This is a genomic window from Rhodococcus ruber (assembly GCF_016804345.1).
GTDB classification, from domain to species: domain Bacteria; phylum Actinomycetota; class Actinomycetes; order Mycobacteriales; family Mycobacteriaceae; genus Rhodococcus; species Rhodococcus ruber.
In genome coordinates this window covers 398,023-513,365 of sequence record NZ_CP044211.1, presented here as the reverse complement: position 1 = coordinate 513,365, position 115,343 = coordinate 398,023, and the positions used below count along the sequence as shown (strand labels likewise).

Below are 115,343 nucleotides of genomic sequence, written 5' to 3'. Positions count from 1 at the left end.
GCCGAGGGTTCGGCGCTGACCGACGCGAACGGGTGCGTGGTCGGCAGCCGGCTGATCGGCGTCGATCCGCAGGTCGCCGTCGGTGAGCCCGACCCGTTCTTCCACACGCGCGTCGTCGGCTCGGTCGCCGGCGGGGACGCATTCACCCCGGGCGACCCGGCCGCCGCCCTGCCGTCCAACCAAGGCCCCGGCAGCGAGGTGCTGGCCGCCTTCGTCGACGAGCGGCGTGCGGCGATCGCCGCACGCGAGCAGGTGCCGCCGCAGGCCGTTCCCGTCGATGCGGTCACCGGATCCGGCTCCGGCGTCGACCCCCACATCTCCCCTGCCTACGCCGCGGTGCAGGTGCCGCGGGTCGCGCGGGTCACCGGCATCCCCGAGCAATGGGTCCGCGAGCTGGTCGCCGCGCACACCGAGGGCCGGCAACTCGGGTTCCTCGGCGCCGAACGAGTGAACGTGCCCGAGCTGAACGTGGCCCTGGGACTGACTGCACCCGACTGCGACGAGGTCCCCTCGGGTGGATGATGGCGTCGTGACCGGTACCGCACGCACCGCCGTCCCCGAGGCGTCGCGCCGGGGACGGCTGCGGATCTACCTCGGTGCCGTCCCCGGCGCGGGAAAGACGTTCGCCATGCTGGGGGAGGCCCATCGGCGAATCGGCCGAGGCACCGACGTGGTGGTGGCGATCGTGAACACGCACGGGCGGGCGCGCACCACCGAGCAGCTGGCCGGCCTCGAGATCGTCCCGCCACGGCGGATGACGTACCGCGACACCGTGTTCGACGAACTCGACCTCGACGCCGTGCTGGCCCGCCGGCCGGCGGTCGCCCTGGTCGACGAACTCGCCCACACCAACGTGCCGGGCAGCCGGCACACCAAACGCTGGCAGGACGTCGAGGAACTGCTCGACGCGGGCATCGACGTCCTGTCCACGGTCAACATCCAGCACCTCGAGTCCCTCAACGACGTCGTCGAGCAGATCACCGGCGTGGTGCAACGCGAGACCGTGCCCGACGACGTCGTACGGCGCGCCGACCAGGTCGAGCTCGTCGACATCACCCCGCAGGCGCTGCAGCGGCGTCTCGCGCACGGCAACGTCTACGCGCCGGAGAACGTCGATGCCGCGCTGCGCAACTACTTCCGCGAAGGGAACCTGACCGCCCTGCGCGAGATCGCCCTGCTGTGGCTCGCCGATCAGGTCGACCTTGCGCTCGCGAAGTACCGCGGCGAACACGCCATCACCGACACCTGGGAGGCCCGCGAGCGCGTCGTCGTCGCCGTCACCGGCGGGCCCGAATCGGAGACCCTGGTGCGCCGGGCCAGCCGCATCGCCGCCAAGGCGAGCGCGGAGCTGATGGTCGTGCACGTCGTCCGGGGCGACGGCCTCACCGGTGTCTCGGCGCCGCAGATGGGAAAGGTCCGGACCCTCGCCGCGAGTCTGGGCGCCAGCCTGCACAGCGTCGTCGGCGACGACGTGCCCACCACGCTGCTCGACTTCGCGCGGGAGGTGAACGCGACCCACCTCGTGCTCGGCACGTCGCGGCGCCCGCGATGGGCCCGCATCCTCGACGAGGGCATCGGGGCGGCGGTCGTCCGCGACTCCGGCAGGATCGACGTGCACATGGTGACCCACGAGCACACGGCCCGAGGCCCGAAGATGGCGTTGCTGGGCCGCCACGAGCGGCGACTGCAGTCCTGGATCGCGGCAGCCGTCATCCCCCTCGTCGCGACCGCCCTGATGGCCGTGATCGACCGCCTCACCGGGGTGGCCGGCCAGAACGCGTTGTTCTTCGTCGTCGTGCTCGCCGTCGCCCTGTTCGGCGGAATCGGCCCCGCCGTCGTCGCGGCCCTGCTGTCCGGCCTGCTGCTCAACTTCTTCTTCACCGAACCGCGCTACAGCTTCACCATTGCCGAACCGGACAACTTCGTCACCACCGTGGTGCTGCTCGTCGTCGCCGTGGCGGTCGCCGCGCTGGTCGACGCCGCCGCGGCCCGGGCCCGCGAGGCGCGGCTCGCCGCGCAGGAGGCCGAACTGCTCGCCCTGTTCGCCGGCGCTGTCCTGCGCGGCGCGAACGTCCACAGCTTGCTCGACAAGGTCCGCGAGACCTACGGGCAGTCCGGTGTCGCGATCCTGCGTTCCGAGAACGGCCGCCGCCACGTCGTCGACCGCACCGGAACCACTCCGCCCGCCTCGGTCGACGAGGCCGATACCGTGTGCGAGATCGACGACGGCCGTCTTGCGCTACTGCTGTCCGGCCCAGGATTGCGACCCCGCGACCGCCGGATCCTCACCGCGGTCACCGGGCAGATCGCCGGGTTGATCCGCCAGGACGAACTCACCGCCGAAGCGGCGAAAGCCTCGGCCCTGGCCGAAACCGACCGTCTGCGGCGGCTGTTGCTGTCGGCGGTGAGCCACGACCTGCGCACCCCGCTCGCCGCCGTCAAGGCCGCCGTGTCCAGTCTGCGCAGCACCGACGTCGAATTCTCCGCCGAGGACACCGCGGAGCTGCTCGCGACGATCGAGGAGTCCACCGACCAGCTCACCGCCCTCGTGTCGAACCTGCTCGACTCCTCTCGGCTCGCGGCCGGGGTGGTCACGCCCGTCCTGCAGCCGCTCTACCTCGACGAGGTGCTGCACCGGGCCGTGGTCACGCTCTCGAGCGGCGGCCCGGACGCCGCCCGCCGGGTGCGCGAACGACTCGAGGTCGACGTCGGCGACACGATGATCGAGGCGGACAGCGGCCTGCTCGAACGAATCCTGGCCAACCTTCTCGACAATGCCCTGCGCTACGCGCCGACCGGCCCGATCCGGGTCGGTGCCGTCACTTCCGGTGACCGCACCACCGTCACCATCGCGGACTGCGGTCCCGGCCTCGGATCCGGCGACGCCGGCAACGTCTTCCCACGAATCGGCGACCACCGCAGCGGCGGGGCGGGGCTCGGATCGACCGTCGCGCGAGGATTCGCCGAAGCGATGAGCGGAACCGTCACCACCACCGAGACACCCGGCGGCGGGACGACCATGGTCGTCGAACTCGCGTCCGCGCAGCCGAGGGTGCCGCGATGACCCGCATACTCGTCGTCGACGACGAACCACAGATCCTGCGCGCGTTGCGCATCAACCTCACCGCACGCGGGTACGAGGTGATCACCGCCGGTGACGGACGCTCCGCCCTGCGGGCCGCCGCCCAGCAGCGTCCCGACGTGATCGTCCTCGACCTCGGACTACCCGACCTCGACGGGATCGAGGTGCTCGCCGGGCTGCACGGCTGGTGCACCGCCCCGGTCATCGTCCTCTCGGCACGTACCGATGCCCTCGACAAGGTGGCCGCTCTCGATGCCGGAGCCGACGACTACGTCACGAAGCCGTTCGGGATGGAGGAGTTCCTCGCCCGCATCCGCGCCGCGGTCCGCCGAGCCGGCACCATCTCGGGCACGACCGAACCGGCGATCGACACCGACGACTTCACCGTCGACCTCGCCGCGAAGAAGGTCACGCGCGACGGCGCACCGGTTCACCTGACTCCCACCGAGTGGGGGATGCTCGAGGTGCTGGTGCGCAACCGCGGAAAGCTCGTCGGGCAGCGCGAACTGCTGGAAGAGGTGTGGGGACCGTCCTACACGACCCAGACCCATTACCTGCGGGTGTATCTCACGCAGCTGCGGCGCAAACTCGAGCCCGATCCCGCCCATCCCCGGCACCTGCTCACCGAGCCGGGGATGGGATACCGCTTCGAACCTTGAGGCAGACCGCCCGAGTCGAAGTCGACGGTCCGAGCGGCACAGGACGGACGGCACAGGGCGGACGGCACGGGGCGGACGGCACGACGGATTCGCACCGAATTGTCGGTTCCGACCGGTACGAGGTCCTGCGCGGCGCTACCGTCGACGCATGTCAGCGGACGTTGCTGCGGCACCTGCGGCGCACCCCCACCTGTCTGCCCGGCCCCGCGGCCGCCTGAACTCGGTCCCGCACGTGGCGGGCCTGACCCTCGGGATCTTCGCCCTCGCGGTGGCGCTGTGGTCGCTCTCCCCCACCCTGCGCTACTTCGTCCACACCCCACGCGAATACGTCGACACCTACCTGTTCGACGCCCCCGACACCAGCCTGTCGTATGCACTGGTGCTCGGTCTGCTCGCGGCGGCCCTGGCCAGTCGCAAGCGGATCGCATGGTGGATTCTCACCGTGTACCTGGCCGGATTCGCGATCTACAACGGGTACGTGGCGGTGTCGGAGCGCGATATCGGCGCGGCGATCGGTCTCGTGGTGCAGGTCGCGGTGGTGGGGATCCTGCTCGCGGCGTACCCGGAGTTCTACACGCGGGTCCGTCGCGGCGCGGTGTGGAAATCGCTGGGTGTCCTCGTCGCCGGCCTGGCCGTCGGGACACTGATCGGGTGGGGCCTGGTGGAGCTGTTCCCCGGCACCCTGCCGTCCGACGAGCGGTTGCTGTGGGCGGTCAACCGGGTCACCGCCCTGTCCCTGCTCGACAACGATCAGTTCAGCGGGCGCCCACACGGATTCGTCAACACCCTGCTCGGCCTGCTGGGGGCGCTGGCGCTGATCGCGGCGGTGATCGTGGTGTTCCGGTCGCAACGGGCGACCAACGCACTGACCGGGAACGACGAATCCGCCATCCGGGGCCTGCTCGAGCGGAACGGCGACGATTCGCTGGGCTACTTCGCGACCCGGCGCGACAAGGCGGTGGTCTTCGCGCCCAGCGGTAAGGCCGCGGTGACCTACCGCGTGGAGGTCGGGGTGTGTCTCGCCAGTGGGGATCCCATCGGAAATCCGGAGGCGTGGCCGCACGCGATCGACGAGTGGCTCGCGCTCGCCCGGGGGTACGGCTGGGCGCCGGCGGTGATGGGGGCGAGCGAGGCCGGCGCCGGCGCCTATCGCCGGGCCGGTCTGTCGGTCCTGCAACTCGGCGACGAGGCCGTTCTCCACACCACGGGGTTCTCGCTGTCCGGCCGGGAGATGCGGCCCGTACGCCAAGCCGTGACGCGTGCGCACAAGCAGGGCGTGACGGTGCGTATCCGCCGGCACCGGGACGTTCCCGAGGCCGAAATGGCGCAGGCGATCCGCCTTTCCGACGACTGGCGCGACACCGAGACCGAACGCGGATTCTCGATGGCGCTCGGCCGGCTCGGGGATCCGCTCGACGGCCGGTGCGTGCTCGTGGAGGCGACGGTCCACGGCGAGGTGGTGGCGTTGCTGTCCCTCGTCCCGTGGGGGGCCGACGGCGTCTCGCTCGATCTGATGCGGCGGAATCCGCAGGCCCCCAACGGTGTCGTGGAGATGATGGTGTCGGAACTCGCTGCTCACGGCGGCGAGTTCGGGATCACCCGGATCTCGTTGAACTTCGCGGTGTTCCGCTCGGTGTTCGAGGAGGGCGCACGGATCGGCGCCGGTCCGGTGCTGCGGCTGTGGCGTTCGGTGCTGGTGTTCTTCTCCCGCTGGTGGCAGCTCGAGGCGCTGTACCGGTCCAACGTGAAGTACCAGCCCGAGTGGGTGCCCCGGTTCCTGTGCTTCGCCGACAACCGGGTGCTGCCCCGGGTCGGGATCGCGTCGGCGATCGCCGAGGGCTTCCTCACGCTGCCCAGCTTCGGCCGGGAGCGGAGCGCCCGCCGCCACACCGGAACCCAGACGTCCGCTCCTCCGGCGCTCGTCGAGACCGGCGCCCTGCGTGACGACGGCGGCGCCCCCGCCACCCTGCCGGCGCCGGAGTCGCGCACCGGACCCCGCCGTCCGGAGCAGGTGCGGGTGCGGATGGCGAAGCTCGAACGGCTCGAGGAGGCGGGCGTCGACCCGTATCCGGTGGCGAACCCGCCGTCGCACACCTGCGCGGCGACGGTGACCGCACCCGAGGGCACCGCGGTGCGGATCGCCGGTCGTATCCTGCGACTCCGCGACTTCGGCGGCGTGCTGTTCGCGGTGCTGCGGGACTGGTCGGGGGACGTGCAGATCCTGGTCGACCGCAGCCGCGTCGGCGGCCGCCGGTTCGTGTTCGACCTCGGCGACCTCGTCGAGGTGAGCGGGGTGACGGGCCGCAGTCGCAGCGGCGAGCTCTCGGTGCTCGCGGAGGACTGGCGGCTCGACGGCAAGTGCCTGCACCCGCTGCCCGACAAGTGGCGCGGCCTGACCGATCCGGAGGCTCGGGTGCGGCAGCGGTACGTCGACCTCGCGATCAACCGCACCGCGCGCCGGTTGCTCGCGGCGCGTAGCGCGGTGGTGCGGTCGCTGCGCGAGCAGCTGCAGGCGCGGGGCTACCTCGAGGTGGAGACCCCGATCCTGCAGCCCGTGCACGGCGGCGCCAACGCCGCCCCCTTCACCACCCACATCAACGCCTACGACCTCGACCTGTACCTGCGGATCGCACCCGAGCTGTACCTCAAACGCCTGTGCGTGGCGGGCATGGAACGGGTCTTCGAGATCGGCCGGGTGTTCCGCAACGAGGGGGCGGACTTCAAGCACAATCCGGAGTTCACGATTCTCGAGGCCTACGAGGCGCACGCGAACTACGAGGTCATGCGGGTGCTGGCCCGCGAGCTGATCCAGGCCGCGGCCGTCGCGGCCCACGGACGTGCGGTGATCGTCCGGCCCGGCCCCGACGGGACGCCCGTCGAGATCGACATCTCCGGCGAGTGGCCGGTGAAGACGTTCCACGGGGCGGTCTCGGACGCCCTCGGCACCGAGATCGACGCGCAGACACCGGTCGAGGAGTTGCGCCGGCTGTGCGACGAGCACGAGATCCCGTACAACCCCGAGTGGGACGCCGGTGCGACGGCGCAGGAGATGTACGAGCACCTCGTCGAATCCCGCACCGAATTCCCCACCTTCTACACCGACTTCCCCACCTCGGTGTCGCCGTTGACGCGCCCGCACCCGACGAAACCGCTCGTCGCGGCGAAGTGGGACCTCGTCGCCTGGGGGATCGAACTCGGCACGGCCTACAGCGAGCTGACCGACCCGATCGACCAGCGGGCCCGGCTCACCGAGCAGTCGCTGCTCGCCGCGGGAGGCGACGAGGAGGCGATGGAACTCGACGAGGACTTCCTGCAGGCGCTCGAACACGCCATGCCGCCCACCGGGGGTCTCGGCATGGGGGTCGACCGGATCGTCATGCTGATCACGGGCGGCAGCATCCGCGAGTCCCTCGCCTTCCCCCTCGCCAAGCCCCGCGCACGCCGGTGAGCACCCCGGTTTCACGTGAAACACCGGGTCGACCGAGCGCGCGATCGGTCGTCGTGCGATCGTGGTGACGTGCAGCTTCTCCTGATTCGACACGCCCTACCCGAGATCTCCCGGGTCAGCGAGGGACGCGCCGACCCGTCGCTGACCGAGGAGGGCCGCGCCCAGGCCGCGCGGCTGCCGACCGCGCTCGAGCCCTACCGGATTGCGCGGGTGTTCAGCAGCCCGCAACGCCGCGCCCTGGAGACGGCGGCGCCGCTCGCCGAGGCCCGCGGGCTTCCCGTCACCCGGCTCGAGGGCCTGGCGGAGTACGACTACCACCTCGACCACTACATTCCGTTCCACCTCGCGCAGGAGCTTGCCCCGGACGCCGTGGCACGCATCCGCGCAGGTCACCTCCCCGACTTCGTAGATGCGGACGAATTCCGCACCCGCGTTCTCGCCGCCACCCAGCACATCGTCGACACCTGCGCGCACGACGACACCGTCGCCGTGTTCGCCCACGGCGGCGTCGTCAACGTCCTGCTCCAGGACCTGCTCGGGCTCGACCGGCCGCTGATGTTCCCCATCGAGTACACATCGGTGACCCGCATCCTCGTCTCCCGCAACGGTGCCCGGCGGGCAGCCTCGGTCAACGAGACCGGGCACGTGCGCGACATGCTGCGCGTCTGATCCGTTCGCCGCAACCGGTGTGAACCGGCTCGGATCCGGGTATCGGTACGACGTGGGCGGAACCGCGACGAGGCGGCCGCCGCGAGGGCGTGGCAGCCGGGCGGAAGGTAGCCGTCGGGCCACGACCGCCGGCCGGTGTCGACGACGCCGGGCCCCCGAGATTCGACGAGCAGGAGATTGCCATGATGAGAGCTCTGACCTTCGCCGCCGGTGCCGCCGTGGGCTTCGTGCTGGGCACCAGGGCCGGGCGTGAGACCTACGAGAAGATGCGCGATCAGTCCGTTCAGCTGTGGAACAAGCCCGAGGTACAGCAGAAGGTCACCGAAGCGAAGGAGACCGTGCAGGAGAAGGCGCCCCAGGTGCAGGAGAAGGCCGGCGACCTGGCGAAGAAGGCCGCCGAGAAGGCGAACATCTCGGGAGGCGGCAACATGGCACCCGACGCCGCCGGCGGCGGGCCGGCCGTGACTCCCCCGGCCGCGGGCGCACCGATCGTCCCGCCTCCGAACGAGGGCAAGCACTCCCTCTAGCGGCCGGACGCAGACCGGCCCGGTGCCGCATCGGGTGAATTCCGGTGCGGCACCGCCGGGTGTAGTCGCGTTCCGAACGGGTACTCCGACCGCGTACAACGGAACGGCTCACCCCGACACGATCCCCCGATCGACACAGGAGGCGACATGACGCGACCCGACGGCGACGGCGACCCCGCCACCGCGGACACCGACAGCGGGTCCCGAGGTGCCGACGACGACGTCCTGTCCGATCCGGCCGAATGGGCCGGGGAAGGCGGCGCCACCGACGAGGGCCCGTCCACCGACGTCGAGAACGGCTGAGATCAGGCGCGCGCCGTCCGGGTTCGCAGCCGCTCGGCCCACTGCTCGGCGTCGTCCATACCGATCACCAGGGCGTCGCGCGCGTGTCCCGACAGTTCGACGCGCAGGGCGGGCTGTCCGCGCCGCACGGCGACGAGTTCGTTGCGTCCCCGCGCGCGCCAGGTGCCGATCTTGCGGGCACCCGGCAGCCCGAGGCCGGGAGCGCGCATTCCTCGCGTCGCGGCGAGACCGTCGGCGTGGACCTCGACGTCCCGGATGGCATCCAGGGGGACGTCGACGTCGCGGATCAGTCCCGCGATCTTCTCGAAGCGCGTGAAGCGCAGCGTCAGGACTCCGTGGTCGATGCTCAGCGTCGTCATGGCTCCCATTGTTCTCATTGCTGAGAACAATGTCAATCGTGAGAACATTGACGGGTGAGAGGAGACATGACCACCGCGGAACTGCTGTTGCATCCGGTGCGCCTGCGGATCGTCCAGGCGCTGCTCGGCGACCGCACCGCCACCACCGCGCAGCTACGTGCCCTCATCGACGACGTTCCCGCCGCCACCCTCTACCGGCAGATCGCGACGCTCACCGGCGCCGGAGTCCTCGACGTCGTCGCGCAGCGCCGCGTCCGCGGCGCGGTCGAACGCACCTACCGTCTCGTCGCCGAACGCGCGCACATAGACGGGCAGGAGGCGGTGACGATGAGCGCCGAGGACCATCGGCGTGCCTTCCTCGCCTTCACCGCGCAGCTGCTCGCCGACTTCGACGCGTACCTCGACGATCCCGAGCGACGGGATCCGGCCGAGGACGTCGTCGGATACCGGCAGGCAGCCCTCGATCTGACCGACGAGGAGGCCCTCGCCCTGGTCACCGAGATGCGGCAGCTGCTGACGCGCTACCTCGAGCTGGGCCCCGGCCCGGGCCGGCGCCGGCGGCTGCTGAGCACCGTCGTCGTACCGGCCCGCGACGTGTCGGGTCAGGAATCCGGGGAGCCATGACCGGCCGGCTCGGTCGTACCGGCTACGCGACGGCCGTGAGCGGATGGATCACCGGCGCCGCCGCGAGGTGCTCCCCCACCGTCGCCAGGGCGGACGTGACGTGCCGGGAGGTCATGTGCGCGTCGAGCGCCTCCTGACCCGACCAGACCTCGACCGTCACGAATGTGCCTGGCGCCGAGCCGGATTCGAAAAGTTCGTACGAGACGCAGCCGTCCTCGTCGCGACTCGCCGCGGCCAGCGCCACCAGCGCGCCCCGCACCGCGTCCTCCGAACCGGGCTTCGCCGGAATGGTCGCCACCACACGCAGTTCCGTCATTTCTCGACGGTACCGCGCGCGGCTGCCGTGCACGAGCGGCTCGGACGAGGAAGATGGTGCCCATGAGATCGCGGATCGCGGAGATGCGTCGATGGCGCGCAGGGACAGTGGTCCATCAGCGCCTGCACGACCTGACCGGGACGCTCGTCGTGGTCACCGGGGCGGGCAGCGGTATCGGCCGCGCGACGGCACGGGCGTTCGCCGACGTGGGGGCGATCGTCGTGGTCGCCGACCGCAACGTCGACACCGCCCGCGACACCGCCGAGCTGCTCAACGCGCCCCTCCCCGGCGCCGGGGGCTCGCGAGCGGTCTTCGGTGGCGGTGCGCACGCCTACGAACTCGACGTCGCCGACGAGGAGCAGGTGCGGCGGTTCGCCGCGACGGTCCGTTCCCAGCACGGCGTGCCGGACGTGGTCGTCAACAACGCCGGAATCGGCGTGATCGGCACGTTCACCGCCACCCCGCAGGAGACGTTCGAGCACGTCATGGACGTCAACTTCTGGGGCGTGGTGTACGGGTGCCGGGCGTTCGGGGACCAGATGCTCGAGCGCGGCACCGGCGGGCACATCGTCAACGTCGCCTCGGCGGCCGCGTTCACCCCGCAGAAGAGCCTCGTCGCCTACTCGACGAGCAAGGCCGCGGTCCTGATGTTCACCGAGTGCCTGCGGGCGGAACTGATGGTCCACGGGATCGGGGTGAGCGCGATCTGTCCGGGGCTCGTGGGCACGAACCTGGTTCCCGGTGCCGAGATGGTGGGCCTCGGCGCACCGGAGCAGCGCACGCTCCGCGAGCGGGTCACGGCGCTGTACCGCACGCGCAGCTATCCGCCGTACAAGGTCGGCGAGGCGATCGTCGCCGCGGTGCGGCACAACCGGGCACTGGTGACCGTGACGCCGGAAGCGAAGACCCGGCGGTGGGTGAGCCGCCTCGCCCCGGAGGCGATGCGATTCGGTGCCCGCTTCGAGCCGGACCGCTGAGCGCCGCGCGTCCCCGCCCGTGCGCGGCGAACTCGATCGTTGTCGGCGGCGGCCACGCACCGCTCAGGAGATGACCGTGGACGGGTACCGCCGTGCCCGGAACCGTGGTCACCGGGGAGAGCCGGACCGGGCGGTGGGGCCTCTCCGGGCGGAGTCCCGGCTCGGGCCTGCCGGTAACCTGACCCTGTGCCGGATCGTCCGATTCTCGTCAGTGCCTGCCTGGCCGGCGTGCCGTGCCGGTACAACGCGGAGGCCCGGCCGGACGAGGACGTGGTCGCCGACGTGGCCGCCGGACGCGCGATCGCCGTGTGTGCGGAGGTGCTGGGCGGACTCCCCACGCCGCGCCCACCCGCCGAGATCGTCGGCGGCGACGGTCGAGACGTCCTTGCCGGCCGAGCACGCGTCGTCACCGACACCGGAGCGGACATGACCGATCCGTTCGTCCGTGGGGCCGAGATCGTCGCCGGGATCGCCGCCGAGCACGACGTGCGCGAGGCGGTCCTGCAGGCACGCAGTCCCTCCTGTGGCTGCGGAGCGATCTACGACGGAACGCATTCGGGGACCGTGACCGACGGCGACGGCGTGCTCGCCGCTCTGCTCGCCGCGCGCGGCATCACCGTGCGCGCGCGACGCGGCTCGCGGACCTGACGGCCCGTCAGACCTTGGAAGCCAGCCAGTTCCGCAGCCACGTCGTGGCCGAGGTGCCGTTCGGTTCGACCGCGTAATTGGTGTAGTCCTGGTGGATCTGCGACTCGTAGAACTTCCGGATCTTGATCTCGCGCTCGTCGTTGGCCTGCTCGGTGAGCTGGGACTGCAGGATGGGGAGCCCGCCCGCGCTCATCAGATCCAGGTAGATCGCGTCGGCCTCGGCACGATACCGGTCGACGGCGGACGGGTCGCCCCCGGAGGCCATCGCGAGGAAACCCGCAGCGCGGGTGACGAAATCGTCCTTGGGTGTCGAGCAGTACAGGTCGCCGACGGCGCAGAAGGTGCGGACGTCGCCGCTGACGAACCCGAACCCGCCGATGCGGGGCCCGCCGGCGCCGTTGCCCGCGACGGGCGGTCCGATCAGGATGTCCGCCTCGGAACGACGGGGGTCGGAGAGCAGGCCGACCGCGGCGAGCCGATGCGGCGGGACCACTCCGAAGCCGGTGCCGATCTCGGCGGCGAGATCGCCGGCCGCGTCGGCGCCCTGGCTGTAGCCGACGAGCGCGAACCGCGCCTCGGGGCACGCGGCCGCCGTCGCGGCGACGATGCCGCGGGCATTGTCGACGGCCTGCTGCCGCGACACACCGTAGACCTCGCCCTCCCACGGGAACGCCGTCGCGGCGTACCGGACGTAGTCGACCCGGGCCCCGGGGGGAAGATTGGAGGTGACCGCCGCGAGCATGCCGTTGCCTCGCTGCGGTGCAGGCGTGTTCGACGTTTCCCACGTGCCCGGCACGGCGACGACCTGGAGCTTCGGGCACCCGGCCGGATCGGCCTGGACCGCGGGAGCCGTCACCGCCGACCCCACTACGGTGGCCGCGGCGACCGCTACCAGCGTCAACACACTTCTCAGCCCCACCGCAGCCCCCTGAGGTCTCCTGCCGATCTCGACGTCGTCACGAAATGATGCACATGCAATATGACACAGAGATGAACGAGACGGGAGACCCCCTTTACTCCCGCAGGACGGTCACCGCTCCCCCGCCGATGTTGGTGACGAACACGTTCCCCGCCCCGTAGTCGACGGCCGTCCCCACGGTGCCGCGGTCGACGACTCGTTGCAGCTGCCCCGGACGGTCCACGACGGTCACCGCCGAGGCGCCGATGTTGGTGACGAAGACGTTGCCGGTCAAAGGATCCGTGACCACGACACCGGGAGGCAGCACCTCCGGCGGCAGCGGACCGGCCGCCGCATCGTGGTCCGCGACCGTCACGTGGCCGGCGCCGATGTTCGTCACGTAGACACCGTCCGTACCGGCGTCGAGCGTGAGTTCCGGGGTGAGATGCGCGAGCGGCGAGGCCGCCGGGCTCGGCGCGGACGGCGGGGGACCCGCCAGGACCCGATCGCGGTCGACGGTGACCGTACCGACGCCGAGATTGGTGACCGCGACGTTGCCGTTACCGCCGTCCACACGCATCTCCACCGGCGCGCCGGACGGCGCCGCAGCGGCGGCCGGGTGCGGTGGAACGGACACGGACACGGCACCCGGCCCCAGGTTGGTGATGCACGAATTACCCGCTCCCCCATCGACTCCGAGAAGTCGCAGGCCGTCGTACCCGGCCACCGGCGGCGCCTGCGGAACGCCGTCGACGGTCACGGCACCGCCGACGTTGCGCACACATTCGCCGGGGACCTGCGCCCCCGCTGGGGCGGCACTCAGGGCCGCCACGGTCCCGGCGCCGAGGATGCCCGCCGCAAGTGATCGTCTCGTGATGCGGTGACCCCTGCGCATCGTGATGCGGTGACCCATGCGCACGACCATAACGCGCGAACCGTCCCGAACGGACGAAACGGGAAGGGCGCGCCCACCGGATTTCCGGCGGGCGCGCCCCGCGCGCTCAGCGCTGTCGCAATCCAGCGCTCAGCGCTGTCGCAATCCAGCGCTCAGCGCTGTCACATTCGAGCGCTCAGCGCTGTCACATTCGAGCGCTCAGCGCTGTCACATTCGAGCGCTCAGCGCTGTCACATTCGAGCGCTCAGCGCTGTCACATTCGAGCGCTCAGCGCTGCGGCATCGTGGTGGTGGTGATCGGCGAAGGGAGCACCGTCGCACCCTCGAGGTATTGATCGACCGCCGCGGCGCAGGAACGACCCTCCGCGATGGCCCACACGATGAGCGACTGGCCGCGGCCCATGTCACCGGCGACGAAGACGCCGTCGACGTTGGTGGCCCATTCCTTGGAGCGGGCGACGTTGCCGCGCTCGTTGAGGTCCACGCCCAGGTCGGTGAGCAGGCCCGGCTTCTCGGGGCCGACGAAGCCCATGGCCAGGAGCACCAGGTCGGCTTCGAGCTCGAAGTCGGTCCCCTCGACCTTCTCGAAGCGGCCGTTCACCATCTTCACCTCGTGCGCCTTCAGGGCGGCGACCTTGCCGTCCTTGCCGACGAACTGCTCGGTGTTGACGGAGAACACGCGCTCGCCGCCCTCCTCGTGCGCGGAGGACACCCGGTACATCAGCGGGTAGGTCGGCCACGGCGTCGATTCGGCGCGCTCCTCCGGGGGGCGCGGCATGATCTCGAACTGGTGCACGCTGGCCGCGCCCTGACGGTGCGAGGTGCCGAGGCAGTCGGCGCCGGTGTCACCGCCACCGATGATGACGACCTTCTTGCCCTTCGCCGTGATGGTCGGCTCCGGCAGGTCGCCGAGCTGCACCCGGTTGGCGATCGGCAGGAACTCCATCGCCTGGTGGATGCCGTCCAGCTCACGCCCGGGAATCGGCAGGTCGCGGGCCTCGGTGGCGCCACCGGCGAGCACGACCGCGTCGAACTGCTCCCGCAGCTGATCGGCAGTGATGTCGACACCGACGTTCACGCCCGTCTCGAAGACGGTGCCCTCGGCCTCCATCTGCGCCAGACGGCGATCGATGACGGCCTTCTCCATCTTGAACTCGGGGATGCCGTAGCGCAGCAGACCACCGATGCGGTCCTCGCGCTCGAACACGGTCACCGAGTGGCCGGCGCGGGTGAGCTGCTGCGCCGCAGCCAGACCCGCCGGGCCGGAGCCCACGACCGCGACCTTGCGGCCCGTCAGCTTCGACGGCATGACCGGTGCGACCCAGCCCTCGTCGAAGGCCTTCTCGATGAGTTCGACCTCGACCTGCTTGATGGTCACCGGGTCCTGGTTGATGCCCAGGACGCAGGAGGCCTCACACGGCGCGGGGCACAGCCGGCCGGTGAACTCCGGGAAGTTGTTGGTGGCGTGCAGGCGTTCGATGCCGTCGTTCCACTTGCCCTTGTAGGCCAGGTCGTTCCACTCGGGAATCAGGTTTCCGAGGGGGCAACCGTTGTGGCAGAACGGGATACCGCAGTCCATGCAGCGGCTGGCCTGGACCTGGAGGGTGTCGAGCGGGAACGGCTCGTACACCTCCTTCCAGTCGAGCAGCCGCAGCGGAACGGGCCGGCGAACCGGCGTCTCCCGCGAGCCGTGCTTGAGGAAGCCGCTTGGATCACCCACGAGCCGCCTCCATGATCGCCTCGTCCACGTTCGCGCCTCGAATCTCGGCGTCCTTGATAGCCATGAGTACCTTCTTGTAATCGCGAGGCATGACCTTCGCGAAGTGGCTGACCTGCTGCGACCAGTCGGCCAGGATGCGGGCTGCAACCTCGGAGCCCGTTTCGTCACGATGGCGCTCGATGGCGCCCTTGAGCCAGAGGAAGTCCTCGCCCTCGAGGTCCTCGAGATCGACCAGCTCGGTGTTCAGGTTCGCCTCGAAGTCGCGGTCCGGGTTGTACACGAACGCGACACCGCCGGACATGCCGGCGCCGAAGTTGCGGCCGGTCTTGCCCAGGATGACGACCTTGCCACCGGTCATGTACTCGCAGCCGTGGTCGCCGACGCCTTCGACGACGGCCGTGGCACCCGAGTTGCGCACCGCGAACCGCTCACCCGCCACGCCGCGGATGAGGGCCTCGCCACTGGTGGCGCCGAACAGGATCACGTTGCCGGCGACGATGTTGTCCTCGGCGACGAAGCCCGGCGCCGCGTTGAGCGGCGGGCGGACGACGATCCGGCCGCCGGACAGGCCCTTGCCGACGAAGTCGTTGGCGTCGCCGAACAGCCGCAGCGTGATGCCCTTGGGCACGAACGCGCCGAAGCTGTTGCCGGCCGAACCGGTGAACGTGATGTCGATCGTGTTGTCCGGCAAGCCTTCCCCGCCGTACACCTTGGTGAGCTCGTGGCCGAGCATGGTGCCGACGGTGCGGTTGACGTTGGCGATCTTGGTCTCGATCGTCACCGGCGTACCCGACTCGAGAGCCGGCCGCGCCTGGGTGATGAGCTCGTTGTCGAGCGCCTTGTCCAGCGCGTGGTCCTGTTCCTTGGTGCAGTGCAGGTCCTGCTCGCAGAAGATCGGCGAACGGGTCTGCTCGAGCAGCGGCGACAGGTCCAGCTTCGAGGCACGGTAGTGGTCGACGGCCTTGGTGGTGTCGAGCATGTCGACGCGCCCGATGGCCTCGTCGAGGGAACGGAAGCCCAGCTCGGCCAGGTATTCGCGCACCTCTTCGGCGATGTAGAGCATGAAGTTCTCGACGAACTCCGGCTTGCCGGTGAAGCGCTTGCGCAGCACCGGATTCTGCGTCGCCACACCCACCGGGCAGGTGTCGAGATGGCACACGCGCATCATGATGCAACCGGACACCACCAGCGGAGCGGTGGCGAAGCCGAACTCCTCACCGCCGAGCAGGGCGGCGACGACGACGTCGCGGCCGGTCTTCATCTGCCCGTCCACCTGCACGACGATGCGGTCGCGCAGACCGTTGAGCAGCAGCGTCTGCTGCGTCTCGGCGAGACCGAGCTCCCACGGCGCACCCGCGTGCTTGAGCGAGGTCAGCGGGGACGCGCCGGTGCCGCCGTCGTGACCGGAGATCAGCACCACATCGGCGTGCGCCTTCGACACACCCGCCGCGACGGTGCCGACACCGATCTCGGAGACCAGCTTCACGTGGATGCGGGCCTGCGGGTTGGCGTTCTTCAGGTCGTGGATCAGCTGCGCGAGATCCTCGATCGAGTAGATGTCGTGGTGCGGCGGGGGCGAGATCAGGCCCACACCCGGCGTCGAGCCACGCACCTCGGCGACCCACGGGTACACCTTGTGCGGCGGCAGCTGCCCGCCCTCACCCGGCTTGGCGCCCTGCGCCATCTTGATCTGGATGTCGGTGCAGTTGGTCAGGTAGTGCGCGGTGACACCGAACCGGCCGGAGGCGACCTGCTTGATCGCCGAGCGCCGCCAGTCGCCGTTCTCGTCCGGGGTGAAGCGGTCCGGATGTTCGCCGCCCTCACCGGAGTTCGAGCGGCCGCCGAGACGGTTCATCGCGATCGCGAGGGTCTCGTGCGCCTCCGCGGAGATCGAGCCGTAGCTCATCGCGCCCGTGGAGAACCGCTTGACGATCTCGCTGGCCGGCTCGACCTCCTCGAGCGGCACCGCCGGGCGCTCTCCCGTGCGGAACTCGAACAGGCCGCGCAGCGACGCGAGCCGCTCCGACTGGTCGTCGACGAGCTGGGTGTACTCCTTGAAGATCGAGTACTGCCCGGTGCGGGTGGCGTGCTGGAGCTTGAACACCGTGTCCGGGTTGAACAGGTGGTACTCGCCCTCGCGGCGCCACTGGTACTCGCCGCCGACCTCGAGCTCGCGGTGGGCGTGCTCGGAGGGACGGTCCATGAAGGCGAGCGAGTGCCGGGCGGCGACGTCCTGCGCGATCTCGTCGAGGCCGATGCCGCCGAGCTGCGACTGCATCCCGGTGAAGTACTCGTCGACGATCTCCTGCGAGAGGCCGATCACCTGGAAGAGCTGGGCACCGGTGTAGGAGGCGAGGGTGGAGATGCCCATCTTGGACATCACCTTGAGCACGCCCTTCGACGCGGCCTTGATGTAGTTCGCGAGGGCCTTGTCGAGGGTGATGCCGTCCGGCAGGTCGCCGTTCTGCAGCAGCTCGTCGATGGTCTCGAAGGCCATGTACGGGTTCACCACGGCCGCACCGAAACCGCACAGCGCGGCGATGTGGTGCACCTCGCGGGCGTCGCCGGCCTCGACCAGCAGCCCCACCTTGGTGCGGGTCTTCTCGCGGACGAGATGGTGGTGCACCGCCGAGGTGAGCAGCAGCGACGGGATCGGCGCGAGGTTCTCGTCGGACTCCCGGTCCGAGAGCACGATCAGGCGAGCGCCCCCGTCGATGGCCTCGGAGACCTGGCCGCGGATGTTCTCGAGCGCGCGGCGCAGGCCCTCGCCGCCCTCGGCGACGGGGTACAGACCGCGGATGATGACGCTGTTGAAGCCGGGGAACTGCCCGTCGTCGTTGACGTGGATCAGCTTCTGCAGGTCGTCGTTGTCGATGACCGGGGCCGAGATCAGGATCTGCCGGCACGATTCGGCGGTGGGGTTCAGCAGGTCGCCCTCGGGGCCGAGCATGCCGCCGAGGCTGGTGACGACCTCTTCCCGGATCGCGTCGAGCGGCGGGTTGGTGACCTGCGCGAACAACTGCGAGAAGTAGTCGAACAGCATGCGCGGACGCGAGGAGAGCACCGCGATGGGAGTGTCGGTGCCCATCGAACCGAGCGCCTCACCGCCCGTCGCCGCCATCGGCTTGACGAGGAGGTGGACCTCTTCGTTCGTGTAGCCGAACACCTGCTGGCGCAGCACGACCCGCTCGTGGGACATGTAGGTGTACTTGCTCTCGGGCAGATCCTCGAGCCGCGCGATGCCCTGGTCGATCCACTCCTGGTAGGGGTGCTCGGCGGCGAGGGCGCTCTTGATCTCCTCGTCGTCGATGATGCGGCCCTGCGAGGTGTCGACGAGGAACATGCGGCCGGGCTGCATGCGCAGCTTGCGCACGACCTTCTGCGGCTCGATGTCGAGCACGCCCACCTCGGAGGCCATGACGACGAGGCCGTCCTCGGTGACCCACACCCGCGACGGGCGCAGGCCGTTGCGGTCGAGGACGGCGCCGACGACGGTGCCGTCGGTGAAGCACACCGACGCCGGGCCGTCCCACGGCTCCATCAGGGCAGCGTGGTACTCGTAGAACGCGCGGCGGGCCGGGTCCATGGACTCGTGCCGCTCCCACGCCTCGGGGATCATCATGAGCACGGCGTGCGGCAGGCTGCGGCCGCCGAGGTGCAGGAGCTCGAGCACCTCGTCGAAGCGGGCGGTGTCGGACGCGCCCTCGGTGCAGACCGGGAAGATCTTGTCGAGCTTCTCGCGGCCGCCGAACACGTCGGAATCGATGAGCGCCTCGCGGGCACGCATCCAGTTGGCGTTGCCGGTGACGGTGTTGATCTCGCCGTTGTGGGCGACGCGGCGGAACGGGTGCGCGAGCGGCCACGACGGGAAGGTGTTGGTGGAGAAGCGCGAGTGCACCAGGCCCAGTGCCGACTCGACGCGCTCGTCCTGCAGATCGCGGTAGAAGCCCTCGAGCTGCGGCGTGGTGAGCATGCCCTTGTAGACGAAGGTCGACGCCGACAGGCTGGGGAAGTACACCGTCTCGCTGCCGGGGCCGTCCTGGCCGGCGCCCTCGCTGCCGAGCTCGTGCTCGGTACGCTTGCGGACCACATAGGCCCGGCGCTCGAGGTCGAGACCGCCGAGGGTGCGGTCGGGCGAGGTGAGGAAGATCTGACGGAAGCTCGGCATGGCCTGCTTCGCCAGCGTGCCCAGGTCGGAGGGGTCGACGGGAACCTCGCGCCAGCCGAGGACCTGCAGGCCCTCCTCGGCGACGATCGCGTCGACGGCGGCGACGGCCTCGTCGGCGGCCTTCTCGTCCTGGGGCAGGAACGCGATACCGGTGGCGTAGAAGCCGGCGGGCGGCAGGTCGAAGTCGACGACCTCACGGAAGTAGCGGTCCGGAACCTGGATGAGGATGCCGGCACCGTCACCGGTGTTGGACTCGGAGCCCGCGGCACCGCGGTGCTCGAGGTTCACCAGCGCGGTGATCGCCTTCTCCACGATGTCCCGGCTGCGGCGACCATGCATGTCGACGACGAATGCGACACCGCAGGCGTCGTGCTCGTTCGCCGGGTGGTAGAGCCCTTGCGGCCCGGGAAGATGCTTCATACCTAGCCTTCGTTGCGTTTGATTGCAGCGACGACCAGCAGCGCTGATGGCCATCTACTTGCGTGAGCAAGTACCGACACGTGGTGGATCGGCACCGATCACCGTTCAGTATCCGCCCTTCCGCGACGATGCGGGTGCCCTTTTCGGCAGCTCGGGCCGGATCTCCCGGTCGGCTTGGACGTCGTGTGTCCACCGTGTTGCGTACAACGATATGTCAGCCGCCTGGGGACGACGCAACCAAGGCTATCCTATCCATCCCTAACGGCCCGGTGACCGACCGTTAACACGCGGTTGACGTACGACCACGCGGCGCTCCGCGTCACCGCAGCGCGCGCACCAGCCGGCGAAGGTCCTCGCGCGGGTCGGAGTCCGCATCCTCCGAGGTCAGACGGTGCAGGATCATCCCGTCGAGGTGGTCGGCGAGCATGCGTGCCCCGCCGACCGGATCCGCGGAGCCGAGAGCGGCGAGCACCGTGAGCCCCGTGCCCTGCAGTTCGTCGCGCCGGCGCTGCACGGACCGTCGCAGCGCCGGGGAGGCGCTGGCCTCGACGAACAGTGCGAACCGGGCCCGGGTACGCAGCGCATCGGGACCTGTCGCGAACATCACGTACCCCGCGAGCACGTCGACGAGTTCGTCCTCGGTGCGCGGGAGGTTTCCGCCCCCCAGGACGGCGATGTCGGACCGGTCGCGCTCGACGAGACGGTCGAGGACGCCCTCGAGCAGAGCCCGGCGCGTGCGGAAGTAGTTCGACGTGGAACCGGCCGGCACGCCGGCGGCCGCGTCCACGCCGCGATGGGTGAGCCCGCGCAACCCCTCCCGGCCGAGCAGTTCGATCGCGGCGTCGAGCACCGCGGCGCGTTTGTCGGTCACCTCTCGACACTACAACAGTAGTGACAAGACACTACATACGTAGTAGATTGTCGTCATGACCAGGAGCAACAGCGGCAAGGCCGCGGTCCTCGGCGGCGGAATCGGTGGGCTCACCGCAGCGAACGCACTCGTCCGGCGGGGCTGGCACGTCGACGTCTTCGAGCGTTCCCCCGCGTTGCCGGCGACCGGAACAGCGCTCGGGATGTGGCCGGCCGCGCTCGACGCTCTCGCCTCGGCCGGGCTCGCCGGCGCCGTCGAGCGACTCGGCGTCGCCCTGGACCGCGGCGCGATCGTGCGGCCCGACGGACGTCCGCTGGCGCGGATGCGCACCCGGCGGCCCGCCGTACTGCTCTCGCGGCCGGCGCTGCTGGGCCTGCTCGCCGCGGGCCTGCCCGACGAGGTGCTGCGGCTCGGCCGGGCCGCCCCGCCACTGACCGAGCTCGGCGCCTACGACGTCGTGATCGGCGCGGACGGTCTGGGCAGCCCGACCCGCGACGCCCTCTTCGGCCCGGGCCACCGGCCCGTCCACGCAGGCCTCGCGGCCTGGCGCGGCTGGGTCGACGGCACCGTGGACACCGCGACCGAAACATGGGGCGCGGGCGCACTCTTCGGGATCACTCCCCGCGAGGGCGGCCTGGTCAACTGGTTCGCCGCGGTCCGCGCGCCCGTCGGCACCACCGGCGGCGCCGACGACCTCGTCGCCCGGTTCGGCGACTGGCATCCGGCCGTGCGCGACGTACTCGACCGCCTCGACCCCGCAACCGTGCTCCACCACGAGATCTACCAGTCCCCGCCGTTGCCGTCGTACGTGCGCGGCAACGTCGCGCTGCTCGGCGACGCCGCCCACGCCATGACGCCCAACCTCGGCCGCGGCGCCTGCGAGGCGATCGCCGACGCGGCCACCCTCGCGGGGCTGCTCGCCCGGTTCGAGGTGCCCGAAGCGCTCGGCCGCTACGACCGGGCGCGGCGTCGGACCACCCGGCTCCTCGTGCGGGCGTCGTACGCGGCGAGCCGGGTGGCGACGGCCGAACGCGGGACAGCCCTGCGCGACGCGGTGCTGCGGCTCGCGCCGCAACGGGCGTGACAGTCCACCGACATTCCGATATCGCTTTGTGACACAATACTTTTCGGAGAATCCTCCCGGTCCGGTGCGGACGGCCGGCTCGGGCAGAGTTCACCGAACCCGCCCCACGGCACTGCCCGCACCCGTACCCTTCGCGCCATGAGCCCGGACCTCGAGGGGCACGGCGGCGACCACGCCGCCGCGGTGGCCCGCGCCCACGGTGTCGAGACGATGTTCACCCTCTCCGGCGCGCACGTGTTCCCGCTGTACGACGCCGCGGTCAAGGGCGCGGCACGCATGCGGCTGATCGACGTGCGGCACGAGCAGACCGCGGTGTTCGCCGCGGAGGCCACGGGCAAGCTCCTCCGGCATCCCGGGCTGGCCGTGCTCACCGCCGGGCCCGGGGTGACGAACGGTGTCAGTGCCGTCACCCAGGCGTACTTCGCGGGGTCACCGCTGGTCGTGCTCGGCGGCCGCGCACCCAACGCCCGCTGGGGCACGGGCAGCCTGCAGGAACTCGACCAGCCGCCGCTGCTGTCCACCGTCACCAAGCTGTCCGAGACGGCGAAGACGCTGGACCGTGTGGGTCCGCTGGTCGACGAGGCGTTCAGGGCGGCCCGCGCGTCGCACCGGGGGCCGGCATTCGTGGACGTGCCGATGGACGAACTGTTCGGACGTGCCACGCTGCCGCTGCCGTCGCCGCCGGTCGCGGTCCGGCTCGAGCCCGACACGGACTCACAGGCGGAGATCGCCACCCTGCTCGCCGGGGCGCAGCGGCCGCTGCTCGTGCTGGGCACCGACGTGTGGGCCGATCACGCCGAGGAAGCGGCGCTGCGATTCGTCGACGAGGTCGGGATCCCGGTGATCACCAACGGCATGGGCCGCGGCGTGGTCCCCGGTGGACACCCGCTGCTCGTCACCAAGGCTCGCGGCACCGCGGTAGGGACCTGCGATCTGGCGATCGTCGTGGGCACGCCGCTGGACTTCCGCCTCGGCTACGGCCGGTTCGGTGGACGCGACGGCGCACCCGCGGCCCGGGTGGTGCACGTGGCCGACGAACCGGCGCAGGTGTCGGCACACGCCGAACTCGCCGCCTCGGTGTCCGGCGATCTCACGGCCTGCCTCGACGGCATCCTCTCGGCGCTGCCCTCACGTCCGGACACGGAGACCTGGGTGCGACGCCTGCGCGAGGAGGCGACGGCCGCGGCCCAGCGCGACGCCGCCCTCCTGGCCGCCGACACCGACCCGATCCACCCGGCCCGGATCTACGGGGAACTGCTGCCGCGACTGGCCGACGACGCCGTGATCATCGGCGACGGCGGCGACTTCGTGTCGTTCGCGGGCAAGTTCGTCGAACCGAGACGGCCCGGCCAGTGGCTCGATCCCGGGCCGTACGGATGCCTCGGCGCCGGGCTCGGCGCGGCCGTCGCGGCGCGCGTGGCACGGCCGGCGAGTCAGGTGGTGCTGTTGCTCGGCGACGGCGCGGCCGGGCTGTCCCTGATGGACCTCGACACCCTGGTGCGGCACGAACTTCCCGTGGTGATCGTGGTGGGGAACAACTCGGCGTGGGGGCTGGAGAAGGGTCCGATGCAGCTGCTGTACGGCTACGACGTGGCCGCCGACCTGGCGCCGGGCACGCGGTACGACCTGGTGGCGACGGCGCTCGGGGCGGGCGGCGAGCTGGTGACGGATCCGCGGGAACTCGGCCCGGCCCTGGACCGGGCGTTCGCGTCCGGGGTGCCGTACCTGGTGAACGTGCTGACGGACGTCACAGCGGCGTACCCGCGGGGGACCACCGGAATCTGAGCGCCGGCGAAACCTGCCGGGCTGTGGACAACTTCGGGGTTGTCCACAACGGCGGTGAGCGGGCGGATTCCGCGTCCAGCGGGAGGTTGTCGTCGAACCCACTCGGCCGACGCCGCGAGGTCCTCCCGCTCGGCTCACGGCAGGCTGCGGGGCGTCTCGCGGGTCAGTCGACATCCCCGTCCCACGGGAACGTGACAACCCCACAAATAACAACTGACCGCAGCGAGTAAATCAGCTGCGGTCAGCGGTATCGAAAGGGTAACAGGCAGTTGTTAGGGTACGGAAACAAAAGTTCCGTGAAGTGAGTCACAGGGGGTTTGACCCTGTTCCCCAGCGGGAACCACCGCCCGAAGCGGTTGCGCAGAGACGTCCGTCACGTGGCGACTTGTTGAACACTCAACCGACTGGGAAAACGTCCCGAATCGGGCACAACAGACCATGCATCCTGCATGTAATCCGTCCGGGGATGCCAGACTGCTCGCCATGAGCACGACCCGCACTGCACATCGCACGACAACCCCGTCCTCGCCCCACGGCGCGACGAGCCTCACGGATCTCGCGGCCACCGCCGACGAGCACACCGTCGCCGACGTCCACCAGGGACAGGTGTTCCTCGGCATCCTCCATCGCGAGAACGACAGCGTCACCGCGGCACTCGCCACCGCCGAGACCTGCGCGCGGATCGAACGCGGCAGCGGCTCCGTCGCCGCAGCACAGCGGTACGAGGCGGAGGTCCGGAAGTTGCGCGAGACCCAGCGGGAGCTGCACTGCATGATTGCGAACCTGCGGACGCGCTTCGCGACGGCCGGCTCCTGAACCGAACGCACCGAGCGACCGGAGAACGACTCGGGCCCCCGATCCGCAAGGATCGGGGGCCCGATGTGGTGGGCGAAGGGGGACTTGAACCCCCACGTCCCGAAGGACACTGGCACCTGAAGCCAGCGCGTCTGCCATTCCGCCACTCGCCCGAGCGACTGGAAAACAGTAACACACCCCCTCGGCGAACAACGATTCGCCTGCGCAGAGGCCCTTTCCGGGCGATGCGCCGGACCGCGGCGGCAGGGGCGCCCCTTCCACCGGGCCGGATCGGACGAAAAGTCGATACCATGCAGAAGCGAGCTCTGCATTGCGACACGCAGACCGGAAAGGGGGTCGCCGTGGGTATCGCGCAGCGATTCGAACGCAAGCTGCAGGCTGCCGTCAGCGACGTGTTCGCGCGCGTCTTCGGTGGCGGCGTCGTTCCGCAGGAAGTGGAGGCCGCGCTCCAACGCGAGGCCACGGACGGCGTCCAGCAGCTCGACCGGGGCCACACGCTGGCTCCCAACCGGTACGTGATCACGATCAGCGAATCCGATCACGAAGCCCTCGCCGCGGATCGGGACTTGACGGTGAAGGCGTTCGCGCGTCACCTTGAGGACTTCATCCGCGAGCAGGGGTGGCAGACCTACGGTCAGATCCAGGTCGGATTCGAGTCGTCGGCGGCGCTGCACACCGGGCAGTTCCGCACGCACGGGTCGGTCGACCCCGACGTCGGGCGCGCCCCGGCCTCACGGACACCGCACCACCGTTCAACCGTGACCCCCGACCCAGGAGTTGGCTCGATGACGCAGAACCCAGGCTACGACCCAAGCCGTGACCCCGCCGAGAGCGCCGAGCCGCAGTACGCGCGGAACGGTCACGCGCACGTAGGCCAGGATCAGCGCTACCAGCAGGGCCAGCGGAACGGCGGGGCGTATCCCTCCGCGCAGGCACCGTACGGCGGTGAGCAGGGCGGCTACGACGCCGGCGGATACGACCAGCAGGGCTACGGCGCGCCCGGCGGGCACGAGGAGCGGGGCTACGGCGAAGACCGGGGTTACGGCGGCTACTCCGGACAGGCGTACAGCCAGGACTACGGGCGCGACTACTCCCCGCAGTACCCGTCCCAGCAGGCCTACGGCGACGACCGCTACCAGGGCGGATACGCCCAGCCCGGTGGTTACGACCAGGGCTACCCGGATCAGGGGTACGGCCAGCAGGGCTATGCCGGACAGAGCTACCCCGACCAGGGGTATGCGGATCCGGGTTACGGCCAGCAGGGCTACCCCGAGCAGGGGTACGCAGACCAGGGCTACGGTGCCGGCGCGTACCAGCCCCCGCAGGCCGGCCGGGTGCTGACCGCGACGCTCCAGCTCGAGGACGGCAGCGGACGCTACTACCAGCTCCGGGAGGGCAGCAACATCGTCGGACGTGGGCAGGACGCCCAGTTCCGGCTGCCGGACACCGGCGTCTCCCGCCGCCACATCGACATCCGCTGGGACGGGCAGGTGGCCATGCTCTCGGATCTCGGCTCGACCAACGGCACCACCGTCAACGGTGCATCCGTGCAGGACTGGCAGCTCGCCGACGGCGACGTGATCCGGGCGGGTCACTCGGAGATCCTGGTGCGCATTCTCTGAGCGCCGAGGACCGAGACCCGATCGGAACCGGCCCGAGACCCATCCGACGCGTCGGCAACGCGCCGGACGATGCGTCTCGTCGCCCGGGGTCCGTATTGTGGGTGACCGCAGCGCACCGGACGACACCGCACCGGGCCGATACGCAGAAGGAGGGCGAGCCGTGCAGGGGCTGATTCTGCAGCTGACCCGGGCGGGGTTCCTGCTCCTGCTGTGGTTGTTCATCTGGGCGATCCTGCGCACGCTGCGGTCGGACATCTACGCCGGTGCCGCACGTCCGGTCCCGCGCTACTCGCCGCGCAACCAGTCGGTGCTGCCGTCGCTGGGCCGGGGCAAGTCGGCGAAGTACCTGGTGGTGACCCAGGGCGCGCTCGCAGGCACCCGCATCACGCTCGGTTCCCAACCGGTCCTGATCGGCCGGGCCGACGACTCGACCCTCGTCCTCACCGACGACTACGCCTCCACCCGGCACGCCCGCCTGTCGCCCCGCGGGTCGGACTGGTACGTCGAGGATCTGGGCTCGACCAACGGCACGTATCTGGACCGCGCCAAGGTCACCACCGCCGTCCGCGTACCCCTGGGCACTCCTGTCCGGGTCGGGAAGACCGTGATCGAGCTCCGCCCGTGACCCTTGTACTGCGATACGCCGCCCGGAGCGACCGTGGCCTGGTTCGTTCCAACAACGAAGATTCCGTGTACGCGGGGGCCCGCCTGCTCGCCCTCGCCGACGGCATGGGCGGTCACGCCGCCGGCGAAGTCGCCTCGCAGCTGATGATCGCGGCGCTCGCCCACCTCGACGACGACGAACCCGGCGGGGACCTGCTCGGCAAGCTCGCCGCCGCCGTGCGCGAGGGCAACGCCGCCATCGCGGATCAGGTCGAGGAGGAACCCGAACTCGACGGCATGGGCACCACGCTCACCGCCATCCTCTTCGCCGGCAGCAAACTCGGCCTCGCCCACATCGGCGATTCGCGCGCCTACCTGCTGCGCGACGGCCAGCTGACCCAGATCACCCGCGACGACACCTTCGTGCAGTCCCTCGTCGACGAGGGGCGCATCACGCCCGAGCAGGCGCACAGCCACCCACAGCGCTCGCTCATCATGCGTGCCCTCACCGGCAGCGAGGTCGAACCGACCCTCACCGTGCGCGAGGCACGCGCCGGCGACCGCTACCTCATCTGCTCCGACGGCCTGTCCGACGTCGTCAGCGACGAGACCATCGCCGACACCATGAGCGAAGGCACGCACGACGAGTGCGCCGATCGGCTCATCGAACTCGCCCTGCGCAGCGGCGGCCCCGACAACGTCACCGTCGTCGTCGCCGACGTCATCGATCTCGACTACGGCCAGAGCCATCCGATCGTCGCCGGCGCCGCGTCGGGGGACGACGAGGACACCCCGCCGCCGAACACCGCCGCGGGCCGCGCCGCCGCGATGCGTCCGCCGCGCGCCACGCCCAAGCGTGTCGTCGCGCAGAAGGATCCCGAGCCCGCGCGCAGACGCAGCCGGATGTGGTGGCCGCTCGTCTCGATCGTGGTGCTCGGGCTGCTCGTCGCGGGTGCGGCCGTGGGCCGGACGATGATCCGCAGCTACTACTACGTCGGCGACGACGACGGCCGCGTCACGGTGCTGCGCGGCGTGCCCGGCAGCGTCCTCGGCTACTCCCTGCAGGAACAGTCCCTCGTCGGCTGTCTCGCGGACGACGGAACCTTGACCCTGACCTCCCCGCAGGAGGCGGACTGCCGCGTCATGCTGGTCGACGATCTGCAGCCGGCGGCCCGCGAACAGGTGCGGGCGGGCCTGCCGTCGGGGTCTCTCGACGACGCGCGCACGCAGATGAACCGGCTCGCGGAGAACGACCTGCTCCCGGTGTGCGTCGAGGAACAGCCGGCTCCCGAGCCCGCACCGGCGCCGGCGCCCCCACCGGCTCCCGCGCCGGCCCCGACGGCCGCTCCCGCGTCGGAACCCGCACCCCCCGCCGAGACAACCGCCCCGGCCCCGGCGCCCGAGCCGACGGTCCCGCAGGTGCCGGGCCAGAACTGCCGGGTGGGCGCCTGATGTCGGTGTCCCACGCACCCGGAGCCTCCTTCCCCAGTCCCCCCGGAGGCTTCGCCCCGGCTCCCGCCGTGTCCACGCGGCGGAACACGGAGCTGCTGCTCATCGTCGCCGCCATCGCGATCACCACGGTGTCGCTGATGCTGGTCGAAGCCAGCCAGGAACAGACCCTGACCATGGACCTGGCCAAGTACGGGCTGACGTACGCGGTGCTGTTCCTCGCCGCGCACCTGGCGGTGCGCCGGTTCGCGCCCTACGCCGACCCGCTGCTGCTGCCGATCGTCGCGCTGCTCAACGGCCTGGGACTGGTCCTGATCCACCGACTCGACCTCGCCGACGAGGAGAACGCGCGCTACCTCGGTCAGCCGATCCCCTCCCCCGACGCCAACCAGCAGGTGCTGTGGACGGCGCTCGCCATCGCCGGCTTCGTCGCGGTGCTGGCGCTGCTGCACGACTACCGGCTCCTCGCCCGGTTCAGCTACACCCTGGGCCTGATCGGTCTCGTCGCGCTCGCCGTCCCGGCCCTGCTGCCGTCCCGCTTCTCCGAGGTCAACGGCGCCAAGATCTGGATCAAGCTGCCCGGATTCAGCATCCAGCCCGGCGAGTTCGCCAAGATCCTGCTCATCATCTTCTTCGCGTCCGTGCTGGTGGCCAAGCGCGACCTGTTCACCACCGCCGGCAAACACGTGCTCGGCATGGACTTCCCCCGCGCCCGCGACCTGGGCCCGATCCTCGCGGCGTGGATCCTCTCGATCGGCGTCATGGTGTTCGAGAAGGACCTCGGCACGTCGCTGCTGCTGTTCGGCACGGTGCTGGTGATGCTGTACATCGCGACCGAACGGGTGGGCTGGCTGCTCGTCGGGGGCGCCCTGCTCGTCGTCGGCTTCTACTTCGCGTACCAGATGTTCGGGCACGTGCGGGTGCGCGTGGAGACCTGGCTCGACCCGCTGGCCGACTACAACAACACCGGCTACCAGATCTCGCAGTCGTTGTTCGGTCTCGCCACCGGGGGCGTCGCCGGCACCGGGCTCGGCAGCGGACGTCCCGCGCAGGTGCCGTTCGCCAAGACCGACTTCATCGTCGCCACGATCGGTGAGGAACTCGGGCTCATCGGCCTCAGCGCCATTCTCGTCCTCTTCCTGATCCTCATCACGCGGGGATTGCGCACCGCGCTCGCCGTCCGCGACAGTTTCGGCAAGCTGCTGGCCGCCGGACTGTCGTTCACCATCGCGATCCAGTTGTTCGTCGTCGTCGGCGGCGTCACCAAGCTGATCCCGCTCACCGGTCTCACCACACCGTTCATGTCCTACGGCGGCTCGTCGCTGCTGGCGAACTACCTCCTGCTGGCGCTGCTGGTGAAGATCTCCAACGCGGCCCGCGAGCCCGCCGCCCCACGCAAGAAGGCACCGCCACCGATCGCGGACGCGCCGACGGAAATGCTGGGGCGCGGATGAACACACCGCTCCGCAAAGTCGCGATGGCGGTGATGTTCATGGTCGTCGCGCTGCTTGCCAACGCCACCTACGTCCAGGTCATCAAAGCCGACGACCTGCGCACCGACCCGCGCAACTCGCGGGTGCTCATCGACGAGTACTCGCGTCAGCGCGGCCAGATCTCCGCGAGCGGACAGGTCCTGGCGGTGTCGGTCCCCACCGACAGCCGCTACAAGTACCTGCGCACGTACCCGGCCGCCCCCGAGCAGCCGATGAGTCCGCTCGCCTACGCACCGGTGACCGGGTTCTACTCGATGCAGTACGGCAGCACCGGGCTCGAGCGCACCGAGGACGAGGTGCTCAACGGGTCCGACAACCGGCTGTTCGGCCGGCGCTTCTTCGATCTGGTCTCCGGACGGGATCCTCGCGGCGGCAACGTGGTCACCACCATCGACCCTGTCATGCAGCAGGTGGCGTACGACGAACTCACCGCCAAGGGCTACACCGGCTCGGTCGTCGCCATCGAGCCCAGCACCGGTCGCATCCTGGCGATGGTGAGCACCCCGAGCTACGACCCCAACCGGCTCTCCGGCCACGACGGCGCCGCCACCTCGCAGGCGTGGGAGGAACTCAACGCCGACCCCGACAAACCGATGCTCAATCGCGCCATCTCGCAGACCTACCCGCCGGGCTCGACCTTCAAGGTCGTGGTGACCGCCGCGGCCCTCGCTGCGGGCACCACCCCCGACGACCAGTTCACCGCCGCGCCCAACATCACGCTGCCCGACACCGCGACCACCCTGGAGAACTACGGCGGCGCGACGTGCGGTGGCGGCCCTACGGCCTCCCTGCGCGAAGCCTTCGCCCGCTCCTGCAACACCGCCTTCGTCGAGATGGGCATCGAGACCGGCAAGGAGGCCCTCGCCGAGCAGGCGGAGGCCCTCGGTGTCGGGGAGTCCGTGGAGATCCCCGTCCCCGTCGCGGCGAGCACGATCGGGCCGATCCCCGACGGCGCCGCGCTGGGCCAGTCCAGCATCGGCCAGCGTGACGTCGCACTCACCCCGCTGCAGAACGCCGTGATCGCCGCCACCATCGCCAACGGCGGCGTCCGGATGCAGCCGCACCTGGTGTCCCAGCTGCAGTCGCCGGACCTGTCGGTGCTGGCGGAGACCTCACCGGTCTCGGCCGGGCAGGCCATGTCACCGCAGGTCGCGGCCACCCTGACCGACCTGATGATCGGATCCGAGAACTTCTCCGGCGGCGAGGGCAAGATTCCGGGGGTCCAGATCGCGTCGAAGACCGGCACCGCCGAGCACGGCGACGATCCCCGTAACACTCCCCCGCACACGTGGTATATCGCCTTTGCGCCTGCCCAGCAGCCCACTGTTGCCGTGGCGGTCATCGTGGAGGACGGCGGCGATCGCGCTCTCGCCGCCACGGGAGGCTCGGTTGCCGCGCCGATCGGACGTGCCGTGATCGCGGCGGGAATGCAGAGAGGCTGATTATGGCTTTGCACAGCGGCGCCATGATCGCCGACCGTTACCGGCTGCAACGGCTCATCGCCACCGGTGGCATGGGACAGGTGTGGGAAGGGCTCGACACCCGCCTCGACCGCCGGGTGGCGGTGAAGGTCCTCAAGGCCGAACTCTCCGGCGACGCGGACTTCCTGACCCGATTCCGGTTCGAGGCGCGCACCACCGCCCAGCTCAACCACCCCGGCATCGCGGGCGTGTTCGACTACGGCGAGACCACCGACGCCGAGGGACAGTCCATTGCGTACCTGGTGATGGAACTGGTGCACGGCGAACCCCTCAATGCCGTGCTCGCCCGGGTGGGCCGCCTGTCGCTGCCGCACACCCTGGACATGCTCGAACAGACCGGCCGGGCGCTGCAGGCGGCGCACGACGCCGGAGTCGTGCACCGCGACGTCAAGCCCGGGAACATCCTCATCACCCCCACCGGCCAGGTCAAGATCACCGACTTCGGCATCGCCAAGGCCGTCGACGCGTCACCGGTGACGCGCACCGGGATGGTCATGGGCACCGCCCAGTACATCGCCCCCGAGCAGGCCCTCGGCCAGGAGGCGACGTCGGCAAGCGACGTGTATTCGCTCGGCGTCGTCGGATACGAGGCCCTCGCCGGCCGGCGGCCGTTCCTCGGCGACAGCGTCGTCACCGTCGCGATGAAGCACGTGCAGGAGACCCCCGCTCCGCTGCCCACCGACCTGCCGGCGGGGGTGCGTGAGCTCATCGAGATCGCCATGACGAAGGACCCCGCGCACCGGTACACGAGTGGCGGCGAGTTCGCCGACGCCGTCGCCGCGGTGCGTTCCGGGCGATCGGTGCCGCCGCCGGGCAACGTGCCGCCGGTCACCGGTGCCACGCGGATCCTGCCGCCGGGGGTGCCGGGCACGACGTCCCCGGCTGCGACCCGCGCGCTCGGTCCGACCCCGCCGCCGCCGCCGTCGCGGCCGTACTACGCCCCGGCGTTCGCGAACGGCGGGGACCAGCCACCCACCGGCCCCGCCCCGTCCGGCGACAAACGCTCACCGAGCCCGAAGGCCATCGCCTGGGCGGCCGGGGCGGCCGTGGCGCTCGCACTCGTTGCGCTGGCGCTGGTGCTGCTGGGCGGCGACAATTCCGGGGACGCGGGCCCCGCACGGTCCACGACCACGCAGGCACCGACGACCACCACCCGTGCCACGACGACGACCACGCGGCCGCCGCGGACCACCACCACGACGGTGGAGCCGACGACGACGGCGCCCCCGACCACGACGCAGGCACCCACGACCACCCCCGAGCCGACGACGACCACCCCGCCGCCGACGACGACGACGGAGGCGCCGACCACCACCACGGCGCCCACCACCACCACGGCCGCCACCACGACGACAGCCGCCACCACGACGACGGCCGAGACGACCACGACCACCGTCTCCCTGCCGGACGACGGTGACGGCGGTCTCGAACCCGGAGCCATCGACAACCCGTTCACCCCGCTCGAGCCAGTCACCCGAGGACAGTCATGACCACACCCCGCAAGCTCTCTTCCCGCTACGAATTGGGTGAGATCCTCGGCTTCGGTGGCATGTCGGAGGTACACCTGGCCCGGGATCTGCGGCTCGACCGCGACGTGGCGATCAAGGTGCTGCGCGCCGATCTCGCCCGCGACCCCACGTTCTATCTCCGGTTCCGCCGCGAAGCCCAGAACGCCGCGGCGTTGAACCATCCGGCGATCGTCGCCGTGTACGACACCGGTGAGGCGGAGACCGAGTCCGGCCCGCTGCCGTACATCGTCATGGAGTTCGTCGAGGGCGACACGCTGCGCGACATCGTGCGCTCCCAGGGGCCGATGACCCCGAAGCGGGCCATGGAGGTCGTGGCGGACGTGTGCGCCGCCCTCGACTTCAGCCACCGCAACATGATCGTCCACCGCGACGTCAAACCCGCCAACGTCATGATCACCCGTTCCGGCGCGGTGAAGGTGATGGACTTCGGCATCGCCCGGGCCATCTCCGACGCCGCGAGCCCGATGACGCAGACCGCCGCGGTGATCGGCACCGCCCAGTACCTGTCGCCGGAACAGGCCCGCGGCGAGCAGGTGGACGCCCGTTCCGACGTGTACTCGGTCGGCTGCGTCCTGTTCGAGATCCTCACCGGCAAGCCGCCGTTCCAGGGTGATTCCCCCGTGGCCGTCGCGTACCAGCACGTCCGCGAGGACCCGCCGCTGCCGTCGTCGGTGAACTCCGCCGTCCCGCCGGAGCTGGACTCGGTGATCCTCAAGGCGATGGCGAAGAACCCCGCCAACCGGTACCAGAGTGCCGCCGAGATGCGCAGCGACCTGATCCGCGTGCTGAGCGGCCAGAAGCCCAGCGCACCGATGGTGATGACCGACGAGGACCGCACCACCATCCTCGGGGCCGTCGACGGTGCCGGGACACCCCGCAACGGCGCGGACCGCGGTCCCGCCGGAGCCGCTGCCGGCGGGACCGTGGCGACGCCTCAGCGCTCCCGGGTCCTGCGCAACACCCTGCTGGGCCTGGCGGCGGTCGTGATCGTCGGCATCGTCGGGGTGTTCCTGTGGACGTCGGGCCCGGGATCGAGCGCCGCGCAGATCCCCGTCCCCGACGTGCGCAACCTTGCCGCGGAGATCGCGGAGAGCAGGCTGCAGGATGCCGGGTTCGAGGTCTCGGTGCAGATGAAACCCGACGCCGTGGTCGCCTCCGGGAACGTCGTCAACACCCGGCCGGTCGCCGGAGTCCAGGCCGAGGAGGGCAGCACCGTCACCCTCGAGGTCTCGAGCGGCCCCGAACAGGTGCAGATCCCGCGGCTGGCGGGCATGAACCAGCAGGAGGCGCTGCAGGCCCTGACCGACGCCGGACTGCGCCTCGATCCGAACGTGGCCCGCGCACCGTCGTCGTCGGCCGAACGCGACACCGTCGTCGACCAGAGCCCCGCTCCGGGAGCCGACGCCGACCGCGACAGCGCGGTGCGGGTGACGCTCGGCAGCGGACCCGAGCAGATCCGCGTGCCCAACGTCGTGGGTCAGGCCACCGAGGTGGCGCGCGACAACATCGAGGCCGCCGGTTTCACCGTCGTGGTCGACGAGATCGACTCGAGCCAGCCGGCCGGGACGGTGGTGTCGAGCAGCCCGGCGGGCGGCACCAGCGCGACGGAGGGCGACACGGTCACCATCCAGGTGTCCAACGGCAACCGCATCGAGATGCCCGCGTTGACGAACAGGACGGTGTCCGAGGCACTGGCGGAACTGCGGGCGGCCGGCTGGACGGGCTCGCCGGCCCAGCTCGTGCAGAACCGCGAGGCCACCCTCGACCCGGAGCTGGTGGGTAAGGTCATCGCCCAGCAGCAGCCGCCGGGGTCGGAGATCTCCAAGTCGGAGACCCTCACCGTGGGTGTGGGCGTGCTGGGTATCCGCTGAGCTGCGGCTCGGGTGCCGTGCGGACGGCTCAGGCGACGCCCCCGGCGAGCGCCTGAGCCACTTCCGCCTCGAGACGGGCGACCAGCTGTTCGTCCGGCGCCTCGCCGCACACGCCGAGCCAGTTCGCGAGCATCCGGTGGCCGCCCTGCGTGAGGACCGATTCCGGGTGGAACTGGACGCCGTGGATGGGCAGCTCGCGATGCCGGAGGGCCATGACGATGCCGCTCTCGGTGAATCCGGTGGGGACGAGCTCGTCCGGCAGCGTGTTGGGCAGCACCGTGAGCGAGTGGTAGCGCGTCGCGGTGAACGGATCCGGCAGGCCGGCCAGCACACCGGTGCCGTCGTGCCAGACCGAGCTGGTCTTGCCGTGCAGCAGCTCGGGGGCCCGGTCCACGGTCGCACCGAAGGCGGCACCGATCGCCTGATGGCCGAGGCAGACCCCGAGCAGCGGCGTGCCCGCGTCGGCGCAGGCCCGCACGAGGTCCATGCTCGCACCGGCGCGCTGCGGCGTGCCCGGCCCGGGGCTCAGGAGGATGCCGTCGAACTCGGCCGCGATCCGGTCCGCGGCACCGGTGAGTCGCTCGTCGTCGTTGCGCCAGACTTCGGCCCGCGTCCCGAGCTGCCCCAGGTACTGCACGAGATTGAAGACGAAGCTGTCGTAGTTGTCGACGACGAGGATGCGCATGCGGAAAGGGTACCGACCCGTCAACGCAGCGTTGCTCCGCCCGTGTAGGCCGGTACCGACAACGACTCCGACGACTGCTGCGTGTAGCCCAGCCCGTAGCGCGCCGCGTACTGCTTGTACACGCGGATGCCCGGCTCGGCCGCCAGGGCGGCCTCGAGTCGCGCCGGGTCGCCCAGCGCGGTGATCACGTACGGCGGAGAGTAGGTACGGCCGTGCAGCAACAGGGTGTTGCCGATGCAGCGCGGTGCCGACGTCGCCACGAGCCGCTGATCCTGCATCGCGATCGCCTCGGCCCCGCCGGCCCACATCGCGTTGAGCACGCTCTGCACGTCCTGCTGGTGCACCACGAGATCGTCGGGCGACGCATCCGTCGGATACCTGCCGTCGGCGCCGCGCGGCGCATCGGTGAGGCTCACGGTGACCCCGGGGCCACGCCGTGCGGTCAGGCCGGCCGGATCCTCGAGAGCGACGGTGTCGGCGAGCACCGCGGCGACGTCGTCGTCGGTGGCCGCGGCCTGCGCCTGCAACTCGGTGACGCGTCCCGCGAGGTCGTCGCGGGTGGCGGCGAGCTCGTCCGACTTGGCCTGCGCTGCCCGCACGAGGTCGGACAGCCGCGCGGAGTCGCTCACGCGCAGTTCCTCGCCGTCGGAGACCCCGCGGGTGGTGCCGAGCAGCAAACCGGCGAGCAGGCACACGGCCAGCGCGGCGGCAGTCCACCCGAGCGCGCGGGCCCGGCCGTCCGACACGTGGACCCTCCGTTCCGGATTCTGCGTTAGCGTGTACTCACACTGGTAGTACACGCACTGGTAGTACACGCCAGGTAGCTGCCCAACCTACCTGTCCGCCCCGCGCGGTACCGCACGAACGAGGACGTCATGCCCAAGTCGAAGGTCCGGAAGAAGACCGACTACACGATCAACCCGGTGAGCCGCACCCCCGTGAAGGTGAAGGCGGGACCGTCGAGCACCTGGTACGTCGCGGTGATGCTCGGCTTCATGCTGATCGGCCTGGCCTGGCTGGTGGTCTACTACCTCGCGGCCGAGCAGATCTCGTGGATGAACGACCTCGGCGCGTACAACTTCCTCATCGGTTTCGGGTTCATGATCGTCGGCCTGATCATGACCATGAGGTGGCGGTGAGGTTACAGGAGTGTAGTTCATCCCCACCTGTGGACAAACCTGTGGACGAACTGGGGAAAGCTCCCCGTGTCCGGTGAACAACCCCTGCGCTGGTCCACGCCCCCGCTCGCGATCGTCGCGCTGGCGGTGGGCGGCGTCGTGCTCGCGGTGGCCGCGGCGACGACTCCCGATCCTGCCGGCCGCACCCTCGTCGGGCTCGCGGCCGCGGTCGCACTCGTCGTCGCGGCACTCGCGGCCCGGCAGCGCCCGCGGCTCGAGGTGCTTCCCGAAGGCGCCGGACTGGCCGTCACCCGCCTGACGGGACGACGCGAGCTGCCCCGCGCAGCCCTGACGCGGGTACGGATCGTCGCGTATCCGCGGCTCGGCCGGCGGGTCCCCATGCTGGAGATCGACGTGCGCGACACCCAGGGCGACGAGCAACTGCTCATCTTCGGGCGCTGGGACCTGGGTACCGATCCCCGCACGGTGTACGACGCACTCGCGGTGCGGGGACTGGCGCCGGATCAGACGCCGAGCTGAGCCCGCAGGCGCAGGACGGCCAGGGCGAGGACCAGCACGGTGACCACCGTGACGCCCCCCAGCGCGAGCCATCCCGTCCGGACGAAGCGGGCGCGGTCGTCGCCCGCGCCCAGTGCGCGCGGGGCGAACAACAGTGCCGCCGTCGCCGCCGCACCCGCGGCCAGGCCGCCGAGGTGTCCCCACAGGGAGATGCCGGGGATGGTGATGCTGATGACGACGTTGAGGACGACGATCGCCAGCACCGGCGCGGGGCTGCGCCGCAGCCGCATCAGGATCACCGCCTGCGCTCCCAGCAGGCCGAACACGGCGCCGGAGGCGCCGGCAGTGACGGCGCCGGTCTCGAGCAGCATCACTGCCGCGGATCCGCCGAGGATCGACACGAGGTAGACGGCCAGGTACCGGAGCCGGCCGAGGACGAGTTCGGTGTCCCGTCCGATCACGTACAGCGCGAACATGTTGACCGCGAGGTGCAGCACCCCGAAGTGCAGGAATCCGCTGCCCAGCACCCGGATGTACTCGTCGCGAGCGGCGATCATCGGCGGCCACAGCGCCCACTCGAAGAACAGGCTCGACGAGCGCTCGTTGTTCATCACGCTGCCGGACTGGGCCGCGGTGATCGCGAAGATTGCGGTGTTCAGCGCGATCAGGATGTACGTCACGAGCGGGGTGTTCGCCTGCGACCGGACGGGCGCGCCCGCGACGGTGCGGGCCTGCGGGACATCACGTCGAGCGGCCGCGACGCAATCGACGCACTGCTGACCCACCGCGGCGGACCGCAGGCAGTCGGGGCAGGCCGGTCGTCCGCATCGGCTGCACGAGAGCAGGGTCGGGCGATCGGGATGCCGGACGCACCGCGGCTGGGGCGGGTGGCCGCCCCCGCCGGCCGCGTGGCCCCAGCCGGGGTTCGTCATGTTCGGTCTCTCTCAGGAAATGGTGATGCTGTCGATGACGACCGGCTCGACCGGACGGTCCGCACGGTCCGTCGCCGTCGTGGCGATCGCGTCGACGACCTTCCTCGACGCGTCGTCGGTGACCTCACCGAAGATCGTGTGGCGCCGGTTCAGGTGCGGGGTCGGTCCGACGGTGATGAAGAACTGCGAACCGTTGGTGCCCGGTCCGGCGTTGGCCATCGCGAGCAGGTAGCCGCGGTCGAACTGCAGCTCGGGGTGGAACTCGTCGCCGAACTGGTAACCCGGGCCGCCGCGGCCGGTGCCGGTCGGGTCGCCGCCCTGGATCATGAAGCCGTCGATGACGCGGTGGAAGACCGCACCGTCGTAGAACGGGCCGCTGGTCTCGCCCTTGGCGTTCTCGGTCTTGTACTCCTTGGTGCCGTTCGCGAGGCCGACGAAGTTCTCGACGGTCTTCGGGGCATGGTTGCCGAAGAGCTCGATCACGATGTCGCCGCGGTTGGTGTGCAGAGTCGCGGTTGCAGTCTTTTGAGGTGAAGTCACTCCTCCATCGTGCCATCCGGGTCCGCGACACCGGAGCGGTCCGTCTCTCATACCCCAGGAGTGAGGTTTCGCTGTGCAAAAGTGGGTACATGACGAGTGTGAGCGAGTCCAGAACCAAGAGCGGGTCCGGCACCGGAAGCGAACTCGTGTGCCCCCCGAAGGAATCCAAGGGGGCCGGCGGCTACCTGAAGCTGGCAGGTCAAGGCGCGACGGCCCTGGCGCGGGGGCCGCTTGTCACCGGACTGTTCGTCGCCCGGAAGGGTCTCGACGTCGCCCGGAACATGGCTGGAAACCGGGAGTGCCGCCGCGCACAGGCCGCAGCGACGATCGAGTCCGGTTCCCGGGGCCGGGGCCGCAGGCTCCTGGTGACGGTCGGTGCGCTCGGCGTCGTCGCCGCGGGTGGAGTGGTGTTCTACCGCAGCCGGCTCGGGGATCACCCGCCCGTCGCTCCGGAGCCGCCGCGGATCGAGTCGGTTCCGCCCGTGTCGGTCGCAGCGCCCGAGGCCGTCGCCCCGAAGACCGAAGCACCGAAGACCGAAGCGCCCGCCCCGAAGCCGGCGGAAACACCGAAGACGACGCCCCAGCCGGCTGCGACGCCCGAAGCCGCCGCACCGAAGACCGACGCACCGAAGACCGAAGCGCCGAAGACCGACGCCGCCACACCGAAGCCGGCGTCACCGGCAAAGGCGAAGCCCGAACCGGCCGCGACGCCCGAGGCGGTGGCTCCGAAGCCCACGCCGGCACCGAAGCCCACGCCGGCGGCCGGCACGGCGCCGAAGAGCACAGACGCGGCACCGAAGGGCACGGCCGATGCGGCCCCGACCGGAAAGCATGCGGCCAAGGAGGAACCGGCTCGCAAGCCGGCCCCCGAGCCGAAGAACGCGGCTGCCGGTGGCAAGGGAACCTCCGCGAAGCCGCAGCCGCCGAGTGGTCCTGCCGGGGGACCGAAGAAGCAGGACTGAGGTCCGCCGGGATCACGGGACGGAATCGGATCCGGGGCAGGTCGCGTCGCGCGCGGCCTGCCCTTCTTCGAGCAGTTGTCGTTCGGTGACGCGTAGTTCCAGATCGACGATCCGGCCGGCGACAACGTAGATCAGGACTGTCAGCAGTAGTACGACAGGTACGGACGCAAGGAATTCCATGTCGGCCTCCAGCGGTGGTCCGCGTAGGCGGGAAGGTGGAGGTGCTCGGGTGCGTCGTCGGTGACCACTCCAGCGTACGGACCCGCACGGGGTGCCTGTCGGGACGGCCACCGCGCCGCTCCGTGATCTGTCGCACACCCTCGGGTTACTCGCCGGTACCGATCCGGCGAATATCGTGATGCACGTCACAAAACGGGTGGATACTCGCCGGTAGCAGTCCTATCGGGGAGGCATCACATGGCACAGCAGATACACGCCAGCGAGGAACAGTCGCGCGCTCTCGCAGAGGAGTCCCGCGAGACCAGCTGGCACAAGCCGTCGTTCGCAAAGGAGTTGTTTCTCGGGCGTCTGACCCTCGACCTCATCCATCCGTTCCCGCGGCCCACCCCCGACGAGGAGGCCCGGACCGAAGGGTTCCTGGCAGAGCTTCGCCGCTTCTGCGAGGGTGTGGACGGCAGCCGCATCGAGCGCGAGGCCCGGATTCCTGACGAATACGTCGCCGGATTGGCCGAGCTCGGCTGCTTCGGCATGAAGATCTCCCAGGAGTACGGCGGCCTGGGACTGTCGCAGGTGGCCTACAACCGCGCGCTGATGCTCGTGGCCAGCGCCCACCCGAGCCTCGGCGTCCTGTTGTCGGCGCATCAGTCCATCGGAGTGCCCGAACCCTTGAAGCTGGCCGGGACACCCGAACAGAAGCGCGCTTTCCTCCCGCGGTGTGCGCGGGGGGCGATTTCGGCCTTCCTGCTGACCGAGCCCGACGTGGGTTCCGATCCCGCCCGTCTCGCCTCGACGGCGGTGCCGGTGGAGAACGGCGACGCGTACGAACTCGACGGCGTGAAGCTGTGGACCACCAACGGAGTGGTCGCCGAACTGCTGGTGGTGATGGCGCGGGTGCCGCGCAGCGAGGGCCACCGCGGCGGCATCTCGGCGTTCGTCGTCGAGGCGAACACCCCGGGCATCACCGTCGAACGCCGCAACTCGTTCCTGGGCCTGAAGGGGATCGAGAACGGCCTCACCCGGCTGTACAAGGTGCGGGTGCCGAAGGAGAATCTCATCGGCCGCGAGGGTGACGGCCTGAAGATCGCCCTGACCACCCTCAACGCCGGCCGGCTCGCGATCCCGTCGATGTGCGCCGGTGCCGGCAAGTGGGCGCTCAAGATCGCCCGGGAATGGTCCGGCGCCCGTGTCCAGTGGGGTCGCCCGGTGGGTCGGCACGATGCGATTGCCGGCAAGATCGGATACATCGCGGCCACCACGTTCGCCCTCGAAGCCGTGGTGGAACTGACCGGCCAGATGTGCGACGAGGACCGCAACGACATCCGCATCGAGGCGGCTCTGGCCAAGCTGTGGTCGAGCGAGGTGGCCTGCGAGATCGCCGACGAGTTGATGCAGATCCGAGGGGGACGCGGCTACGAGACGGCGGCGTCGCTCGCGGCCCGGGGGGAGCGGATGGTGCCCGCCGAGCAGCTCCTGCGGGACCTGCGGATCAACCGGATCTTCGAGGGCTCGAGCGAGATCATGCGGCTCTTCGTCGCCCGCGAAGCCGTGGATGCCCACCTGCGGGTGGCGGGTGAGCTGGCCGATCCGAAAGCCACTCTGGACACGAAGGCCCGGGCCGCCGCCAAGGCGAGCGGCTTCTACGCCAAGTGGCTGCCCCAGTTGGTGGCGGGCAAGGGCCAGCTGCCCACCTCCTACGGCGAATTCGGTCCCGTGGCACACCATCTGCGCTACGTGGAGCGGTGTTCACGCAAGCTCGCTCGGTCCACGTTCTACGGCATGGCCCGGTGGCAGGGTGGTCTGGAGAAGCGGCAGAATTTCCTGGGGCGGCTCGTCGACATCGGCGCGGAACTGTTCGCCATGTCGGCAAGTTGCGTACGGGCGCAGATGTACCACACCGACGGTCACCCCGAGACGGATGCGGCCTACGAACTCGCCGACGTCTTCTGCCTCCAGGCGAAGCTCCGCGTGGACTCGCTGTTCGCCGCGTTGTGGACGCACACCGACGATGCCGACCGGCAGCTCACGGCCGACGTCCTCGACGGCCGCTACACCTGGCTGGAAAAGGGCGTGATCGATCCCAGCGAGGGCACGGGCCCGTGGATCGCCGAATGGTCGCCCGGGCCGTCGGTGGAGCAGAACCTCGCCCGCAGATTCCTCGGCGCCGACCATCCGGTGGTGTGAACGGGCCGCCGGCCGCGCGCGCCCTGGTCAGCCGCGACAGCAATCGCTGTCGCGGCTGACCGTCCTGTCCGCGGATCCCACGCGGCCGTCGGTCAGAAGGCGCCGCAGTTGGACGGTGCGGGCCGCCCGGCGAACCGGTCGTTCAGGTAGGCGACCGCTTCGGGCATGCCCGCGACCAGCGGCAGCGCGTGATTGACGGCCAGGCCCGGCAGGATCGGCGGGGTGGTGTTCGTGGAGAACTGGACAGTGGCGCCGAGGGCGCACCAGTCCGTCGCGAGCCGGTGACCCTGGCCGTAGGGCACGATGTCGTCCATCGTTCCGTGCTGCACGAGTACCGGCACCGACGGCTGCAGGCGTCCGATCCGCTGCGCGGCGATGGCTTCCTTCGCCTCCGGCAACCGGTCGACGACCACGCTCAGCGGCTCGCCCGTGCGGGTGTAGTCGTTCGTGCGCTGGAAGCCGTAGCGGAAGATCGTCTCCGGGGCGCACTGGTTCGCCACCGACTGCAGCATCTCGCGTCCCCGGTCGTTGATCTCGGCGTCGATGAGATCCCGGAGCTCGGGGTAGGCCTCGCCCAGGCCGTTGATCGTGTAGCCGATCACGCCGGTCAGTGCCGTTCCGTCGACCTGGTTCAGCGTGGCCTCGAGGTCCGCGGGCGGCGCACCGGCGTAGACGCCCACCAGGTTCAACTCGGGTGCGTAGGTCGGCTGCAGTTCGGCGGCCGCCGACACGGCACCCCCGCCCTGGGAGTACCCCCACAGGCCGACCGGCCCGTCGGGGGTGACGGACGCGGCGGGCAGGCTCTGGGCCGCCCGGACCGCATCGAGCACCGCGTGCGCCTCCGCGAGGCGGTTGACGTAGGTGTGGTGGCCCGGCGTCCCGAGACCGTCGTAATCGGTGACGACGACGGCGATGCCCTGCAGCAGCATGGTGTTGATCGACAGCAGTTCGTACTCGGTGAACAGGTCGAGCGGCGGGGTGTAGGACACGAGCGAGTTCAGCTGCTTGGACGGCGCACACTGGTCGCCTTGGCCCTGGGTGCCCGGCGCGATCGCGACGAGCGGCCGCGGACCGGGACCGTTCCAGGGCAGCGACGGCTCGAGGTAGGTGCCGCCGACGGCGTTGGGGTCGCCGTTCGCATCGAGGCTGCGGTAGAGCAGCCGGGTGCCCTGTGCCGGGAACACGCCCTGCGGCGTCGGGACGCGGACGGCGAGGTCGGACGGTCCGCTGCGGAGTACGGCGCCGGAGGCGCCGGCCAGGTCGAGCGGAGGATCGTAGAAGTTCGCGTCCGCGCCCGCCGTCGCCGGCGCCGCGAGCATCGTTCCCGTCAGCGCCGCGGCCGTCGCCGCGGCGCCGACCCATCGTCGGGCGCGCCCCATCCCCATCCCCATCCCCATCCCCACGGTCCCTTCACAGGTCGATGTCCGTGTGTCGGACGACACAAGCGGTACGCACTGTAACAGCTAACTTACCGGCGCGTAAGTGCGCATTTCGCATCTTGTGACCCGCACACGAGGTCGCGATCCGTCGTTTGTGCCCCCGCATCGCCGCTGGTCGGAGACAATCCGGGCATGACCGCGGAGCGCAGCGAACCGCACCTGCACCGGCTGACCACCCCGCACGCCGCCGCCGCCGTCGGGATCGTGTTCGCGGTCCTGTTCACGACGAGCATCGTCCTGATCCGTCAGGCGATCCCGGCGGACCCCTTCGGCACGACCGAGTGGCTGGACGCCGGCCGCTCACGGCTCACCGTCGCACTGATGCTGTCCCAGTTCGCCTGCATCGCGTTCCTGTGGTTCATCGGTGCGCTCCGGCACCGGCTGGGCGACCTCGAGGACCAGTTCTTCTCGACGGTCTTCGTCGGCAGCGGCCTGTTGTTCCTGGCGCTCATCCTCGTCACGATGGCCAGTGCCGGCGGTCTGCTCCTGGCGGACCAGGCGGCGGCCGTCCCTGCCCAGGAGTCGGCCGCCTTCGCGCACGCGCTGATCCTGCAGATCAGCAACGTCTACTCGATCCGGATGGCCGCGGTCTTCATGATCTCGCTGGCCACCATCTGGATGCGCACCGGGCTGATGCCCCGATGGCTGGTCGCCCCCACCTACCTACTCGCTCTCGTCCTGCTGTTCGCGGTGACCGAGGCGCTGTGGCTCACCCTGGTCTTCCCGGCCTGGGTGGCCGTGATCAGCCTGTTCCTGCTGACCCACGCCCGGCAGGCGTTCCCGCCCCGGCGGACGATCCGGCCGAGAACCTGACAGGTGCCACCCCCGCCGGATGCGAGAGCATCCGTCCGCAACTGCCGCAGCCTCGAGACCCTGGGTGCGCACGGGCGGTGCTGATCTCACGCGCGAATCCTAGTGGTCCCTGCAAGATCCCGCGCGATGCTACGGCGCGGCTTCCCCGGCCGTGGCCGAGTCGGTAGCAAGATGTACGCCGATCGTTGTCTACAGGAGGTTTGACATGGCTGTGGGAGTCGGTCTCCGGATCGGGAGCGTGGTGTCCACCGCGGTCCTCGCTTCCAACGACCCCGGCAGTCCCGATCCTGTCGTCATAGCCCGGGACACCGTCCTGCACATCGACTCCGACGGCACCACCGTCCTCGGCGGCGCCCCGCATCCGGCCGGCGAGGCCCGCTACCTGTCGGGATTCCTCGGCCGGGTCGGCGATCCCGCCGGCGTCACCGCCAGCGACGGACGCATCTACCGGGCCGAGGACTCGATGGCCACGGCAATCGCCTGCCTGCTGCACGAATGCCCCCCGCTGCCACCGGACAGCGGACCCGACGGCGACCTGCCGAGCGTCACCGCCACCTACCCGTCACGGTGGGACCAGTCCACCGTGGCCGCACTGCGGGCCGCGCTCGACTATGCGGACCTGCGGCACATCGCCCTCGTGTCGGACGCCGAGGCGGCCGCGACGTGGTACGCCTCGGAGATCTCGGAGACCCCGGGACAGCTCGTCGGCATCTTCCACGTCGACGACGGCGGCTCGACCGTCAACCTCGTGCGTTCCGGCGTCTCGGCCGGCAAGGCGTTCCGGTTCGCCGCCAAGAGCGCCCCGTCCCCCGCGGCCCAGCTGGCCACCGCCCTCGGCGCCTTCGGCTGGCTTTCGCACAATCTGGACGCCGTCGTGGTGATGGGCGACGGGTTCGTCGCGCGCGACCGCTCGCACGTGCAGTCCATCGCGGACAGCCTCGCCGCGAAACTCGGGGTACGCACCCTCGTCGGACCCGGTCCCGAGCAGACCGCCGCCCTCGGGGCCGCCATCCTCGCGGCCGGCTTCACACCCGCACGCGTGGTCAAGGCGCGGATCGGACTGCCCCCGTCGTACGACGTCACCGATGTTCTCACCGGTGGCATTCCGCGCATCCGTGAACTCGAGGCGGCCGAGCGTGCCCGGGCCGAAGCGGCGGCCGAACGGGACAGGGCAGCGGGCGCACCCGCGAGCCCCGCACCCGTTCCCGCGACGACCGGCGCCGACCACCGATCCGGCGACGCGCGGCCCGAGGACGGCGACGCCGACGACACCGCCGGCGCGACGCTCACCTCCACCGCGACGCCGCCGAGCCGCAACTACTCGGCGATCGGAGCCGTGGTCGCGGTGATCCTGTTGCTGGCCTTCGCGGCCGTCGCGCTGCTCTGACCGCCCGGTTCAGTTCTCCGCGAGGCTGGTCAGCACCGCGGCATCCTCCGCACCGAACTTGTCCTCGAGGACCTCGGGGCTGTAGTCGAGATCGATCTCCTCGACGGGCCGGCCCCGGGCGGATTCGATGGCCCCGAGCCGTCGCTGGGCGCGGTCGGCGGCGTAGGAGACGAACTCGTCGGGATCGAGACCGAAGGGCTGTTCTTCGAACTGGTCGTTGACCCACTGGATCATGCCGAGCGCGAGCGGCAGCAACTCCCCCATGCGCTGCTGCACGACATCCCAGTTCGAGTCGTCGGCGGCGACGTGGCGGCGGCACGTGAAGGTTCCCCATGCCATGTGCCGGCGTTCGTCGTCGCCGATCCGGCGCACGAGTTCCTGCATCCCGGGCAGGATCCCGCGTTTCGTGCACACCTTCTGCCAGGCGTAGTACCCGGTGAGGGCGAGGCTGCCCTCGATGACGTGGTTGTAGGTGACGCTGGCGCGGACCTGGCTGGCGGGGCTCGGATCGGTCTCGAGGACACGCAACGAGTGGGGCAGTTCCTCGTAGAACAGCTGCCGGTAGTAGGGGTTGTCCGCGACGTAGGGGTGCAGGTCCGCGGTCAGGCCCACCGCGTCCATCCACAGCCGGAAGACCTGGGTGTGCTTGGCCTCCTCGAAGCAGAACTGGGTCAGGTACATCTCGTCGCCGAGACGGCCCTCGGCGGCCATCGCCCGCAGGAACGGCTGGATGTCCTGGGTGACGGCTTCCTCACCGGCCACGAACTGTGCGACGAGATAGGTGGCGCTGCGGTGCTGCTCGCTGTTGAGCTCGTTCCAGTCGGCGGCGTCGCGGCTGAAGTCCAGATCGAGCGGATCCCAGAACTTCGCGTTGCCCTTCGCGAACAGCCGCAGCGGGAAGGCGTCCCAGTGCAGTCCCCCCGCGCGCAGGGTTCCGAAGCCCTGACGTTCCGGCAGTGCTGTAGTCATGAGCGTGCCGCCTTTCCTCGACCCGGATGGACGCGTGCCCTGACGGTAGCGCCATTTCGGCCGGGTGTGACGGGAACCATACAAACTGTAGGTACGGCGGTGCCCCGGCCGGGATTCCACGCGGATCCCGGCCGGGAGCAGGCTCCGTCAGCCCTCGAACAGGGTGTCACCCGGGTATCCCCCGGGACCGAATCCGGGTGGGACGGCGAACACCGCCGACCCGACCGGGGTGATCCACGGGTTCAGCGCGTCGTGCTCGGCGAGCCGCTGTTGCACCGGGACGAACTGCGCGTCCACGTCGGCCTGGTACGCCGCGAACAACAGTCCGGCGCCGTCCGGGTCGTCGTAGTTGTAGCCGCGTCGCAGGAACTGCTCGTTCGCGTTCCGGGGCCGCGCCCGGGCGACGTGCGATTCCGGAGGGATCACCGGAATGCCGTGGACGTCGGTGGCGGCGAAGTCCGGATCGTCGTGCTCCCGGCTGCCGGTCAGCGGCGCCCCGGCGGCCAGGTCCCGGCCCACCGCGAGCTCCCGGGCGGGCCGGTCGAGCTCGTCCCACGTGTCGAGTTCCATGCGGATTCGCCGCAACACCAGGGACGTGCCCCCGGCCAGCCAGGCCGGGGCGCCGGGATTCCACACCTGCCGGTCGAAGTCCGTGCTTCCCGCGGCCGGGTTGACGGTGCCGTCGACCTGACCCATCAGGTTGCGCATCGTGGTCCCGGTGGGCTTGGTGCCCACCGCGTTGCGGAATCCGCGCTGGATCCAGCGCACCGTGGCCAGCGATCGCACGCTCTTGGCGAGCGTGCGAGTCGCATGCGAGACGGTGACCGGGTCGTCGGCACATACCTGCAGCAGGAGGTCACCGCCCGACCAGCGCTCCTCGAGGCGATCGATCGAGAACGCCGGCAGCGGCCGCAGCCACTCCGGCCGCTGCGCCTCGAGACCGGCCGCGTCGAACACGGCAGGGCCGAATCCGACCGTCACGGTCAGCCGCGCGGGATCGAGGGCGAGTTCGGGCTCGGTGTCGCCGAGGGCGGGACTGCCCCCGGCCAGCCGGCGACCGTCCTCGGCCCACACCTTCATGATCCCGACCAGCGCGCGACGGTCGAGTCCCGGACGCAGATCCAGCGCGACGAAGGCGGCGAAGGCCTGCGGGTCGGTGTCGATGCCGGCCTGGTGCACGCCGTGGAAGGCGACCGTGCGCCCACCGGTGGGCTCGGGCTCCCGCGTGGCGGCGTACCCGAGACCCGTCCCGACTCCGGCCGCGCCGATGCCGGCGGCGCCCAGGACGGCGGCGCCGCCACCGAGGAGACGCCGCCGGCTCAGCTCAGCCACCGTGGTTCGCCCCCGCGCCGGCGCTCGGCTGGTAGTTCTCCTGCGCGCCGGAGAAGTCGCGGACCTGTGCGGTGAACTCGGTCGTCGAACCGTCCTCGAAGGTCAGCTCGAAGGTCACTTCGGTACCGGGCAGGACCGGCTCGACGAGGTCCATCAGCATCAGATGGTCGTTGCCGGGGGCGAGCGAATGGGTGCTGTGCGCGGGAATGACCAGTCCGTCCGCCTTCTCGCGCATCACCATGGCGCCGCCGTCGCCGGCCGCCATCTCGTGGATCTCGGTCCGTGCCGAACTGGGGCTGGCAGCGGAGACGATGTGGATGTCGGTGTCGCCGGTGTTCTCGAGTTCGGCGAATGCACCGGTCATGCCGGATTCGGCGGCCTTCGCCCACGCCGAGGAGACGGTGAGCGAGTCCGCGGACGCGGCGGCGGGCTCGTCGGACGAGCATCCGGCGGCGAGCAGGGTCGCGGCCGCGGCGGCAGCGAGGAACAGGGTCTTCTTCATGGGGATTCTCCGTTATCGGTCCGAGGGCGCACGGGTGCGCGCGGTCACCGCGGGGCGCGGTGACCGAGAGGGGTCGGGTTCAGACCGTGACGGGAGGGCCGCGAGTGCCGAGACCGGCGGCGACGAGCAGTCCCCGGCGGAGCCGGGGACGGTGGACGACGGGCGTCCACGCGGGGACGGCGACGGGCGCCGGCGCGAACGACATGGGGACCGCGCGAGCGAGGGCGGCCAGCCCGACCCGGCAACCGTGTTCGGCACCACGGACGAGTAGCGCCGCGACGACGATTGCCCCGGCGTGCGCGGCGAGCATGCCCGGACCGGGGACGTGGACGTGCCCCGCATCGAGGGAGAGGGCGCCGTGACCGACCACCTGACCGGCGGCGAGCACGCCGACGATCGGCACGCGAGTGCCCGCGGCGAGCAGGCCCACCGTCATGGCGGCCGCCAAGAGCAGGACCGCCGGCGCCTGCCCCGGGACGGAACCGCCGGCGAGGGCATGGGCGGCGATGCTCACCGCACCCGACATGCCGCCGACGAAGGCACCGCGCACGCGCGCGACGACTTCGTTCTCGGCAGACATGCAGCCAGGATACGCGCCCTTTACTACGGGGAGTAGTAACAACGCTCACAAGGGGGCGCCCGCCAGGGAGTCCGACCCGACCCGCGGAGAGCCCGGCGGTGCACGCAGTGCGTGGCTCGTCGTTTCACGTGAAACCAGCCGGCACACAGTCGCCTATTGACAATAGGCTGTCATATTGACAGCATATTGTCATGATTGAGACCGTGCATGTGGCCGTGTACAACACCTTCGCCGATTGGGAGGTCGGCCACGCGATCGCCCATATCAACAAGCCTCTCTGGCACAAACACCCCGGCCGGTACACCGTCGCCACGGTCGGCACCACGCTCGAACCCGTCACCACCATGGGCGGAATCCGCATCCTTCCCGACACCACCCTGGACGAGGTGCGGCCCGACAACAGCGCGATGCTCGTCCTGGCGGGCAACGACATCTGGAACACCGAGCAGTTCACCCCCTTCGCCGACCGGGCGCGTGAGTTCCTCGAGGCCGGGGTTCCGGTGGCCGCGATCTGCGGGGCCACGGGCGGGCTCGCCCTCGCCGGCCTGCTCGACGACCGCGCGCACACGAGCAACGCCGCCGAGTTCCTGGCCGGGCTGGGGTACGCCGGCGGCGACCTCTATCGCGACGAACCGGCCGTCACCGATCGGAATCTGATCACCGCGAGCGCCACCGCCCCCGTCGAGTTCGCCCGCGCGATCCTCGAACGCCTGGAGGTGTTCGAACCGCACGTCCTCGAATCCTGGTTCAAGCTCTACGGCCGACGCGACCCCGCCGGCTTCTACGAACTCATGGCCGGATGAGCGAGCGCCCGGAACAGGAACTGCTCAGCGGCCTCGCCCTGACGTCGTTCCGGCTCAACGGTCAGTTCCTCGAGGTGGCCGAGACGCTGGCACGTCCGTCCGGTCTCACGGCGGCGTGGTGGCAGGTCCTCGGTGCCGTGCTGCACGATCCCCTGCCGGTCGCCGGCATCGCCCGGGCGATGGGGATCACCCGCCAGAGCGTGCAGCGGATCGCCGACCTGCTGGTCGAGCGCGGCCTCGCCGAGTACCTGCCCAACCCCGCCCATCGGCGCGCCAAGCTCGTCACGCCGACCCCCGCGGGCCGTGCGGCGGTGACCGGGATCGATCCGGCGCACGCCGCCTTCGCCCGGCGCCTGGCCGATGCCGTGGGCGAGGAAGGTCTGGCCGCCACGCTCACCGCGATGCGGCAGCTCTCGGCGGTCCTCGACGAACTCACCGAGCAGGTGTGAGCACAGACGACGGCAGGCCCGGACATCGGTGCTGTCCGGGCCTGCCGTCGAATCGTTGTGGAGCCTAGGAGATTCGAACTCCTGACATCTGCCTTGCAAAGGCGATACACGCCCGAGGCCAGAGAGCCGAAACCCTCCTTACCTGCTGAAACAAGTCACTCAGCATCGCACTAGATCACCCCGGAAAACGGGTAGATGTGTCCAAGCTGTGTCCACTTCTCCCGCCTTGTCCGGGCGTTATCGTTCGGCATAGAAGTCGCCAATGGTTGAATGGCGCCATGACTGTGGCCGTGTGGGTAAAGGTCTTCGATGGCATGGTGCTCGCAACAGACTCCGCGACCACCTTGTCGACTGGCGGGCCCTCACCTGAGTACCAGGTGTACAACAACGCCGACAAGATCTTTCATCTACATCGCCAGCTCCCAATAGCTGCGATGACCTGGGGACAGGGAGTTGTCGGACCGGCGAGCATCTCATCCCTCTCCAAGAGCTTCCGCCTCAGGTTGATGGGGCGCAGCAGCCACTATCCAGACTGGGAGCTGAACCTCGGTTCATACACCATCAAGGAGATAGCAGAACGGGCATCGGAGATGTTCGCGATTGCAGCAGCCGATGCTGGCATGACTGAGTACCAGGGCGAGCTTGGTTACCTGGTGTGTGGGATCTCGAGCGACTGCGATCAAGCAGAAGCCTGGCTGCTGCGATTCCAGGGGGACACACTTCAGCCTGAACCTGAGCGAGTCTTGTCGGATGGCGAGTACGGGTTTCGTGCCTATGCCCAGCCAAGCGCGGTGAATCGCCTGTTCAATGGGTATGACGACAGACTTAGGGCGATCTTGATGCAAGCCGTCGGCCCTGAGAACACCACAGCGCTTGAAGGAATCCTTGCGCAGCAACATTTGGACCCTGTTCAGCCGGGTATGCCGATTCCGGATGCGATCTCGCTGGCACGGTTCATGGTGGAAACGACGGCGGGGTATACACGATTCCGTGTCGGAGCGGATACTGTAGGCGGACCGGTCGAGGTTGCGTCCATCAGTCCGCATGAAGGCTTCAAGTGGATCAGCAGAAAGCACTACTTCACGACCGCACTCAACCAGGGAGAACTGCAATGAGCTACATCCAGATCGTGCAAAACGGGGCCGAGAGAGGTTCACCCCCTCAGGACGCTTCTATCTTCCGCTCTGGAGGCCAGACGAAGCAGTTCTCTCAGCGTCCCCGCATCACAGCTACACGGCCGACGACTTCGAAGCCGTCCCGCGAGACCGCCGAGTCTGCACCAAAGAAGGCCTGACACTCTCCAGACGTATCGAACTGACCACAGCACTCCCGTCGACTGGCCGGGAGTGCTGTCGTTACTCTGCGCATGCCTGCGGCCGCGCAGCTGCAGTACATCTCGCCTAGCAGAGTCAGCACTCAGGGAACATCATGTGTCCGGCCTTACTCGCCTTCCTGGGACTGAAGTGCGCCAAGTTCGCCTTCTGCACAAACAACCAATTCGGAGAAGTCTTGTGATCCCGACGCTGATGACGACCGAAGAGGTGATGGCGGTGTCGCGCCGCGGCGTGAACCGTGTTCGCCGGGCCGCGGCCTCCGGTGCTCTGAAGGCCCAGCCACGGCCCCCACGTGGGCGGCTCCTCTTCACGGAACAGAGCGTCGTCGACTGGATCGAGCAGGGCTGCCCAGAGATGCCGGCCAGTCGGAACAAGTCCCGACTGCGCGTTGCTGGCAGGGTTAGCTCTGGCCATGAATGACACACAGATCGGTCCAAAGTTGCTGCTGTCCGCCGCTGAGGCCGGCGACGTGATGGGTGTCGACGAAACCACCATCCGCAAGATGTGGTGCGCCGGCGACCTCCCCTTCATCCGCATCGGCCGCGGCCGCAAGGTCACCCGCCAGTGGCTTGAGGAGTACATCGAAGCGCACAAGGAATGCTCACGGGCGCCCTAGTGCGCCGTGACTGGTGAAGTCAGCCCCATTTCACTCCCGGCCGTGCCGGCCCGACATGAGGCGGCCGACCGATCGTTGCCTCACACACTCGGCACATCCAGGTACGGTGACCGCCAGCGCCAGGTGTGCAGTCGCATGGAATCCACCCCACCAACACCAGGCGCGGCCCCAAGCTATGTCCGTTCGTTATGTACCCCTATGTAGTCGATGTCAGCGCTTGTCCGCGCAGGGGAGACCGAGACATGTTCTGACAGTTATGCATCCGGCTATCAGCAGTTTGCCGTAGCGTCCGGACGCATGCCGGAGAAGCCGACGTACAGCGTGACGTCAGCGATCCATACCCAGACCGGTGAGCAGCGATTTGTGATCGTCGATCGCGACGGGCGCATGCACCCGGCTGGCACCGCGTGGCTGCAGTACCTCAGCGACAGTGGGCGATCACCCCTCACTGCCCGTGAGTATGGACGCCGGGTCGCGGGATATCTCTCCTGGTGTGCCCAGACGATGGACTGGCGCACGGCAACGCTCAGTCATATCGCGTTGTGGCGACAGATCGTCGCGGCCACTCCTATGGGGAAAACAAATGGTCCGGCGGTGACTCGGGCAGCGTCGACTGTCCAGTTGTGGGTCATTGCTGTGCGCTCGTTCTATGAGTGGGCCGATGCGCATGAGCTGCTGGAAACCGATCTGATCGCGCGGATGACGCAGCTCAAGTACTTTCCTCCCGGCACTCGAGCGGGCGGTGAATTCGGCGTCACCCGTCGAGTGTTGGTCGATTCTCTACGGTCCGTGACGGAGACCGAAGCCACGCCGCGATGGATCGCGGATGCGGATGCTCGCACGGCTCTCACCCATCTCGAACTCGGCACCCGAGACCGCTTCCTGGTCGATCTTCTGTCCACAACAGGCATCCGTGTGGGCGAGGCGTTGTCGCTGTTCGTGGCCGATCTGCATTTCGGTGGAGGTTCGAGGCAGCTGGGTTGCCATCACGTCGACCCGCACTTTCACGTGCGTGTCGGCAACTCGGTGGAGAACCGGGCCCGCGCCAAAGGGCGGCCTCGAACGTTGTTCGTTCATCGTGATGTTGTCGAGGCCTACATCGACTATGCCCTGGAGCGTCGAGAGATCCTCTCGGCGGCCTCGGTCCGTGATTCGAGTCCGCATGTGTTCGTCAATGTGCGCTCCGAGCCTCGTTGGCTGGGACGAGCGATGAGCTACCAGTCGGTGAAACGACTGATGGACCGGTGTTCACGAGCTATCGGCCATGATCTGAGCGGTCCGCACATGCTGCGCCATACTTTCGCCACCCGGCTGTTGCGTGGGATCGACTGCGACCCGGTACCGATCGATGTTGTCCAATCGCTGCTCGGGCATGCCAGCATCACCTCGACCCGGATCTACACCCACGATGTCGAAACTGCGATGAAAGCGGCTACCTCGGCGCTGGCACCCCGCCCCACGCCGCCGATGACAGCGTCGCGTTGATCGGCGTCGGCGGCGGTGCTGCGCTCTCGCTGTGGACAGAAAGCGGTTCACCACCGGTCCTGACATGGCGCGAGCACCTGTTGAGCCACATCGATACGCAGTGGCGACCGGGCGAGTACGACCATCGCCGGCTGATTCTGATTCCGAGCCCGGACAATCCTCGGACGCTGTTGCGGCGCTGCTGGCGCGAGGGCTGCTTCCATGTTGTGGACGGGGTACGACTCTGCCCGTCGTGCACCGCCGAGCACGCCGTGACCTCGGGACAGTCGTTGGAGGAGTTCTGTGCTTCTCCGCCGATCGTGCGTCGGGACATACGCACGTGCCTAGTCGGATGCGAGCGCACGACCCGCCGAACCGGCCTGTGCTACGCACATGCCAGGCATTACCAGAATTCTGTCCACAAGCACGGTGCCGACCTCGGCCTCATGGAGTGGATCGAACTCACCCGGCCGACGATTCTGGAGAAGACGCCATCATGCGCGATACCCGGCTGCCGGTACGACCAGGTCACCGCGACGTTATGTTCGAACCATCGAACAGCGGCACAGTGCTGGCTCACTACCTGGAACGCTGCCGGCCGGACACCACCCGCGGATGTGAACCTCTGGATCCAGCGCTCCGCGGAACCGATCGACGAGCAGACCGGCCGGACCATGGCCACGTTGCGTGCGGTGCCCTTCGGTTTGTTGGAAGAGCCTCTCCGTTTCGAGCTCGTCTACGCCCTGCAACTGCGCGACACCGACGCCAAAGCCAGCCTCGACCCCGTCCACCTCCGACATATGCACCACGCATTGCGTCGCGGCGGGGTGAGCACTCTCATCGGCTCGGATCCGCTCCAGGTCGCTGAACTCACCACGTCCACACGAGCTGTGCGGGTGTTGGCCGCTGACTGCGTCCGCCGGATCGAAGCAGAACACCGCGTGTGGTCCGGACGTGACGATCGGGATCCGAGGTTGATCCACTTCGTCGACCTCGATCTCACAGATCACCATCGGCCGGGCCCGAAGGCTGTGGCGGATCTGAACGGCTTCACCCAGAACTGGATTGTGGAGAGTGTGGCTCACTGGATGTGGAACACCCGCACCCACACCACCACCATTTCGCGGATGCTCGGGGCATGGCGTCTCGCCGATCGGGTGCTGAGTGTGCACGACAAACCGCCGTCACGGCTGAGCGCGACTGACATCGACGCCATCGTCCGAGCGATCACCGCGAAATGGCCCTCCGCGACCGAGCAACGACGCCGGATGACGATGCTCTGGACGCTCATCGAGTACGGGCATCGGGTGGACGACCTCGAGCACATTTGGAAGAACATCCCCTCACGGTTCGGTCGAAACCGCACGACGCACAGGCCGAAACCGCGCAGCGGTACCGGACGCGACGACGACGAGCCTTTCCGGTTCGTACCCCAGCCAGTCGTGGATTGGCTTATGGACCATCTCCACCTCGTCGAGCGCGACACCGATTACCGGACCATGGAGGCGCGGGCCTTGCTGTTTCTGCTCGAACGCTGCGGCCGCCGGCCCGTCGAGCTCTTGCATCTGCGCGATGACTGTCTGTCCTTCGACTCGTCCGGACACCCTTTTCTTGAGTGGGAGCGCATCAAGGCACCCCGGAGCGCGGGAAAAAGGTTGCCCATCCACCGTGAGACCCATGACTTGATCCGGCAGTGGCAAAAGGTCAAAAGTGAGTGCGGGATCGAATCGCAGTGGCTGTTCCCGTCGAGCAGGTATCGACATCGGGACGACCCCTACGGGACCGGGTATTTGCTGTCCCGACTGCGGGAGCTTGTGACCGCGGTGCTCGAGCATGCGCCGTACCCCGGCCGGGTCGAAGGTGCCGGCGGAAACCTGATCGACTACGACCTGCGGACCATCGATGCTTATGCCCTGCGGCACGCCTACGCGCAGCGCTACGCCGACGCGGTGGATGCGGACGGCCGAAGCACGACACCCCCCGACGTGCTGCAGGCGCTCATGGGTCACAAGTCGTTCACCACGACGATGATGTACTACGAGGTCGGCGCCAAACGCCGCAAGAAGGCACTCGCAGCCATCCCGCCCCGGAGAATCGATTCCTTCGGCCGCGTCGTCGACGTCAATCCCGAGCGCGATGGCTTCACTCGAGTTGCCGTCGCCCTCGGACACTGCGAAGAACCACAGAATGTCGCGTTGGGCGGCGATGGGTGCATGCTCGCCCACGCGTGCGAAGCCTGCCCGTTCTTCCGGGTCGATCCCCTCGAACGCGATGGCATGATCGCCAAACGGGTCGACCTGAAGGTACACCTCGAGCGGGCGTCGGTTATCGGAACTCCCCAGCACATGCTCGATCACTATAGAGCCCGAATTGACCACTGCACCAACATTATCAACGCGATCGACGACTACCTTTCCACCCTCCCTCCCGAGGAGGGCGCGGCGATCCGGGTGGCGCTCGACAGCATGGCCGATATCCGACGCCGCGCCACCTCCGCACGACGAATCGACCTTCGCTACCACCTGAAAGCAGTCGACCAGCCATGACCACCACCGCGGCGATCGCCGGTTTGATCCACTACAACTCCGCCAGAAGCAAGCAGAAGACGCAGGCGGTCCTCGACGCCGTCGCCGAGCTTCGCGAGAGCCCGCGGGGTCGAATCACCAAATCGATCGTCGCCAGGCACGCGGGCGTCTCCCGCGAATTCATCTACGCCCATCCCGACCTACGCCAGCTCATCGACGCTGCCGCACGGGAACTTCTACACAACACGACGTCGATCCCCTCGGAAAACGCGAGCATCGACGGACTCCGCGCCCAGAACCAGACGTTCGCCGCCAAGATCTCCGACCAGAAATCCGCCATGGCGCACTTGCGGTCCACGATCCAGGAATTACAAAGACAGCGGCAGCATTATCTCGGTGACGCACTCGCTCACTCGACCATCGATATCGGCGATCACCAACGCCTACAAGCGGATCATGACCGGCTTGCCGCTGAAAACATCGCACTACGGCACCAAGTGCTTCAACAAGACAACCTCCTCGCGGAACTTCGCGAGGACCTCGCTGCATCCCGACGAGCACACGCCGAGGACCTCGCGCACCAGAATTGTGCGGACGGGACGGTCCCGCTCCACGGCCGGAGGGTGTGACGACTCACCCGTTGTCGGCCCATCAGAGACCGCGGTAGCGACGCTGACGAGACGGTTTCCATTCATCGTTGGTTAGCGGTTATTATCGCCGTATGGCGATTAATAGTGTGGATGGGTGCCTCGCCGCAGCGGGCACCGAATCGAATCTCGATGCGGCGGTGGCGTTGTTCCACAGCCTCTCCGACGGCACCCGACTGGCGATCGTGCGCAGCCTCGCCGGCGGGGAAGCCCGAGTAGCGGACCTGGTCGGCGAGCTGGGATTGGCACAGTCGACAGTGTCGGCGCACGTGGCGTGCCTGCGGGACTGCGGCCTGGTGCAGGGCCGGCCGCAGGGCCGGCAGGTGTTCTACTCGCTGACCCGACCGGAACTGCTCGATCTGCTGGCCTCGGCCGAAACCCTCTTGGCCGCCACCGGCAACGCCGTCGCGTTGTGCCCGAACTACGGCACCGGCACCGACACCGGGGTGACGGCATGAGCGACGCCTGCGGGTGCGGCCACGACGAACCCCGCGTCGAAGGCGAGGACGAGCACGAGCCGGACAAGTGGTGGCAGGTCACCGAGATCCGGGCCGCCGCAGTGGCCGGTGTGCTGCTGATTGCGGCTCTGATCGTCCACCTGATCGGTGGGCCCGACGCTCTCGGGACGGGCTTCGAGGCGGTGGCGCTGATCGTCGCCGGCTACACCTTCGTCCCCTCCACCCTGAAGCGGCTGGCCAAGGGCAAGATCGGCGTCGGCACCCTGATGACCATCGCCGCCGTCGGCGCCGTGCTGCTCGGCGAGGTCGGCGAGGCCGCGATGCTCGCGTTCCTGTTCGCCATCAGTGAGGGCCTCGAAGAGTACGCGGTCACCCGCACCCGCCGCGGCTTGCGCGCCCTGCTGAATCTGGTGCCCGACACCGCCACCGTCCTCCGCGGCGGCCGTGAACAGACCGTCGCCCCCGCGGAGTTGAGGCTCGGGGAGATCATGATCGTCAAGCCCGGGGAGCGGCTCGCCACCGACGGCACCATCCGCACCGGCCGCACCGCCCTGGACACCTCCGCGATCACCGGGGAATCGGTGCCGGTCGAGGCCGGACCGGGTGATGAGGTGTTCGCCGGATCGATCAACGGCACCGGCGTGCTCGAGGTCGAGGTCACCGCCGGCGCGCAGGATAACTCGCTGGCCAAGATCGTCAAGATCGTCGAGGCCGAGCAATCCCGTAAGGGCGAGGCCCAGCGTCTGGCCGACACGATCGCCAAGCCCCTGGTCCCGGGGGTGATGGTCGCCGCGGCGCTGATCGCCGCGATCGGCAGCGTGTTCGGCGATCCGCTGGTGTGGATCGAACGCGCCCTGGTCGTGCTGGTCGCCGCCTCCCCGTGTGCGCTGGCGATTGCGATCCCGGTGACCGTGGTCGCCGCGATCGGCGCCGCCTCCAAGCTCGGTGTCCTGGTCAAGGGCGGTGCCGCCCTCGAAGCGTTGGGCCGGATCCGCACCGTTGCGCTGGACAAGACGGGCACCCTGACCCGCAACCGACCCGAGGTCATCGACGTCGCCACCACCGGCGGCGCCACCCGCGCCGACGTCCTGAACCTTGCAGCGGCACTCGAGGCCCGCAGCGAACATCCCCTCGCCGCAGCGATCCTCGCCGCCGTCGACGACTACACCCCGGCCGGGGACGTCGACGCGGTCCCCGGCGCCGGACTGACCGGACACGTCGGCGGCATCCCCGCTCGCCTGGGCCGGCCGGGCTGGATCGACCCGGGCCCCCTGGCCGCCGATATCGAGCGGATGCAGCACGCCGGAGCCACCGCGGTGCTCATCGAACGGGACGGCACCCTGATCGGCGCGATCGCGGTGCGCGACGAACTGCGCCCCGAAGCCCGCGACGTCGTTGCGGGGCTGCGCCGCGACGGCTACACCGTGGCGATGCTCACCGGCGACAACGAGCGCACCGCACGAGCGTTGGCCGCCGACGTCGGCATCGACGAGGTCCATGCCGATCTGCGTCCGGAGGACAAGGCCCGCATCATCGACACCCTCCGCGGTACGCGGCCGACGGCGATGGTCGGCGACGGCGTCAACGACGCCCCGGCCCTGGCCACCGCCGATCTGGGGATCGCGATGGGCGCGATGGGCACCGACGTCGCCATCGAAACCGCCGATGTCGCCCTGATGGGTGAGGACCTGCGGCACCTGCCCCAAGCCCTGCAGCATGCCCGACGCTCCCGGACGATCATGTTGCAGAACGTCGGCCTGTCGCTGGCGATCATCACCGTCCTGATCCCCCTCGCGTTGTTCGGGGTGCTCGGGCTGGCCGCCGTCGTCCTGGTTCACGAGGTCGCCGAGATCATCGTGATCGCCAACGGGGTCCGCGCCGGCCGCGCCCGCGCCCTCGCCGGCCCGACGCCGGGCATGCCCAAACCAATGTCGGCGTCTACGGCCAGCGCATGACCGGTACACCGATCGCGAGAGTGCGGCCGCCGTGGCGACTGCTGCTCGTGTCCGGTGTCGTCGATGCTCGCACTGAATCCAAGGAGTCCGCACTATGACCGCGATGTCCACGATCGTCCACGCCGCCTACACCGCCGAGATGGCGGCCGCCCGCGCCACGTCCGTGGACAGCGAGCGGTGGGCGCACCTCGAGCGTGCGCACATCCTGTCCCAGCCCTACCCGTGGCCGCACACCCGCAACCACCTCGCCATGCTCGGTCTTGCTCTGCGCCAGCGTGACCGTCGTGAAGCTCTCGGTCAGGTAGTGCGGGTCATCGTCGCGTCTCCCGGGTCCACGCTGGGCCGTTACCCCGAGGGCAACACCGGTCGTACCCGTGCCGGGCTGATGACCCGGATGACGGTGCCGGCCGACCTCGCTGAAACCCTCGCCGCACAGCATTGATTTCCTCGAGTGTCCTCAGGCAGCACAGCGAATGGGCACAGTATCCACAGCAACTGACACCCCACAGCCCGCTGGCCAGCAAAAACCGACGTAGGGGTGAGATAAGCGGCGGACATAGCTTCGGCACACGCTCCACGGACGTCACCACCCGAACAGATTCGCACGCTTGCTCGACTCGGGACAGTCCCAGTAGCGCGGGCCGGTGGAGCGGAATGCATGGGGGAGCATCGGCCCTCACCCAGAACAAGGAACAGCCTTTTCACCGACTCGGTCCGCCCTGAAGTCGCGGGTACGTCGTACCCCTGAGAACATCCCACCCATGAATCTCGATGGCATCGATGTTCCATGGGTCTGTAAGACGCTCGAGGAGTTCGTACAGGAAGTGCGACCTATCAAGCCACCCTCGCCATCCGGCGTTGCGCTAGCCACACCGCAGCGCCATGCAGCATGTGGACGCGTTAAGGCGATCGAACTGGCCGAAGTAGCACGCCAGGTCCTCGACCGCCTGTACCCCGAGTGGCAGGCAGAAAATGGACCGAGCAAGTACTTCGAGTTCAAAAGCGAGCGCGACAGCGCGATGAGGCTCCTCGCGCGACTGCGCAGCTTTGAGGAAGTCCGGCGGCACCTTGGTAGCGTCGACCCTTCTCCACGCCTGGTAGCAGGTGCAATGCATCCCATCGTTTGGGGGGCTGCCAAGACACAATGGTCGACTGGCCATCGGCACGAAGCTCTACTGGCTGCAGCGAAAGCCGTCAACTCCTACCTGCAGACAAGACTGAACCGACGAGACGTGTCCGAACAGGACCTCGTCAAACAAGCCTTCAGCGAGAAGGACCCTGAACCCGGCAAGCCCAGGCTCAGGTTTGACGACATCGAAGATGAACAGACCAAGAAGTCGATGCAGAACGGCGCACTGCAATTCGGTGCGGGATGTTTCGCAGGAATCCGGAACCCAGTCGGCCACCTACCGAACGAGCAGGTAGACCTCAGCGAGCAGGAGGCGCTTGAGCAACTTGCAGCGCTGAGCGTATTCGCGCGATGGGTAGACCGCACGGAGATCCTTCGCGACCCTTCAGAGTCTGAGGTATAGGAAGTCGATCAGTTCGGGCCCACGGGGCCAGCCGCCTTAATGCGACAACTTACAATTCCCGGCCTCTCAGATCGTCGACGGGTCGAACGGCGGATACGGCACAGCCCGACCGATCCGCCGTTCCTCATCCCAACGAGCCACGACACCGCCCGGCCAACCGTGAGCGTCGTCCCACTCGCCGCGGGCATCACACCACTGACTGAACGTATCCCACTGGGGATCCACGACACCACGGCGCTTGCACCAGACGGTGAAGTCCAACAACTCGGCCGGCACCACCCCCGGCCTCTCCCGGCGCTTCACGACACCACTCCCTTGATCCCATACGTCCCCCGAGTAGCCCGACGCTGCTGCTTCGGCGCATCCTCCTCCTGCACACCCGCCTCCAACCCCAGCGCCGCGACCAGGCGCGCGAACGTGATCCGCTGCTGCCGCAACTCCGGAAGCGCCGGATGCACCCGCACCCCCTGCGGCGACTCGTTCAACACGCCGTCGCGCTCGAGCACTTTCTGCAGATCGTCCAACGCATCCGCGGTACGGCACGCCTGCAGCAACAAGGCTTGCTCGTGCTCGGCCAACTCGAAGTCTGTGAGCGTGTCCGTCCACAGACGCTTGCCTGCCACGCGGAGGCCCCGCGGTGGCTTCGGAACATCGGCCACAAGAGGCCTCCTAACAGTCGAATAGGGCCATTTGGTTCAGGCCGCGGAGAGATATGTCCGCCTATGCCGGAGGTGGCGGGTGTGGGGGTGGGTGGGGGTGCCTCCCCCTGGGGGTGGCGCGCCGGCCAGTGCTTCCCTGACCGGCCGGCGCGCATGGTGCTGCTATCCCCAGCTGTCGAGCTCGATGGGACGCGGGATCACGGAGTGGAGCGCCCGCGCGAAGCTGTCGTCGCCCGCCACGCTCAGATCCAGGAGTTCTTGCAGATACTCGGCGTCGAAGGGCCGAGCTTTCTCGTATGTGTTGATGACGTCCATCCAGGGCCTTCCGTTGAGGGGGTTCCGCTCTGCGTATGCCCGCCGAAGCAGTGCGCCCTGAAGCACCCGGTCACCGGACACGACCGCGTTGTTCATCATCGTGATCGCTTCGGCTTCGTTGGCGACGGCGGAAGCACGGTCGGAGGCGTCGCGATAGGAGATCACCTCGTGTGCTGCACCGTTTGCAGTTCCGAACAGCATGCGCTGTAGAACTGTGATGCGGTTCTCACGGGCGAGTTTGGTCGAGCTGCGCAGCTTGTCCATCTGGGCCGAGCTGTGCTTGTAGGCAGCTTCAAGCTGCGCGCGCTTGCCCTCGTCGCTCAGATGTTCGTCGCTTCGGATGTCCTTGACGGCTCGGGCGAACGCGGCTCCGATATTGCTTGCTTCCTTCGCGAATGGGGTGTCTTCAAATCGCTGCACGCTGGTCTCCTTGGTGGCGTTGTGTGCGGTAGTGGGCGACGTCGTCGCGGTGGATGCGCCATCGACCGGCGGTGTTCTCGGCGTTGAGAGCTCCGGTGCTGATCGCCTTCCGGACTGCCCGGTCGGTGATGCCGAGGTGTACGGCGGCTTGGGTGGTGCTCATCCACTGGTCTGATGATGTCGCGGGTTCCGGTGGTGCGGTGTCTTCGGTTCCGGTTGCGGCACTTCGCCATACGAGTGCGCTGATTCGGAGGGCTCCGAGGACGGAGTCGATTTCGGGATCGAGTCCGCGGCTGCTGATGCGGAGGGTGTTGAGGTCTGCTCTGCGTTCGAGCCAGGCGGCTACCCGGGCGGGGACGATCACGACGTGACCGTCCCCGTGTAGGTAGTGCTCGATGGGGCGCGGGGTCTGCATCAGGGCCTGCCGTTGTACCGCATCATGTTGCGGTTCTGGAGTTGTGAGACGCGGCGGGCGATCTCGTCGACGATCCGGCCGTCGATGAGTCCGTTCGCCTGGACGGTCACCGAGTTGTCGACGCTCTGCGGCGCGGAGGCTGCGGCCTCACGCTGCTGCGCGAAGCCCTGGGCGATGTCACGGCCGGCCTGCCAGAACCGGTGGTTCGGATCCAGCAGCGTGCCCTCGATGCCGAGAATCTCGAGTGCCGCGTCGGCTGCGACCTTGCCGACGTCCTCCCCGTACTTCGCGAGTCGGGCCTGCACGTCGTACGGCTCCGGCTGGCCTTCCTGCTTGGCTGCGTAGTCCGCAGTACTCGGCAAGGGTGCCGGATCCCCGATCGGCGTACCGGTGAAGGTGTCGACGGTGCCGGTGCCGTCCGGCCAGTTCGTCACGAACACCGCGACTGCGGAGGCTGTGCCCTGAGTCGAACTTCCCCCAGCTCCTCCCCCACTGGATCCACCGGTGCTGGTGCCGCCTCCCCCGCCGGGGAACGATCCCCCACCGAGAGCGACCTGGGGCCCGGGGTTCGAGCCGCCGGTGAGCCGCTCGAGCGCCGGATTGTCCCCACCCGAGGCGCCCGGCCAGTGCCACACCATCGGGAAGTCGGTCGCCCCGTCAGCGCCGCGGCCGTACTGGATGCCGTTCGAGCCGTCCGACTCGATGTTGACGCCGTACAGGGTGCCGGCCATGTGGCCGTTCATCCCGACACCGCCGTCGGTGCCGATGGAGAACCCGTTCGGGTCGTAGCCACGCTCCCACCCCATCGATGCGAAGTCGGAGCCGGTGACGAACCGCACGCCCTGCCCGGTGCCCGCGTTGAACACCGCCGACAGGTAGCCGGAACAGTCCAGACCGCCATACACGTACGGCTCACCGTCGTGGGCCCGGGCCGTGGAGATCGCGGCGGCCCGGTCGAACAATCCGCCGGCCGCGAACCCGGGGGCGTTGATCCACTCGAGCAGCGGCAGCGCCTTGCGCGCCGACCGAGCGTTGACCACGAACTCCCCGTTCGACAGCCATGCCGGGATGCTGTCCGACGTGCCCGTGCCGGGACCGGACACCCGACCACCGGAGGCGTACCGCACATACCCCGACCCGCCCGGGGCGGACGCGGCCGCTGCCTCGGCAACGATCCGGTCGTTCTGCGCACCGAGGCTCTCGTAGTGCAGCCGGATCTTCATGTCGATGTTGCGGTCCTTGTTGGTGTTCACGAAGTCGTCGACGATGCGCTGACCTTCGGCGGTGTTCGCAAACACCTGGAACGTGCCATCGGGCAGTTCCCGCGTCGTCAGCCCGAGCTTCTCGAGCTCCTCCTGCCGCTTCGGGGAGTTCGAGGAGATGATGATGTCCTTCGAGTCCGGGACCATCTTCACCGAGTCCCCGAGGGCCCGCATCAGCAGCGACGTGTTCTCGGCGGCTTGACCGCCTTCGCGTAGTCCGTCCCGGGCGGCCTGCAGGCCGGGGCGCATGCTGTCGAGTCCGTCCGCGAGGGACCGGGCGGTACTGCCGGCGCCGGCCAGGGTGCCGGAGAAGCCGAGCATCGCATCGGAGATGCCGCGCATCTCGTCGGCCTGGTCGCCCATGCCGGGGATCAGGTCGAGGAAGTCCGCGGACAGACCGACCATGCCGCCCAGGGCCCCGACCACCGGGGTGATCATCTGCGACATGCCGTCCGCGAATACCGCCCAGGCGCGCAGTGCCCCAGACGAGAACCCGACGAACGCATCGACGGTGCTCAGGGCCGCGGTACCGAGTTCTGTGAAGAACGCGATGATCTCCGACTTATGGTCCTTGACCCAGTCCGCCGTGTCCCCCAGGGCGGGGGTGAACGCATCGGCCAGGGACAGCTTGAGCTGATCGGCCTGCACCGTGATCGTGTTCAGAGCCTCGGTCCAGGCGGTGCCCGGATTCGAGCCCATGATCTCGGCGACCTTGGCTGTGGCGCCCTCGACCTGCCCCAGCGCCGCCACGGCCTGAGACGGATCCCAGTTCGAGAACGCGTTGATGAAGTCGCCCGCGGTGTCACCGAGCAGGGACTGAGTGATCGCGGCCCGCTCGAGGGGGTCCTCGACGGTTCGGACCGCGTCGAAGATCCGGTCGAACGCGGCCTCGCCGTCCTCGCCGCCTTCCTTCAAGTCGGTGAACAGCTCGTCGACCGGCAGCCCCAGGGAACCGATCGCACCCTTGATCTTGTCGGTCTCTTCGGACATACGCCGACCGAACTCGCGGATCGCATCACCCGCACGGTCGGTGTTGTCCGCGCCGTTCGCCATCGACTGATTGATCAGACCGACCGCGAACTCCGCGGAGAAGCCGGCGTTCTTCCAACCGTTGCTGTACTCCGACAGCGTGTCGATCACGTCGTCGCCAAGATTGCCGGCGCGCTGGTACCCGCGGGTGATCACATCGAACGCCTCGGTCGACGAGTCCACCAGACCGTTCTTCATCAGCGCCGACACCGCCCGGACACTGTCGGTCATCTCGCCACCGAGCAGATCGGTGACGACGTTGAGATTCTGGATGACCGGCTGCATCTCCGCGGCGGTCTCTTCGCCGTTGAGGATGCCACCTTGGATCGCGAGCTGCGCCGCCTCGATGTTCGCCTCGACCGACTCGCCCCAGGCGTTCGTGAAGGCGTCCGCCGCGGCCGTGCCGATCACCTGCATGGTTGCGTCGTTGACGCCCAGGCGGGCCTGGATCAGGTCCCGGGACTGCTGCATGTCCATGCCGTCAATGACGGCCTGCGCCAGCTCCTTACCGGCCCACAGGCCGACGCCAGCGATCCCCGCGAGGGCCGCCCCGATCGGGCCGGCCTTCCCCGCCAGCCCACCGGCACCCCCGAGAGCGTCACCGAAGCCACCGAGGAAACCGCCGCCGGCTTCCCCACCGGCCCGGCCCGCAGTGCCCCCAGCGCCCCCGAGAGCGTCCCCGACCGACCCCTCGATGTCGCCGAGCTGACCGGTGAACCCCGACGTGAAATCGTCCCCGGCCCGGGCACCGGCCCGACCGATGTTGCGACCGACGTCGTTGCCCAGGCCACGGGTGCCGCGGGTGAACTGCGACGTGAAGTCATCTGCCGCTCGATTCCCGGCCCGGCTCACGTCCCGCTGGATATCGCGGGCGAGATCGCTCGTGGACGCCGCCAGGCTGATGTACGCCGTGGCGAGTTCTAGTCCCAAGGCCGTGTAGTTAGCGCTTGAGGCTTGTGTGTCAAGCCCTGGGAACGGGCAACGGAGTCCCTTGCTACAACAGTGTCGACCAAGATCACTGAAAACAAGGAACTCCGTTGGACACGCAGTCTGTCACCACCGGTTCGATCACGGTGGCCGGGGGTCGGTTCGCCCCCGGCCACCTCGGCGAACTCACTCAGCATCTGCCCTTCGAGATGGTCGACGAGGCCCTGGTCGCCACCGGTGCCATGCAGTCCCGGGTGCGGGATCTGCCCTCCCGCGTGGTGGTGTACCTGCTGCTGGCCGCCTGCCTGTTCCCCGAGGTCGGCTACTGCGGCGTCTGGCGCAAACTCACTGCCGGACTCGGCGGGATCGACACCGCCGCACCGACCGCCGGGGCACTGGCCCAGGCCCGCCGCCGCGTCGGCGTCACCCCCTGCACTGGCTGTTCGACCTGCTGCGCGGACCAGCCCCGACCGGGACGGACCGACGCGGCACCCGATGGCACGGCCTGCTGGTCTGCGCGATCGACGGCACCGTCCTGACCGTGCCCGACACGGCGGCGATACTCACCCGCTTCACCAAGAACGGCGGCAACCACGGCGGCACCGGCTACCCCCAGGCCCGGGTAGTGGCGTTGCTGGCCTGCGGCACCCGCACCCTCATCGACGCGGTGTTCGGCCCCACCACCGTCGGCGAAACCACCTACACGGCCCGCCTGCTGCGCAGCCTCCGGCCGGGCATGATCGTGCTGGCCGACCGCAACTTCGGGGCGAAAGCCCTGATCGCCGATATTGCCGGGACCGGCGCCGAGGCCCTCGTCCGGCTCAAGAGCGGTCGCCGCATGCCGGTGCTGACGCGCTACCGCGACGGCTCCTACCTGTCCACCCTCGGGACGCTGCGGGTTCGGGTGATCGACTGCGAGGTCACTGTGGTCACCGCCGCTGGACGGCGCACCGGGGTGTATCGGCTGGCGACCACCCTGCTCGACCCGCACCGCCATCCCGCCTCGGAACTGATCGGGCTCTACCACGAGCGATGGGAGATCGAAACCGCGTACCTGGAACTGAAATCCAGCATCCTCGGCGGCCGTGTCCTGCGTGCCCGCACACCCGTGGGCGTCGAGCAGGAGATCTACGCACTGCTGGTGGTCTACCAGCTGTTGCGCACCGCGATAGCCGACGCGACCGGCATCGTAGGCGACCTCGACCCGGACCGGGCCAGCTTCACCATCGCCTGGCAGGCCGCCCGCGACCAGGTCGTCCACGCCACGAACGTCATCGCCGGTGAGGTCGTCGACCTGGTAGGAGCGATCGGCCGTCACGTGCTGGCGGGCCTGATGCCCGCCCGCCGGCTACGGGCCTGTCCCCGCATCGTCAAACGCGCCATCTCCAAATACCAAGCCCGGGGATCACACATCGACCGAACCAGCTACCGGGCCACCATGGCAATCGAGATCCTCACCGGCGAGCCTCCTGGACAACACACCACAGCCACTAACTGAACGGCCTTGGTTCTAGTCCTGCCATGTCCTACCTCCCTTCAATGTGTGCAGACCTCGATGTGTTGGGCCCGAAAGGTCAAAGGCGCGGTGTGTCTCTGCACTGGTGCCGCGGGCTTCGGCGAGGGTGGTTGCGAGTTCTTCGTCGGTGAGTGCGGCGAGGTAGTCGGCGACGTCACGACGGGTTGGTGCGGTCATGCTGTCCTCCTGCCTTGGATGTGTTCGGTGACGGCGGTCCGGTCGAGCAGCCAACGGCCGGCGATGATGCGGCCACCGAGTTGTGGGGCGAGGCGCCGGGCCTGCCGGTTGCTGCATCCGAGCATTCGTGCCGCCTCCATCGTGTCGATCATGTCGTTCGAATCTTGCTGTGCCGGTTCGGATTCGATGTCCGCCTGTCCTGTTCCGGACGTTGCTGCTGCGAGTTCGGTGAGGATGCTGGGGATGGGTAGGCCGTTGCGGTGGCGGGCGGCGAGGGTGACGCGGACGGTGTAGCGCAGGGCGGTGACGGCGTCCCCGGTCAGGAGTAGTACATCGTCGGCGAGGCGTTGGATCGGTGGGGTCACTGGTTAGTCTCCTCGGCGGTGTCAGCCCGGTCGTGGAGCTGGTCAGCGAGGGTGCGCGCCTCGGTGGGGGTCATGGCGAGGACCAGGCCGGCGAAGCGCAGCAGGATCGGTCGGCGGGCTCGAATGTCGACGGCGACGATGGTGGTGCAGGTGTCGGTGGTCAGTCGCACAGGGTCTCCCGGGCGTTGCGGGCAGCGTCGGCCAGTTGGGTGCGCAGGGGAATGGTCGGTAGGGCCTCGTCGACCACTTGCAGGACGGGTTCGAGGACGCATGAGGTCATCAGCTTGAGCGCAGCCGCGGTGACGTAGCCGAATACGTCGACGCCGACCTCGGCGAGGTAGCGGGCACTGATGTCCTCGAGGGCGGGCTCGTCTCCGCTGTGGGCGGCCATGTCGTACATGAGCCGGGTTGCGGCGTTCTGAATGATGTCGACGTTGACGACGGCGGAGGGAACGCCGTTGCTGTCAACGATGGTGATGTGCTCGGGGGTGGTGTTGTCGTTCATGCGCTGCGATCCCTTCGGGGGCGTGCGTAACCCTGTGGGTTGCGGAGGATTCCGGCCCATATGCCGGTGAGGTGGTCTTGTTCGTGGGCGGCTGTCCGGCAGGCTGACTGCACGGGGCAGCCGCGGCAGATGCGGATTGCGTCCGCCAGGCGGATGGATTTGGCCTCGGGGGTTTCTCCGGGGAGCTCGTCGTCGAACATCGGGGCGCGGCCGGCGCAGCGAGCACCGGTCAGCCGGGGGTCGACCAGGCCGACGAGGAGTGAGACCTTTAGGGGTGCTTTGCGAGTCATCAGTAACCTCCGAACCCGTACATAGCGGGGCAATGAATATCTGCTCCCGGAGCGCTCCCGAGGAGCATGAGGAGCGCTCCCCGGAGGCGGGGAGCATCGATAGCGCTCAGGAGCGCTCCATGCGGGCGTATTCGCAGGTAAGAGCCTTGATGAGCGGAACGCTCCTTGCTCCTGGACATAGGGTGTCGAGGAGCGAGGAGCACTCGCATCAGGACTGCCCCTTGTCGCGCCAGGCCCGGAGCGCGTCCATTGCCCGTGTGTTGCCCCATTTCATGCGCTTCGCTACGTCCCGTTGTGACTGCGGGGGCGGGTCCAGGGCGTCGAGAGCGTCGACGTCCTCGGCGAGGCGCTGCGGATCCGCGGCTGCCGAGATGCTGAAGTCGGCCGGCGCGGACTCTCCGTCCTTCGGGGCCCGGATGGTGGGCTCGAGGACGTCGTCGGAGAACACTCGCAGCTCGAATACGCCGGCGAGGGGTTCGCGGTCTCCGGTCGGGCAATGTGCGCGTAGTCCACCGTGGCGGTCCTTGTTCACCGAGAGGTATGCGCTGCCGCCCTTGCCGGGGGTGAATGCGTCCTTGACCCGCACCCGGATGGAGACGCCACCGACCGCCCGTCGTTTGGCGCTGGTGCCGCCTGGGCCGAAGGTGCGCGAGTCCGAGCCCTTGGACAGGTGGTCGATCACGATGACGCAGGCACCGGCCTTCGCGAGGGGCTTGAGGATCCGGGTGTGGACGATGGTGAAGTCGTCCGCCGAATTGCTCGAGCTTCCGAACAGGGGCAGCAACTCCCCCAGCGAGTCGACCACAACGACGTCCGGTCCCCATGTCGCCATGTCGGCGACGACGGTCACGGCGTGGGTTCGGTCCTCGGGTTCGACGTACAGAAACCGAGTGGGGTCGGCGAGCGCTTCCCGGTCGGCCCCCATTGCCAACAGGCGCGTGACGGTTGGGCCTGGCCCGTTGTGGTCGAGGTCGAGGACCAGGGCGCGGCCGCCGTTACGGAGTGCTTCGACGGCGCAGTACAGCGCTACCCAGGTCTTGCCACCCTCGGGGTCGCCGAACGCGAGGTTGACCTGCCCGGCGTAGAACAGGGCGTGTCCGTCCTCACGGGTGCCGTACAGCGGTGTCGGGGCTGGCGGGAGATCTCCGGCCAGCAGGGCAGCGACGTCGAAGTACAGGCTGTAGTCGATGCCGTGCAGTGGTTCGACGGATGCACTCATGCCGTAGCCTCCTGTCCCCGCAGCTTCGCGAGCCGATCGGCGTGTTTCACGCAGTCGGTGCCGGCCTGGCGGAGCAGGGGCAACAGGTCCTCCTCGGGGTAGGTTGATGCGGCTTCGACCAGTGATTTGCCGGCCAGTTCGAAGCGGTTTCGGTAGGCGTTCGCTGACACCGCGGCCGCATACGTGTGTACAGCGAGGCTGTTCGCCTGGTAGCCGGTGGTGATCGCGTCGAGTAGTCGCCGTTTGACCAGCTGTCCGGGTTCACCGGCGTACTTGCCTCGGCGCTGCAGCTCGTCACCGACGGCGTGCCCGTCGTGGGGGCGGCCGGCGTCGACGAGGCAGATGATGGCCTCGACGATGGTGCGGGAGCCGGACTCCTGCAGGTCGTCGAGGACCAGGGCCGCGACGGTGCGGACCTCGCTGGCTGCGGCGGTGAGCATGGCACCGATCAGCACGGTTTCGGTGCTGGGTTCGGGGCCGATGGGTCGGTTCGTCACTGCCGCGGCTCCTGCCGTGCGCGGCACCGAGGTCCCTGGTGAATGGCTCGGCTGGCCGGTGAAGTGAGCCAGTGCCCGCAGGTCTTGCATCGGGTGGCGATGCGCAGTCCGAGGGCTGCAGCGGTGGCCTCGAGTTCGGCACGCTGCAGGTCGAAATTGGTATCCTGGGTGGGCATTCGGTGCCCTTTCTGGGGTGGTCGGGCCGGGAGTGAGCCTCCCGGCCCGACGTGCGTTCAAGGGTTTCGCAGACCTTTTGAACGGGGGTGTCCCCGGGCTATGTCACGACGCGCGCCCTCCTGCCTCGTGTTCGACGTCGGCGAGCAGCAGAAGGGTCTGCGCCAGCCGCACCCCCTCGTCGATGCGGAGGACGTAGCGGGCTTCGCGTCCGGCCGCGGCGCCGTCCTTGCCGACGTAGCGCTCGAACTCGATGAGGGGGTAGTCCTGGTCGGCGCGCTGGCACAGTCCGATGCGCAGCTCGGCCATGTGGACGTTGTCCTCGTCCTCGTCGTGGTGCCACCAGCCCTCGTACTCGGCGAGGGGGAGCGCGACATTGTGGGTGCGGTACAGGGTCGAGTTCAGGTGCAGTTCGGCGTCGACCGTGGTCATGTACGGCCGCGGTTCGGTTCCGCGCCGGCCCTCGAAGTCGTCGACCTGCTTCACGACGTCCTTCTCAGACTGCGCTGAGCGGAGCTTGAGCTCCTCGAATGCCTTGTTGGTGAGGGCGAATCCGATGGGCTGGTCAACGTCCGGGGTCTGGTGTACGGTCACGTCATCGCCTTCCTGTTGCGGGTTGGTGTTCTCGATGCCCTCGGTCGCATATGGAGTGCCAGCTCCGCGTCCGGGGGTGTTTTCGTCCTGTGAGGACTCGTAGGGGTGATCGACTCCGAGCATGTGATGCAGTCGCCGTGGGTAGTCGCAACGTCGACATGTCGACTCCGGGCCGAAGTAGCCAGCCCTCATGCAGCGCCGGGCCGGTCGTCGGTGCGGGACATGAGTCGCGCCTCGATGTAGGCCTCGATGTCCGACCAGCGGTACAGCACGCGCTTGCCGTCCTTGAAGTACTTGGGACCGGTCCCCTTGTATCGCTGCTGGGCGAGACTCGCCACGGTGGTGTGCAGGTAGTTCGCGACATCGGCCGGCGTGGCCAGCGGCGAGCGTGTCATCACATGTCCTCTCAATCCGACTAAATCTTGCGGCATGAGAAGAGATAAGCACGATTCAGCAATGATCGTCAAGCCGACGATTCTTTGCGGTACGGTGTCGCCATGAAATCAACACCCCTCGCTGAGGTGGTGGGGGCGAACCTCCAGCAGCTACGCACAGAGCATCGCGTGACAACGGATCAGCTGGCTACGGCGGCTCGACGTTGGGGCCTCCGTTGGACAGACAGCCGGGTGTCAGCGATGGAGCGCGGGAAGATCCCGGCGACCTTGGCAAACCTGATTGCGCTGGTGCAGACGCTTGAGGACGTGCTGGAGCGTCCAGTTCCGTTGTCACGGCTTCTCGAACACGACGGATATGTCGAGCTAAACAGTGACCTCGCGCTCCGAGGAGATGTGCTCGTCCAGTTTGTCGCCTCCGAACCTGTCCAGATCGAAATCGATGATGAACTGCATGCGAAAAAGAGTTTCGAGCGAATCGCGTCCTCAGATCCGTTCGAGCGCCTGCCCGCGAGGCCGGGAGTTACAACCGGCATGCTGAGGGACATCAGCAGTCAGTCGGGGACGACGGAGGAGCGGATCGCGAAGGACTTCGGGATAGACCCTCTGGTGTTGGCGCTTGAGTCTGCGGATCTGTGGGGCCGCAGCTTCTCCCAAGAACGTGACCGTCGAGCTGGGGAGGACGCCAACGCCCAGAAGCGCGGTCGGGTATCCCGAGAGATGAAGGCTGAGTTGAGGGCGAGGCTCGACGGTGGCGACAGTCAGTAGCTACGAGACAGCGGCCGGTAAGCGATGGGAAGTGCGTTACCGGACGCCTGAGCGCACCAGCACTCGCAAGCGAGGATTCACCAGCAAGCGGCAGGCTCAGGACTTCGCTGCCACCGTCGAGGTAGAGAAGATGACGGGCTCGTACGTCGCCCCCTCGGCCGGCCGGATCCTTTTTCGTGACGTCGCGGAAAACTGGATGAGCAGCAAGGTGAACCTGTCGGCATCGACCAGGTCCCGGTATCGGTCAGCACTCGACGTCCACATCCTGCCTGCATTCTCGTCGGCCCCCATTGCGGACCTGACCCGCGAACGGCTGCGCCGTTGGGTCACCACCATGACGGCGACCAGCTCGGCCGCGACGGTGCGGAAGAACGTGGGTGTCCTGTCACAGATCCTCGACCAGGCGGTGAAGGACTCCCGTCTGGTCAGCAATCCGGCCGCCGGCCTCGACCTCCCCAAGCTCACCCACGAAGAGCGCCGTTACCTGACTGTCGAGCAGGTCGACCTGTTGGCGAAGGCGGCCGATCCACACAACGTCCTGGTGTACGTCCTCGCGTACTGCGGGTTGCGCTTCGGTGAGGCGGCCGCGCTCACTGTCGCCGATGTGAACCTCGAGCGGGCCCGGCTGCGCGTCCACAGGTCAGCGACACTGGTCGATTCCAAGATCGTCGTATCGAGCACGAAGTCGAACAAGGGGCGCGACGTCCCTCTCCCCCGTTTCCTGGCGGAGCTCCTCGAGCAGCGCATCACAGGATGGCGCCCGGAGGCGCTGGTGTTCCCCGACAGCCGCGGCGGATACCTTCGGGCCAACAACGTGCGCCGGCGGTGGTGGGATCGGGCGGTGAGCGATTCGGGGGTTCCTGAGGGGCTGACGCCGCACGAACTACGCCACACCGCCGCCTCGCTGGCGATTACGGCCGGGGCGAACATCAAGACGCTGCAGAGGATGCTGGGGCACTCCTCGGCGGCCTTGACTCTCGATCGGTACGGGCACCTGTTCGACGACGATCTGGGGATGGTCGCGGACCGCCTTCACCAGCTGGCTCGACCCGGCTCGGGATAACAGGACTCGAGCCGGGATCTCAGTCGAGTGTGTCCAAAGTGTGTCCACGAATGCAGAAAGGGCACCTTCCCCAATCGGAGAAAGTGCCCTTTACCTGCGTATTCGATTGTGGAGCCTAGGAGATTCGAACTCCTGACATCTGCCTTGCAAAGGCAGCGCTCTACCAACTGAGCTAAGGCCCCGTCTGCCGCCTCAGCGGGCGGTGACCTCGTGCCATTCGTCCTCGCTCCGCAACATCCGGGCGAGTCCGACGGTCACCAGCACCACGGTTCCCACAAGGAGAAGAACCTTCATGCTCGCTGCCCTTTCGGCACGGGGAGTGGGCCTAGGAGGACTTGAACCTCCGACCTCTTCGTTATCAGCGAAGCGCTCTAACCGCCTGAGCTATAGGCCCTCGAACCGAGTTGGAACACTACCCCACCGAGCCGGGAAGTCCAAAATCGGCTCGGTGGGGACTCGTTTCCCCAGCTCAGTCCGGGTCCGCGAGGGTCACCTGCACGCCGCCGACGAGGTCGGTGCACAGGTTGTAGATGAAGGCCCCCAGAGTGGCCAGGGCCGTGAACAGGATCGTGTTGACCAGCCCGATCACCGTCGCGTACCCGAAGACCTGACCGGCGGTGATGAGGCCACCGCCACCGGTGTCGGAGACCATGTCCGTGAACGCGCTGTTGAGCCGTTCCCACACGCCCATGCCTTCGAGCACGCCGTACAGCAGGCCGACGGCGACCATCCACACGAAGAACAACGAGACGGAGATCACCGAGGAGATCTTCAGCATCGACCACGGATCGATGCGGCGCACCTGCACCGTCGCACGCAACGGCTCGCCCGCGACCGGAGCAGCCGTCGCGACCGGAGCAGCCGGTTGCGCGGCCGCCGGCTCTTCGACCGGCGCGGACGGCAGCGGATGCTTGACCGTGGACAGATCCGGCAGATCCTTCGCCAGGTCCTTGCGTTCGATGTGCCGCGTCGGACCGTCGATGACGGCGGCCTTCGTCTTGGCCGCCGATCGGTCCGCGCCAGCCGTGGGCGCGTTCATCGAGGCGGCCGCGGTGCCGGTGACGACCGGCCGGGTCGGGGGCGTCGCGGCGCCGGGCCGATTCCCGGCCGGATTTCCGCCGGAACGAGCCGCCGGCTGCTTCGTCGGGCCCGGCTGCTGTCCGCCCGGCTTCTGCCCGCCCGGCTTCTGTCCGCCCTGCTGCGCCGATCCGGCCGGATCCGCCCCGGGGCGCGCAGCGGACTTGTCACCGGGCGTCTCGCTCGGGGTGGGCACCGCGGGACGTCCGGTCGAGGACGGTGCCTGACCCGGACGGGCCAGGTTCGTCTGCGGCACGTTCTGCGGGGTCTCCTGCTGGTTCCCGCGCTGCCACGGAGGGGTGGGAGGCCCGCCCGGACGTTGCTGCCCGGGACGCGACGTCCCGCCCTCCGCCATCGGGGGCTTGGCCGTGCCGTCCGCCGGCGCGCCCGGGTTCGCTCCCGCCCCGGGGTTCCGGGCGGCACCGCCCGACGGCGTCGCTCCGCCGGCCGGCTTCCCGGGCACCTCTCGTCCGTTCTGACCCTTCGGCGGCTGCGCGGGCGGCGGACCCTGCTCGGCGCCGTTCGGTCCCTGGGGAGTGCTCACTTACGACTCCTTCGCTTCGAGTGCGGCGCTCTCCTCGGGCTCGTCGGCGTTGCGTGCGATCGCCAGCAACGTGTCCCCCTCCCCCAGGTTCATCAACCGCACACCCTTCGTCTGTCGGCCGGCCTTGCGCACCTGCTTCGCGGGGGTCCGGATGACGCCACCGCCCGAGGTGATCGCGTACAACTCGTCGTCGTCGTCCACGATGAGCGCTCCGACCAGAGTGCCACGCTTGCGGTCGTACTGAATGGTCAGCACGCCCTTGCCGCCGCGTCCCTGCGCCATGTAATCCTCGATCGGGGTGCGCTTGGCGTATCCACCGGACGTCGCGACCAGCAGGTACGTGCCCTCACGGACCACGTTGAGCGAGAGCAGGGCGTCGTCCTCGTTGAACCGCATGCCCTGGACGCCCGAGGTCGCCCGGCCCATCGGCCGCAGCACCTCGTCGCTCGCCACGAAACGGATCGACTGCCCCTTGGCGGAGACCAGCAGCAGATCGTCGTCCGACGAGCACAGCACCGCACCGACCAGTTCGTCGTCGCCGCGCAGGTTGATCGCGACGATGCCGCCGGACCGGTTGGAGTCGAAGTCCGACAGTCGCGACTTCTTGACCAGGCCGTTGCGGGTCGCGAGCACCAGGTAGGGGGCGTCCTCGTAGGACTTGAGCCGGATGACGCCCTGGATCCGCTCGTCCGGCTGGAAGGCCAGCAGGTTGGCCACGTGCTGGCCGCGCGCGGTGCGGTTGGCTTCCGGCAGCTCGTAGGCCTTCGCCCGGTACACCCGGCCCTTGGTGGTGAAGAACAGCAGCCAGTCGTGCGTGGACGTCACGAAGAAGTGCTTGACGATGTCGTCCTGCTTGAGATCGGCGCCCTTGACGCCCTTGCCGCCACGCTTCTGGGACCGGTACAGGTCGGTCTTGGTGCGCTTGGCGTAGCCGGTCTCGGTGATGGTGACGACGACGTCCTCGCGGGCGATGAGGTCCTCGTCGGAGACGTCCCCGTCGGCCGCGACGATGCGGGTGCGACGGTCGTCGCCGTACTTATCGACGATCTCCTTCAGCTCGTCCCGCACGATCGCGCGCTGACGCTCGGGCTTGGCAAGGATGTCCTTGAGGTTGTCGATCTCGAGCTCGATCTCGGCGAGTTCGTCGACGATCTTCTGCCGTTCCAGGGCCGCGAGACGACGCAGCTGCATCGCCAGGATCGCGTCGGCCTGGATCTCGTCGACGTCGAGCAGTCCGATGAGGCCGGCGCGTGCGTCCTCCACCGTCGCCGAGGCGCGGATCAGCGCGATGACGTCGTCGAGCGCGTCGAGCGCCTTCACGAGACCGCGCAGGATGTGGGCCCGTTCCTCCGCCTTGCGCAGCAGGTACCGGGTCCGCCGGACGATGACCTCGATCTGGTGGGTGACGTACAACCGGATCATCTGGTCGAGCCGCAGGGTGCGCGGCACGCCGTCGACGATCGAGAGCATGTTGCAGCCGAAGCCGGTCTGCAGCTGCGTGTGCTTGTAGAGGTTGTTCAGGACGACCTTCGCGACGGCGTCCCGGCGGACGGTCACGACGATGCGCATGCCCGCACGGTCCGACGACTCGTCGTGGATGTCGGAGATGCCGGCGATCTTGCCGTCCCGGACCTGCTCGGCGATCGAGGTGATCAGGTTGTCCGGGTTGACCTGGTACGGCAGTTCGGTGATGACGATCGAGGTCTTGCCCCGGGCGTCCTCCTCGATCTCCACGACACCGCGCATCCGCACCGACCCGCGGCCGGTGGTGTATGCGTCCTTGATGCCCTGGCCGCCGACGATCAGGCCCGCGGTCGGGAAGTCCGGGCCCTTGATGCGCTCCATGACGGCGGCCAGGGTGACTTCCTCGTCGGCCTCGAAGTTCTCGAGCGCCCAGTAGATCGCGTCGGCCACCTCACGGAGGTTGTGCGGCGGGATGTTGGTGGCCATGCCGACCGCGATACCGCCCGAACCGTTGATCAACAGGTTGGGGATACGGCTGGGGAGAACCACCGGCTCGAGCGTGCGGCCGTCGTAGTTCGGCTGGAAATCGACTGTCTCGTGGTCGATTTCGCGCAGCATCTCCATCGCGAGCGGGGTGAGCCGGCACTCGGTGTTGTGGCTGACGAATCCGTTGGTGACGAACGCGTGATCATCGGTGTCGACCCGCAGGCTGTAGACCGGCTCCACGTCGCCCTCGGCGACGAAGGCCACCTCGGCGTAGTAGAACCGGCCGTCGGTCAGCTCCTCGGCGATGGCTCGGGCATCGGGTTCCGTGATGTGCGACGCGATCTCGTCACCACGGTGCTCCCAACGTTCGATCCGATCGACGTTGTGCCGCCGGAGCCAGTTGACGTTCGCCGGATCCGTCGCGCCGTGCGTACGGAGGAACGCCGCGAGACCGGGGACGAAGTCCGTGCTCATGGAGCGTGCCGCCGCCGCGGGGCTGCTCGACTCCGCCGCGGCAAGGACCTGCTCGAGCTTGCGCTGCTTGCAGCCGACGAAGCCGATACGTTCGGCGAACAGGCGGGCGTCACGCCGGTTGGTGACGGCGACCTTGTACTCACCGGTCGCGTGCCGATACCGGCGGCTGACGACGCCGAACTCCAACAGCAGCTGCTGCACGTCCTTCGCCAGTTGCAGGCTCCGCGTGGAGTACGACACCTGCACCGTGTTGCGTGGTAGCGACGAGCACGATCCGTCGCCCTCGAACAGGGCACCGAGGAAGATGCGCTTGAGTGCTGTCGGCGACTCCCAGATGAAGTCGGGAACGCTCTTGCGGTCGCTGCGCTGACCGATCACACCCGCCAGCACGCTGCGCCGCAGCATCGTCAGGTCCTGGACGTCGAGCTCGTGCAGTGTCGAACCCGACTTGATCACCCGGCTGTAGACGTAGCGCCGGCCGCCGACGACCCGATCGAACGCATCCACGACGCGATCGAAGAAGTCCCGGTCGAGGTTGTTGAACCCGGCGCGGTTCTCCGAGACGAAGCCCTCACTGACGAACGCACCGAGCAGCAGTGCGGCAGCCGCCTCGTACTCGTTGTGCCTGCCGTGCTCCTCGGCGGAGGGAACACGCTGCAACACCACCCGGTCACCGCTGCGGATCTCGTCCAGCAGCTTCCACAGCAGGGTGGGAACACCCGCCACATCCACCAGGCAGAGCACCGGGTGATTGGCAGTTCCGCGCATCTCGTAGCCCTCGACCGTGCTGAGGGTGTACGTGCGATGGGTGCCCGAGTGGAACAGCATCTCGGCCATCACCGGGTTGCCGTGACGATCGAGAACCTTCAGGTCGATCTCGTTGTCGCTGTCGGGCTCGACGCCGGGCAGGATCTCCGAGATGCGGATGCTCTGGCCGTGGGGCATTCGCACGAGCGTGTCGCCCGGCACGCAGTACCGCATCGCGGCTGCGCCGTCGTTACCGCGGGACCCGAAGTTGCCCTGGCCGTCGACGAGGGGGTAGCGCATCGACCACGGCTGCGCGAGCCGCACGAGTGTGTCGTAGATCGAGGCGTCGCCGTGCGGGTGGTAGTTGCCCATCGTCTCGGCGACGGCACGTGCCGACTTCACGTAGCCGCGGTCCGGGCGGAACCCGTTGTCGTACATTGCGTACAGGACGCGGCGGTGCACCGGCTTGAGACCGTCCCGCACATCGGGCAGGGCGCGGCCCACGATCACGCTCATCGCGTAATCGATGTAGCTGCTCTGCATCTCCTGCTGGATGTCGACGGGCTCGATGCGGTCGTGCCCCGGCCCCTCCGGCGGCAACGTGGTGTCGGTCATGAGCTCCTTCTTCTACTCGGCTCGAACGCCGCGGACTTCCGTCCGGCGCGCGTCTCGCAACCACCCGAGTCTATAGGTGCAGGTCAGCTCGCACACCGACCGATGCGGCGATTCCGCTCGGCCGGTCCGTCCCGGCGTCCGAAATTTCCTTCACGAGCGCCCCGGAACGGAGGCGTCGTCGTCGGTGGCCCAGCGGGCGAACTCCTCCTCGAGTGCCATGTCACCCCGGCTGGGGGCGAGCAGCAGCGCGGCGATCGGCACGGCGAGAACGGCGATGCCGAGCACGAAGGAGGGGAACAGCAGTGCGGTGACGGTCCGGCCCGACGGCAGCGGGACGGTCGGATCGACCTCGACGCGCACGCCGGCCATGCCGGTGTAGTGCAGTGCGACGACCGCGCAGCCCATGAGCAGGGCGGCCGGGACGCGGAGCACCCATCGATCCGCGGTCTGCGCGAGCCACAGGGCGACCGTGGCCGCGACGACACCGATGGCCACCGAGGCGACGACGAAGCTCGGGTCGTGCTCGAGCGAGCCCTGGATCCGGATGGCCCACATGCCGCTGTAGTGCATGAGGCTGACCGCGAGTCCCATCCCGAGGCCGCCGACGAGCAGGCGGGCGAAGGACGGCACGCGGTTCACCCACGCGGCGCGGGAGCTGACGAGCCAGAGCCCGAACCAGGTGGCGGCCACCGACAGCGCGACGGAGAAGACGGTCGGCCCCAGGGCGTACCGAACTGCGGTACCGGGAATGTCGAAGCCCATCATCCCGATGAAGTGCATGAGCCAGACGGCCACACCGCCCACCGACAGGGCGGCCATGGCCATCCAGCGGCGATGGCCGCGGTCGGTGGGCGCGGTCAGCGACTGACGGGCGCAAGAGAGACCGACGAACGATCCGACGACGGAGGTGGCATAGGCGAGGAAGAACACCCACATCCCCATGGAGAAGTGGTGCATTTCGTGGGACATCGTGACCTTCCGAGCACGGCGCGCGAAGCGGTCCGTGCTCGTGGTGGCGCGCCTCACCGAATCGATACGGGCTGCGACTCCGCCCCCCTCGACAGCGATCGGAGCGTATCGCATCGATGTAATTCGGGAGGGTCCCGGTCCCGCCCCCGTCCGATCAGGCGAGCGGACTGCGCGGGTCGACCGGACGGTGTTCCCGGGCCCACGCCTCGGCCTCGGCCTCGAGGGCCGCCGCCACCCGATCGGGAGCCATGAGCAACGCCATGATCGGCACTGTCAGGATCAGCATGCCGAGCACGAACACCGGGAAGAGCACCGCGAACACCTCGACGCCCGACGGCGCCGCCGTCGACGGATCCACCGTCACCCGCACCCCCGCCATCGCGAGGAAGTGCACGCCGATCACCGCCGCGCCGGCGACGATGCTGCCGACGATCCGCATCCACCGGCGGTCGGCGACCGTCACCAGCCACAGGATCATCACCGCGGTGAGCCACGCCGCCACGACGGAGGCCGCCACATAGGTCGTGTCGTATGCGACGGTGCCCTGCAGTTCCATCGCCCACATGATCGAGTAGTGCACGCCGGCGATCCCGGCACCGAGGACCAGCGATCCGCCCAGCAGCCGTACCGGCGCGGCACCGCGCGACGGCCGGGCACGGCGTGACACCCGCTTCGGCTGCACGACCACCATGGCGACGAACGCGGACACCAGCGCCACCGCCATCGAGAAGACGATGCCGGGCAGGTCGTATCGAATGATGCTGCCGTCCACCGTGAAACCGGCCATCGGCAGGAAGTGCGCCAGCCACACCCCGACGCCACCGGTCGAGAGCGCAGCTCGCATCAGCCAGTACAACCGTGACCGTTCGGAACCCGCCGTCAACGACTTGCGGGCACTGGCCAGCCCCACGAGCAACCCGATCGCCGCCGTCACGTACGCCAGGACGAGCACCCACGTGCCCATGCCGAACAAGTGCACGTGCGTGTCCATCAGGGCGCTACCGGCTGGTGCAGCTTGCGCAGCGCGTACTCGGTCACCGTCACGAGTGCCGACTTGGCGGACTCGCGATCGCGCGCGTCGATCGAGACGATCGGCACGTCCGCCGACACTGCGAGGGCCTGACGAATGTCCTCGGTCGGGTAGCGCGGGGCGTCGTCGAACTCGTTGATCGCGACGATGAACGGCAGGTTCCGGGCCTCGAAGAAGTCGACCGCCGCGAAGCTCTCGTCCAGACGCCGGGTGTCGATGAGCACGATGGCCCCGATCGCACCTCGGATCAGGTCGTCCCACATGAACCAGAACCGGTGCTGACCCGGCGTGCCGAACAGGTACAGCACGAGATCCTCGGCGAGGCTGATCCGGCCGAAGTCCATCGCGACGGTCGTGGTGGCCTTCTGCGGTGTCGCGCTCAGGTTGTCGACGCCGTCGCTGGCGTTGGTGACCAACGCTTCCGTGCGCAGCGGAACGATCTCCGAGACCGCCCCCACCAACGTGGTCTTGCCGACGCCGAAGCCCCCGGCGATCACGATCTTCGTCGAGGTCACCCGCTTCGGGGAGTTAGAGTTCGCGAAGTCCACTGAGGACCCTTTCAATCAGCTCACGACGCTCCGCGTCGCTCGAATCGTCTTTCAGGGTGGCCAGGATCCGTACATGCCCGGCTTCGACGAGATCCGCCACGAGTACGCGCGCCACCCCGATCGGCACACCCACCCGCGCCGCGATCTCGGCGACCGACGGGGACTCCCTGCACAACGCCACGATCGTGGCGTTGATGTTGTCCAGGTCCCGGGCACGGTCGTCCGTGCCCGGGAGGACCTGGATCAGTGCCTCCAACGCCAGCTCGACCGCGGGGCTGGTCCGCCCCGAGGTCAGTGAGTACGGCCGGACCAGACTGGGCTGGGCCGGCGGCGACTCCGCCTTGCGTTCTTCCATGGCCACCTCGACGTCAGGACCCCAGACCGATGCGCGGAGTGGCCTCGACCGATGCCCCCACACGATCGACCAGGAGTGCCATCTCGTAACCGACCTGCCCGATGTCGCACTCCGAGGCGGTCAGCGCCGCCAGGTGCGAGCCGTCGCCCACGCTCATCAGCAGCAGGTAGCCGTGCTGCATCTCGACGACGGACTGGAGCACTCCGCCGCCCTCGAAGAGCTGGGACACACCGTTGGACAGGCTGGCGAGTCCGGACGTGACGGCAGCGAGCTGCTCGGCACGGTCGACGGGCAGGTGTGCGCTGGCCGCCATCAGGAGGCCGTCCGCGGACACGAGCACGGCGTGGGAGACGCCGGGAACCTCGCGCGCGAAGTTCGACACCAACCAGTCCAGAGGACGAGTCACGTCGGATCCATGGTCAATGTTCATCGAACTCCCTGTTCGTCGGTCTGGGTGGACGCGTGCGCGGAGGCCCGCCCGTTGCGAACCCCTTGCTGGTGACGGCTCAGGTTGGCCCGGATGGCCTCCGGGTCGCGCCGCCGGACAGCCGGCACGGATCCGGTCGCCGGCGAGGCGACCGCACCGGGCACCAGCCTATGACCGGGTGCACGCCGCGGGAGACCCGCGGTGGTGAGTTGCTCCACCGGAGCCTGCGCAGCCTCCTGGGCGGCCCTCCACCCGGCATCCGCCCGTGAGTTCCACTCCGGACGGCGGTCTTCGGGCTGACTCGTCGGATCGACGAGCCAGCTCGACATCATGTCGGCGAAGATCGGCGTGCCGGCACCGGGATGCGGACGCAAGGTGTCGACATCGGGACGCGGCTGGAAGAACGACGCCGTCTTGGCCGGGTTCGTCCGGTACCGATGCCGGGAGGCGCGACCCGGTTGTCCGTCGGCCGCTTCGTCCCGAGTTGCGGACGGTTCGGAATTGCGTTGCGCAAGCGCGGATTCCGATGCGGCCGGCGGTATCGGCAGACCGGGGGTGCTCCCCGGCCGGCGCTGCGGCAGACCGTTACCCGGCGCACCGTTGTTCGGTGCGGCCGCCGGCTGGGGCGAGATACCCGGCGTGGCGCCCGGCCGGCGCTGCGGCAGACCGCTACCCGGGGACCGGGGCGCCGCCGGGGCGGGAGCAGGAGCGGACGAGACCGTCTCCGTGCGACGCGACGGCAGGACCGGTGTCGGACCGGGTTGACGCCGGGGCAGGTCGGCCAGCGGCGTGGGCTGGCGCTCCGGTGCGGCACCGGGCTGACGCTGCGGCAGACCGGGAGTGGAGCCGGGCCGGCGCTGCGGCAGCCCCGGAGTGGCACCGGGCTGACGCTGTGGCAGACCTGCGGCCGACTCCGCGGCCACGGGTGCCGCCTGTCGCTGCGGCAGTCCGGATCCCGGCTCCCGCTGCGGCAGTGCGGATGCCGGCTCCCGCTGCGGCAGTGCCGATGCCGGCTCCCGATGCGGCAGTGCCGATGCCGGCGCAGGAGCGCGTTCCGGCGCGGCCGGGACTGTGACATCGCGGGGTGGCCGCGGCGCGAGGGTCTCGGCCGGACGGCCGTCCTCCCCCGTGCGCGGCTGCGGCCCGGTCTGCGACAGGGCGAGCGGCGAGACGAGGAGCACGTCGGGAATGTGGACGCTGGCGGTGATGCCCGGGTTGCGCGCGGTGTCGAACGTCGGGCGCAGCCGCACGGTGAGGCCGTGTCGGGCCGCGAGGCGCGAGACCACGAACAGACCCATGTGACGGGCGGTGTCGGGACCGACCTCGCCGCCGAGAGCGAGACGCTCGTTGATCGCGTCGAGTTCCTCGGCCGGGATACCGATACCGCGGTCGGCGATCTCGACGAGCAGACCACCGTCGACGGCGCGCGCGAAGCTGAACGTCACGGTGCTGTCCGGCGGCGACGCCCGCAGCGAGTTGTCGACGAGCTCGGCGAGCAGATGCACGATGTCCGTGGCGACCGTACCGCTGAGGGCGCCTTCGGGCGTCGAGCCGATCTGGACCCGCTGGTAGTCCTCGACCTCGGACATCGCGGCACGGAGGATGTCACCGAGCTGCACGGGTGCGGAATGACCGCGCCGCATCCGGGTTCCGGAGAGAATCAGCAGGTTGTCGCCGTTACGGCGCATGCGCGCCGCCAGGTGGTCGAGCCGGAACAGGCTCTCGAGCCGGGCCGGATCCTTCTCCTCGTACTCGAGCCGTTCGATGAGGCCGAGCTGCTGCTCGACGAGCGACTTGCTGCGCCGGGCGAGGGTTTCGAACATGTCGTTGATCTGCAGGCGGAGGTGGGCCTGCTCGCCGGCGAGGCGCAGAGCCTGCCCGTGCATGTCGTCGACGGCGCGGGCGAGCTGGCCGATCTCCTCGGTCGTGTGCACCGGGACCCGGGTGAACTCGATGTCCTCGACGTTGTCGCCCACCTTGATGCGGTCGATCGCGTCGGGGAGTTCCTGCCGGGCGACCTTGAGCGCGCCGTAACGCAGGCGCCGGATCGGGCCGACGAGCGACCGCGACACCAGGAGCGCCAGGACCAGGGCGGCGAGCAGGGCGCCGAGCACGATCGCGGTGTCACGCAGAGCGGCGGAGCGGGTGTCGGAGGCGCGGGTGAGAACGGTGCTGCTGATCGCGTCGGATGCTTCGTCGATGAGGGTGCCGTAGACCTCGACACTCTCCAGCAGCGACGCACGCAGGTTCAGGATGGGCAGGGGGCCGGCGCCCGCGGCGTCGATCATCGCGGTGCGCTCGGCGACGCCGCTGCGCAGCTCCTGGATCTGCGCATCGGACGCCGGGTACGACCGGGCGAGCGTCTCGAGCATGGCCAGCTCGGATCCGGACGCGGACACCAGCGTGGTACCGGGCTGGTCGGGGTCCCGCAGGATCGCCACGATGCCCATCACCTGGTCGAAGAGGTAACGCTGGGACGCCCAGGCATCGACGAGGCGGGTGCCCTCGGCGAGCACGGACGGATCCTCGATCGGCTCGACGATGGCTTCGACGATGCGGATCAGATCCTTACGGATGGTGTTGGTCTGCTCGTTGAGCTCGGGAAGCGGGATGTCCCCGGCCGCGATGCGGTCTCGCAACGACTCGGCGGCGGCCACCGTGCGGGTGAGGTCCGCGGCGATGACCGGATCCAGCTCCGGATTCCGGGACACCGCCCGGACGCGTTCGAGCGTCGCGTCGAGATTCTCGATCTCGTTCGTGACGCCGGTCCCGGCAGCCAGCGTCGCGGAGGCGGTACCGAAGGCGGTACCGAAATCGACGAGGTCGGGCACGACGGCCACCTGGTCGGCAGCGGACGAGAAGTGGACCGCGTTGGAGAGCTCCTGCTGCACGCGCAGTCCGCCCAGGACCATGGCCACGGTCACGGGAACGGCGAGAACGGCGGTCACCTTCCAGCGAAGGCCCCACCCTTCGATGTTCCACCACCGCTGCCGAGGTGGCGATTCGTCACTCATCTTTCCAGCTCACTTTCCACCCGGTTTCCGCCGCCGACCCACACCCGCGCCACACCGCTCGGCGTCGAGGAGGTGCGTCTGCGGGTGGAGTGGTCGGAAGAGACGTTCCTGAGTGCACGCACCATATCCGCCCGAGTGCGGATCACGAAAGGAGCACGATCACTCCCCGAACCGGCGGCAGTCGTGTCTCGAAGCGGTCGACGCGCCGAAAACTCTACCGACCAGTAACATTCGCGGCCCCGGAACGGGCGGCCGACGCGCCGAAGGGCGGCGAAAGCGTTCGTGTGAACCTCGTCACACCAACGCTTTCGCCGCCCTTCCGCGCCCGCGAGACCCGGTCAGACGTCCAGGAAGCGGACGTCCTTCGCGTTACGGGTGATGAAACTGCGACGTGCCTCCACGTCCTCACCCATCAGCACGCTGAACAGTTCGTCGGCGGCCGCCGCGTCGTCGAGCGTGACCTGACGGAGCACGCGCACGCTCGGGTCCATGGTGGTCTCCCACAGTTCCTTGGCATTCATCTCGCCGAGGCCCTTGTACCGCTGGATGCCGTCGTCCTTGTTGATCTTCTTGCCGGACGCGAGGCCACGCTCGAGCAGGCCGTCGCGCTCCCGGTCGGAGTACGCGAACTCCGGCTCGGAACGCTGCCACTTGAGCTTGTACAGCGGGGGCTGCGCCAGGTAGACGTGCCCGTGCTCGACCAGCGGGCGCATGAATCGGAACAGCAGCGTCAGCAGCAGGGTCGCGATGTGCTGGCCGTCCACGTCGGCATCGGCCATCAACACGATCTTGTGATAGCGCAACTTCGAGATGTCGAACTCGTCGTGGATACCGGTACCGAAGGCGGTGATGATCGCCTGGACCTCGTTGTTCTTGAGGACCCTGTCGATGCGCGCCTTCTCGACGTTGATGATCTTGCCGCGCAGCGGCAGGATCGCCTGATACATCGAATCGCGGCCCGACTTGGCGGAGCCGCCGGCCGAGTCGCCCTCGACGATGTAGATCTCGGACTTGCTCGGATCGTTGGAGCGGCAGTCCGCCAGCTTGCCGGGCAGGCCCCCGAGATCGGTGGCGGACTTGCGCCGGACCAGCTCGCGGGCCTTACGAGCGGCGACGCGGGCCTGGGCGGACGAGACTGCCTTCGTCACAATGGTCTTCGCGTCGGCCGGGTTGGCCTCGAGCCAGTGCGACAAGTGCTCGTTGCAGGCCTTCTGCACGAACGACTTGACCTCGGTATTGCCGAGCTTGGTCTTGGTCTGACCCTCGAACTGCGGTTCGCCGACCTTGACCGAGATGATAGCGGCCAGACCCTCACGGATGTCGTCGCCGGTGAGGTTCGGATCCTTGTCCTTGAGGAGCTTCTTGTCCTTCGCGTACTTGTTGACCACCGAGGTCAGCGCCGCACGGAAGCCCTCCTCGTGGGTGCCGCCCTCGTGGGTGTTGATCGTGTTGGCGAAGGTGTGGACCGACTCGGAGTAGCCCGAGTTCCACTGCATCGCGACCTCGAGTTCGTGGCCGGTGCCCTTCGCGGTGAAACCGACGACCGAGTTGTGGATCGGCTGCTTGGTGCGGTTGATGTGCCGCACATAGTCCTCGAGGCCGCCCGGGTAGTGATAGACGCGGACCTTGACCTTGTGCTGCTGCTCGATCTCGGCCTGTTCCTGCTCCTCGGCCTTCTTCGGTGCCTCGGCGAGCTCGCTGACGACCTCGTCCGTGACCTCCTCCGGCGCGACACGCTCATCGGTCAGCGTGATCGTCAGGCCCTTGTTGAGGAAGGCCATCTCCTGCAGTCGCCGCGCGACCGTCTCGAAGTTGTAGGTCGTGGTTTCGAAGATGTCCGGGTCCGCCCAGAACCGGACGGTGGTGCCGGTGGCCCGGGTGGGCTCACCCTTGACCAGCGTCCCCGGCTTGGAGGACTGGTAGGTCTGCTCCCAGTGGTACCCGTCGCGGTCGATCTCGACCTCGAGTTTGGTGGACAGCGCGTTGACCACCGAGATGCCGACGCCGTGCAGACCGCCGGACACCGCGTAGGCGTCGGAGTCGAACTTGCCGCCCGCGTGCAGCTGCGTCAGCACGACCTCGACGGTCGGGACGCCGGAGGCGTGCATCCCGACGGGGATACCGCGGCCGTCGTCGACGACCTGCACGCCGCCGTCCTCGAGGAGGGTCACCTCGACCTTGGTCGCGTGGCCGGCCATCGCCTCGTCGACCGAGTTGTCGACGACCTCCCAGATCAGGTGGTGCAGACCGCGCTCACCGGTGGATCCGATGTACATGCCGGGGCGCTTGCGCACCGCCTCGAGCCCCTCGAGGACGGTGATGGAGGAAGCACCGTAGTCACTGTTGCTCTTGTTCGACTTCTGGGCAGCCACGGGTTGGTAGCTCTCCTTCTTCCGCCTGGGCCTCGCGCACACGCGCGCATTCGGATTCATCCTACTGCCCGGAACCGTACTTGCCCCGTCCGACACAGAACGGGCCGTCGACGCCGCTCACCGGCCCGCAGGCGCGGCGTCGCGGGGGCGGGAAGGTGAATCGCTAGAGCGCGGGAGTTCGGACAGTGTGCCGCGCTTCGACGTCGCGCACGAAGCGCGCGGTGGCGGCCGCGAGCTCCGAGGCATGCGAGCGGGGCGACCAGTGTCCGGCGTCGAGCGGTTCCCGGCGCAGATCGGTCACCCACTTCTCGGTGTCCTCGTACCCGACCGGCCGCACCGCCCGGTCCCGCAGCCCCTGGATCAGCTGCACGGGCACGTCGGTGCGCCGCTCGCGCGGCGCACGCAGGCGCCGGCGCAGGTTCGCCCGGTACAGCTTCAGCCCGTGCACCATGTCGTCGGCCAGCGTGGGCGCGACCGGCCCGATCAGGGCCGGATCGGAGCGGTCGAAGAATCCGACGAATCCGGGCCAGTGCCGCGAGAACCACCACCGGAGGGCCGGCACGGGCAGGCCGGGAGTCTGGAACAGCACCGTGTAGGCCGACGCCACAGCCTGCTCGAGCGGGCCGAGCGGGCGCCGATCCCGCAGCCGGCGGCGCATCCACGAAGCGAGATGGTCGAGGTTCGGCCCGGACACCGAGGTGTAGGACGCGATCCGCTCGGTCGCCCCGGGTTCGCACACGGCCTCCCAGCACAGCACCGCTCCCCAGTCGTGCCCGAGCAGGTGCACGGGCACGCCCGGGCTCACCGCGTCGAGCACCGCGAACAGGTCCGCGGCGAGCAGCTCGAGCCGGTAGTCCGCGACGTCGCGCGGCACGGTCGAGACACCGGCGCCGCGGTTGTCGAACCGGACGATCCGGAAGTCGCGGGCCAGCTCGGGTACCACGCGGTCCCACAGGGCGTGGGTGTCGGGCCAGCCGTGGACCAGCACCAGCGTCGGCCCCGCCGGGTTGCCCTCCTCGACGACGTGGAGCCGGACGTTTCCGTTCGTGACGGTGCGAGTGGTCATGCGTTCTCCTCAGAGATCGAGTACGAGCCGGCCACCGTCGGCGCGCGAGACGCAGACGAGCATCTCCTCGCGACGTTCCTCGGGGGTGAGCCGGTTCTCGCGGTGGTCGGGGGTGCCGGACAGGACCCGCACCCGGCAGGTTCCGCAGAAACCCTGGCGGCACGAGTAGCCGATGCCGGGCAGGCGCCGGCGGATGATCTCGAGCGCCGATTCGTCGGCCGGAACGTCGAGTACCTCTCCGGTGCTTGCCAATTGGACCTCGAACGGCCGGCCGGCGACCACGGGCGGGGCGCCGAACCGCTCGAAGTGCAGGGCCGACGCCGGGGTGGCGTCGATGCCGGCGCGCACGGCGTCCAGCATCGGGGTGGGCCCGCAACAGTAGACGGCGCCGCCGGCGGGAGCACCGGCGAGCAGTTCGGCTCCCGTCGGCGTGCCGAACTCGTCGTCCGGCCGCACGAAAACCCTTGACGGGTCCCATGTCCCGATCTCGTCGAGGAACGGCATCGCGGACCGGGTCCGGCCGGTGTAGACGAGCCGCCAGTCCATCCCGGCGCGGTGTGCGGCGCGGGCCATCGCCAGGACGGGGGTGATGCCGATCCCGCCGGCGACGAACAGGGCCGGGCCCTCGGCGACGAAGGGAAACCCGTTGCGCGGACCGCGCACGGCCACGAGGTCACCCGGTTCGAGAGCGTGCATCTCGAGTGAGCCGCCCCCACCGCCGGGGATCCGGCGGACCGCGACGGTGTATCGGCCGCGGTCCTCGTGATCCCCGCACAGCGAGTACTGTCGCCGCCGCCCCGACGGCAGATGGAAGTCGAGATGGGCGCCCGGGTGCCATGCCGGCAACTCGGCGCCGTCCGGGGCGCGCAGCGTCAACCGCACCACGTCGCCGTCGGCCGTCGCGGGAGCCCTCTCCGCCACAAGCAGATCCACCTGCCGATCGGCGTCGGCGGCTCCGACGGCACCGGTGTAGTCGAGCGTCGTGACGAGGCTGAGGTATCTGTCCACGACGGATCCGAGCACGCCCATCGCCCGGTCGGGGCGGTTCCGGCCCCGCAGGTCCGACGGGCGACCGTGCCGCGGCAGCAGTCCGGTCATCGGGCCGCCGCCCGGGCCGCGGGCGAGGACGCCAGGTAGCGGACCGCCTGGGCGGTCGAACCCTCCTGGCTGGGGTGGTACGAGCGGCGGAAGTACCGCGACATGCGCCGGCCGAGGTCCACGGGCCCGGGCAGCGTACCGCGTCGACTGGCCGCGGACCAGTCCGAAAGATGAGGTGCGCGAGCATGTCCGGGCGCACCCGCCAGTGCGGGGTCGTGAGCCATCAGGAAGCGGGCACCGCGGATCCACAGCCACACGAGGACCGGGGTGACGATGAGCTGCGTGCGGATCCGGCGCGCCTCCCCGGGGTCGAAGTAGCGCATCACGTCGTAGGCGACGCTGCGATGCTCGACCTCCTCGGCACCGTGCCAGCGCAACAGGTCGAGCATGGTCGGATCGGTGCCCGCCGCGTCGAGACCCTTTGCGTTGAGGACCCAGTCACCCAGGAACGCGGTGACGTGTTCGACGGCGGCAATGAGGGCGAGCCGTTCGACGAGGTAGTTCTCCGCCCGCAGTCCCGTGAGCGGCCGCCGGCCGAGCAGCCGTCCGAACAACCACCGCATCTGGTCCGTGAACGGGGTGGGGTCGAGACCCTTCGCCTCGAGTTGCTCGAGTACTCCCTGGTGGGCGTTGGAGTGCACCGATTCCTGACCGATGAATCCCACGACGTCGTCGCGCAGTTGTTCGTCCCGGATGAGCGGCAGCGCCTCCTTGAACGTCTCGACGAACCACTCCTCCCCCGCCGGCAGCAGCAGATGCAGGACGTTGAGCACGTGGGTGCTGAACGGATCGCCCGGCACCCAGTGCATGGGCAGGGCGCTCCAGTCGAACTCGACGTCGCGGGCCTGGAGCAGCACCCGGTCCGGTTCGGTGAGCGATGGGGACATGGACGTACCTCCCGATGCGGAGTGTGGGACAGCGCACAACCGGCACGTTTCAACGTAACATCGGGTTACAGATAAATCCAGGGCGGGTTCAGCCGTACGTGTCCCGCGGGCCGCGGCCGCGGACGTGCCGCTCCCCCTTGCGCCAGCTCGGCGCCGTCGGCCCCGTGATCCGCAGTTCCTCGACCACCCCGTGCCCGACCGCGGCGGCGATCTTCGCGAGGATCTGCGCCTGCATCATGCGCAGCTGGGTCGCCCATGCGGTCGACTCAGCCGAGACGTGCAGCACCTTGTCGCGCAGCGTCGTCGGCGTCGCGTGCGAGGCGATGTCGTCGCCGACCACGCGCGCCCAACTCCCGAGCACGGTGCCCTCCGACACGCGTCCCGTCCATCCCCGCTGCTTGGCGATCGCATTGGTCAGCGCGCCCAGCGGCTGCGGATCCCGCTCGTCGGGTCCCGGACCGGACCAGCCGCGGCGGCGGCGCCGCGGTCGCAGCGCCCCGCGCGAGGCGCGTCCCTGCCCCACCGACTTGCCGCTCGCCTGCGCTGCCGCCCGGGCCTCCTCCAGTGCGCGACGGGCCAGGTCGATCCCGCGCAACGGCGGTTGAGACGGCTGTTCGTCCGGGTTCTCGATGCTCATCGCAATGCTCCGTCCACGGTTCCGTCCAGATCCGGCGGTGCGGGATCGCCGCCGTCGAGCGGGGTCAGCACCGAGAGCCGGCCCCGGTCGGTGTCCTCGGCCCGCACCCCGAACCGGACCGCGGCCAGCTCCGCCGGCACGTCCTCCGGCACCGCGGCGGTGACGAGGACCTGCTCGGCCGAGGCCGCGACGGCGGCGAGCGCGGTGCGGCGCCGCCGATCCAGCTCGGCGAACACGTCGTCGAGCATGAGGACCGGGTCCGTGCCGTCGGCCCGCAGGAGCGAGAACGCGCCCAGGCGCAGCGCCAGCGCAAACGACCAGGACTCCCCGTGGCTGGCGAAGCCCTTGGCCGGCTGGTCACCCAGAATCAGGTCCAGCTCGTCGCGGTGGGGCCCCACCAGGCACACGCCCCGCTCGATCTCCTTCGTCCGCGCCTGCGCCAGCCGGGTCAGGAACGCGTCCTCGATCACGTCCCGGTCGTCGGATCGCGGCGTGCGGCCCGGGTCGGCGAACTCCGGCGGCAACGCCTCGCCCACCGCGCTGCGGTAACGGAGCATCGCCGGCCGCGACTCGGGGGCGATCGACCGGTATGCCTCGGCGACGTGGGGGGCGAGTTCGTGCAACAGGGCGATGCGCGCCGCGAGCAGCTCGGAACCGTGCGTCGCGAGATGACCGTCCCACACGCCGAGCGTCGCCAGTGCGTTGGACCCATCGCCGGACCGGCTGCCGCGGCGCAGCGCACCTCCGGCCGTCTTGAGCAACGCCGACCGCTGTCGCAGCACCTTGTCGTAGTCGGCACGCACGCCGCTCATCCGCGGGATGCGGGTGGCGAGGAGCTCGTCGAGGAACCGGCGCCGGTCCCCCGGATCACCCCGCACCAGGGACAGGTCCTCCGGCGCGAACAACACCGTCCGCACAATGCCGAGAATCTCCCGCGGGCGCCGCGTCGGCGACTGGTTGATCCGGCCGCGGTTGGGCCGGCCCTCGTTGATCTCGACGTCGATGCCCAGTTCCCGGCCGCCGTTGACGACGACGGCGCTCACCACGGCCCGCGACGTCCCGGTCCGCAGCAGCGGGGCATCACCCGAGACCCGGTGCGAGGTCAGCGTCGACAGATAGCCGAGCGCCTCGAGCAGGTTGGTCTTGCCGTGTCCGTTACGGCCGAGGAACACCGTCGGTCCGGGCGCAAGATCGAGCGAAACGGCTTCCCAGGAACGGAAATCGCGTAACGAGAGGGTGCGAACGTACACAGGCCGACCGTTTCCTCCCTCCGGGTCAGCCCGGCAGGCGCACCGGCATCAGCAGGTAGGTGTAGTCGCTGTCCGGGGCGGCGAACGTGCCGGAGGCGTCGGGCTCGGGCGCCTCGTCGAGCGCCGGTCGCAGCACGGCGGGACGGCTCGGCGTGGTGAAGCCGAACGACACCTTCTCGCTGTGCAGCGAGCCGAGGCCGTCGAGCAGGTACCCGGGGTTGAACGCGATGATCAGCGGCTCGCCCTGGAACTCCGCCGCGAGCGACTCCTCCGCGCGGCCGGCGTCGTCGCCCCCGGCCGACAACAGCAGGCCGCCCTCGGTGAATTCGAGGCGCACCTGCGCCCCGCGTTCGGCGACGAGCGCGACGCGCTTGATCGCGTCCACGAGCGGCGCGATCTCGACGGTGGCCATCGCGGTGTGCTCGGTGGGCAGCAGCTGGCGGAACTTGGGGAACTCGGCGTCGAGGAGGCGGGTGGTGGTGCGCCGGCCGTCCGCGACGATACCGAGCAGGCCCTCGGCGCCGACCGACGAGCCGGCCCCCAGCGCGAGCTGGACGGGCGAGTTGGAGGATCCGCCAACGGTTTTCGCCGACTCGGAGAGCGTCTTGGCCGGGACGAGCACGGCGGCGCTCGCCGCCTCGACGGTGGGCATCCACTCGATCTTGCGGACCGCGAGACGGAACCGGTCGGTGGCCGCGAGCACCATGTGGGTGCCGTCGATCTCGACCCGGATGCCGGTCAGCATCGGCAGGGTGTCGTCCTTGCCGGCCGCGACGGCGACCTGGCTGATCGCCTCGGCGAACATCTCGACGGGCAGCGAACCGGTCTGCTGCGGCAACTCGGGCAGCTGCGGGTAGTCCTCGACCGGCATCGTCGGCAGGGAGAACTTCGCGCTGCCGCAGTTGATGAGCACTCGCGTTCCGTCGAGCACCACGTCGACGGGCTTGTTGGGCAGTGCACGGGTGATGTCGGCGAGCAGGCGGCCCGAGACGAGCACCTGCCCGGACGTGATCACCTCCGCGGAGACGTGGACCTGTGCGGAGACCTCGTAGTCGAATCCGGAGACGGTCAGTCCCTGCTCGTCCGCGCCGAGGAGGACGCCACCGAGCACCGGCACCGGCGGTCGCGACGGAAGACTGCGCGCAACCCACGCGACGGAGTCGGCAAAGTCCTCGCGAGCGACACGAAACTTCATGCTTCCAAGCTCCATCGCCCCGCGGATCCTTTCGCTGTTCCTGGCTGTCGATCGATTCAACGAAGTCTGGCACAAGGCCCCGACACCGACGTCGGCAGCGGGGACGTCGCTCCACGGTATGCGCTCGTCGATCAGTTGGAAAGCCGGAGGCTCGAGGGGGACAGGGCTCTCGAGACCCTGTGCACTCGAGTCCTCCACAGCCCTGTTTTGAAAGAGAAGTCTTCGAGAAAAAACACAGAAGTAGTAATAGGGGTTGTGGAATCTGTGGACGGACGACCGTCTACGCTGGTCGGGCGGGCTTCTCGAGACCCGGACTCTCGAGGATGAACTCGAGGAATTCTCGAGGACGGATGTGGACAGCTCGAGAGTGTTCAACATCGGTACACCGTCCGTCCACAAAGATCCCACGTTGTACACACCGTTGTCCACAGGTGTGAGTCACCGTCGAATCGTCTCGAGAATCACGCCCGCAGCCGCCCTCTGGCCGGGTTCCGGGCACGAAGAAGGGCCCGGACACGATCGTCCGGGCCCTGTGTGCCGAGTCGGCGAGCTCAGCGCTTGGAGCGTTGCTTGATGCGTGCGGTCAGCTCCTGGACCTGGTCGTAGACCTTCCGTCGCTCGGTCATCTCCTTGCGAATCTTCTTGTCCGCGTACATGACCGTCGTGTGGTCCCGGCCGAAGGTCTGCCCGATCTTGGGCAGGGACAGGTCGGTGAGCTCGCGGCACAGATACATCGCGATCTGCCGGGCCTGGGCCAGCGGTCGGGCCTTGCCGGGCCCGCACAGGTCGTCGATCGAGGTACCGAAGTACTCGGCTGTCACCGCCATGATGGTGGCGGAGTTGATCTCGAGAGCCGTCGAGTCCGGGATGAGGTCGCGGAGCACCACCTCGGCCAGGGTCAGGTCCAGCGGCTGCCGATTGAGCGACGCGAAGGCCGTGACCCGGATCAACGCCCCCTCGAGTTCCCGGATGTTGCGCTCGATCCTGCTGGCGATCAACTCGAGGACGTCGTGGGGTACGTCCAGCCGGTCCATGCGCGCCTTCTTGCTGAGGATCGCGATGCGGGTCTCGAGTTCGGGCGGCTGGACGTCGGTGATCAGGCCCCACTCGAACCGGGTCCGCAGGCGTTCCTCGAGCGTCGCGAGCTGCTTCGGCGGACGGTCGGACGACACCACGATCTGCTTGTTCGCGTTGTGCAGGGTGTTGAAGGTGTGGAAGAACTCCTCCTGGATACCTTCCTTGCCCTCGATGAACTGGATGTCGTCGACGAGGAGGATGTCCGTCTCGCGGTACCTGCGCTTGAACGCCACCTTGCGGTCGTCGCGCAGGCTGTTGATGAAGTCGTTCGTGAACTCTTCGGTGGAGACGTACTTGACCCGCATCCCCGGGAACAGGCGTTGCGCATAGTGGCCGGCGGCATGCAGCAGGTGCGTCTTGCCCAGGCCGGAGGCGCCCCAGATGAACAGCGGGTTGTACGCGCGGGCGGGAGCCTCGGCGATCGCCACCGCGGCCGCATGGGCGAACCGGTTGGACGCTCCGATCACGAACGTGTCGAACGTGTACTTAGCGTTGAGGCTGCTGCTGCCGGTCGGGGACGCGGTGGCCGGGGGCGGCGGCTGCGTGAAGTAGGACGGCCACGACTCCCGGACCGCGGTCATCGCCTCCCGGTCGTCGTCGACCTCCTCGAGTTCCCCGGTGTCGACCTCGAGCATGCCGTGGTCGAGAGAGGAGGGGCGGCGCCGCCGGAAGGGGTGCCCCATGTCGTGGCGCTCGGACTCGCGCGGGCGGGACTCGAGTGGGCCGGCGACGATGGGCCGCGTGTCGAACGAGTGCGGCTCGGGCGAGCGGGGGTCCGGCGGCAGACCCTCGAGGGGCAGCGTGTCCCGCGGCACGGCGTACGGGTCCTCGGCGGGGTCGTCGACGGTCGCGGACGGCTCGATGCGGACGCCGAGTCCTTCGACGCGATGCCCGAGGGTGCGGTGGAGCGCACGGAGGATCGGCTCGCGCAGATCCCGCTCGATGGCCTCCTGCGCGAACGAGGACGGAACCGACAGCAGTGCGAATCCCTGTGCCAGCGTGATCGGCTTGACCAGGGCGAGCCACGCCTTCTGGCCCTTGCTGAGGCCCTCACCGTCGGCGGTCAGCTCCGCGACGACGTCCGGCCACACGTCGGCCAGCGCGTTCGGCTCGTCGTTCACGTCGCGTCCTCCCCAGTTCTCTCGATCCGAATTCCACACGATTATCCACAGATGTGGACAACCACAGGGTGGCGCCCTGTGGATGAGGCTGGGAGTTGTGGAGGCCGAGGCGGACGGGTGAGCAGGTGCGAGGGCCGGCTCGGATCCGAAGTGCCCAGTGTGACATGTCTCGAGACGCCCGGCGCGCGTGGCCCGGGCTAGCGACTGCGGGCGCGGGTTCCCGCCCGGCCCGGCGGCCGGGCGCAACGCCGGTGCCCGCGGAGCAGTCGGCCCTGATCACCGCGGTGGTGGGCGACGAGGAACTGCCCCGGCGAAACCATGAACGGGAGCGTACCGGAGCATGAACGGGGTCACGCGACTTCGTGTTGCGAACGTGACGCGGGGGGAAAATGGCATGCGGCGTGTCGTCTTGCGTGTGCCGCGGCGCCGCGGTTTGATTTCGTGCTTGCCGCCGAGTAGCCTCGAACAGTCACTCATACAGCAGTGACGGATCCGTGCTGCCACGCAGTGTTCTCTTTTCGCGTACGGCACGTGTTCATGCGATTTTCGTACACGTTGGACCGAGGACGCCGACCGGCGTCACAGAACTTCGAGGAGTGTTGACCGTGGCCAAGGGCAAGCGGACGTTCCAGCCGAACAACCGACGCCGCGCGCGCGTTCACGGCTTCCGTCTCCGGATGCGGACCCGTGCGGGCCGCGCGATCGTGTCGGCGCGCCGGCGCAAGGGCCGCACTTCGCTCACCGCCTGATCCCGATTCCGGGAGCTCGGGGTGCTACCTGAGCCGTATCGCCTGCGGCGCCGCGCGGACTTCTCCGAGACAGTCCGTCGCGGCCGCCGGCAGGGACGGCGAGACCTGGTCGTGCACGCGATCGAGCGGGAGCAGGCCGAGCTGGTGGTGAGTTTCGGCGGTCCACGGTTCGGATTCGTCGTGAGCAAGGCTGTCGGGCCGGCGGTGATTCGACATCGAGTCGCACGCCGGCTTCGTCATATCTGTGCGACGCTCGTCGACGAGGTTCCCGTCGGCGCAGACGTCGTCGTGCGGGCTCTGCCCGGTGCCGCCTCGGCGTCCTCACGGGAACTCGACCGGCAGGTTCGCTCCGGTCTCGCCCGCCTGGGCCTGGTCGCGACGGCGCGGCGGCCGGAATGAACGCGGGTGAGGTGCTGCGGTCGGTGCGCTCCGCGCCGGTGCGGATGTTGATCTTCTGCATCGAGCTCTATCGCACGTACGTGTCCCCGACGCGCATGCCGACCTGCCGTTTCACCCCCACCTGCAGCGAGTATGCCGTCGAGGCGTTGCGTACCCGCGGGTTCGTGGTGGGCGCCGTATTGACGGTCGTCCGCCTGCTCAAGTGCGCACCCTGGCACCCTGGGGGCTGGGATCCGGTGCCCGAGCGGCGGCATCGATCGGTCGACCGGGATCCCTGACCGGCACTGAAGACTTCGGACCGACGCCGCTGGGTGGCGACCTTGGACGACCTGAGGAGTACATAGAGCCGTGCTCGACTTCATCTACTATCCCGTGTCCTGGATCCTCTGGGTCTGGCACAACGCTTTCACGGCACTGCCCGGACTGGAGCCCGACGACGGCGCGACGTGGGCGCTGTCCGTGGTCTTCCTCGTCTTCACGCTGCGCGCGATCCTGTACAAGCCGTTCGTCAAGCAGGTCCGGACGACGCGGCAGATGCAGGAACTGCAACCGCAGATCAAGGCGCTGCAGAAGAAGTACTCCAACGACCGGCAGCGGCAGGCCGTCGAGCTCCAGAAACTGCAGAAGGAACACGGCTTCAACCCGCTGATGGGTTGCCTCCCGGTCTTGCTGCAGGCGCCGGTGTTCATCGGTCTGTTCCACGTGCTGCGCTCGTTCAACCGCACCGGTGAAGGCTTCGGTCAGCTCGGGCTGTCGCCGGAGGAGAACGCGCAACTCGGCAACTATGCGTTCAGCCCGGAGGACGTGCAGTCGTTCCTCAGTGCGCGCCTGTTCGGTGCACCGATCTCGGCGTGGATCACCCAGCCCGAGGCATCACTGGTGGCATTCGAGCCCTTCGGCGGGATCCCCTCCCGGCTCGACATCGCGCTCGTCGCGATCCCGCTGATGATCGTGGCGGGCATCGCAACGCACTTCAACTCCCGTGCCTCCGTCGCCCGGCAGAGCGCGCAGGCCGCGGCCAATCCGCAGGCCGCGATCATGAACAAGCTGGCGCTGTACGTGTTCCCGCTCGGCGTCATCGTCGGCGGTCCGTTCCTGCCGATCGCCATCCTGCTGTACTGGGTGAGCAACAACATCTGGACCTACGCGCAGCAGCACATCGTCTTCCGCAAGATCGACCAGGAAGAAGAGGCCAAGAAGCAGGCCGCGATCGCACGCCGCAGCGACAACGCTCCCAAGCCCGGTGCCCGTCCCGATCGGACGACGAAGAAGAAGACTGCCTCCACCGGTGTCGAGGACGCTGCGGGTGCCCCGGAGGTCTCCCTGGAGAAGACGGCCACGGACGACGCGTCCGGCGGTGCCACGCCGTCCGCCCCGCCGTCCGGATCTCCCAAGAACGCGGCCGGATCGAAACGCCCCGGCGGCTCGAAGAACTCCAAGCGCAAGCGGCGCTGACCGAAGAAGAGAGAGCGAATCATGGCCAGTGACCTGGACAAGGCACAGGAGGATGCCGACGTGACCACCGAGACGCCGGATCTCGACGCGGATTCCGACTCCGAGGACGATCTGCTGGTCGAGGAGGGCGAGATCGCCGGTGACTACCTCGAGCAGCTGCTCGACGTGCTGGACTTCGACGGCGACATCGACCTCGACGTGGAGGGCGATCGCGCGGTGGTGAGCATCGACGGCGGTAAGGACCTGTCCAAGCTCGTCGGTCGCGAGGGCGAGGTGCTCGACGCCCTGCAGGAGCTCACCCGCCTCGCCGTGCAGCAGGTCACCGGTGAACGCAGCAAGCTGATGCTCGACATCGCGGGATGGCGGGCCGGCAAGCGGGCCGAACTCAGCGCGCTCGGCACGGCCGCCGCGAAGCGTGTCCTCGAGACCGGGGAGCGCGAGGAACTGACTCCGATGACGCCCTTCGAGCGCAAGATCGTGCACGACGCGGTGGCCAGGATCGACGGTGTCTCCAGCGAGAGCGAGGGCGCCGAGCCGCAGCGTCGGGTCGTCGTCCTCAAGGACTGACGGACAGCAGTCCGACCGGACAGCAGTCCGACCGGACAGCAGTAAGGAGGGAGGGATCTCGGCGCGCGACGTCGGGATCCCTCCCTTCTCTCGAGGCGAGGTTGTCGCCGGGAGAGGATGTTTCACGTGGAACAGGACGAGGGACGCATCCGCGAGATCGCCGTTCGCGTCTTCGGTGAGCGGCTCGGTCTCGCGGAGCAGTATCGGGATTCGCTCGCGACCGACGGTGTGGAGCGTGGACTCATCGGGCCGCGCGAGGTCACCCGACTGTGGGATCGTCACCTGCTCAACTGCGCCGTACTCGGTGAATTGATCGACGAGGGCGAACGTGTCGTCGACGTGGGTAGCGGTGCCGGTCTCCCGGGCATCCCCCTGGCTATCGCCCGTCCCGATCTGCACGTGATCCTCGTCGAGCCGTTGCTGCGCCGGTCGGTGTATCTGGCGGAGTTCGTCGAAGCGCACGGCCTGACCAATGTGCTTGTCATTCGCGGTCGTGCCGAGCAACCCGGCGTCGTGAAAGAGGCCGGAGGGTCCGACGTCGTCACCTCCCGAGCCGTGGCTCCCCTGGCGAAACTCGCCAAGTGGTCGCTGCCGCTCGTGCGCGAGGGTGGGCGGATGCTGGCGCTCAAGGGTTCCAGCGCGGCGGAGGAGATCGCGCGCGACCGCGACGAACTGGCTCGTCTCGGCGCCGGCAACCTCGAGGTCCTCGAGTGCGGCGTGGGGCTGCTCGAGACACCCACCCTCGTGGTGAAAGCCGAGCGGATGCCGCGGCCGACTCGGCGGCGCAAGAAGCACTGATCCGGTTTCACGTGAAACCGACCCGCACTCTCGAGTGCGGCGCCCTCTCGAGGATCGCACTCGAGGAGATGAGCGACTCGAGGCACTCGAGGCGGACAGGGTGTCGGGCAGTGTGCCCCCGTCGTCCCCGGCGGCCGCCATACCCGGATGCCGGGCCGCCCGCGGCTCGAGACCTGCGGTGTCCCTCTCCTGTCGCGTCCCTCTCCTGTCGCGTCCCTCTCCTGTCGCGTCCCTCTCCTGTCGCGTCCTTTCTCTGTCGCGTCACGGTCCTGTCGCGTCGTCACCGGCCGATCCCCGCCGAAATCCGCTCCGGTGTGCCCGGTCCTGCCCGCAACTACCGCGGGCTGGCCTCTCCTGCAGCACGAGTCACCGAAGTTGTTGTCCTCCTTGACTTTTAGGGTCGACGGCACGGCAGCGCCAGGACGGCGAATCCTCTTCGGCACACACCCTTCCCTATACCCTCGGCCAAATCGTCACTGTGACAGTAGCTCCCCCTTCACATCGAGGCGGTCGCGAGTGCGACGCGTTGTTTCACGTGAAACCTGCACTTTTCGGTTTCACGTGAAACGGTGGGTTTCCCGTGAAACGAGATTCGTCGGCGACGTCGTCGCACTCCCGCGGAAGGCGGATGGGATACTGAATCGAAACGAGGAAAGGGAGTGGGCCGGGAACGGTCGCCAACCCTCGCCGGCGCACTCCACCTTCCGAGTTCGGGCATCAGTCACTGCGCCTCGGCTCACTCCACCCCCCGTGGGACCGAAACGGTGACCGGCCGCGGTGGTCGAGCGCGGATCACCGGCGTGGTGTCGCGAGGGGGATGTACCGTGCGGGTGTCGACAACAAAGGAGCGGTCAATGTCGGGTGGATCTGAATCCGCTGTTTCACGTGAAACCGAGACGCAGAGGACGACGGCAGCCGCGTCCGGGTCCGCCGAGGACGAGTTCTCTCCGATTCCGTACGAGGGACTCTCGCCGCTGGATACGCCGATCGGCGCCGCTGCGCACCGGGCCAGCCAGGTGCTGCACCCGAGTTCCGTGAACGCCCTCCCCAAACCGGCGCACCGTCGAGTGATCACGATCGCGAACCAGAAGGGCGGGGTCGGCAAGACCACGTCCACCGTGAACCTCGCCTCCGCCCTCGCCGTCCAGGGGCTGACCGTCCTCGTCGTCGATCTCGATCCCCAGGGCAACGCCAGCACCGCGCTCGGAGTGCCACACCACTCCGGCATCCCGTCGAGCTACGAGGTGCTCCTCGGGGAGGTCAAGGCGGCCGAAGCCGTCCAGCAGAGCCCGCACAGCGAGCGCCTGTTCTGCATCCCGGCCACGATCGATCTTGCGGGCGCCGAGATCGAACTCGTCTCGATGGTGGCGCGCGAGAACCGTCTGAAGAACGCTCTCTCCGCAACTGCGCTGGGCGACCAGGACTTCGACTACATCATCATCGACTGCCCGCCGTCGCTGGGTCTTCTCACCGTCAATGCGCTCGTCGCGGCGAAGGAGGTGCTCATTCCCATCCAGTGCGAGTACTACGCGCTCGAGGGCGTCGGCCAGTTGCTGCGGAACATCGAACTGGTCCAGTCGCACCTCAATCCCGAACTGCACGTCTCCACCGTGCTGCTCACCATGTACGACGGCCGCACGAAGCTCGCCGATCAGGTGGCGGAGGAGGTGCGCGCCCACTTCGGCAGCGCGGTGCTGCGCTCCGTCATCCCCCGAAGCGTGCGGGTCTCGGAAGCTCCCGGGTACGGGATGACCGTCCTCGACTACGATCCAGGTTCGCGCGGCGCGATGAGCTACCTCGACGCGGGGCGTGAACTGGCGGCACGTGGGTACCGGAACGAGAAGCAGGGGAACGAATGAGCGCGACACGCAAGGGCGGGTTGGGCCGGGGTCTGGCGTCGCTGATTCCGACCGGCCCGGCGGCCGCCCCCGGTCTCGGCAACGCTGCGGCGGACGTGATCATCGGCGACAACCGCAAGACCGCGGCCGCGGAGACCGCGTCGAAGAAGGCTGCTGCCACCGCACCGGCGAGGTCCGGGAGCAGCCGGACCGAGGGCGCGAAAGCCGTGGGCGACGGCGGTCCGGCGCCCACCGACGCTCCCCTCCCCTCCCCCGCCGGCGCGGTCTACCTCGAGATCGACACGGACAAGATCGAGCCGAACCCGCGACAGCCCCGCCAGGTCTTCGACGAGGAGGCGCTCGCCGAGCTCGTCCACTCCATCCGCGAGTTCGGGCTCATGCAGCCCATCGTCGTGCGCAGGATCGACGGCGAGCGATACCAGCTCGTCATGGGTGAGCGCCGGTGGCGTGCCGGTCAGGAGGCCGGCCTCGCCACCATCCCGGCGATCGTCCGTGAGACCGACGACCAGTCCCTCCTGCGCGACGCGCTGCTCGAGAACATCCACCGCGTCCAGCTCAATCCGCTGGAGGAAGCCGCGGCCTACCAACAGCTGCTCGAGGAGTTCGGGGTCACCCACGAGGAACTCGCGGCTCGCATCGGACGATCGCGTCCCGTGGTGACCAACATGATCCGGTTGCTCAAGCTGCCGATCCCCGTCCAGCGGCGGGTGGCGGCGGGTGTGCTGTCCGCGGGGCATGCCCGCGCCCTGCTGTCCCTCGAAGCCGGGTCCGACGCGCAGGAGGTTCTCGCGGCGCGCATCGTCGCCGAGGGCCTCTCCGTCCGCGCCACCGAGGAAGCGGTCATGCTGGCGAATCGCGGCGACGGGAAGGACCCCGCACCGCAGCAGCGTCGCAAACCCATCCAGATGCCCGGCCTGCAGGACGTCGCGGAGCGCCTGTCCAATTCCTTCGACACCCGTGTCACGGTCAGCCTCGGCAAGCGCAAGGGCAAGATCGTCGTGGAGTTCGGTTCGGTCGACGATCTGGAGCGGATCGTGGCGATGATGGAAACTCAGGCCGACCCCTCTTGACGCCTCGGCACGTCAGGACGACAGTCGAGGATACGGACATGGAGGCTGAGTAACCCAGTGTCGACTCGAGTCACAACACTCACCCTGGGCGGACTGGACCAGCTGTCGGCACACGCCCGACGCTGTGTGTTCTGGGAGATGGATCCCGCGGCGGTACGCGACGCGGGCGGATTCTACGATCCGGAGTTCGAGAAGGAAGCGTGGCTGTCGATGGTCATGCTCCAGTGGGGTTCCTGCGCCCAGGTCGCCACGCTCGACGACAAGCCCGCCGGCAGCGCGTTCTATGCCCCACCGAACATGGTGCCGCGCGCCCACCTGTTCCCGACCTCCCCGGTGAGCGCCGATGCGATCCTGCTGACCACCGTCCGGATCGAGCCGCTCGCGGAGGACAGCGACCTCGGCGCGGGACTGATCCGCGCCGTGATCTCCGACCTGGTCCGCCGCAACGTGCGCGCGATCGAGGCCTTCGGGTACCGGTCCGCCGGCGAGGAGGAGAGCGATGTCCCCGGCGCAACGGCGGCCCGGGACTGCTCCCCCGCCGAATGCATGATCGAGGCCGGATTCCTCGAGGACATGGGGTTCGAGGTTGTCGCCCCCCATCACCGCTTCCCCAGGCTGCGACTCGAACTCGATCGCGATCACGAGTGGAAGATCGGCGTGGAAGCGGCCCTGGACCGGCTGCTCGAGGAGGCCGCACTCACCGTCGCGGGCATCTCGGACCGCACGCCCGTCGGGGCGGCCCGCTGAGCGAACCGCTCAGCGGGTCTCGGTGATCGACAGTTCCTCGGCGAGCAGTTCGGCGAAGGTGTACGTGCCGGTGGGCTGATCGTCCTGCCCCAGGAGGTAGAGGCGCTTCACGGAGATGAGAATGGCCTCGGCGATGATGTCCCGCGAACGGGGGTTGGCCAGGACCGAGGCATCCTGCGCGTTCGTGAGATATCCGAGATCGAGCTGCACGGTGGGCATGTTCGTCAGGCGCAGCAGATCCCACGTGCGGCCGTGGCTGCGGCAGTCCCGCAGGGCCGTGCGTGCCGTCACTTCGCGTTGGATGAATCCGGTGAGCACCTGGCCGATCATCGACTCGGAGCCGTGCGCGTTGCCGTAGTGGAAGCTTGCGATGCCGCTCGCGGCCGGGTTGGGGCTGCTGTCGCAGCGGAGGGAGATCATCAGATCGGCGCCGAACGCGTTGGAGGTTCCGGCTCGCTCGATGTTCGACGGATTCGCGTGGTACGGCCGGGAGAGGAAGGTCTCCATTCCCGTCGCGGCCATGCGGCCCTCGAGGCGTCGAGCGAGGTCCCACAGGATGTCGGCCTCGGAGATGTCGCCGTGTGGGCTGCGCACGATGATTCCGTGGTCGCGCCCGCCGAGGCCGGGGTCGATGACGATGCGTTTGCCGCTCAGATGCGGACCGGACCGGCGGACGATCTCCTCTTCGCTGATGGCGTGCGGAGACCCACCGGTGACGCGGGTGCCGAGCAGCTCCAGCGAGCGGAGGGTCTCCGGGCCGCAGATACCGTCGGGCGCGAGACCGATCTCCCGCTGGAAGGAACTCAGCGCCTCGTGGGTGCGCGGTCCGAAGTAGCCGTCGACCCGGTCCACGTAGAACCCGAGGTCCTGTAGGCGCCGCTGCAGGGTTGCGACGTCGTCGCCGTAGAGCGGGGCGGAGAGCTGATAGATGAGGGTGCGGGCGCCGAGCCGGTACGAGGCTTCCTTCAGCGACCGGTACGTGGCGGGACCGACGATGCCGTCGACGAGCAGACCACGCTGCTGCTGGAACGCACGCACCGCGCTGTCGAGGTCACGGTCGAACACCGCATCGGAGCCCACCCAGCTGTCGCCGGCGGCGACGTCGGACTCGCCGTGCAGAAACCCGAGGCCGGTGAGGGTGCTCCGGATTTCGGCGACGGCAGGGCCATGGTCGCCGTAGCGCAGTCGGTGCATGTCTCGGCCCTTTCCGTGCTGCTGACCTGCTGTGCCCGGTGTTCCACCAGACCATCGTTCGATTGTCGCAGATACGCCCGGACCACGAATAATCCGGGCGCATCCGTGTCGACGTGGAAAACGGTGATTCAGAGTACGTCGGCTAGGTCGCGGAGGAGGGCCGCCTTGCCCTTCGCACCGACGATGGTCTTCACCGGCTTGCCGCCGGAGAACAGGATCATCGTCGGGATCGACATGACCTTGTAGTCGCGCGCCGCAGCGGGGTTGGCGTCGATGTCGAGCTTGGCGATCTTGAGCTTGTCGGAGTGCTCCCCGGCGATCTCCTCGAGAACGGGAGCCACCATCTTGCACGGGCCGCACCAGGTGGCCCAGAAATCGACCAGTACCGGCTTGTCGGACTGCAGGACGTCCTCGACGAACGAGGCGTCGGAGATGGTGACGGTGTTCTTGTCGGCCACGATTGCTCCTACTCGATGAAGGGGGAAGGGATCAGTATCCGGCGTTGACGGTGATCGGGTGGTGGTCCGGCAGTTCGGCGAGCCAGCGCTCGGCGTCGAGCGAGGCGGAGCAGCCGGTGCCGGCGGCGGTGATCGCCTGGCGGTAGATGTGGTCGACGAGGTCGCCGGCGGCGAACACACCGGGCAGGTTGGTGGCGGTGGTCGGCTGCTGCACCTTCACGTAGCCGGCGTCGTCGACGTCGACCTGTCCGCGGACGAGTTCGCTGCGGGGATCGTGGCCGATCGCGACGAACATGCCGGTCACCGGGAGAGTGCTGCGTTCGCCGGTGACGGTGTCCTCCAGGACCAGACCGGTGACGGAGGTATCGCCGAGCACCTCGACCGGCTTGGCGTTGGTGACGATGCGGATCTTCTCGTTCGCGCGGGCGCGGTCGAGCATGATCTTGGAGGCGCGGAACTCCTCACGACGGTGGACGAGGGTGACGCTGCGGGCGAAGCGGGTCAGGAAGGTCGCTTCCTCCATGGCGGAGTCGCCACCGCCGACGACGGCGATGTCCTGGTCGCGGAAGAAGAAGCCGTCGCAGGTGGCGCAGGCGGACACACCGCGTCCGAGGAGCTGTTCCTCGCCGGGGATGCCGAGGTAGCGGGCGGCGGCGCCCATCGCGAGGATGACGGCGCGGGCCTGGTAGGTCTGTCCGTTGGCGACGATCTTCTTGACGTCGCCGGTCAGGTCGAGTTCGTCGACGTCCTCGGAGCGGATGTCGGCGCCGAAACGCAGGGCCTGCTCACGCATCTGATCCATCAGGTCCGGCCCCATGATGCCCTCGCGGAAGCCGGGAAAGTTCTCGACTTCGGTGGTGGTCATCAGGGCGCCGCCGAACTGGGTTCCTTCGAACAGCAACGGCTTCAGTTCGGCACGGGCGGCGTAGATCCCGGCGGTGTATCCGGCCGGGCCCGAACCGACGATGACAAGGTCGTGGATCGTGGAATCAGTGGTCATGCGAGCCTTCCGGTGTCTGCTGGTGCTTCTGCTGGTACTTCTGCCTGCTGGTACTTCGATGACGGACGAGCCTGAAGGCCCGTGACCGGGACGTCAGTGGTCCACAACATGGGTCAACACCAGGGTAAGGGGTGTTGTTCCTCGCGTGCCGTGCGTCACGCCACAGTCAGGCGTATTCTGCCCCGCTGCCGGTGGAGTGGTGGCGGGAGCCCTGGCACACAGAGGTCGAATCGTCACGTTGACGATATGGACGCTGTCAGCTCTTGCCGTCTCGTCCCGGGCATCGGGTCCTCTCCCCTCCCCCACGCGCGACCCGATGCCCGGCATGTCGACGACCGCCGATCATGTCTCCCGGGAGTCCGGGCGCTCGTACCGTCCGAGCACGGGCCGGGTCTGCACGGGATCGGGTGTGCACGGGCCGGGTGAGTGGGGTGGCGCCACGAGGTACGCGGTCGGCGCCCGGCGGGTGCCGCACCGGCGGCGCGACCCGCTGCGCACGCGGCGCATCGGGTTCGATTCCGGAAGCGCGAATCTCGTGCGCGAACGCCGGGTCCCGGATCGTCGGCCCCGCATCGCCGTTCAGCGTCCGTCAGGCGCGGTGCTCCACGTCGCGCAGGGCTTCGCGCACGACACACCGGGTGCCGGTGTAGATGGTCGGCATGCACTTGTTGCAGTGGATGCACAGCCCCTCGCGCACGTGTTCGTCCCGGAACTTGTTGACGAGAGACGGGTCCCGCAACAGCGCCCGCCCCATCGCGACGAAATCGAATCCCTCGTCGAGCGCGTTCTCGATGGTGTCGATCCGGTTGATGCCGCCGAGGAGGATGAGCGGCATGCTCAGTTCCGACCGGAACTGCCGCGCCATCGGGAGGAAGAACGCCTCCTCGAACGGGTAGACGGGGAAGAGCCTCGGTCCGTAGAACCGCAGCCCCAGTCCGACGAGCCTGGGCTGGGACGCGACGAACTCGGCCATCGGGACGTCGCCGCGGAAGAAGTACATGCCGTTGAGCAGCGAGCTGCCGCCCGTGAGTTCCATTGCGTCGATGTGACCGTCGGATTCGATCAGCCGCGCCATCGGCAGGCTCTCGTGGAGCCACAGTCCCTTCGGGACGCCGTCCGTCATGTTGAACTTGACGATGACGGCAACCGAGTCACCGGCTGCCTTTCGGACGGCCTCGAGAACGCGCCGGGGCAGCGCGGTTCGCTTCTCGAGACTGCCGCCGTAGCGGTCGCTGCGCTTGTTGAGATTCGGGCTGAGGAACGAGCTGAGCAGATAGTTGTGTCCCAGATGCACCTCGAGCGCGTCGAATCCGGCCTCGACGGCGTAGCGGGTCGCGTTCTCGTAGTCGGCGACGACCTGATCGAGTTGCTCGAGACTCGCGCCCCGCACCAGGCCCATCGCGGGGGCGCTGATGCGGGTGGACGGGGCGAGGGTCTTCGTTCCGTTGGAGATCTGGTTGGCGACGAGGCCGGCGTGACCGATCTGCGCCGAGGCGAGAGCGCCCTCGGCGTGCACGGCGTCGGTGAGTCGCCGGAGGCCGGGGACGGTGTCGCGGTCGAGGACGACGGTGTTGCGATGCACGCGTCCGCCTGGGGCGACGGCGCAGTACGCGACGGTGGTCAGGGCGGTGCCACCGCGGGCGACCTCGGCATGGAACTCGACGAGTTCGTCGGTGACGCGACCGCCGGGCATGACGCCTTCGAATGTCGCGGCCTTGAGGATGCGGTTGCGCAGGGTGAGCGGTCCGAGCCGGGCGGGCTCGAACACGGCAGGTCGCGACGAGGTCATGCCCCTACTTTCGATGCCAGTGGTTCTGTAACGTGTTGCAACTATAGTGCCGCGGCGTGCCGTGCGCCACAATCACCGGTGATGACCACATCCGACCGCTCCCCCACGCCCGCCGGCCGCCCCCGCGATCCGCGCATCGACACCGAGGTCCTCGCCGTGACCCGTGCGATGCTGCTCGAGGTCGGCTGGGAGCGCCTGAGCCTGCGCGGGATCGCGGCCCGCGCCGGGGTGAGCCGGGCGGCGCTGGCCCGGCGGTGGCCGTCCAAGGCGCACCTCGTGCTCGACTCGATTCTCGGCTCCGCGCCGGACCTGGCACCGATCCAGGGGACGGACCGTCGGGGCTGGATCGAGTGGGTGGTCCAGGGCAGTGCGGACCTGTTCGCCCGCCCCGACGTCCGCGCTGCCCTGCCCGGGCTCGTCGCGGCGCTCCGTGATCACGAAGATCTGCGGAACACGCTGTGGCGCAACTTCAGCGGCCCGAGCGCGGCCCTGTTCTCCGACGGCTCCGCCCGCGCCGACCTCGACGCGCGCGCCGTGCTCGTCCTTGCCGCGGGCGCGGCGATGTTCGCGAGTGTCGTTGCGGCCGAAGATGATACGTCGGCCCTGCGGACACGGATCCTCGACCTGCTGCTGCCCGCCGCCGACGAGTGAACTCGTTGCGTCTCAGCCGATCCCGTGGACAGCCAGGGTGGCCGGATCGGAGGCGCCACACCCGGTACCCACCACCAGCGCCGTCAACCGCGGCGACGCGGGATCGCCCAGGACCAGTGCCACCGCCTCCCGGCCGTCGAACCGGATCGTGCGCGATCCCAGTAGTGGTCGTGACTCGTCGATCCCGTTGGCGTCGAGGCATTCTCGGAGGGCTTCCCGGTCCGACAGAGGACCGGTGTCCGACGAGCCGATCATCGCGCGCCACGTCGCCGGATCCAGTACGTCGGGGTCGGGCGCGACGGTGTCGGGAGCGACGAGGGCAGGCGCAGCTGTCGATGCCGGAATCTCCGGACGGTCCGCGCCGTGGGCGACGACGGCGAATCCGATCGCCACCGCGGCCGCCGCCGCGGTCCCGATGCCGGCCGCAGCGAGCCGTCGGCGGCGACGCGCGGCGGCGTCGGCGGTCAGCGCCGTATCGATCCGGGCCGCGACGTCCGGCGGGATCGACGGCCCCCCGCCGTCTTCGGCTTCACCGAGAGCCCGCAGACGGCGGCCGACGGAGTCGAGCGCGGCGATCACCGTCATGGCGTCCGGATCCCGCCGTACCGCCGGCCACAACCGGGCGGCGACATCGTCGTCCAGAACCCCGGCGTGCAGGTCGGCGAGCAGGTCGGCAGAATACGGCGGCTGCGGCAGCTCGTCCTCGGTCATCCGCTGTCCTCTCCGCCTCGGGTGCCCTCACCAGGATAAGACGGTCACCGCTCACGATCGGTTCCCCGTCTCCCGCAGGTCGCCGAGAAGCACCGCGAGCCGACGACGCCCCCGCGCGCACCGGCTCTTGACGGTGCCCTCGGGGACGCCGAGCCGTCGGGCCGCCTCGCTCACCGGCCGGCCTTCCACGTCGACCGCGACGATTGCGGCGCGCTGCTCCGGTGGCAGGGTGCACAGCGCCGCCTCGATGTCCATCGCAATTTCCCGCTCCGCGATGCGATTTCGTTCGTCGCGGATGTCGGTGTGGTCGTCGTACAGCGGAACGGTCGGTCGTGCCCTGTTGCGCCGGATGCGGTCCAGGCACGCGTTCACCACGATGGTGTGCAACCAGCTGCGCACCGCCGCGTTGTTCCGGAACTTCCCCGCCGTACGATGCGCCGACAGCAACGCCTCCTGCAGTGCGTCCGCTGCATCCTCCGGCGAGTAGCTGGTGCGGCGCGCCACCTGCCACAGATGGTCGTAGTGCCGTTCGAGCAGGTGCGCGAACGCACGTCGGTCCCCCGCCACGTGCGCCGCCAGCAACTCGGCGTCGGACATGGCAATTCCTGCGATCCCCCCCAAAATTCGCACGCGCGGATGGTAGCCGATCGAGGTGGGCTACCGGGGGTGCGAGCGCCGGCTACTCGGCGGCGGTGAACGTCACCTCGGCGATCGAGCTCTTGTTGCCGCCACCGGACGTACTCAGGCCCGTGATCCACACCAGCACGTCGGAGGTGCGTCCCTCGGACTCGACCGGGATCTCCGTGACGCCGGAACGCAGTGTCGCCGACCCGATCACCTGGGTCTGGTCCAGTGACGCCTGGTCCGACGGCGCGCTGCGGATCTCGACCTTCGTACCCGGGCTGTCCGATGTCACCGACACCGACGAGAGCGCCGCCGGCTCGGCGAGCGCCACCATCAGGCCCACTCCGTTCTTCAACGCGGGAAACGGCTGGAAGTAGGCATCGGTGCTCCACTCCGTCGAGGGATCGCCGTCGATCGCCAACCGCGCCGTCGCCGGCGAGTCCGGAGTGCCCTGAGGGGAGAACACCGACACCGCCGACGCCGCCACCGGGCCCGCGGCCGCGGCCGGCGCCGGCGCCTGGGCCACCGGTTCCGACGGGGCCTCGGTGGTCGGGGTGAGTCCGAAGTCCTGACTCGTGAGCGGCTCGTCGGAGCTGCCCCCCGCGAGCAGGTTCGCGATCCACCAGCCGATCAGGGCGAGCAGCACCACGGTGGTGATGCCGAGCCCGACGAGCGCGAACAGCATCCGCTCCGACCGCTTCTTCTCCTCCGCGAGGGCCTCGGGGTCCGCGAGCGCGTGGTTGGTGGCACCGGGACTGCGCTGCCCGAGCCGCAGCGCCGGGATCATGTCGGTCTTCTGGTCCACGACCGAGGCCTGGCCGAGGATGTGCTGCACGGTGGCCGCCGTCCGGATGCCGCCGTCGGCCGCGAGCGCGCGCACTGCGACCGCGGAGATCTCGAACGGCACCTCCGGCCGCAGCGCGCGGGGTTCGACCGGGGTGCCCTCGGCGGTCAGGTCCGCGGGGCGCATGCCGCCGATCGTGCCGCCGGTCTGGGCCGGGGGCTGCTGCCCGGGCGCGGCCTGCTCGGGCAGCGGCCAGCGCGCGGTGATCAGGCCGTACAGGCCGGCGCCGAGGCCCCGGACGTCGGAGGTGACGTCCGCGTCGGCGAAGGTGGCGGGGAAGGCCAGCACCGCGTCGCCGGCGACACTGATGCGGATCCGGTCGGGGTGGTCGATCGAGAGGGCGCCACCGCCGCGGTGCGCAGCCTCGGCCGCGGCCGCGAGGGCCTGCACCGCGCGTGCCGCACCGAGCGGGGACGGCTCGGTGCCGGACATCTCGCGCAGCGAGCGACCGGGTGTCCACTCGGCGACGACGATGCCGCCCGAACTGCCGCGGACCACGTCGAGTACCCGGGCGAGCCCCGGTGAGTTGATCCGTCCCAGGCGCAGCGTGCGCGAAAGGATCGCCTGCGGACCGTCGGGACCGGTGACGTCCCCGGCGCGCTGCTCGGCGTCGACGAACGTCAGCGCCACCTCACGGTCGAGCTTGACGTCCTGCGCCTGCCAGAAGCGCAGACCGCGCGCGCCGCCGTGCGGGGCGAGCAGACGGTAGCGACCGCCGGCGACCGACGCGCCGGGGATCAGCTTCGGCCCGCGCATCGGGGTGCGCGGAGCGGACCCGGGCACCCGCAGGGGCGGCAGCTGGGGCGAGCCGACGGGGACGACGCCGGTGTCGACGTGAGGATCGCGCTGCGGCCGGCCGGCGCCGGACCGGCCGTCGGCCGCACCGTCGGCGGACTTGCGGGACGAGGGGGAACGATCGGGCGTGCCGGCCTGCGGGGACCGCGTGCCGTCGGCGTCCGTGGACACCGAACCGGGATCGGTCGATGCGGACTCATCGACCGTGGACTTACCGGTAGCGTGATCGTCGCTCACCCTCACTCCTTCTTGTTCGACTCGCCCGCCCCGGAGGTAGCCGGGAGGCCGTCCGGCATCCGCGAACCGGCGCGATCCGTCCCGGGCGGTCCGAACCTGCCGTCGACCAGGGTACGGGAGTTGCCCGTGTGCATCGATGTGGCTCGGCAGGTTCCGGAGCGCGGGAAGCACCTCGGTGACCGCGTCGTAGGGGGCCACCCCGTAGTCGCCGTAGTCCAGTCGTGGCAACACGATGGTCTTCTCCGCCTCGGACTCCCGGGCCGCCTCGAGTTCGGCGATCTCGTCGGCATCGGCCTCGGCGATCTCCGGTTCGACCGGCGTGCGACCGCGCAGCGCATCGACCTTGCGCCGGACCGCCGCGGTGATCGCCAGGATCTCGGGCACCTTCAGCAGCCACATGACCGTGAGAGTCACCAGCAGCATCAGCGCGCCGGTGATCGCGACGCGCACCATCGAGCCGACGCCGCCGAACCGGTCGCTGAGCGCACCGAGCCGCAGCAGCCGATCGGCGATCAGCATCACCACGGCGCCCGCGGCCGACGCGGTCACCACGTGCCACAGGGTCCGGCCCACGTTCGCCATCCGCAGATCGCCGAGGGCGCGGTGCAGCAGGAATCCGCCGATGCCCGCCCCGACCGTGAACGCCAGGCCGGTCGCCACGCCCAGCAGCAGCACCACCTGGTCGTCGTTGCGGGCGACGACGGGCGCGAGGGCGGACAGGGCGACCTTCACGGCGGTGATGCCGAGGATGATCCACGTGGGGGTCCACGCCTGCTCGCGCGCGTAGAACACGCGCAGATGGATGAGGACGAGGGCGTACGGGATCAGGGTGAACGCCGACCAGCTGACGGCCTGGCCGAGCCGTTCGGCGTTGCCCTCGCCGAAGCTGCCGTAGCCGTACAGGGCCGTGCCGATCTGCGGGCCGGCGACGGTGAAGAACACGACGATCGGGATCAGCGCGATCATCGTCAGCCGGGTCGCGACCGACAGGTCGTCCACCACGGCGGGGGTGTCCTCCGCGGCGGCGTTGCGGCTCAGCCGCGGCATGATCGCCGTGAGCACCGTGACGCCGAGGACGCCGTACGGCAGCTGCAGCAGCAACCACGCGTTGTTGTAGATCGCCGGACCGGCCGCGTCGGCACTCGACGAGACGTGGGTCGCGAACACCATGCCCGCCTGGCTGATGAGCACGTACAGCACGATGGCTGCGCCCATGCCGCCGAACTGGCGCAACCGGTCGTCGAGCCCCCACAGCGGCTTGAGGCTGATCCCCTCGCGGCGCAGCGCCGGCACCAGGGACATCGCCTGGGTCACCACACCGAGGGTGACGCCGCAGCCGAGCAGGAGCAGATGCGGGTCGCTCATCCGCACCGGGTCGAGGGTGATCTCCCCGGGCAGCAGGAAGTAGAGGACGAGAACCGTGATGACGACGACGTTGTTGAGCACCGGCGCCCACGCGCCCGGCTTGAACACCTGCCGGGTGTTCAGGATGGCGGTGAGCAGCGCCGACAGGCCGTAGAACAGGATCGCCGGCAGCAGCAGATACGTCAGCGCCGTGGTCAGCGTCGTCGACACCTTGCCCGTGTCGTCGAGGAAGAACCGGGTGACGAGGACCGGCGCGGCGGCGGTGGCCAGCAGGGCGGCGAGCCCGAGCACGGTGACGGAGACGGTGAACAGGCGCCGGACGAAGGCCGCACCGCCGTCCGGGTCCTCGCGTTCCGCGCGGACCAGCACCGGCACGACGATCGAGGTGAGGACGGCGCCGAGCACCAGCTCGGAGATCATGTTCGGGATCTGGGCGGCGACCGTGTAGGAGCTGGCGACGGCGGCACCGAGCAGGGTCAGCAGCAGCACCTGCTTGACGAAGCCGGTGATCCGGCTGATCAGGGTGGCGAAGGCGATCGAGCCGGTCGCGGCGAGGAGGCCGGGGTTCTTACGCGGGGCCGGCTCCGCCGCCGCGGGGGCGGGCGGGGCGACGTCCTCACGGGTCGGATTCCCGGTCATTGCTTCTCGTACCCTTCGTCGGCTGGATCGGGCTCGCCGCGGAAGCGGTGCAGGAGACGACGGCCCGCCAGGAACAGCAGCAGCGCCCCCGCACAGCCGGTGACGATCGCGAGAACCTGGCCGTACGCGTTGGACCGTACCGTCACGTTCGTCGGGGTGCCGAGCGGCAGCCCGGACTCCGTGGTCAGGGCGAACTCGACACCGATCTTCCGCGAATCGCTGATCTGCGCGGGCACCGTGAGGGTGCGGCTGCCCCGCGGCGGCAGCTGTGTGGGCCCGATGTCGGTGATCTTCATCGCCGACGGGGCGTCCACGTGCAGCCGCACGGTGATGCCCACCGGCAGATCGTTGCGCGCGACCAACAGTAGGGGACTCTGCTCCGAGGTCAGCGTGTAGACGCCACCGGGTGAGAGCACGGTCACCCCCGCGAACATCCCGTCGACGGCGTCGCGGACCTCGTCGCCGCGCCGCACCGCGTCGCGTGCTGCGGCGCCGGGGTCGGGTCCGCGCCGGCCCGCCAGACTCATCGCGCGCAGCAGATCCTCGCGCAACGGCGCGGTGAACTGCTGCGGCGTGAGCTGTGCCTGGGGATCCTCGACGAGCGCCTCCTCGAACGCATCCAGGCGGGGCGCCTGCTCGCGGGCCGTGTCCATCACCTCGGCCGAGGCGCCGTCGACGATGGCCTGCTCCGGGTAGGACAGCGCGACAGTGGGCGTGTCCCCGGGGACCGGTGTGAACAGGGTGTCGAACGGACGCGCGGTGGCCAGGCCCGAGCGGATCAGCGTGCCGACCATCGACAGGACCGCGGCGGCGTCGTCGCCGGATGCGCTCCACGACTGCGGCGGCGCGAACAGCACGGAGTCCGGGGCCGCGGGTGCGCCGGTGGACACGGTCCGGGTGACGTCGTCCCGGGTGCGCAGCGCGGACCAGCTCAGGGCGCCCAGCGCGTCCTGCAGACGGGCGTCCGGGGAATCCTCGGTGAGGTCGTAGCGGGCGTCCTCGTCGGTGAACGACGGCGTCTGCGGTGCGTCACCGAGCGCCGCGAGCGCGGTCGCGGCGGCGCTGTCGAACAGGACCGTGGACAGGCCGTCCACGCCCCGCACGGGCGCGGGACCCGTGCCCGCGGCCGCGTCCGCGGCGTCGACCGCGGTGTCGGCGAGCAGAGCCGTCACCGGACTGTCGGCGGCGAGCAACGCCCCCGCCTTCTCGGTCAGGACCCCGGCATCGGGCCAGACCACGTCGTCGCGGGTCGTGGTGATCCCGAGGATCGTGTTCACGATCCCGGTGGGGGCGGCGAGGGCGGGCCCGGCGAGCGAGGCGTCGTCGAGTTCGGCGAGGGCGGCGGTGTCGACCTGGGCGAAGGGCACCGCGACCGTGCACATCGAGCCGGCGACGGCTCGCAACCGTTCCAGCCACGCGGCGGCCGCCGCCGTCCCCTCCCCGTCGCGGGCGTCGCCCATCGGCTCGGCGGGGTCCTCGACCACCAGATAGCCGCGGGTCATGTTGGCGACGGTGACGAGCAGGTCGGGGTCGACAGCCAGGCACAGCGCGTCGGCGACGCGGCGGTCCTCGGCGGTGGCCGCCCGTTCGGCGGCGTCGAGCAGTCCGTCGAGACGACCGCCGTCGGCGAGCGACGTCGCAAGGTCGTCGTCGACGAGGCGGACCGGCTCCGTCGCCGAGCCGGGCACCCCCGCCGCGAGACGCGGCCGGTCCGCGAGCGGCCACATCATCGTGATCCCCACGGGTGCGGACGTGTCCGGCGGCACGGGGCGGTCCGTCCGGTTCTCGCTCGGGGGCACCCCGAGCACGGGCAGCAGGAACCGGGCGTCGTCGAGCCGGGCCTGACCGCCGTACTCGGGAGCGCCGTTGACGTTGACGAGCAGCGGGTACACCCCGGGTGCGTCGATTCCCAGCGACGGGTCCTGCGCCGAGCGCAGCGCCAGTTCGAGACGGAACTGCCGCTGCTCACCCCGCTCGAGGACGTCGGCGACCGATTCGAACGGACCCGTGCGGTCGTAGGCGGTCTGATCCCAGGTCAACGCGGTGCGCAGCTCCTCGGCGGAGCCGACCGCCGGGGCACGCTGCAGCCGCACGGCGATGTCCTCGACGTCGCG

The 115,343-nt window shown here is 69.2% G+C and carries 105 protein-coding genes and 3 tRNA genes (2 of these 108 only partly in view); 52 read left to right on the top strand and 56 right to left on the bottom strand.

Going from position 1 to position 115,343, the window contains the following annotated elements; genetic code table 11:
- From F1734_RS02375 to F1734_RS02345, 7 genes are all read left to right on the top strand, one after another.
- A protein-coding gene (locus F1734_RS02375; protein ID WP_010595499.1) for a potassium-transporting ATPase subunit C crosses the window boundary here: on the top strand, positions 1–522 show its 3' portion. It extends 138 nt beyond the left edge of the window; only the last 522 of its 660 coding nucleotides appear in the window; its start codon lies off the left edge, out of view; the stop codon is at positions 520–522.
- A 7-nt stretch (positions 523–529) separates the two neighbouring features.
- Positions 530–3,064, top strand: coding sequence for a sensor histidine kinase (locus tag F1734_RS02370; RefSeq protein WP_203011314.1), 2,535 nt, complete (start codon positions 530–532; stop codon positions 3,062–3,064).
- Positions 3,061–3,741, top strand: a complete 681-nt coding sequence (locus F1734_RS02365) for a response regulator (protein WP_010595497.1) — start codon at positions 3,061–3,063, stop codon at positions 3,739–3,741. Before F1734_RS02370 ends, F1734_RS02365 begins: the two co-directional genes overlap by 4 nt.
- 148 nt (positions 3,742–3,889) lie before the next feature.
- Positions 3,890–7,189: a bifunctional lysylphosphatidylglycerol synthetase/lysine--tRNA ligase LysX gene (gene lysX / locus F1734_RS02360; protein ID WP_203011313.1), complete on the top strand. Its 3,300-nt coding sequence runs from the start codon at positions 3,890–3,892 to the stop codon at positions 7,187–7,189.
- Positions 7,190–7,258: 69 nt separating this feature from the next.
- Positions 7,259–7,858, top strand: a complete 600-nt coding sequence (locus tag F1734_RS02355) for a histidine phosphatase family protein (protein ID WP_040273143.1) — start codon at positions 7,259–7,261, stop codon at positions 7,856–7,858.
- 182 nt (positions 7,859–8,040) lie between these two features.
- Positions 8,041–8,385, top strand: a complete 345-nt coding sequence (locus F1734_RS02350) for a YtxH domain-containing protein (protein ID WP_010595494.1) — start codon at positions 8,041–8,043, stop codon at positions 8,383–8,385.
- Positions 8,386–8,532: 147 nt separating this feature from the next.
- Entirely contained in the window at positions 8,533–8,688 is a 156-nt protein-coding gene (locus F1734_RS02345; protein ID WP_003936594.1) for a hypothetical protein, read from the top strand.
- A 2-nt stretch (positions 8,689–8,690) separates the two neighbouring features.
- Here the strand turns inward: F1734_RS02345 and F1734_RS02340 are convergent, their stop codons facing one another.
- Complete coding sequence (locus F1734_RS02340; RefSeq protein WP_010595493.1) at positions 8,691–9,047, bottom strand: hypothetical protein; 357 nt, start codon at positions 9,045–9,047, stop codon at positions 8,691–8,693.
- 66 nt (positions 9,048–9,113) lie between these two features.
- Between F1734_RS02340 and F1734_RS02335 the strand changes: the two genes are divergently transcribed.
- Positions 9,114–9,671 carry a helix-turn-helix domain-containing protein gene (locus F1734_RS02335; RefSeq protein ID WP_140188137.1) on the top strand — a complete coding sequence of 186 codons (558 nt, stop codon included), beginning with the start codon at positions 9,114–9,116 and terminating at the stop codon, positions 9,669–9,671.
- A gap of 22 nt (positions 9,672–9,693) precedes the next feature.
- On the opposite strand, the gene F1734_RS02330 is transcribed toward F1734_RS02335, so the two are convergent.
- On the bottom strand, positions 9,694–9,987 hold the full coding sequence (locus F1734_RS02330) for a putative quinol monooxygenase (RefSeq protein ID WP_010595491.1): 294 nt from the start codon (positions 9,985–9,987) through the stop codon (positions 9,694–9,696).
- A gap of 62 nt (positions 9,988–10,049) precedes the next feature.
- Here F1734_RS02330 and F1734_RS02325 point away from each other — a divergent pair, with 62 nt between their 5' ends.
- Together F1734_RS02325 and F1734_RS02320 are read left to right on the top strand one after the other, a co-directional pair.
- The gene (locus F1734_RS02325; protein WP_029540121.1) at positions 10,050–10,964 is read left to right on the top strand and encodes an SDR family NAD(P)-dependent oxidoreductase; all 915 of its coding nucleotides are present in this window, start codon (positions 10,050–10,052) and stop codon (positions 10,962–10,964) included.
- 186 nt (positions 10,965–11,150) lie between these two features.
- Positions 11,151–11,612 (top strand): 2-thiouracil desulfurase family protein, encoded by a 462-nt coding sequence (locus tag F1734_RS02320; RefSeq protein WP_010595489.1) that lies wholly within the window; start codon positions 11,151–11,153, stop codon positions 11,610–11,612.
- Between the two features lie 7 nt (positions 11,613–11,619).
- On the opposite strand, the gene F1734_RS02315 is transcribed toward F1734_RS02320, so the two are convergent.
- The 5 genes from F1734_RS02315 to F1734_RS02295 all read right to left on the bottom strand — a co-directional run bounded on the left by F1734_RS02315 (position 11,620) and on the right by F1734_RS02295 (position 20,583).
- Entirely contained in the window at positions 11,620–12,513 is an 894-nt protein-coding gene (locus F1734_RS02315; RefSeq protein ID WP_230831591.1) for a cutinase family protein, read from the bottom strand.
- A gap of 112 nt (positions 12,514–12,625) precedes the next feature.
- Entirely contained in the window at positions 12,626–13,423 is a 798-nt protein-coding gene (locus F1734_RS02310) for a YncE family protein (RefSeq protein WP_225223008.1), read from the bottom strand.
- 249 nt (positions 13,424–13,672) lie between these two features.
- Positions 13,673–15,124, bottom strand: coding sequence for a glutamate synthase subunit beta (locus tag F1734_RS02305; RefSeq protein WP_010595485.1), 1,452 nt, complete (start codon positions 15,122–15,124; stop codon positions 13,673–13,675).
- Positions 15,117–19,712, bottom strand: coding sequence for a glutamate synthase large subunit (gene gltB, locus F1734_RS02300; protein WP_010595484.1), 4,596 nt, complete (start codon positions 19,710–19,712; stop codon positions 15,117–15,119). The genes F1734_RS02305 and gltB overlap by 8 nt, the downstream gene beginning before the upstream one ends.
- Positions 19,713–20,031: 319 nt before the next feature.
- Positions 20,032–20,583: a TetR/AcrR family transcriptional regulator gene (locus F1734_RS02295; RefSeq protein WP_010595483.1), complete on the bottom strand. Its 552-nt coding sequence runs from the start codon at positions 20,581–20,583 to the stop codon at positions 20,032–20,034.
- 55 nt (positions 20,584–20,638) lie between these two features.
- On the opposite strand from F1734_RS02295, the gene F1734_RS02290 reads away from it, so the two are divergent.
- From F1734_RS02290 to F1734_RS02280, 3 genes are all read left to right on the top strand, one after another.
- Positions 20,639–21,667, top strand: coding sequence for an FAD-dependent monooxygenase (locus F1734_RS02290; protein ID WP_203011312.1), 1,029 nt, complete (start codon positions 20,639–20,641; stop codon positions 21,665–21,667).
- A gap of 138 nt (positions 21,668–21,805) precedes the next feature.
- Complete coding sequence (locus F1734_RS02285) at positions 21,806–23,452, top strand: acetolactate synthase (RefSeq protein WP_010595481.1); 1,647 nt, start codon at positions 21,806–21,808, stop codon at positions 23,450–23,452.
- Between the two features lie 483 nt (positions 23,453–23,935).
- Positions 23,936–24,268, top strand: coding sequence for a hypothetical protein (locus tag F1734_RS02280; RefSeq protein WP_010595480.1), 333 nt, complete (start codon positions 23,936–23,938; stop codon positions 24,266–24,268).
- Positions 24,269–24,334: 66 nt separating this feature from the next.
- Here the strand turns inward: F1734_RS02280 and F1734_RS02275 are convergent.
- Positions 24,335–24,420 (bottom strand) — tRNA-Leu (locus F1734_RS02275).
- Between the two features lie 138 nt (positions 24,421–24,558).
- On the opposite strand from F1734_RS02275, the gene F1734_RS02270 reads away from it, so the two are divergent.
- The 7 genes from F1734_RS02270 (at position 24,559) to pknB (ending at position 34,316) form a co-directional block, all read left to right on the top strand.
- Positions 24,559–25,890, top strand: a complete 1,332-nt coding sequence (locus tag F1734_RS02270) for an FhaA domain-containing protein (protein ID WP_161572316.1) — start codon at positions 24,559–24,561, stop codon at positions 25,888–25,890.
- A gap of 160 nt (positions 25,891–26,050) precedes the next feature.
- The gene (locus F1734_RS02265; protein WP_010595478.1) at positions 26,051–26,515 is read left to right on the top strand and encodes an FHA domain-containing protein FhaB/FipA; all 465 of its coding nucleotides are present in this window, start codon (positions 26,051–26,053) and stop codon (positions 26,513–26,515) included.
- Positions 26,512–27,945, top strand: a complete 1,434-nt coding sequence (locus F1734_RS02260; RefSeq protein WP_026137849.1) for a PP2C family protein-serine/threonine phosphatase — start codon at positions 26,512–26,514, stop codon at positions 27,943–27,945. The genes F1734_RS02265 and F1734_RS02260 overlap by 4 nt, the downstream gene beginning before the upstream one ends.
- The gene (locus tag F1734_RS02255) at positions 27,945–29,396 is read left to right on the top strand and encodes an FtsW/RodA/SpoVE family cell cycle protein (RefSeq protein ID WP_026137848.1); all 1,452 of its coding nucleotides are present in this window, start codon (positions 27,945–27,947) and stop codon (positions 29,394–29,396) included. Before F1734_RS02260 ends, F1734_RS02255 begins: the two co-directional genes overlap by 1 nt.
- On the top strand, positions 29,393–30,877 hold the full coding sequence (locus F1734_RS02250; protein WP_010595475.1) for a peptidoglycan D,D-transpeptidase FtsI family protein: 1,485 nt from the start codon (positions 29,393–29,395) through the stop codon (positions 30,875–30,877). The genes F1734_RS02255 and F1734_RS02250 overlap by 4 nt, the downstream gene beginning before the upstream one ends.
- A gap of 2 nt (positions 30,878–30,879) precedes the next feature.
- Complete coding sequence (locus F1734_RS02245) at positions 30,880–32,406, top strand: serine/threonine-protein kinase (RefSeq protein ID WP_048771170.1); 1,527 nt, start codon at positions 30,880–30,882, stop codon at positions 32,404–32,406.
- Complete coding sequence (pknB, locus tag F1734_RS02240) at positions 32,403–34,316, top strand: Stk1 family PASTA domain-containing Ser/Thr kinase (RefSeq protein ID WP_010595472.1); 1,914 nt, start codon at positions 32,403–32,405, stop codon at positions 34,314–34,316. The genes F1734_RS02245 and pknB overlap by 4 nt, the downstream gene beginning before the upstream one ends.
- Before the next feature lie 28 nt (positions 34,317–34,344).
- On the opposite strand, the gene F1734_RS02235 is transcribed toward pknB, so the two are convergent.
- Both F1734_RS02235 and F1734_RS02230 read right to left on the bottom strand, forming a co-directional pair.
- Positions 34,345–35,001 (bottom strand): aminodeoxychorismate/anthranilate synthase component II, encoded by a 657-nt coding sequence (locus tag F1734_RS02235; protein WP_010595471.1) that lies wholly within the window; start codon positions 34,999–35,001, stop codon positions 34,345–34,347.
- A gap of 20 nt (positions 35,002–35,021) precedes the next feature.
- On the bottom strand, positions 35,022–35,747 hold the full coding sequence (locus F1734_RS02230) for a DUF881 domain-containing protein (RefSeq protein ID WP_010595470.1): 726 nt from the start codon (positions 35,745–35,747) through the stop codon (positions 35,022–35,024).
- Positions 35,748–35,876: 129 nt separating this feature from the next.
- On the opposite strand from F1734_RS02230, the gene crgA reads away from it, so the two are divergent.
- The gene (gene crgA / locus F1734_RS02225; RefSeq protein WP_003936616.1) at positions 35,877–36,140 is read left to right on the top strand and encodes a cell division protein CrgA; all 264 of its coding nucleotides are present in this window, start codon (positions 35,877–35,879) and stop codon (positions 36,138–36,140) included.
- Between the two features lie 66 nt (positions 36,141–36,206).
- A complete protein-coding gene (locus F1734_RS02220; protein WP_010595469.1) occupies positions 36,207–36,659 on the top strand; it encodes a PH domain-containing protein in 453 nt (150 codons plus the stop codon).
- On the opposite strand, the gene F1734_RS02215 is transcribed toward F1734_RS02220, so the two are convergent.
- Positions 36,644–37,570, bottom strand: a complete 927-nt coding sequence (locus F1734_RS02215) for a rhomboid family intramembrane serine protease (protein WP_026138121.1) — start codon at positions 37,568–37,570, stop codon at positions 36,644–36,646. The two genes, F1734_RS02220 and F1734_RS02215, sit on opposite strands and share 16 nt — an antisense overlap.
- A gap of 12 nt (positions 37,571–37,582) precedes the next feature.
- Positions 37,583–38,110, bottom strand: a complete 528-nt coding sequence (locus F1734_RS02210; protein ID WP_017682271.1) for a peptidylprolyl isomerase — start codon at positions 38,108–38,110, stop codon at positions 37,583–37,585.
- A gap of 89 nt (positions 38,111–38,199) precedes the next feature.
- Between F1734_RS02210 and F1734_RS02205 the strand changes: the two genes are divergently transcribed.
- The gene (locus tag F1734_RS02205) at positions 38,200–39,072 is read left to right on the top strand and encodes an alginate biosynthesis protein AlgP (RefSeq protein WP_238424082.1); all 873 of its coding nucleotides are present in this window, start codon (positions 38,200–38,202) and stop codon (positions 39,070–39,072) included.
- A gap of 12 nt (positions 39,073–39,084) precedes the next feature.
- On the opposite strand, the gene F1734_RS02200 is transcribed toward F1734_RS02205, so the two are convergent.
- Positions 39,085–39,252 (bottom strand): hypothetical protein, encoded by a 168-nt coding sequence (locus tag F1734_RS02200; protein ID WP_172603563.1) that lies wholly within the window; start codon positions 39,250–39,252, stop codon positions 39,085–39,087.
- Positions 39,253–39,489: 237 nt separating this feature from the next.
- Between F1734_RS02200 and F1734_RS02195 the strand changes: the two genes are divergently transcribed.
- Positions 39,490–41,433, top strand: coding sequence for an acyl-CoA dehydrogenase family protein (locus F1734_RS02195; RefSeq protein WP_040273126.1), 1,944 nt, complete (start codon positions 39,490–39,492; stop codon positions 41,431–41,433).
- Positions 41,434–41,525: 92 nt separating this feature from the next.
- On the opposite strand, the gene F1734_RS02190 is transcribed toward F1734_RS02195, so the two are convergent.
- A complete protein-coding gene (locus F1734_RS02190) occupies positions 41,526–42,818 on the bottom strand; it encodes a lipase family protein (RefSeq protein WP_017682274.1) in 1,293 nt (430 codons plus the stop codon).
- A gap of 186 nt (positions 42,819–43,004) precedes the next feature.
- On the opposite strand from F1734_RS02190, the gene F1734_RS02185 reads away from it, so the two are divergent.
- Complete coding sequence (locus F1734_RS02185; protein ID WP_010595463.1) at positions 43,005–43,685, top strand: hypothetical protein; 681 nt, start codon at positions 43,005–43,007, stop codon at positions 43,683–43,685.
- Between the two features lie 205 nt (positions 43,686–43,890).
- Positions 43,891–45,072, top strand: coding sequence for a DUF7159 family protein (locus tag F1734_RS02180; RefSeq protein ID WP_064066398.1), 1,182 nt, complete (start codon positions 43,891–43,893; stop codon positions 45,070–45,072).
- Positions 45,073–45,081: 9 nt separating this feature from the next.
- On the opposite strand, the gene F1734_RS02175 is transcribed toward F1734_RS02180, so the two are convergent.
- From F1734_RS02175 to F1734_RS02160, 4 genes are all read right to left on the bottom strand, one after another.
- Positions 45,082–46,041 carry a R2-like ligand-binding oxidase gene (locus F1734_RS02175; protein WP_010595461.1) on the bottom strand — a complete coding sequence of 320 codons (960 nt, stop codon included), beginning with the start codon at positions 46,039–46,041 and terminating at the stop codon, positions 45,082–45,084.
- A gap of 147 nt (positions 46,042–46,188) precedes the next feature.
- Positions 46,189–47,373, bottom strand: a complete 1,185-nt coding sequence (locus tag F1734_RS02170) for a Dyp-type peroxidase (protein ID WP_040273121.1) — start codon at positions 47,371–47,373, stop codon at positions 46,189–46,191.
- Positions 47,366–47,875: a copper chaperone PCu(A)C gene (locus tag F1734_RS02165; RefSeq protein ID WP_010595459.1), complete on the bottom strand. Its 510-nt coding sequence runs from the start codon at positions 47,873–47,875 to the stop codon at positions 47,366–47,368. Before F1734_RS02165 ends, F1734_RS02170 begins: the two co-directional genes overlap by 8 nt.
- A gap of 79 nt (positions 47,876–47,954) precedes the next feature.
- Complete coding sequence (locus F1734_RS02160) at positions 47,955–48,455, bottom strand: hypothetical protein (protein ID WP_010595458.1); 501 nt, start codon at positions 48,453–48,455, stop codon at positions 47,955–47,957.
- 191 nt (positions 48,456–48,646) lie between these two features.
- Between F1734_RS02160 and F1734_RS02155 the strand changes: the two genes are divergently transcribed.
- The 12 genes from F1734_RS02155 to F1734_RS02105 all read left to right on the top strand — a co-directional run bounded on the left by F1734_RS02155 (position 48,647) and on the right by F1734_RS02105 (position 60,238).
- Positions 48,647–49,258: a type 1 glutamine amidotransferase family protein gene (locus F1734_RS02155; RefSeq protein ID WP_064066400.1), complete on the top strand. Its 612-nt coding sequence runs from the start codon at positions 48,647–48,649 to the stop codon at positions 49,256–49,258.
- The gene (locus F1734_RS02150) at positions 49,255–49,707 is read left to right on the top strand and encodes a MarR family winged helix-turn-helix transcriptional regulator (protein WP_010595456.1); all 453 of its coding nucleotides are present in this window, start codon (positions 49,255–49,257) and stop codon (positions 49,705–49,707) included. Before F1734_RS02155 ends, F1734_RS02150 begins: the two co-directional genes overlap by 4 nt.
- Positions 49,708–49,985: 278 nt before the next feature.
- Positions 49,986–50,822, top strand: coding sequence for a hypothetical protein (locus F1734_RS02145; RefSeq protein WP_203011311.1), 837 nt, complete (start codon positions 49,986–49,988; stop codon positions 50,820–50,822).
- 411 nt (positions 50,823–51,233) lie between these two features.
- Positions 51,234–51,461, top strand: coding sequence for a helix-turn-helix domain-containing protein (locus F1734_RS26520; RefSeq protein WP_420803908.1), 228 nt, complete (start codon positions 51,234–51,236; stop codon positions 51,459–51,461).
- Positions 51,454–51,657, top strand: coding sequence for a helix-turn-helix domain-containing protein (locus tag F1734_RS02140; protein ID WP_203011310.1), 204 nt, complete (start codon positions 51,454–51,456; stop codon positions 51,655–51,657). The genes F1734_RS26520 and F1734_RS02140 overlap by 8 nt, the downstream gene beginning before the upstream one ends.
- 297 nt (positions 51,658–51,954) lie before the next feature.
- Positions 51,955–53,142 (top strand): tyrosine-type recombinase/integrase, encoded by a 1,188-nt coding sequence (locus tag F1734_RS02135; protein WP_061064897.1) that lies wholly within the window; start codon positions 51,955–51,957, stop codon positions 53,140–53,142.
- Positions 53,139–55,667, top strand: a complete 2,529-nt coding sequence (locus F1734_RS02130) for a tyrosine-type recombinase/integrase (RefSeq protein ID WP_230304629.1) — start codon at positions 53,139–53,141, stop codon at positions 55,665–55,667. Before F1734_RS02135 ends, F1734_RS02130 begins: the two co-directional genes overlap by 4 nt.
- Positions 55,664–56,275: a DUF6262 family protein gene (locus F1734_RS02125; protein ID WP_006554650.1), complete on the top strand. Its 612-nt coding sequence runs from the start codon at positions 55,664–55,666 to the stop codon at positions 56,273–56,275. Before F1734_RS02130 ends, F1734_RS02125 begins: the two co-directional genes overlap by 4 nt.
- A 92-nt stretch (positions 56,276–56,367) precedes the next feature.
- Positions 56,368–56,751: an ArsR/SmtB family transcription factor gene (locus tag F1734_RS02120; protein WP_072636221.1), complete on the top strand. Its 384-nt coding sequence runs from the start codon at positions 56,368–56,370 to the stop codon at positions 56,749–56,751.
- Positions 56,748–58,706 carry a heavy metal translocating P-type ATPase gene (locus F1734_RS02115; RefSeq protein WP_006947237.1) on the top strand — a complete coding sequence of 653 codons (1,959 nt, stop codon included), beginning with the start codon at positions 56,748–56,750 and terminating at the stop codon, positions 58,704–58,706. The genes F1734_RS02120 and F1734_RS02115 overlap by 4 nt, the downstream gene beginning before the upstream one ends.
- 94 nt (positions 58,707–58,800) lie before the next feature.
- On the top strand, positions 58,801–59,148 hold the full coding sequence (locus F1734_RS02110; protein WP_006554224.1) for a DUF3703 domain-containing protein: 348 nt from the start codon (positions 58,801–58,803) through the stop codon (positions 59,146–59,148).
- Between the two features lie 319 nt (positions 59,149–59,467).
- Positions 59,468–60,238, top strand: a complete 771-nt coding sequence (locus F1734_RS02105; RefSeq protein WP_203011309.1) for a TIGR02391 family protein — start codon at positions 59,468–59,470, stop codon at positions 60,236–60,238.
- A gap of 299 nt (positions 60,239–60,537) precedes the next feature.
- On the opposite strand, the gene F1734_RS02100 is transcribed toward F1734_RS02105, so the two are convergent.
- The 4 genes from F1734_RS02100 to F1734_RS02085 form a co-directional block, all read right to left on the bottom strand.
- Positions 60,538–60,897 (bottom strand): terminase, encoded by a 360-nt coding sequence (locus F1734_RS02100; protein WP_238424079.1) that lies wholly within the window; start codon positions 60,895–60,897, stop codon positions 60,538–60,540.
- Positions 60,898–61,059: 162 nt separating this feature from the next.
- Positions 61,060–61,632 (bottom strand): hypothetical protein, encoded by a 573-nt coding sequence (locus F1734_RS02095; RefSeq protein WP_203011308.1) that lies wholly within the window; start codon positions 61,630–61,632, stop codon positions 61,060–61,062.
- Entirely contained in the window at positions 61,619–61,795 is a 177-nt protein-coding gene (locus F1734_RS02090) for a helix-turn-helix domain-containing protein (RefSeq protein ID WP_203011307.1), read from the bottom strand. The genes F1734_RS02095 and F1734_RS02090 overlap by 14 nt, the downstream gene beginning before the upstream one ends.
- A 251-nt stretch (positions 61,796–62,046) precedes the next feature.
- Positions 62,047–65,268 (bottom strand): phage tail tape measure protein, encoded by a 3,222-nt coding sequence (locus F1734_RS02085; RefSeq protein ID WP_203011306.1) that lies wholly within the window; start codon positions 65,266–65,268, stop codon positions 62,047–62,049.
- 107 nt (positions 65,269–65,375) lie between these two features.
- Between F1734_RS02085 and F1734_RS26195 the strand changes: the two genes are divergently transcribed.
- Together F1734_RS26195 and F1734_RS02080 are read left to right on the top strand one after the other, a co-directional pair.
- Positions 65,376–65,804 (top strand): transposase domain-containing protein, encoded by a 429-nt coding sequence (locus F1734_RS26195; RefSeq protein ID WP_238424158.1) that lies wholly within the window; start codon positions 65,376–65,378, stop codon positions 65,802–65,804.
- A complete protein-coding gene (locus tag F1734_RS02080; protein WP_238424157.1) occupies positions 65,696–66,763 on the top strand; it encodes an IS4 family transposase in 1,068 nt (355 codons plus the stop codon). The genes F1734_RS26195 and F1734_RS02080 overlap by 109 nt, the downstream gene beginning before the upstream one ends.
- A 191-nt stretch (positions 66,764–66,954) precedes the next feature.
- Here F1734_RS02080 and F1734_RS02075 read toward each other — a convergent pair whose 3' ends face one another.
- The 8 genes from F1734_RS02075 to F1734_RS02040 form a co-directional block, all read right to left on the bottom strand.
- A complete protein-coding gene (locus F1734_RS02075; RefSeq protein WP_203011304.1) occupies positions 66,955–67,323 on the bottom strand; it encodes a hypothetical protein in 369 nt (122 codons plus the stop codon).
- Positions 67,320–67,493, bottom strand: coding sequence for a hypothetical protein (locus F1734_RS02070; protein ID WP_203011303.1), 174 nt, complete (start codon positions 67,491–67,493; stop codon positions 67,320–67,322). Before F1734_RS02070 ends, F1734_RS02075 begins: the two co-directional genes overlap by 4 nt.
- Positions 67,484–67,828, bottom strand: coding sequence for a hypothetical protein (locus tag F1734_RS02065; protein ID WP_203011302.1), 345 nt, complete (start codon positions 67,826–67,828; stop codon positions 67,484–67,486). Before F1734_RS02065 ends, F1734_RS02070 begins: the two co-directional genes overlap by 10 nt.
- Complete coding sequence (locus F1734_RS02060) at positions 67,825–68,028, bottom strand: WhiB family transcriptional regulator (RefSeq protein ID WP_238424153.1); 204 nt, start codon at positions 68,026–68,028, stop codon at positions 67,825–67,827. The genes F1734_RS02065 and F1734_RS02060 overlap by 4 nt, the downstream gene beginning before the upstream one ends.
- A gap of 298 nt (positions 68,029–68,326) precedes the next feature.
- The gene (locus F1734_RS02055) at positions 68,327–69,337 is read right to left on the bottom strand and encodes an AAA family ATPase (RefSeq protein WP_203011300.1); all 1,011 of its coding nucleotides are present in this window, start codon (positions 69,335–69,337) and stop codon (positions 68,327–68,329) included.
- A complete protein-coding gene (locus tag F1734_RS02050; protein ID WP_203011299.1) occupies positions 69,334–69,834 on the bottom strand; it encodes a hypothetical protein in 501 nt (166 codons plus the stop codon). The genes F1734_RS02055 and F1734_RS02050 overlap by 4 nt, the downstream gene beginning before the upstream one ends.
- A gap of 279 nt (positions 69,835–70,113) precedes the next feature.
- Positions 70,114–70,602, bottom strand: coding sequence for a hypothetical protein (locus tag F1734_RS02045; RefSeq protein ID WP_203011298.1), 489 nt, complete (start codon positions 70,600–70,602; stop codon positions 70,114–70,116).
- Positions 70,603–70,790: 188 nt separating this feature from the next.
- The gene (locus F1734_RS02040) at positions 70,791–70,997 is read right to left on the bottom strand and encodes a helix-turn-helix transcriptional regulator (RefSeq protein ID WP_203011297.1); all 207 of its coding nucleotides are present in this window, start codon (positions 70,995–70,997) and stop codon (positions 70,791–70,793) included.
- A gap of 102 nt (positions 70,998–71,099) precedes the next feature.
- Here F1734_RS02040 and F1734_RS02035 point away from each other — a divergent pair, with 102 nt between their 5' ends.
- Both F1734_RS02035 and F1734_RS02030 read left to right on the top strand, forming a co-directional pair.
- Positions 71,100–71,762, top strand: coding sequence for a helix-turn-helix domain-containing protein (locus tag F1734_RS02035; RefSeq protein WP_203011296.1), 663 nt, complete (start codon positions 71,100–71,102; stop codon positions 71,760–71,762).
- Complete coding sequence (locus tag F1734_RS02030) at positions 71,746–72,825, top strand: tyrosine-type recombinase/integrase (protein WP_203011295.1); 1,080 nt, start codon at positions 71,746–71,748, stop codon at positions 72,823–72,825. The genes F1734_RS02035 and F1734_RS02030 overlap by 17 nt, the downstream gene beginning before the upstream one ends.
- 109 nt (positions 72,826–72,934) lie before the next feature.
- Here the strand turns inward: F1734_RS02030 and F1734_RS02025 are convergent.
- From F1734_RS02025 to dnaA, 18 genes are all read right to left on the bottom strand, one after another.
- Positions 72,935–73,007 (bottom strand) — tRNA-Ala (locus F1734_RS02025).
- A 138-nt stretch (positions 73,008–73,145) separates the two neighbouring features.
- Positions 73,146–73,219 (bottom strand) — tRNA-Ile (locus F1734_RS02020).
- Positions 73,220–73,294: 75 nt separating this feature from the next.
- Positions 73,295–74,446 (bottom strand): DUF3566 domain-containing protein, encoded by a 1,152-nt coding sequence (locus F1734_RS02015; RefSeq protein ID WP_082061302.1) that lies wholly within the window; start codon positions 74,444–74,446, stop codon positions 73,295–73,297.
- Positions 74,447–78,232 (bottom strand): intein-containing DNA gyrase subunit A, encoded by a 3,786-nt coding sequence (gene gyrA, locus F1734_RS02010; protein WP_017681011.1) that lies wholly within the window; start codon positions 78,230–78,232, stop codon positions 74,447–74,449.
- 150 nt (positions 78,233–78,382) lie between these two features.
- Entirely contained in the window at positions 78,383–79,315 is a 933-nt protein-coding gene (locus F1734_RS02005; protein ID WP_017681012.1) for an MHYT domain-containing protein, read from the bottom strand.
- 40 nt (positions 79,316–79,355) lie between these two features.
- Positions 79,356–80,192, bottom strand: a complete 837-nt coding sequence (locus F1734_RS02000; protein ID WP_124258888.1) for an MHYT domain-containing protein — start codon at positions 80,190–80,192, stop codon at positions 79,356–79,358.
- Complete coding sequence (locus tag F1734_RS01995) at positions 80,192–80,746, bottom strand: GTP-binding protein (RefSeq protein WP_003936635.1); 555 nt, start codon at positions 80,744–80,746, stop codon at positions 80,192–80,194. The genes F1734_RS02000 and F1734_RS01995 overlap by 1 nt, the downstream gene beginning before the upstream one ends.
- A 13-nt stretch (positions 80,747–80,759) precedes the next feature.
- Complete coding sequence (locus F1734_RS01990) at positions 80,760–81,134, bottom strand: DUF742 domain-containing protein (RefSeq protein ID WP_003936636.1); 375 nt, start codon at positions 81,132–81,134, stop codon at positions 80,760–80,762.
- 13 nt (positions 81,135–81,147) lie between these two features.
- Entirely contained in the window at positions 81,148–81,564 is a 417-nt protein-coding gene (locus F1734_RS01985) for a roadblock/LC7 domain-containing protein (RefSeq protein ID WP_003936637.1), read from the bottom strand.
- Complete coding sequence (locus F1734_RS01980) at positions 81,561–84,575, bottom strand: sensor histidine kinase (protein ID WP_026137830.1); 3,015 nt, start codon at positions 84,573–84,575, stop codon at positions 81,561–81,563. The genes F1734_RS01985 and F1734_RS01980 overlap by 4 nt, the downstream gene beginning before the upstream one ends.
- Before the next feature lie 338 nt (positions 84,576–84,913).
- The gene (gene gyrB, locus F1734_RS01975) at positions 84,914–86,947 is read right to left on the bottom strand and encodes a DNA topoisomerase (ATP-hydrolyzing) subunit B (protein ID WP_010595447.1); all 2,034 of its coding nucleotides are present in this window, start codon (positions 86,945–86,947) and stop codon (positions 84,914–84,916) included.
- Between the two features lie 163 nt (positions 86,948–87,110).
- Positions 87,111–88,013: an alpha/beta fold hydrolase gene (locus F1734_RS01970; RefSeq protein ID WP_010595446.1), complete on the bottom strand. Its 903-nt coding sequence runs from the start codon at positions 88,011–88,013 to the stop codon at positions 87,111–87,113.
- 9 nt (positions 88,014–88,022) lie between these two features.
- Positions 88,023–89,111 (bottom strand): PDR/VanB family oxidoreductase, encoded by a 1,089-nt coding sequence (locus F1734_RS01965; protein WP_017681015.1) that lies wholly within the window; start codon positions 89,109–89,111, stop codon positions 88,023–88,025.
- Positions 89,108–89,998 (bottom strand): metal-dependent hydrolase, encoded by an 891-nt coding sequence (locus F1734_RS01960; RefSeq protein WP_010595444.1) that lies wholly within the window; start codon positions 89,996–89,998, stop codon positions 89,108–89,110. The genes F1734_RS01965 and F1734_RS01960 overlap by 4 nt, the downstream gene beginning before the upstream one ends.
- A gap of 88 nt (positions 89,999–90,086) precedes the next feature.
- Positions 90,087–90,635: a DUF721 family protein gene (locus F1734_RS01955; RefSeq protein ID WP_010595443.1), complete on the bottom strand. Its 549-nt coding sequence runs from the start codon at positions 90,633–90,635 to the stop codon at positions 90,087–90,089.
- Entirely contained in the window at positions 90,632–91,885 is a 1,254-nt protein-coding gene (gene recF / locus F1734_RS01950) for a DNA replication/repair protein RecF (protein ID WP_010595442.1), read from the bottom strand. The genes F1734_RS01955 and recF overlap by 4 nt, the downstream gene beginning before the upstream one ends.
- A 25-nt stretch (positions 91,886–91,910) precedes the next feature.
- On the bottom strand, positions 91,911–93,095 hold the full coding sequence (gene dnaN / locus F1734_RS01945; RefSeq protein ID WP_010595441.1) for a DNA polymerase III subunit beta: 1,185 nt from the start codon (positions 93,093–93,095) through the stop codon (positions 91,911–91,913).
- A gap of 536 nt (positions 93,096–93,631) precedes the next feature.
- Positions 93,632–95,278, bottom strand: coding sequence for a chromosomal replication initiator protein DnaA (gene dnaA, locus F1734_RS01940; protein WP_010595440.1), 1,647 nt, complete (start codon positions 95,276–95,278; stop codon positions 93,632–93,634).
- A 605-nt stretch (positions 95,279–95,883) separates the two neighbouring features.
- Here dnaA and rpmH point away from each other — a divergent pair.
- The 9 genes from rpmH to F1734_RS01895 all read left to right on the top strand — a co-directional run bounded on the left by rpmH (position 95,884) and on the right by F1734_RS01895 (position 102,922).
- The gene (gene rpmH / locus F1734_RS01935; RefSeq protein ID WP_006934459.1) at positions 95,884–96,027 is read left to right on the top strand and encodes a 50S ribosomal protein L34; all 144 of its coding nucleotides are present in this window, start codon (positions 95,884–95,886) and stop codon (positions 96,025–96,027) included.
- 21 nt (positions 96,028–96,048) lie between these two features.
- Entirely contained in the window at positions 96,049–96,426 is a 378-nt protein-coding gene (gene rnpA / locus F1734_RS01930; protein ID WP_026137831.1) for a ribonuclease P protein component, read from the top strand.
- The gene (yidD, locus tag F1734_RS01925) at positions 96,423–96,704 is read left to right on the top strand and encodes a membrane protein insertion efficiency factor YidD (protein WP_203011294.1); all 282 of its coding nucleotides are present in this window, start codon (positions 96,423–96,425) and stop codon (positions 96,702–96,704) included. Before rnpA ends, yidD begins: the two co-directional genes overlap by 4 nt.
- 70 nt (positions 96,705–96,774) lie before the next feature.
- Positions 96,775–97,881: a membrane protein insertase YidC gene (gene yidC / locus F1734_RS01920; RefSeq protein WP_010595437.1), complete on the top strand. Its 1,107-nt coding sequence runs from the start codon at positions 96,775–96,777 to the stop codon at positions 97,879–97,881.
- Between the two features lie 21 nt (positions 97,882–97,902).
- On the top strand, positions 97,903–98,448 hold the full coding sequence (locus tag F1734_RS01915; protein ID WP_010595436.1) for a Jag family protein: 546 nt from the start codon (positions 97,903–97,905) through the stop codon (positions 98,446–98,448).
- A 117-nt stretch (positions 98,449–98,565) separates the two neighbouring features.
- Complete coding sequence (gene rsmG, locus F1734_RS01910; protein WP_203011293.1) at positions 98,566–99,246, top strand: 16S rRNA (guanine(527)-N(7))-methyltransferase RsmG; 681 nt, start codon at positions 98,566–98,568, stop codon at positions 99,244–99,246.
- An 854-nt stretch (positions 99,247–100,100) separates the two neighbouring features.
- A complete protein-coding gene (locus tag F1734_RS01905) occupies positions 100,101–101,105 on the top strand; it encodes a ParA family protein (protein WP_010595434.1) in 1,005 nt (334 codons plus the stop codon).
- On the top strand, positions 101,102–102,175 hold the full coding sequence (locus tag F1734_RS01900; RefSeq protein WP_010595433.1) for a ParB/RepB/Spo0J family partition protein: 1,074 nt from the start codon (positions 101,102–101,104) through the stop codon (positions 102,173–102,175). The genes F1734_RS01905 and F1734_RS01900 overlap by 4 nt, the downstream gene beginning before the upstream one ends.
- A gap of 57 nt (positions 102,176–102,232) precedes the next feature.
- A complete protein-coding gene (locus tag F1734_RS01895) occupies positions 102,233–102,922 on the top strand; it encodes a hypothetical protein (protein ID WP_026137832.1) in 690 nt (229 codons plus the stop codon).
- Between the two features lie 9 nt (positions 102,923–102,931).
- Here the strand turns inward: F1734_RS01895 and F1734_RS01890 are convergent, their stop codons facing one another.
- The 4 genes from F1734_RS01890 to F1734_RS01875 all read right to left on the bottom strand — a co-directional run bounded on the left by F1734_RS01890 (position 102,932) and on the right by F1734_RS01875 (position 107,363).
- Positions 102,932–104,116 carry an N-acetylmuramoyl-L-alanine amidase gene (locus F1734_RS01890; RefSeq protein WP_010595431.1) on the bottom strand — a complete coding sequence of 395 codons (1,185 nt, stop codon included), beginning with the start codon at positions 104,114–104,116 and terminating at the stop codon, positions 102,932–102,934.
- A gap of 128 nt (positions 104,117–104,244) precedes the next feature.
- A complete protein-coding gene (trxA, locus tag F1734_RS01885; protein ID WP_003936658.1) occupies positions 104,245–104,574 on the bottom strand; it encodes a thioredoxin in 330 nt (109 codons plus the stop codon).
- Between the two features lie 31 nt (positions 104,575–104,605).
- Entirely contained in the window at positions 104,606–105,574 is a 969-nt protein-coding gene (gene trxB / locus F1734_RS01880; protein WP_059175062.1) for a thioredoxin-disulfide reductase, read from the bottom strand.
- Between the two features lie 589 nt (positions 105,575–106,163).
- On the bottom strand, positions 106,164–107,363 hold the full coding sequence (locus F1734_RS01875) for an NADH:flavin oxidoreductase (RefSeq protein ID WP_017681023.1): 1,200 nt from the start codon (positions 107,361–107,363) through the stop codon (positions 106,164–106,166).
- A gap of 81 nt (positions 107,364–107,444) precedes the next feature.
- On the opposite strand from F1734_RS01875, the gene F1734_RS01870 reads away from it, so the two are divergent.
- Positions 107,445–108,014 (top strand): TetR/AcrR family transcriptional regulator, encoded by a 570-nt coding sequence (locus F1734_RS01870; protein WP_203011292.1) that lies wholly within the window; start codon positions 107,445–107,447, stop codon positions 108,012–108,014.
- 12 nt (positions 108,015–108,026) lie between these two features.
- Here the strand turns inward: F1734_RS01870 and F1734_RS01865 are convergent, their stop codons facing one another.
- The 4 genes from F1734_RS01865 to F1734_RS01850 all read right to left on the bottom strand — a co-directional run.
- Positions 108,027–108,725 (bottom strand): hypothetical protein, encoded by a 699-nt coding sequence (locus F1734_RS01865; protein ID WP_203011291.1) that lies wholly within the window; start codon positions 108,723–108,725, stop codon positions 108,027–108,029.
- A gap of 51 nt (positions 108,726–108,776) precedes the next feature.
- A complete protein-coding gene (gene sigM / locus F1734_RS01860) occupies positions 108,777–109,322 on the bottom strand; it encodes an RNA polymerase sigma factor SigM (protein WP_203011290.1) in 546 nt (181 codons plus the stop codon).
- A gap of 82 nt (positions 109,323–109,404) precedes the next feature.
- On the bottom strand, positions 109,405–113,229 hold the full coding sequence (gene murJ, locus F1734_RS01855) for a murein biosynthesis integral membrane protein MurJ (RefSeq protein ID WP_010595425.1): 3,825 nt from the start codon (positions 113,227–113,229) through the stop codon (positions 109,405–109,407).
- Positions 113,226–115,343, bottom strand: partial view of a DUF6049 family protein gene (locus F1734_RS01850; protein WP_017681026.1) — the 3' portion only. The gene runs 216 nt beyond the window's last position; the window shows 2,118 of its 2,334 coding nt (coding positions 217–2,334); the start codon falls outside the window, past its right edge — the gene reads right to left on this strand; the stop codon is at positions 113,226–113,228. The genes murJ and F1734_RS01850 overlap by 4 nt, the downstream gene beginning before the upstream one ends.

What these genes read in the sequence shown, in the direction of transcription:
- F1734_RS01985 (WP_003936637.1), bottom strand. Translation starts at nt 81,564, where the DNA reads ATGAACATTGACCATGGATCCGACGTGACTCGTCCTCTGGACTGGTTG.
- F1734_RS01990 (WP_003936636.1), bottom strand. Translation starts at nt 81,134, where the DNA reads ATGGAAGAACGCAAGGCGGAGTCGCCGCCGGCCCAGCCCAGTCTGGTC.
- F1734_RS02090 (WP_203011307.1), bottom strand. Translation starts at nt 61,795, where the DNA reads ATGAGCACCACCCAAGCCGCCGTACACCTCGGCATCACCGACCGGGCA.
- trxB (WP_059175062.1), bottom strand. Translation starts at nt 105,574, where the DNA reads ATGACCACTGATTCCACGATCCACGACCTTGTCATCGTCGGTTCGGGC.
- crgA (WP_003936616.1), top strand. Translation starts at nt 35,877, where the DNA reads ATGCCCAAGTCGAAGGTCCGGAAGAAGACCGACTACACGATCAACCCG.
- F1734_RS02340 (WP_010595493.1), bottom strand. Translation starts at nt 9,047, where the DNA reads ATGACGACGCTGAGCATCGACCACGGAGTCCTGACGCTGCGCTTCACG.
- F1734_RS02175 (WP_010595461.1), bottom strand. Translation starts at nt 46,041, where the DNA reads ATGACTACAGCACTGCCGGAACGTCAGGGCTTCGGAACCCTGCGCGCG.
- F1734_RS02330 (WP_010595491.1), bottom strand. Translation starts at nt 9,987, where the DNA reads ATGACGGAACTGCGTGTGGTGGCGACCATTCCGGCGAAGCCCGGTTCG.
- F1734_RS02180 (WP_064066398.1), top strand. Translation starts at nt 43,891, where the DNA reads ATGGCTGTGGGAGTCGGTCTCCGGATCGGGAGCGTGGTGTCCACCGCG.
- F1734_RS02285 (WP_010595481.1), top strand. Translation starts at nt 21,806, where the DNA reads ATGAGCCCGGACCTCGAGGGGCACGGCGGCGACCACGCCGCCGCGGTG.
- F1734_RS01875 (WP_017681023.1), bottom strand. Translation starts at nt 107,363, where the DNA reads ATGACCTCGTCGCGACCTGCCGTGTTCGAGCCCGCCCGGCTCGGACCG.
- F1734_RS02060 (WP_238424153.1), bottom strand. Translation starts at nt 68,028, where the DNA reads ATGTTCGACGACGAGCTCCCCGGAGAAACCCCCGAGGCCAAATCCATC.
- F1734_RS02035 (WP_203011296.1), top strand. Translation starts at nt 71,100, where the DNA reads ATGAAATCAACACCCCTCGCTGAGGTGGTGGGGGCGAACCTCCAGCAG.
- F1734_RS02160 (WP_010595458.1), bottom strand. Translation starts at nt 48,455, where the DNA reads ATGTCTGCCGAGAACGAAGTCGTCGCGCGCGTGCGCGGTGCCTTCGTC.
- murJ (WP_010595425.1), bottom strand. Translation starts at nt 113,229, where the DNA reads ATGACCGGGAATCCGACCCGTGAGGACGTCGCCCCGCCCGCCCCCGCG.
- lysX (WP_203011313.1), top strand. Translation starts at nt 3,890, where the DNA reads ATGTCAGCGGACGTTGCTGCGGCACCTGCGGCGCACCCCCACCTGTCT.
- F1734_RS01870 (WP_203011292.1), top strand. Translation starts at nt 107,445, where the DNA reads ATGACCACATCCGACCGCTCCCCCACGCCCGCCGGCCGCCCCCGCGAT.
- F1734_RS02155 (WP_064066400.1), top strand. Translation starts at nt 48,647, where the DNA reads ATGATTGAGACCGTGCATGTGGCCGTGTACAACACCTTCGCCGATTGG.
- F1734_RS02000 (WP_124258888.1), bottom strand. Translation starts at nt 80,192, where the DNA reads ATGGACACGCACGTGCACTTGTTCGGCATGGGCACGTGGGTGCTCGTC.
- F1734_RS01905 (WP_010595434.1), top strand. Translation starts at nt 100,101, where the DNA reads ATGTCGGGTGGATCTGAATCCGCTGTTTCACGTGAAACCGAGACGCAG.
- rsmG (WP_203011293.1), top strand. Translation starts at nt 98,566, where the DNA reads ATGTTTCACGTGGAACAGGACGAGGGACGCATCCGCGAGATCGCCGTT.
- F1734_RS02345 (WP_003936594.1), top strand. Translation starts at nt 8,533, where the DNA reads ATGACGCGACCCGACGGCGACGGCGACCCCGCCACCGCGGACACCGAC.
- F1734_RS02040 (WP_203011297.1), bottom strand. Translation starts at nt 70,997, where the DNA reads ATGACACGCTCGCCGCTGGCCACGCCGGCCGATGTCGCGAACTACCTG.
- F1734_RS01865 (WP_203011291.1), bottom strand. Translation starts at nt 108,725, where the DNA reads ATGACCGAGGACGAGCTGCCGCAGCCGCCGTATTCTGCCGACCTGCTC.
- F1734_RS02150 (WP_010595456.1), top strand. Translation starts at nt 49,255, where the DNA reads ATGAGCGAGCGCCCGGAACAGGAACTGCTCAGCGGCCTCGCCCTGACG.
- F1734_RS02245 (WP_048771170.1), top strand. Translation starts at nt 30,880, where the DNA reads ATGGCTTTGCACAGCGGCGCCATGATCGCCGACCGTTACCGGCTGCAA.
- F1734_RS01960 (WP_010595444.1), bottom strand. Translation starts at nt 89,998, where the DNA reads ATGTCCCCATCGCTCACCGAACCGGACCGGGTGCTGCTCCAGGCCCGC.
- F1734_RS01890 (WP_010595431.1), bottom strand. Translation starts at nt 104,116, where the DNA reads ATGCACCGACTGCGCTACGGCGACCATGGCCCTGCCGTCGCCGAAATC.
- yidD (WP_203011294.1), top strand. Translation starts at nt 96,423, where the DNA reads ATGAACGCGGGTGAGGTGCTGCGGTCGGTGCGCTCCGCGCCGGTGCGG.
- F1734_RS02255 (WP_026137848.1), top strand. Translation starts at nt 27,945, where the DNA reads ATGTCGGTGTCCCACGCACCCGGAGCCTCCTTCCCCAGTCCCCCCGGA.
- F1734_RS02205 (WP_238424082.1), top strand. Translation starts at nt 38,200, where the DNA reads ATGACGAGTGTGAGCGAGTCCAGAACCAAGAGCGGGTCCGGCACCGGA.
- F1734_RS02065 (WP_203011302.1), bottom strand. Translation starts at nt 67,828, where the DNA reads ATGAACGACAACACCACCCCCGAGCACATCACCATCGTTGACAGCAAC.
- F1734_RS02195 (WP_040273126.1), top strand. Translation starts at nt 39,490, where the DNA reads ATGGCACAGCAGATACACGCCAGCGAGGAACAGTCGCGCGCTCTCGCA.
- gyrA (WP_017681011.1), bottom strand. Translation starts at nt 78,232, where the DNA reads ATGACCGACACCACGTTGCCGCCGGAGGGGCCGGGGCACGACCGCATC.
- F1734_RS02270 (WP_161572316.1), top strand. Translation starts at nt 24,559, where the DNA reads ATGCAGAAGCGAGCTCTGCATTGCGACACGCAGACCGGAAAGGGGGTC.
- F1734_RS02335 (WP_140188137.1), top strand. Translation starts at nt 9,114, where the DNA reads ATGACCACCGCGGAACTGCTGTTGCATCCGGTGCGCCTGCGGATCGTC.
- gltB (WP_010595484.1), bottom strand. Translation starts at nt 19,712, where the DNA reads ATGAAGCATCTTCCCGGGCCGCAAGGGCTCTACCACCCGGCGAACGAG.
- F1734_RS26520 (WP_420803908.1), top strand. Translation starts at nt 51,234, where the DNA reads ATGACGACCGAAGAGGTGATGGCGGTGTCGCGCCGCGGCGTGAACCGT.
- F1734_RS02115 (WP_006947237.1), top strand. Translation starts at nt 56,748, where the DNA reads ATGAGCGACGCCTGCGGGTGCGGCCACGACGAACCCCGCGTCGAAGGC.
- sigM (WP_203011290.1), bottom strand. Translation starts at nt 109,322, where the DNA reads ATGTCCGACGCCGAGTTGCTGGCGGCGCACGTGGCGGGGGACCGACGT.
- F1734_RS01955 (WP_010595443.1), bottom strand. Translation starts at nt 90,635, where the DNA reads ATGAGCATCGAGAACCCGGACGAACAGCCGTCTCAACCGCCGTTGCGC.
- F1734_RS02125 (WP_006554650.1), top strand. Translation starts at nt 55,664, where the DNA reads ATGACCACCACCGCGGCGATCGCCGGTTTGATCCACTACAACTCCGCC.
- F1734_RS02190 (WP_017682274.1), bottom strand. Translation starts at nt 42,818, where the DNA reads ATGGGGATGGGGCGCGCCCGACGATGGGTCGGCGCCGCGGCGACGGCC.
- F1734_RS01915 (WP_010595436.1), top strand. Translation starts at nt 97,903, where the DNA reads ATGGCCAGTGACCTGGACAAGGCACAGGAGGATGCCGACGTGACCACC.
- F1734_RS02185 (WP_010595463.1), top strand. Translation starts at nt 43,005, where the DNA reads ATGACCGCGGAGCGCAGCGAACCGCACCTGCACCGGCTGACCACCCCG.
- F1734_RS02140 (WP_203011310.1), top strand. Translation starts at nt 51,454, where the DNA reads ATGAATGACACACAGATCGGTCCAAAGTTGCTGCTGTCCGCCGCTGAG.
- dnaN (WP_010595441.1), bottom strand. Translation starts at nt 93,095, where the DNA reads ATGGAGCTTGGAAGCATGAAGTTTCGTGTCGCTCGCGAGGACTTTGCC.
- F1734_RS02200 (WP_172603563.1), bottom strand. Translation starts at nt 39,252, where the DNA reads ATGGAATTCCTTGCGTCCGTACCTGTCGTACTACTGCTGACAGTCCTG.
- F1734_RS02145 (WP_203011311.1), top strand. Translation starts at nt 49,986, where the DNA reads ATGACTGTGGCCGTGTGGGTAAAGGTCTTCGATGGCATGGTGCTCGCA.
- F1734_RS02135 (WP_061064897.1), top strand. Translation starts at nt 51,955, where the DNA reads ATGCCGGAGAAGCCGACGTACAGCGTGACGTCAGCGATCCATACCCAG.
- F1734_RS01970 (WP_010595446.1), bottom strand. Translation starts at nt 88,013, where the DNA reads ATGACCACTCGCACCGTCACGAACGGAAACGTCCGGCTCCACGTCGTC.
- F1734_RS02055 (WP_203011300.1), bottom strand. Translation starts at nt 69,337, where the DNA reads ATGAGTGCATCCGTCGAACCACTGCACGGCATCGACTACAGCCTGTAC.
- F1734_RS01900 (WP_010595433.1), top strand. Translation starts at nt 101,102, where the DNA reads ATGAGCGCGACACGCAAGGGCGGGTTGGGCCGGGGTCTGGCGTCGCTG.
- F1734_RS02105 (WP_203011309.1), top strand. Translation starts at nt 59,468, where the DNA reads ATGAATCTCGATGGCATCGATGTTCCATGGGTCTGTAAGACGCTCGAG.
- F1734_RS02235 (WP_010595471.1), bottom strand. Translation starts at nt 35,001, where the DNA reads ATGCGCATCCTCGTCGTCGACAACTACGACAGCTTCGTCTTCAATCTC.
- F1734_RS01980 (WP_026137830.1), bottom strand. Translation starts at nt 84,575, where the DNA reads ATGAGTGACGAATCGCCACCTCGGCAGCGGTGGTGGAACATCGAAGGG.
- F1734_RS02350 (WP_010595494.1), top strand. Translation starts at nt 8,041, where the DNA reads ATGATGAGAGCTCTGACCTTCGCCGCCGGTGCCGCCGTGGGCTTCGTG.
- pknB (WP_010595472.1), top strand. Translation starts at nt 32,403, where the DNA reads ATGACCACACCCCGCAAGCTCTCTTCCCGCTACGAATTGGGTGAGATC.
- F1734_RS01965 (WP_017681015.1), bottom strand. Translation starts at nt 89,111, where the DNA reads ATGACCGGACTGCTGCCGCGGCACGGTCGCCCGTCGGACCTGCGGGGC.
- F1734_RS02005 (WP_017681012.1), bottom strand. Translation starts at nt 79,315, where the DNA reads ATGCGATACGCTCCGATCGCTGTCGAGGGGGGCGGAGTCGCAGCCCGT.
- F1734_RS02365 (WP_010595497.1), top strand. Translation starts at nt 3,061, where the DNA reads ATGACCCGCATACTCGTCGTCGACGACGAACCACAGATCCTGCGCGCG.
- F1734_RS02165 (WP_010595459.1), bottom strand. Translation starts at nt 47,875, where the DNA reads ATGAAGAAGACCCTGTTCCTCGCTGCCGCCGCGGCCGCGACCCTGCTC.
- F1734_RS02290 (WP_203011312.1), top strand. Translation starts at nt 20,639, where the DNA reads ATGACCAGGAGCAACAGCGGCAAGGCCGCGGTCCTCGGCGGCGGAATC.
- F1734_RS02120 (WP_072636221.1), top strand. Translation starts at nt 56,368, where the DNA reads ATGGCGATTAATAGTGTGGATGGGTGCCTCGCCGCAGCGGGCACCGAA.
- F1734_RS02280 (WP_010595480.1), top strand. Translation starts at nt 23,936, where the DNA reads ATGAGCACGACCCGCACTGCACATCGCACGACAACCCCGTCCTCGCCC.
- F1734_RS02110 (WP_006554224.1), top strand. Translation starts at nt 58,801, where the DNA reads ATGACCGCGATGTCCACGATCGTCCACGCCGCCTACACCGCCGAGATG.
- F1734_RS02325 (WP_029540121.1), top strand. Translation starts at nt 10,050, where the DNA reads ATGAGATCGCGGATCGCGGAGATGCGTCGATGGCGCGCAGGGACAGTG.
- F1734_RS02310 (WP_225223008.1), bottom strand. Translation starts at nt 13,423, where the DNA reads ATGGGTCACCGCATCACGATGCGCAGGGGTCACCGCATCACGAGACGA.
- F1734_RS02250 (WP_010595475.1), top strand. Translation starts at nt 29,393, where the DNA reads ATGAACACACCGCTCCGCAAAGTCGCGATGGCGGTGATGTTCATGGTC.
- F1734_RS02215 (WP_026138121.1), bottom strand. Translation starts at nt 37,570, where the DNA reads ATGACGAACCCCGGCTGGGGCCACGCGGCCGGCGGGGGCGGCCACCCG.